General features: G+C 61.3%; 93 protein-coding genes (1 of these 93 running past the window's edge). 38 read left to right on the top strand and 55 right to left on the bottom strand.

Features of this window, described 5'->3' with window-relative positions:
• Nucleotides 1-103: 103 nt before the first annotated feature.
• From M5G18_RS17280 to tssA, 20 genes are all read right to left on the bottom strand, one after another.
• Nucleotides 104-1,105: a serine/threonine-protein kinase gene (locus M5G18_RS17280; protein ID WP_273898207.1), complete on the bottom strand. Its 1,002-nt coding sequence runs from the start codon at nucleotides 1,103-1,105 to the stop codon at nucleotides 104-106.
• Nucleotides 1,102-1,830 carry a PP2C family protein-serine/threonine phosphatase gene (locus tag M5G18_RS17275; RefSeq protein ID WP_007954391.1) on the bottom strand — a complete coding sequence of 243 codons (729 nt, stop codon included), beginning with the start codon at nucleotides 1,828-1,830 and terminating at the stop codon, nucleotides 1,102-1,104. Before M5G18_RS17275 ends, M5G18_RS17280 begins: the two co-directional genes overlap by 4 nt.
• Nucleotides 1,830-5,369 carry a type VI secretion system membrane subunit TssM gene (tssM, locus tag M5G18_RS17270; protein WP_273898206.1) on the bottom strand — a complete coding sequence of 1,180 codons (3,540 nt, stop codon included), beginning with the start codon at nucleotides 5,367-5,369 and terminating at the stop codon, nucleotides 1,830-1,832. The genes M5G18_RS17275 and tssM overlap by 1 nt, the downstream gene beginning before the upstream one ends.
• Nucleotides 5,370-5,382: 13 nt before the next feature.
• Nucleotides 5,383-6,258, bottom strand: a complete 876-nt coding sequence (icmH, locus tag M5G18_RS17265; protein WP_011336585.1) for a type IVB secretion system protein IcmH/DotU — start codon at nucleotides 6,256-6,258, stop codon at nucleotides 5,383-5,385.
• 5 nt (nucleotides 6,259-6,263) lie between these two features.
• Complete coding sequence (gene tssK / locus M5G18_RS17260; RefSeq protein ID WP_011336586.1) at nucleotides 6,264-7,595, bottom strand: type VI secretion system baseplate subunit TssK; 1,332 nt, start codon at nucleotides 7,593-7,595, stop codon at nucleotides 6,264-6,266.
• Between the two features lie 2 nt (nucleotides 7,596-7,597).
• Entirely contained in the window at nucleotides 7,598-8,098 is a 501-nt protein-coding gene (tssJ, locus tag M5G18_RS17255) for a type VI secretion system lipoprotein TssJ (protein ID WP_011336587.1), read from the bottom strand.
• Nucleotides 8,099-8,103: 5 nt separating this feature from the next.
• Nucleotides 8,104-9,297 (bottom strand): type VI secretion system-associated FHA domain protein TagH, encoded by a 1,194-nt coding sequence (gene tagH, locus M5G18_RS17250; protein ID WP_273898205.1) that lies wholly within the window; start codon nucleotides 9,295-9,297, stop codon nucleotides 8,104-8,106.
• An 18-nt stretch (nucleotides 9,298-9,315) separates the two neighbouring features.
• Nucleotides 9,316-9,456 carry a hypothetical protein gene (locus tag M5G18_RS17245; protein ID WP_003229566.1) on the bottom strand — a complete coding sequence of 47 codons (141 nt, stop codon included), beginning with the start codon at nucleotides 9,454-9,456 and terminating at the stop codon, nucleotides 9,316-9,318.
• A 93-nt stretch (nucleotides 9,457-9,549) separates the two neighbouring features.
• A complete protein-coding gene (locus M5G18_RS17240) occupies nucleotides 9,550-11,076 on the bottom strand; it encodes a sigma-54 interaction domain-containing protein (RefSeq protein ID WP_273898204.1) in 1,527 nt (508 codons plus the stop codon).
• 10 nt (nucleotides 11,077-11,086) lie between these two features.
• Entirely contained in the window at nucleotides 11,087-13,744 is a 2,658-nt protein-coding gene (tssH, locus tag M5G18_RS17235) for a type VI secretion system ATPase TssH (protein WP_273898203.1), read from the bottom strand.
• An 11-nt stretch (nucleotides 13,745-13,755) separates the two neighbouring features.
• Nucleotides 13,756-14,763: a type VI secretion system baseplate subunit TssG gene (gene tssG, locus M5G18_RS17230; RefSeq protein ID WP_007954381.1), complete on the bottom strand. Its 1,008-nt coding sequence runs from the start codon at nucleotides 14,761-14,763 to the stop codon at nucleotides 13,756-13,758.
• On the bottom strand, nucleotides 14,727-16,514 hold the full coding sequence (gene tssF / locus M5G18_RS17225; protein WP_007954380.1) for a type VI secretion system baseplate subunit TssF: 1,788 nt from the start codon (nucleotides 16,512-16,514) through the stop codon (nucleotides 14,727-14,729). Before tssF ends, tssG begins: the two co-directional genes overlap by 37 nt.
• Before the next feature lie 128 nt (nucleotides 16,515-16,642).
• Nucleotides 16,643-17,068 carry a hypothetical protein gene (locus tag M5G18_RS17220; protein ID WP_273898202.1) on the bottom strand — a complete coding sequence of 142 codons (426 nt, stop codon included), beginning with the start codon at nucleotides 17,066-17,068 and terminating at the stop codon, nucleotides 16,643-16,645.
• Nucleotides 17,069-17,117: 49 nt separating this feature from the next.
• On the bottom strand, nucleotides 17,118-17,531 hold the full coding sequence (locus tag M5G18_RS17215) for a hypothetical protein (protein ID WP_273898201.1): 414 nt from the start codon (nucleotides 17,529-17,531) through the stop codon (nucleotides 17,118-17,120).
• A complete protein-coding gene (locus tag M5G18_RS17210) occupies nucleotides 17,528-18,496 on the bottom strand; it encodes a DUF6402 family protein (RefSeq protein WP_273898200.1) in 969 nt (322 codons plus the stop codon). The genes M5G18_RS17215 and M5G18_RS17210 overlap by 4 nt, the downstream gene beginning before the upstream one ends.
• Nucleotides 18,497-18,553: 57 nt before the next feature.
• Complete coding sequence (locus tag M5G18_RS17205) at nucleotides 18,554-19,078, bottom strand: PAAR domain-containing protein (RefSeq protein ID WP_085667339.1); 525 nt, start codon at nucleotides 19,076-19,078, stop codon at nucleotides 18,554-18,556.
• Between the two features lie 11 nt (nucleotides 19,079-19,089).
• The gene (gene tssE, locus M5G18_RS17200; protein ID WP_085708830.1) at nucleotides 19,090-19,497 is read right to left on the bottom strand and encodes a type VI secretion system baseplate subunit TssE; all 408 of its coding nucleotides are present in this window, start codon (nucleotides 19,495-19,497) and stop codon (nucleotides 19,090-19,092) included.
• Between the two features lie 9 nt (nucleotides 19,498-19,506).
• Complete coding sequence (gene tssC / locus M5G18_RS17195) at nucleotides 19,507-20,982, bottom strand: type VI secretion system contractile sheath large subunit (RefSeq protein WP_085708829.1); 1,476 nt, start codon at nucleotides 20,980-20,982, stop codon at nucleotides 19,507-19,509.
• A gap of 28 nt (nucleotides 20,983-21,010) precedes the next feature.
• Nucleotides 21,011-21,514, bottom strand: a complete 504-nt coding sequence (gene tssB, locus M5G18_RS17190) for a type VI secretion system contractile sheath small subunit (protein WP_003229587.1) — start codon at nucleotides 21,512-21,514, stop codon at nucleotides 21,011-21,013.
• Between the two features lie 32 nt (nucleotides 21,515-21,546).
• Entirely contained in the window at nucleotides 21,547-23,109 is a 1,563-nt protein-coding gene (gene tssA / locus M5G18_RS17185; protein ID WP_273898199.1) for a type VI secretion system protein TssA, read from the bottom strand.
• A 692-nt stretch (nucleotides 23,110-23,801) separates the two neighbouring features.
• Between tssA and M5G18_RS17180 the strand changes: the two genes are divergently transcribed.
• The 3 genes from M5G18_RS17180 to M5G18_RS17170 are packed head-to-tail and all read left to right on the top strand — an operon-like array spanning nucleotide 23,802 to nucleotide 25,961.
• A complete protein-coding gene (locus M5G18_RS17180; RefSeq protein WP_273898198.1) occupies nucleotides 23,802-24,434 on the top strand; it encodes a CDP-alcohol phosphatidyltransferase family protein in 633 nt (210 codons plus the stop codon).
• Nucleotides 24,421-25,020, top strand: coding sequence for a lysophospholipid acyltransferase family protein (locus M5G18_RS17175; protein ID WP_273898197.1), 600 nt, complete (start codon nucleotides 24,421-24,423; stop codon nucleotides 25,018-25,020). Before M5G18_RS17180 ends, M5G18_RS17175 begins: the two co-directional genes overlap by 14 nt.
• The gene (locus M5G18_RS17170; RefSeq protein WP_273898196.1) at nucleotides 25,017-25,961 is read left to right on the top strand and encodes a phosphatidate cytidylyltransferase; all 945 of its coding nucleotides are present in this window, start codon (nucleotides 25,017-25,019) and stop codon (nucleotides 25,959-25,961) included. Before M5G18_RS17175 ends, M5G18_RS17170 begins: the two co-directional genes overlap by 4 nt.
• Before the next feature lie 99 nt (nucleotides 25,962-26,060).
• On the opposite strand, the gene M5G18_RS17165 is transcribed toward M5G18_RS17170, so the two are convergent.
• From M5G18_RS17165 to M5G18_RS17155, 3 genes are all read right to left on the bottom strand, one after another.
• Complete coding sequence (locus M5G18_RS17165; RefSeq protein WP_003213368.1) at nucleotides 26,061-26,336, bottom strand: HU family DNA-binding protein; 276 nt, start codon at nucleotides 26,334-26,336, stop codon at nucleotides 26,061-26,063.
• 190 nt (nucleotides 26,337-26,526) lie between these two features.
• Complete coding sequence (locus M5G18_RS17160; RefSeq protein WP_273898195.1) at nucleotides 26,527-27,675, bottom strand: NAD(P)/FAD-dependent oxidoreductase; 1,149 nt, start codon at nucleotides 27,673-27,675, stop codon at nucleotides 26,527-26,529.
• Nucleotides 27,676-27,696: 21 nt separating this feature from the next.
• Nucleotides 27,697-27,864 carry a rubredoxin gene (locus tag M5G18_RS17155; protein WP_007954349.1) on the bottom strand — a complete coding sequence of 56 codons (168 nt, stop codon included), beginning with the start codon at nucleotides 27,862-27,864 and terminating at the stop codon, nucleotides 27,697-27,699.
• A gap of 199 nt (nucleotides 27,865-28,063) precedes the next feature.
• Here M5G18_RS17155 and M5G18_RS17150 point away from each other — a divergent pair, with 199 nt between their 5' ends.
• Both M5G18_RS17150 and ubiA read left to right on the top strand, forming a co-directional pair.
• Entirely contained in the window at nucleotides 28,064-28,615 is a 552-nt protein-coding gene (locus M5G18_RS17150; protein WP_273898194.1) for a chorismate--pyruvate lyase family protein, read from the top strand.
• Nucleotides 28,615-29,505, top strand: a complete 891-nt coding sequence (ubiA, locus tag M5G18_RS17145; protein WP_273898193.1) for a 4-hydroxybenzoate octaprenyltransferase — start codon at nucleotides 28,615-28,617, stop codon at nucleotides 29,503-29,505. The genes M5G18_RS17150 and ubiA overlap by 1 nt, the downstream gene beginning before the upstream one ends.
• Nucleotides 29,506-29,568: 63 nt before the next feature.
• Here ubiA and M5G18_RS17140 read toward each other — a convergent pair whose 3' ends face one another.
• Nucleotides 29,569-29,952 (bottom strand): COG4315 family predicted lipoprotein, encoded by a 384-nt coding sequence (locus M5G18_RS17140; RefSeq protein WP_007954346.1) that lies wholly within the window; start codon nucleotides 29,950-29,952, stop codon nucleotides 29,569-29,571.
• Between the two features lie 151 nt (nucleotides 29,953-30,103).
• Between M5G18_RS17140 and phoB the strand changes: the two genes are divergently transcribed.
• From phoB to M5G18_RS17125, 3 genes are all read left to right on the top strand, one after another.
• Nucleotides 30,104-30,793, top strand: a complete 690-nt coding sequence (phoB, locus tag M5G18_RS17135) for a phosphate regulon transcriptional regulator PhoB (protein ID WP_003229608.1) — start codon at nucleotides 30,104-30,106, stop codon at nucleotides 30,791-30,793.
• A gap of 74 nt (nucleotides 30,794-30,867) precedes the next feature.
• The gene (gene phoR, locus M5G18_RS17130) at nucleotides 30,868-32,154 is read left to right on the top strand and encodes a phosphate regulon sensor histidine kinase PhoR (RefSeq protein ID WP_218887987.1); all 1,287 of its coding nucleotides are present in this window, start codon (nucleotides 30,868-30,870) and stop codon (nucleotides 32,152-32,154) included.
• Nucleotides 32,155-32,265: 111 nt separating this feature from the next.
• Nucleotides 32,266-33,606, top strand: coding sequence for a hemolysin family protein (locus M5G18_RS17125; RefSeq protein WP_007954342.1), 1,341 nt, complete (start codon nucleotides 32,266-32,268; stop codon nucleotides 33,604-33,606).
• Between the two features lie 6 nt (nucleotides 33,607-33,612).
• Here the strand turns inward: M5G18_RS17125 and M5G18_RS17120 are convergent, their stop codons facing one another.
• From M5G18_RS17120 to M5G18_RS17085, 8 genes are all read right to left on the bottom strand, one after another.
• On the bottom strand, nucleotides 33,613-34,509 hold the full coding sequence (locus M5G18_RS17120) for a M23 family metallopeptidase (RefSeq protein WP_273898192.1): 897 nt from the start codon (nucleotides 34,507-34,509) through the stop codon (nucleotides 33,613-33,615).
• Nucleotides 34,510-34,734: 225 nt separating this feature from the next.
• On the bottom strand, nucleotides 34,735-35,691 hold the full coding sequence (locus M5G18_RS17115; protein ID WP_273898191.1) for a response regulator: 957 nt from the start codon (nucleotides 35,689-35,691) through the stop codon (nucleotides 34,735-34,737).
• 177 nt (nucleotides 35,692-35,868) lie between these two features.
• Nucleotides 35,869-36,630 carry a phosphate signaling complex protein PhoU gene (phoU, locus tag M5G18_RS17110; protein ID WP_007954334.1) on the bottom strand — a complete coding sequence of 254 codons (762 nt, stop codon included), beginning with the start codon at nucleotides 36,628-36,630 and terminating at the stop codon, nucleotides 35,869-35,871.
• A gap of 71 nt (nucleotides 36,631-36,701) precedes the next feature.
• A complete protein-coding gene (gene pstB / locus M5G18_RS17105) occupies nucleotides 36,702-37,535 on the bottom strand; it encodes a phosphate ABC transporter ATP-binding protein PstB (protein WP_065258233.1) in 834 nt (277 codons plus the stop codon).
• A gap of 82 nt (nucleotides 37,536-37,617) precedes the next feature.
• The gene (pstA, locus tag M5G18_RS17100; RefSeq protein ID WP_007954332.1) at nucleotides 37,618-39,288 is read right to left on the bottom strand and encodes a phosphate ABC transporter permease PstA; all 1,671 of its coding nucleotides are present in this window, start codon (nucleotides 39,286-39,288) and stop codon (nucleotides 37,618-37,620) included.
• A 16-nt stretch (nucleotides 39,289-39,304) separates the two neighbouring features.
• On the bottom strand, nucleotides 39,305-41,338 hold the full coding sequence (locus tag M5G18_RS17095) for an ABC transporter permease subunit (RefSeq protein WP_230737782.1): 2,034 nt from the start codon (nucleotides 41,336-41,338) through the stop codon (nucleotides 39,305-39,307).
• A gap of 424 nt (nucleotides 41,339-41,762) precedes the next feature.
• Nucleotides 41,763-42,764, bottom strand: coding sequence for a phosphate ABC transporter substrate-binding protein PstS (locus tag M5G18_RS17090; protein ID WP_007954316.1), 1,002 nt, complete (start codon nucleotides 42,762-42,764; stop codon nucleotides 41,763-41,765).
• A gap of 154 nt (nucleotides 42,765-42,918) precedes the next feature.
• A complete protein-coding gene (locus M5G18_RS17085) occupies nucleotides 42,919-44,217 on the bottom strand; it encodes an MFS transporter (protein ID WP_273898190.1) in 1,299 nt (432 codons plus the stop codon).
• A gap of 378 nt (nucleotides 44,218-44,595) precedes the next feature.
• Here M5G18_RS17085 and M5G18_RS17080 point away from each other — a divergent pair, with 378 nt between their 5' ends.
• Together M5G18_RS17080 and M5G18_RS17075 are read left to right on the top strand one after the other, a co-directional pair.
• Nucleotides 44,596-45,000, top strand: a complete 405-nt coding sequence (locus M5G18_RS17080; RefSeq protein WP_003229628.1) for an acyl-CoA thioesterase — start codon at nucleotides 44,596-44,598, stop codon at nucleotides 44,998-45,000.
• A gap of 57 nt (nucleotides 45,001-45,057) precedes the next feature.
• Nucleotides 45,058-45,957, top strand: coding sequence for a D-hexose-6-phosphate mutarotase (locus tag M5G18_RS17075; RefSeq protein WP_273898189.1), 900 nt, complete (start codon nucleotides 45,058-45,060; stop codon nucleotides 45,955-45,957).
• A 47-nt stretch (nucleotides 45,958-46,004) separates the two neighbouring features.
• Here M5G18_RS17075 and M5G18_RS17070 read toward each other — a convergent pair whose 3' ends face one another.
• The 5 genes from M5G18_RS17070 to M5G18_RS17050 form a co-directional block, all read right to left on the bottom strand.
• Nucleotides 46,005-46,541 carry a DUF3299 domain-containing protein gene (locus tag M5G18_RS17070; RefSeq protein ID WP_102357864.1) on the bottom strand — a complete coding sequence of 179 codons (537 nt, stop codon included), beginning with the start codon at nucleotides 46,539-46,541 and terminating at the stop codon, nucleotides 46,005-46,007.
• A 103-nt stretch (nucleotides 46,542-46,644) separates the two neighbouring features.
• Nucleotides 46,645-46,890 carry a GlsB/YeaQ/YmgE family stress response membrane protein gene (locus M5G18_RS17065; RefSeq protein ID WP_003229635.1) on the bottom strand — a complete coding sequence of 82 codons (246 nt, stop codon included), beginning with the start codon at nucleotides 46,888-46,890 and terminating at the stop codon, nucleotides 46,645-46,647.
• Between the two features lie 111 nt (nucleotides 46,891-47,001).
• The gene (locus tag M5G18_RS17060) at nucleotides 47,002-48,084 is read right to left on the bottom strand and encodes a 5-(carboxyamino)imidazole ribonucleotide synthase (protein ID WP_273898188.1); all 1,083 of its coding nucleotides are present in this window, start codon (nucleotides 48,082-48,084) and stop codon (nucleotides 47,002-47,004) included.
• A gap of 10 nt (nucleotides 48,085-48,094) precedes the next feature.
• On the bottom strand, nucleotides 48,095-48,586 hold the full coding sequence (purE, locus tag M5G18_RS17055; RefSeq protein ID WP_007954291.1) for a 5-(carboxyamino)imidazole ribonucleotide mutase: 492 nt from the start codon (nucleotides 48,584-48,586) through the stop codon (nucleotides 48,095-48,097).
• A 216-nt stretch (nucleotides 48,587-48,802) separates the two neighbouring features.
• Nucleotides 48,803-49,720: a LysR substrate-binding domain-containing protein gene (locus tag M5G18_RS17050; RefSeq protein ID WP_273898187.1), complete on the bottom strand. Its 918-nt coding sequence runs from the start codon at nucleotides 49,718-49,720 to the stop codon at nucleotides 48,803-48,805.
• Between the two features lie 180 nt (nucleotides 49,721-49,900).
• On the opposite strand from M5G18_RS17050, the gene aspA reads away from it, so the two are divergent.
• The 7 genes from aspA to M5G18_RS17015 all read left to right on the top strand — a co-directional run bounded on the left by aspA (nucleotide 49,901) and on the right by M5G18_RS17015 (nucleotide 62,359).
• Nucleotides 49,901-51,325 (top strand): aspartate ammonia-lyase, encoded by a 1,425-nt coding sequence (aspA, locus tag M5G18_RS17045; RefSeq protein WP_003229645.1) that lies wholly within the window; start codon nucleotides 49,901-49,903, stop codon nucleotides 51,323-51,325.
• 442 nt (nucleotides 51,326-51,767) lie between these two features.
• Nucleotides 51,768-53,213: an alanine/glycine:cation symporter family protein gene (locus tag M5G18_RS17040; protein ID WP_273898186.1), complete on the top strand. Its 1,446-nt coding sequence runs from the start codon at nucleotides 51,768-51,770 to the stop codon at nucleotides 53,211-53,213.
• Nucleotides 53,214-53,312: 99 nt separating this feature from the next.
• Nucleotides 53,313-54,317 (top strand): asparaginase, encoded by a 1,005-nt coding sequence (locus tag M5G18_RS17035; protein ID WP_273898185.1) that lies wholly within the window; start codon nucleotides 53,313-53,315, stop codon nucleotides 54,315-54,317.
• 87 nt (nucleotides 54,318-54,404) lie between these two features.
• On the top strand, nucleotides 54,405-55,403 hold the full coding sequence (locus M5G18_RS17030; protein WP_085606215.1) for an AraC family transcriptional regulator: 999 nt from the start codon (nucleotides 54,405-54,407) through the stop codon (nucleotides 55,401-55,403).
• Between the two features lie 132 nt (nucleotides 55,404-55,535).
• The gene (locus tag M5G18_RS17025) at nucleotides 55,536-56,561 is read left to right on the top strand and encodes a histone deacetylase family protein (RefSeq protein WP_007954279.1); all 1,026 of its coding nucleotides are present in this window, start codon (nucleotides 55,536-55,538) and stop codon (nucleotides 56,559-56,561) included.
• The gene (locus M5G18_RS17020; RefSeq protein ID WP_273898184.1) at nucleotides 56,558-57,658 is read left to right on the top strand and encodes a polyamine ABC transporter substrate-binding protein; all 1,101 of its coding nucleotides are present in this window, start codon (nucleotides 56,558-56,560) and stop codon (nucleotides 57,656-57,658) included. Before M5G18_RS17025 ends, M5G18_RS17020 begins: the two co-directional genes overlap by 4 nt.
• A gap of 117 nt (nucleotides 57,659-57,775) precedes the next feature.
• Complete coding sequence (locus M5G18_RS17015) at nucleotides 57,776-62,359, top strand: dermonecrotic toxin domain-containing protein (protein WP_273898183.1); 4,584 nt, start codon at nucleotides 57,776-57,778, stop codon at nucleotides 62,357-62,359.
• An 11-nt stretch (nucleotides 62,360-62,370) separates the two neighbouring features.
• On the opposite strand, the gene pdxR is transcribed toward M5G18_RS17015, so the two are convergent.
• The gene (pdxR, locus tag M5G18_RS17010) at nucleotides 62,371-63,924 is read right to left on the bottom strand and encodes a MocR-like pyridoxine biosynthesis transcription factor PdxR (RefSeq protein ID WP_273898182.1); all 1,554 of its coding nucleotides are present in this window, start codon (nucleotides 63,922-63,924) and stop codon (nucleotides 62,371-62,373) included.
• 92 nt (nucleotides 63,925-64,016) lie between these two features.
• Between pdxR and M5G18_RS17005 the strand changes: the two genes are divergently transcribed.
• Genes M5G18_RS17005 through M5G18_RS16995 form a run of 3 tightly spaced genes read left to right on the top strand, consistent with a single transcriptional unit; the run spans nucleotide 64,017 to nucleotide 65,781 of the window.
• Complete coding sequence (locus M5G18_RS17005) at nucleotides 64,017-64,640, top strand: FMN-binding negative transcriptional regulator (protein WP_273898181.1); 624 nt, start codon at nucleotides 64,017-64,019, stop codon at nucleotides 64,638-64,640.
• Between the two features lie 10 nt (nucleotides 64,641-64,650).
• Nucleotides 64,651-65,097 (top strand): GNAT family N-acetyltransferase, encoded by a 447-nt coding sequence (locus M5G18_RS17000; RefSeq protein WP_273898180.1) that lies wholly within the window; start codon nucleotides 64,651-64,653, stop codon nucleotides 65,095-65,097.
• A gap of 12 nt (nucleotides 65,098-65,109) precedes the next feature.
• A complete protein-coding gene (locus M5G18_RS16995) occupies nucleotides 65,110-65,781 on the top strand; it encodes a GNAT family N-acetyltransferase (RefSeq protein ID WP_273898179.1) in 672 nt (223 codons plus the stop codon).
• Nucleotides 65,782-65,811: 30 nt separating this feature from the next.
• Here M5G18_RS16995 and M5G18_RS16990 read toward each other — a convergent pair whose 3' ends face one another.
• Together M5G18_RS16990 and M5G18_RS16985 are read right to left on the bottom strand one after the other, a co-directional pair.
• Nucleotides 65,812-66,090 carry a helix-turn-helix domain-containing protein gene (locus M5G18_RS16990; RefSeq protein ID WP_064379753.1) on the bottom strand — a complete coding sequence of 93 codons (279 nt, stop codon included), beginning with the start codon at nucleotides 66,088-66,090 and terminating at the stop codon, nucleotides 65,812-65,814.
• Nucleotides 66,087-67,439, bottom strand: coding sequence for a HipA domain-containing protein (locus tag M5G18_RS16985; RefSeq protein ID WP_273898178.1), 1,353 nt, complete (start codon nucleotides 67,437-67,439; stop codon nucleotides 66,087-66,089). Before M5G18_RS16985 ends, M5G18_RS16990 begins: the two co-directional genes overlap by 4 nt.
• A gap of 240 nt (nucleotides 67,440-67,679) precedes the next feature.
• Between M5G18_RS16985 and M5G18_RS16980 the strand changes: the two genes are divergently transcribed.
• Together M5G18_RS16980 and M5G18_RS16975 are read left to right on the top strand one after the other, a co-directional pair.
• Complete coding sequence (locus M5G18_RS16980; protein WP_273898177.1) at nucleotides 67,680-70,637, top strand: autotransporter outer membrane beta-barrel domain-containing protein; 2,958 nt, start codon at nucleotides 67,680-67,682, stop codon at nucleotides 70,635-70,637.
• Nucleotides 70,638-70,948: 311 nt separating this feature from the next.
• On the top strand, nucleotides 70,949-72,304 hold the full coding sequence (locus M5G18_RS16975) for an autotransporter outer membrane beta-barrel domain-containing protein (RefSeq protein WP_420793311.1): 1,356 nt from the start codon (nucleotides 70,949-70,951) through the stop codon (nucleotides 72,302-72,304).
• A gap of 104 nt (nucleotides 72,305-72,408) precedes the next feature.
• On the opposite strand, the gene oadA is transcribed toward M5G18_RS16975, so the two are convergent.
• Both oadA and M5G18_RS16965 read right to left on the bottom strand, forming a co-directional pair.
• Nucleotides 72,409-74,217 carry a sodium-extruding oxaloacetate decarboxylase subunit alpha gene (gene oadA, locus M5G18_RS16970; protein WP_007954260.1) on the bottom strand — a complete coding sequence of 603 codons (1,809 nt, stop codon included), beginning with the start codon at nucleotides 74,215-74,217 and terminating at the stop codon, nucleotides 72,409-72,411.
• Between the two features lie 11 nt (nucleotides 74,218-74,228).
• Nucleotides 74,229-75,644: an acetyl-CoA carboxylase biotin carboxylase subunit gene (locus tag M5G18_RS16965; protein ID WP_007954255.1), complete on the bottom strand. Its 1,416-nt coding sequence runs from the start codon at nucleotides 75,642-75,644 to the stop codon at nucleotides 74,229-74,231.
• A 190-nt stretch (nucleotides 75,645-75,834) separates the two neighbouring features.
• On the opposite strand from M5G18_RS16965, the gene M5G18_RS16960 reads away from it, so the two are divergent.
• Nucleotides 75,835-76,797: a LysR family transcriptional regulator gene (locus M5G18_RS16960; RefSeq protein ID WP_007954252.1), complete on the top strand. Its 963-nt coding sequence runs from the start codon at nucleotides 75,835-75,837 to the stop codon at nucleotides 76,795-76,797.
• On the opposite strand, the gene M5G18_RS16955 is transcribed toward M5G18_RS16960, so the two are convergent.
• The 3 genes from M5G18_RS16955 to M5G18_RS16945 all read right to left on the bottom strand — a co-directional run bounded on the left by M5G18_RS16955 (nucleotide 76,739) and on the right by M5G18_RS16945 (nucleotide 80,944).
• On the bottom strand, nucleotides 76,739-76,945 hold the full coding sequence (locus tag M5G18_RS16955) for a PA3496 family putative envelope integrity protein (RefSeq protein ID WP_007954251.1): 207 nt from the start codon (nucleotides 76,943-76,945) through the stop codon (nucleotides 76,739-76,741). The two genes, M5G18_RS16960 and M5G18_RS16955, sit on opposite strands and share 59 nt — an antisense overlap.
• Nucleotides 76,946-77,053: 108 nt before the next feature.
• Nucleotides 77,054-77,920: a transcriptional regulator HexR gene (gene hexR / locus M5G18_RS16950; protein ID WP_007954250.1), complete on the bottom strand. Its 867-nt coding sequence runs from the start codon at nucleotides 77,918-77,920 to the stop codon at nucleotides 77,054-77,056.
• Nucleotides 77,921-78,070: 150 nt separating this feature from the next.
• Nucleotides 78,071-80,944 (bottom strand): putative bifunctional diguanylate cyclase/phosphodiesterase, encoded by a 2,874-nt coding sequence (locus M5G18_RS16945; RefSeq protein ID WP_273898176.1) that lies wholly within the window; start codon nucleotides 80,942-80,944, stop codon nucleotides 78,071-78,073.
• 259 nt (nucleotides 80,945-81,203) lie between these two features.
• Here M5G18_RS16945 and uvrD point away from each other — a divergent pair, with 259 nt between their 5' ends.
• The 4 genes from uvrD (at nucleotide 81,204) to M5G18_RS16925 (ending at nucleotide 85,481) form a co-directional block, all read left to right on the top strand.
• Nucleotides 81,204-83,387, top strand: a complete 2,184-nt coding sequence (uvrD, locus tag M5G18_RS16940) for a DNA helicase II (protein WP_007954248.1) — start codon at nucleotides 81,204-81,206, stop codon at nucleotides 83,385-83,387.
• Between the two features lie 53 nt (nucleotides 83,388-83,440).
• Nucleotides 83,441-83,881 (top strand): EamA family transporter, encoded by a 441-nt coding sequence (locus tag M5G18_RS16935; protein ID WP_064379739.1) that lies wholly within the window; start codon nucleotides 83,441-83,443, stop codon nucleotides 83,879-83,881.
• A 175-nt stretch (nucleotides 83,882-84,056) separates the two neighbouring features.
• Entirely contained in the window at nucleotides 84,057-84,935 is an 879-nt protein-coding gene (locus M5G18_RS16930; protein WP_039765060.1) for a Tim44 domain-containing protein, read from the top strand.
• A gap of 138 nt (nucleotides 84,936-85,073) precedes the next feature.
• Nucleotides 85,074-85,481, top strand: a complete 408-nt coding sequence (locus M5G18_RS16925) for an SMI1/KNR4 family protein (RefSeq protein ID WP_273898175.1) — start codon at nucleotides 85,074-85,076, stop codon at nucleotides 85,479-85,481.
• A 23-nt stretch (nucleotides 85,482-85,504) separates the two neighbouring features.
• Here the strand turns inward: M5G18_RS16925 and M5G18_RS16920 are convergent, their stop codons facing one another.
• Nucleotides 85,505-87,268, bottom strand: a complete 1,764-nt coding sequence (locus tag M5G18_RS16920) for a cation:proton antiporter (protein ID WP_273898174.1) — start codon at nucleotides 87,266-87,268, stop codon at nucleotides 85,505-85,507.
• A gap of 282 nt (nucleotides 87,269-87,550) precedes the next feature.
• Between M5G18_RS16920 and M5G18_RS16915 the strand changes: the two genes are divergently transcribed.
• Nucleotides 87,551-88,033: an acyl-CoA thioesterase gene (locus M5G18_RS16915; protein WP_003229693.1), complete on the top strand. Its 483-nt coding sequence runs from the start codon at nucleotides 87,551-87,553 to the stop codon at nucleotides 88,031-88,033.
• Nucleotides 88,034-88,136: 103 nt separating this feature from the next.
• On the opposite strand, the gene pdxY is transcribed toward M5G18_RS16915, so the two are convergent.
• Nucleotides 88,137-89,009, bottom strand: coding sequence for a pyridoxal kinase PdxY (gene pdxY, locus M5G18_RS16910; RefSeq protein ID WP_085686046.1), 873 nt, complete (start codon nucleotides 89,007-89,009; stop codon nucleotides 88,137-88,139).
• Nucleotides 89,010-89,126: 117 nt separating this feature from the next.
• On the opposite strand from pdxY, the gene M5G18_RS16905 reads away from it, so the two are divergent.
• Nucleotides 89,127-89,540 carry a DUF3301 domain-containing protein gene (locus M5G18_RS16905; RefSeq protein WP_007954242.1) on the top strand — a complete coding sequence of 138 codons (414 nt, stop codon included), beginning with the start codon at nucleotides 89,127-89,129 and terminating at the stop codon, nucleotides 89,538-89,540.
• A 1-nt stretch (nucleotide 89,541) separates the two neighbouring features.
• On the opposite strand, the gene M5G18_RS16900 is transcribed toward M5G18_RS16905, so the two are convergent.
• Entirely contained in the window at nucleotides 89,542-90,513 is a 972-nt protein-coding gene (locus tag M5G18_RS16900; RefSeq protein ID WP_273898173.1) for a CobW family GTP-binding protein, read from the bottom strand.
• A gap of 25 nt (nucleotides 90,514-90,538) precedes the next feature.
• Between M5G18_RS16900 and M5G18_RS16895 the strand changes: the two genes are divergently transcribed.
• Entirely contained in the window at nucleotides 90,539-90,895 is a 357-nt protein-coding gene (locus M5G18_RS16895; protein ID WP_179693208.1) for an NADH:ubiquinone oxidoreductase, read from the top strand.
• A gap of 4 nt (nucleotides 90,896-90,899) precedes the next feature.
• Here the strand turns inward: M5G18_RS16895 and M5G18_RS16890 are convergent, their stop codons facing one another.
• Together M5G18_RS16890 and zigA are read right to left on the bottom strand one after the other, a co-directional pair.
• Nucleotides 90,900-91,550, bottom strand: a complete 651-nt coding sequence (locus tag M5G18_RS16890; RefSeq protein ID WP_273898172.1) for a DUF1826 domain-containing protein — start codon at nucleotides 91,548-91,550, stop codon at nucleotides 90,900-90,902.
• Nucleotides 91,550-92,755, bottom strand: coding sequence for a zinc metallochaperone GTPase ZigA (zigA, locus tag M5G18_RS16885; RefSeq protein ID WP_273898170.1), 1,206 nt, complete (start codon nucleotides 92,753-92,755; stop codon nucleotides 91,550-91,552). The genes M5G18_RS16890 and zigA overlap by 1 nt, the downstream gene beginning before the upstream one ends.
• A gap of 223 nt (nucleotides 92,756-92,978) precedes the next feature.
• Here zigA and M5G18_RS16880 point away from each other — a divergent pair, with 223 nt between their 5' ends.
• On the top strand, nucleotides 92,979-93,353 hold the full coding sequence (locus tag M5G18_RS16880) for a glutamine synthetase (protein ID WP_273898168.1): 375 nt from the start codon (nucleotides 92,979-92,981) through the stop codon (nucleotides 93,351-93,353).
• On the opposite strand, the gene M5G18_RS16875 is transcribed toward M5G18_RS16880, so the two are convergent.
• Entirely contained in the window at nucleotides 93,350-94,549 is a 1,200-nt protein-coding gene (locus tag M5G18_RS16875) for an N-acetylmuramoyl-L-alanine amidase (protein ID WP_273898166.1), read from the bottom strand. The two genes, M5G18_RS16880 and M5G18_RS16875, sit on opposite strands and share 4 nt — an antisense overlap.
• 84 nt (nucleotides 94,550-94,633) lie before the next feature.
• On the opposite strand from M5G18_RS16875, the gene folE2 reads away from it, so the two are divergent.
• From folE2 to M5G18_RS16845, 6 genes are read left to right on the top strand one after another with little or no spacing between them, the layout of a single operon-like run.
• Nucleotides 94,634-95,530 (top strand): GTP cyclohydrolase FolE2, encoded by an 897-nt coding sequence (gene folE2 / locus M5G18_RS16870; protein WP_273898165.1) that lies wholly within the window; start codon nucleotides 94,634-94,636, stop codon nucleotides 95,528-95,530.
• Nucleotides 95,527-96,195: a metal ABC transporter ATP-binding protein gene (locus M5G18_RS16865; protein ID WP_273898164.1), complete on the top strand. Its 669-nt coding sequence runs from the start codon at nucleotides 95,527-95,529 to the stop codon at nucleotides 96,193-96,195. The genes folE2 and M5G18_RS16865 overlap by 4 nt, the downstream gene beginning before the upstream one ends.
• Nucleotides 96,195-97,061 carry a metal ABC transporter permease gene (locus M5G18_RS16860; RefSeq protein ID WP_039765042.1) on the top strand — a complete coding sequence of 289 codons (867 nt, stop codon included), beginning with the start codon at nucleotides 96,195-96,197 and terminating at the stop codon, nucleotides 97,059-97,061. The genes M5G18_RS16865 and M5G18_RS16860 overlap by 1 nt, the downstream gene beginning before the upstream one ends.
• Before the next feature lie 11 nt (nucleotides 97,062-97,072).
• A complete protein-coding gene (locus M5G18_RS16855; RefSeq protein WP_273898162.1) occupies nucleotides 97,073-97,948 on the top strand; it encodes a metal ABC transporter substrate-binding protein in 876 nt (291 codons plus the stop codon).
• Complete coding sequence (locus M5G18_RS16850) at nucleotides 97,945-98,505, top strand: gamma carbonic anhydrase family protein (protein WP_011336655.1); 561 nt, start codon at nucleotides 97,945-97,947, stop codon at nucleotides 98,503-98,505. The genes M5G18_RS16855 and M5G18_RS16850 overlap by 4 nt, the downstream gene beginning before the upstream one ends.
• 3 nt (nucleotides 98,506-98,508) lie before the next feature.
• On the top strand, nucleotides 98,509-99,846 hold the full coding sequence (locus M5G18_RS16845) for a dihydroorotase (protein WP_273898160.1): 1,338 nt from the start codon (nucleotides 98,509-98,511) through the stop codon (nucleotides 99,844-99,846).
• A 46-nt stretch (nucleotides 99,847-99,892) separates the two neighbouring features.
• Here M5G18_RS16845 and M5G18_RS16840 read toward each other — a convergent pair whose 3' ends face one another.
• Nucleotides 99,893-100,411: a DUF3617 domain-containing protein gene (locus M5G18_RS16840; protein WP_179693199.1), complete on the bottom strand. Its 519-nt coding sequence runs from the start codon at nucleotides 100,409-100,411 to the stop codon at nucleotides 99,893-99,895.
• Between the two features lie 146 nt (nucleotides 100,412-100,557).
• On the opposite strand from M5G18_RS16840, the gene cls reads away from it, so the two are divergent.
• The gene (cls, locus tag M5G18_RS16835; RefSeq protein ID WP_011336657.1) at nucleotides 100,558-101,997 is read left to right on the top strand and encodes a cardiolipin synthase; all 1,440 of its coding nucleotides are present in this window, start codon (nucleotides 100,558-100,560) and stop codon (nucleotides 101,995-101,997) included.
• A gap of 2 nt (nucleotides 101,998-101,999) precedes the next feature.
• Here the strand turns inward: cls and cfaB are convergent, their stop codons facing one another.
• The 3 genes from cfaB to hflK form a co-directional block, all read right to left on the bottom strand.
• On the bottom strand, nucleotides 102,000-103,184 hold the full coding sequence (gene cfaB, locus M5G18_RS16830) for a C17 cyclopropane fatty acid synthase CfaB (protein ID WP_273898155.1): 1,185 nt from the start codon (nucleotides 103,182-103,184) through the stop codon (nucleotides 102,000-102,002).
• A gap of 177 nt (nucleotides 103,185-103,361) precedes the next feature.
• The gene (locus M5G18_RS16825) at nucleotides 103,362-105,269 is read right to left on the bottom strand and encodes a heavy metal translocating P-type ATPase (protein ID WP_007954214.1); all 1,908 of its coding nucleotides are present in this window, start codon (nucleotides 105,267-105,269) and stop codon (nucleotides 103,362-103,364) included.
• Nucleotides 105,266-105,666 carry the 3' end of a protease modulator HflK gene (gene hflK / locus M5G18_RS16820; protein WP_273898153.1) on the bottom strand. It continues 658 nt past the right edge of the window, so 401 of the gene's 1,059 nt are visible here — the last part of the coding sequence; its start codon lies off the right edge, out of view; the stop codon is at nucleotides 105,266-105,268. Before hflK ends, M5G18_RS16825 begins: the two co-directional genes overlap by 4 nt.

Below are 105,666 nucleotides of genomic sequence, written 5' to 3'. Positions count from 1 at the left end.
CGACAGCACTTGCAGGTCGCCCACGTAGTCTTCAACGGTGAGGCTGAAGTGCGTTTCGTTAGCTGGGTTGAACATAGTGTGCTCCCTGTTCGAATGTCATCCGTTACGCCCGCAGTCGCAAACGCTGCAGCCAGGACGAAGTGGCGCCCAAGGCGTCACGCAATTGGTCGGCAGAAATGTTGCGCTCTGCCGCGTCAAAGGCCAGCGCGGTGCGCAGCGCGGGCCAGCAGTGTGTCGGCAGATGTGCCGGGGCTTGCAGTTCGCGATCCAGGTGGTCGTCACGGGCCTGGGTCGAGGGCAAGCGGCGGAACGGGTGTTTGCCGCCCGCCAGTTCATAGATCACGCAGGCCACGCCGTACACGTCCGCGCTGGCCGACAGCGGTTGGCCCTCAAGCAGTTCGGGGGCGGCGTAGCCCGGGGTCCAGGCGTTGAAGCGCTCGCGGCTCAGGTGCGGCAGGCCGGGCAGGATGCCCTCCTCGGCTTGCCCGAGACCGAAGTCAAACAGGCGCACGCCGTCTTCGCTGAGCATGACGTTGCTCGGTTTCATGTCACCGTGCAGCACGCCGCGACGGTGGGCGTAGGCCAGCGCGTCGAGCAGCGGCAGCGCGATGTCGCGCAGTTCTTTCCACGGCAGGCCCAGCGGCCGCTCGCAGAGCAGTTTGTCCAGGGTCAGGCCACGCATGAGTTCCATGGTGATGAAGGCCCGCTGGCAATCGGTGTCGACTTCGAACGTGTGCGGTCGCAACACGTTGTCGTGGCGCAGGCGTCGGGTCAGGGCGAACTCGCTGTAGAGCAAGGCACTGGCGTCCGGCGACTCGGCAAATTCTTCGCTGAGGATTTTCAGCGCAATGTAGGGATCGGGATCGCCGAACTGTTCGTGCAACAGATCCCGGGCCCGGTAAACCGCACCCATGCCACCGGCCCCGAGCAGGCGCTCGAGGTGATAGCGGCCGGCGAGTACGTCCGGCAGCGCACCGATGCTGGCCTTGGTCGGCGCCAGCAAAGGCTCTGCCTTTTTTTCCTTGGCGAAGGCGAAGTAGGTCAGGTTGTTGGCCTGCTCTTCGCTCATCAGCAAGTCGTCGACTGAGGATTCGATTTCAGTCATTGGCGGATCACCACGGCAGTCAGATTGTCGCGAGCGGCGCCACGCAGGGCGCCGTCGAACAGACGTTCCAGCGCCACATGCGGCGCCGCCAGGCTGAGAGCGTTGCCAAGGGCATCGCTGCTCAAGCCTTGATACAAACCATCGCTGCACAGCAGGAACACATCGCCCGGATACACCTCGAGCTCCAGCACATCCAGCGTCAGTTGTTCCGCCGCGCCGACCGCCCGGGTCAAGGCCTGGGCTGCCGGGTGTGCCGCTGCCTGTTCGACGCTCATCTGTTGCTCGTCGATCAGTTGTTGCTGCAGAGAATGATCCTTCGACAGCTGATACAACCGCTGCCCGCGCCACAGGTAGCAACGGCTGTCACCGGCCCAGATGCAGGCCGCGCGATTGCCGTCCACCAGCAGCGCCACAACGGTACTGCCCATGATGCTGTCGTGACGCCCGGCGGTGACGGTCAACTCCTGCCCCAGGCGCCGGTTCAGCCAGTGCAGACACTGGCGGATGGCTTTGAGGCGTTCGTCGAAGTCTTCGTGCTGCGGCAGTTCAGCCAGGCTGGCGACGATCAACTGGCTGGCGATGTCGCCACCCTGATGACCGCCCATGCCGTCCGCGACCACCCACAGCCCATGCTGCGGGGTGTCGAGGAAGGCATCTTCGTTGCGCGACCGCACCTTGCCCGGGTCGGTTCGCGCCGCGCTGCGCCAGGGACTGGCCACCAGCATCAGAGCTGCACCGGCATACGGAAGGTGCGCATCACGCCCATGTCGAACGGGTTCGGCGTGCGCTGGCTGGTCAGCAGGTAGTTGGCGCGCAGGCCACCCACATCGGCTTTCAGCACCAGCACGTCGCGACCGGTCAGGTACTCCGTCTGCATCAGGTCGAACAGACGGAACAGCGACCACGGGCCGGAGTTCTTCTCGATGCCGATCGGGCGCCCGGCCATCTTGTCCATGACCAGACTGGTGCGACCGTCTTCAGCATCGGTCGGCCACTTGAAGCTCATTGGCAGGATTGGACCGTGGCGATATTCCATGGTCTTGTCGCCGAACTTGAACTCGGAACGGCTGACCGCCGGATCGAGGGTGTACGGCTCCAGCTTGAACTGCACGGTCGGCTCGGCCGGGTTGATCGAGAAGAAGCTCTGGCGAATGTTCAGTGCCGCCGCCATCTGGTCGAGGAAGACCTTGGACACCGGCAGGCTGCGACCGTCGATGCTGCGCATCCGATAGTTGCCCGGATCACCGCTGACGAACGGACGCATGTAGCTGTCGAAGAAGCGGTCGATGGTGCCTTGAGCCCGGAAGAACTCGCGGAAATCGCTGATCGCCACGTCGCTGGTGCTCGACGCGCTGAACGGGTAACGCTTGCTGATGGTCTTGCCATACACGCTGTACAGCTCGTTCTGATAACGGCCGTTCAGGTATTGATAGGCATCGTTGAGCACCAGGCGCCACGAGTCTTCGGCCAGCACGTTGAACCACACGCTCAGCGGGCGCGGCAGACGACCCGACGCATTGCGCAGATTGGTCAGCGCATCACGCTGGCCGCTCATGCGGGTCTTGGCCAGTTCGAACGCAGCCTGCTCCGGCGTGCTGGAACGGGCGAGGCCGGCCAGTTGCAGTTGCAGGTCGTTGAGCGCGGTAAAGGCCGGGGTCAGGTCAGCGGCCGGCCCGTTGTTGTCGTCGAGCAGTTTATGCAGCGGCTCGAAGCGACGTTGCAGGGACTTCTTGGCGGTGTCCGGCAGGTTCTTCGCCACGTTCATGGCCGCAGCCTTGTCCGTCAACGCCGAAGCGAGTTTGCCGACCTTGCCCAGTTTGCCCTTCTGCCCCGCCAGCGCATCGGCAGCGTCACCGGCTTCATCCACCGGCTCAGGAGCCGCGGGGAAACGAGTGTTCTCACGCACTTCGGTCAGCAGCGCCAGCACCGGCGAGTTGGCCGAGGTCAGGCCTGCCAGTTGCTCGGCGCCTTCACCGGCATCGCTGATCGGCGGCAGTGCCACCTGGCCAACGGCCTCGCTCCAGTAGTTGGCGTAATCGCGGAAGTACAGTTGCTCCAGCTCGACCATCAGGCGACGCAGATCCATGTCGCTGATGCCCGCGCCTTCGCCCAGCACCCAGTTGTCACGCAGGATGTCGGTCACCAGCGACGCGCCTTGTACCGAGAAATACTGCTGATAACCGGTCTGGGTGTAGAAGCCCGGGATCACGTATTCGGTGCCGATGAACAGCGAGCCCTGCGGGCCGAGGTGCTGGCTGAAACGATAGTCCGGCAGGTTGCGCGCCTGCTCGCGGAGCATGCGGTAAACCACGTTTGCCAACGATTCACTGCGCAGGACCTGACGCGCCTGAGTCACCAGTTGCTCATTGAGCGGGTAGATAAACGGCAGCTTCAGCAGACGCTCAAGGTGCGCGTTCAAACCGTTCTGCACCGCGGTGTTGCCGGTGTAGCGCTGCGACCAGTCGGTAGCGACCCAATCCTTGAGCCATGCCGCATCGCGACGGTCCTTCATGTTCAGCATCAGGTACGCGCGCAGGCTGTTGATCAGCTTTTCGCGGTCCTTCATGTTGGCGCGGATCTGGCCTTCGAGCATGGTGGCAACGCGCGGCAGCAGTTGCTTTTCAAGCTCGCGCTCGTAGGCCTCCTTGACCACCGGATTGACGTCCTGGCCCTGATACAGACCGACGCGCTCGTGGTACGCAGCGTCGCCCTTCTTCGGGAACACCTGAGTCGCGGCGTAGCTGGTGTCGAGGGTTTTCAGCGTGCCCATGGCGTCATCGCGCGGCGACAGTGCAGTGCGTTGCTGAGTCCAGTTCTGCGCCAGGTTGCGCAGGTTTTCCAGACGCTCCCAGTTGGCCGAGAAACCACCGGCCCAGAGCATGCCGAACAGCGCCAGCGCGCCCAATGCACCGACGTACAATGCACGCTGGCCCCAATGGATGCGGCTGCGCTCGCGCTTGTCCAGACCGGCGAGGTCGGACTCCGGGAAAATCACCCGGCTGAGCAAATGGTGGATGAACCGCGAACGACCGCTGCGCAGTGTCGGCAATACGCCGGCGCTCATGCCCAGACTCGCGCCGATACCGGCGGTGGTCGAATCCATTTCGTGGGTCAGGTGCGGTGCGCTGGTCAGGTAGAAACCACGCAGCAGCGTCGCACGCTGGTAGCGGTTGCCGGTGAACGCCATGTCGACGAACAGGCACAGGCGCTCGCCGATCTGGCCCATCTGGTGCGGGAAGTCGAGGATGCGGCCACGGCGCTGGGTGTCGCGCTCGGAGTGCATGCGCATGATCACCTGGCTGTTGAGGCGACGCAGCAGCTCTTCGAATTCCCCGCGCAGCACAGCCACGTCGGTACCGAGCTGATCCTTGCGGAAACTGGTGCCCAGTACCTGATCACTTTCTTCGCGGGTCAGTTGGTCGAAGAACTCGTCGAAGCCCAGCAGCTTGTCAGCCTTGCTCAGCACCAGATACACCGGCACGTCGACGTGCAGCTTCTGATAGACGTCCTGCAGACGCGCGCGCACCTGGCGAGCCAGCGTGTCGATGTCCTGCTCGCTGCCACTGGTCAGGGTTTCCACCGGGATGGTCACCAGCACACCGTTCAGCGGACGACCGCGACGACGCTTGCGCAGCAGTTCCAGCAGAGTGGTCCAGGCGCTGCCGTCGACTTCCGAATCCGGTTGGGCCAAGTAGCGGCCGGCGGTGTCGATCAGCACACCGTGGTCGGCGAAGTACCAGTCGCAATGACGGGTGCCGTGGGTGTCGCGGGTCAGCTTGCGGTCGATCTTGTTGATCGGGAATTCCAGCCCGGAGAAGTCCAGCAGGCTGGTCTTGCCACTGGCCTGCGGGCCGATCAGCAAGTACCACGGCAAGTCGCTGCGCCAGCGCTCGCTGCGGCCGCGATACAGGCTCGAAGTCTTGAGGGTTTTCAGGGCGTCCTTGAAACGCTCCTTCAACTCTTTCTGCTCTTCTTCGATCAGTTCGTCACGGCGGATACGGTCCTGGCCGTCTTCGGTTTCTTCGACGGCTTTCTTGCGGATACCGGCGCGCCAGCTGACGAAGACCATGGTCAGGCCCCAGATCAGAAACAGCACGCTGATGGTCAACAGGCGGGAAGTCGAACCTTCCCAGAACTTGTAATCATCCACCGCCAACAGCGGGCCGACGAACCACACCAGCAGCGCTAGGAACAGCACCAGCAGCAAAGTCCAGACCCAGGTCTGGCGCAGGAAGGCGCCGACTTTCTTGAAAAACTTTTTCATCACACGTCCCTGTTTACGGCTGCGACTGCGGCTGGGCCGCGGCCGGATCAAGCGGCTGATAAGGTTGCAGAACGGTGTCGCGCTGCTCGCCCAAGACCCAGGCGAAGCCCGAATACATCATCACCAGGCAGACGAAGGTGAACAGCACCACCATCCATGCCGGCACGATGCGCACCAGGTTGCGGCGCTGATCGTTGAGGCCTTCCCACTGCGGCGACAATTCGCGCGGCACGTCGCCACGCAACTGACGGATCTGCCGGTACAGGGCGTCGCGGATGCCTTCGAGTTCCAGCATGCCGCGCGCCTGCACGCGGTACTTGCCCTCGAAACCGAGGGACAGGCACAGGTACATCAGCTCCAGCATCGGCAGGTGCTTGACCGGGTTTTTCGACAGCCGATCGAGCAGCTGGAAGAACTTCTCGCCACCGAAGGTTTCGTTGTGGAAGCTGCTGAGCAGGCTCATCTGCGACCACTCGCTTTCGTTACCCCACGGCGTGGTCACGACGGCTTCGTCGACCACGGTGCAGAGCACGTAACGGGCAGCCATCACCTGGCTGCTTTCGGCGCCGTTGTGCAGGGCGCGCACTTCAAACAGCTTGAGCCCGGCGGTCAGACGCTCGTTGAGCGCGTAGAGATCTTCGCGGGTTTCGCTGTGCTTGAGGCGCACCACTTCCGACAACAGTTCGGACGATGCCGCCACCAGCGAATTGAGGCTGATGTTGAAGGCTTCCGCCGGGCGCAGGCGCGCGGCGTAGATCATCCGTTCTTCCAGTTGTTCGAAGCGCGGCGGCGCGGCGAAGTCGGTCAGCGGACTCGCCGCCGGGCCATGGCCCTGACGGTCGAGCAGGACGGTTTTGTCGTCCTGGTTGTGTTCCATGTCCTTGATCATGTCGGTCAGTTCCTGATGGCCCAGAATTTCAGTTCAAGCTCGGCGAATTCGCCGGACACGTGGAACGCGAAGCCGCCGGAGCGCTCGAGTTGTGCCAGGTCTTCGGAACTGAGTTCGAGGATGAAATAGGTTTTGTTCGAGTGGAACGCGATCTGCCGCGGGGCCACCGGCAACGGTTTGACCTTGATCCCCGGCAGGTGCAGGTTGACCAGTTGGCGGATGCGCTCCACCGGGCCGACCTTGAGGTGCGCAGGCAAGCGGTTGCGCAGTTCTTCGGAGTCGCAGTTGGCACTGGCTGCCAGCACGAACGACGCCGAGCCCAGCAGTTTGTGGTCGTGCAACGGCGACACGATGATCCCGTACTGACGCGCTTGCAGGATCAGTTCGATGGCGTGTTGCTCCAACACCATCGACAGCACCTGACGGATCGACTCCATCAGTTTACGGAAGCTCGCACCCTGGTCAGCGTGGGAGTAACGGCTGTCCAGACGCGGGCGTTTGCTGTCGCTGGAGAACGTCGCCAGATCACCAAGCATGGTCAGCAGCGTGCGGTACAACTCTTCCGGGTGAACCTGCTCCAGACCCAGATAGTGGCGCAGCAGCAGTTCGGTGCGGTTGATCAGTTGCAGCATCATGAAGTCGCCGATTTCCGCGCCGCCGACCTTGCCGTTCGAACGAATACGCTCGGCAATGGTGTCGCCCCGGTGACCGAGCATGCTGATCACTTCTTTCAGGCACGACAGCAGGTAGCTGGAGGCGTGGGCCTGAATGTAGGTCGGCACGAAATCCGGATCGAGGCTGATCACGCCGTCCGGCGTGGTATCGAGCACGTCGCAGATCTTCAGCTTCACGTAAGCCTGGTCACTCTGCTGCTCGCCGAGCAACAGCTTGAAGTCCGGGCGACCGCAACTGACCTGGCTGGCGGAATCATCACCGGCGTTGGAGTCGGCGACTTCGGCGTCATACGCGGTGTAACGCGCAAGTACGTCGGACTGCTCGGGGCGACGGGCCTCGATGTGGTTACCGGTGACCAGCGGCAGCGCCAGGTAGATCGGCATGTTGCCGGTATTCGGCGGCACGTCCAGCGCCAGCGGCTCGGTGTTGCCGCCGAGTTCGAACAGGCTGCCGTCCGGCAGGATCCCCGAGGCTTCACTGATCACCAGTTTGCCCATGTTGAGGAACTGCAAGTCGATCTCAAGGTTCAGGAAACCCCAGGTGTAGCCGCCCAGCAACTGGGTGCGGGTCTTCATCTGGTGATCGTAATAGCGGTCGTTGTGCTGGAAGTGCTGCGGACGCAGCAGCATGCCTTCCTGCCAGATGACTTTATGGGTATTCATGATCAGTCATCCGCCTTGGCGAGCACTTCGTTGGTCTTGCGGATACCGGCTTGATCCAGGGTCAGATCGGCTTCGGTGACTTCCAGCGGCGTGATCGGGAACGTGTGGCGCCACTTGGTTTCCGGCAGGTCGCGGTACGCGGCGAGGATGCCGATGAAGCGGCTGCCCTCCTCCACGCTGAGTTTCAGTTCCACGGTTTCACCCGGGCGCAGTTCGAGTTCTTCGCTGGCCACCAGATCCGGGTTGAGGGATTCCTTGGCGCGTTCGTAGAGACTGAAGAAATCAGCATTCTCGAAGGTCACCGGGTGCTTGAGTTCGAACAGGCGCACCACGATCGGCGACGGACGACCGTTGAGATCCGGGTTCAGCTGATCGCTACCGGTCAGCTTCAGGTTGATCTTGGTCACTTTCGAATACGGCGACAGCGACGAGCAACCGGCGAGCAGCACCAACAGGGTGAGCGCGGTCAGCGTCTTGAAAAAAGCGGTCGAGCGGCGAGACATGCGCATCATCCTTGGTGGTCGGTGTGGAGGGTGGAGATCAGGCGGATCTGTTCTTCGTAGGCCTGGGCGAAGTCGCGGGCCAGCAGGCGCTCGCTCCAGTCGTCGTCCTGACGCAGCGCATGGTGGTAACGGTTGAACGCTCTCCAGCGCCCGCCAGCGGTGGCGAGCAACGGCTTGTTGTCACGCTCGAAACGCAGGGTCAGTTGCTCCGGCGAGAAGTGCTCCAGAGTGCCGCGCACCGCCGCACGGCTGGCGGTCAGCAGCGCCACCTGATGCGCCTGCAAGTCGCGGAACGCGCGGGAGATCGCCTGCTCGGCCGGCAAGTGCCCCGGCTTGTTCGGCTGCAACAGGATGTCCAGCGCTTCGCTCGGGTCGACGGCGAATTTCAGCGGATTCTTGTTGGTGCCTTGCACGGTGGTCTGGGCCAGACGCAGCTCGTTTTTCAACTCGGAACGGGTGCGCAGGCTCTGTTGCAGACCGCCGATGCTCTGGCGCAGCAGACGCGCAGCGTTCAGCGCGAGGGCTTCACGCTCGTCGTGGCTGAGGTTCTTCACGTTCACGCCGAGGGCCGCGCCGAATTTGTCCCAGAAGGTTTCGCTCTGACGCTCGACCGCTTTCGGTGCCGGTGCTGGCTCAGGCGTGGGCTCGACGATCAGCTCCGGCACCATCAGGCTTTCCATGTCGATGCGCGCGTAGTCGGCGCGCTGACGGGAGTCTTCAGGATCGGTAACCGGCGCGAGCATCTCCTCGAATTCCGAGTACACGCGCTCTTGCTGCTCCAGCGACTTCAACGGATCGAGGTCGAGGAACGCGTCGTCCGGGATGATGGTGCCGGCGGCGCGTGGCTGGCCGACTTCACCGTCGAACGTCGCCGGGTCGCGCACCAGGCGCGCACGAATCTCGAAGTCGCCCAGCACGTAGGTGCTGCCGTGCTCGATGCGCACCGGTTCGCCCTTGTGCAGGCGTGCGCCGCTGTCGCCGTCCTGAACACCGTTGCTGCTGGTGTCGGTCAGGAAAAACGTGCCCTCGCGATAGCTGACAATCGCGTGGTGATTGGACAAGTGACGCTTGCGGTCAGGGATGATCCAGTCGCAGTCCTCGCCCCGCCCGATCACACCGCCGGCCTGTTTGAAGGTCCGCTGGCACAGCTCGGTGGGCACGAACTGCTTGGTGTTCAGCATTTCGAAAACCAATTCCATGTTTGATGCTCCTTGCGGTCACTTGCCGCGATTGACCGCCTGCGGATCACCCAACGGGCGGTAATCGTTATCGTTGAATTTGTAATTGCCGCTGCAACCGCCGAGGCCGCATAGAACGACGAGGGTCAGCAGGACAGCGTGCCAGTGACGAACAGACATCAGAGGGTCTCCAGGTGTAGACAAAGCACAAAGCGCCGACCCTCGCGGGCGGCGCTGAAATAGGTGTTCGAGGTGAATCCGACGGACTTTCGCCTACCCATCGAAATCACCCAGATTGATGTTCAAGCGACCGAGCCGGTACAGCAGCGTGCGTCGCGGCAAGCCCAGTTCGCGGGCAGCGAGCGTCTGGTTGCCGTCGTTCTTGCGCAGGCAATCGAGCAGCAGATTGCGTTCGACCGCTTCCAGTCGTTCGCGCAGATTGAGGCCGCAGTGGTCTTCCGGCGCCGGCGCCAATTCAAGGCGCAGCGAAAAATGTTCGGCCAGCAACTCGCCGCCCTCGCACAACAGCACCGCCCGCTCGACCAGGCCTTTGAGTTCACGCACGTTGCCGGGGAAGGTGTAACCGGACAGGTGTTCCAGCGCCGCGTCCGACCAGCGCACCGGATCGCGTTGCAGGAAGCTGCAGGCCTTGTCGGCGAAGTGTTTGGCCAGGTCGAGGATGTCGCCTTCGCGTTGACGCAGGGCCGGCAATTCGATCGGGAATTGCGCGAGGCGGTAGTAAAGGTCCTCACGGAATTTGCCTTCGCTGACCAGCACCGACAGATCGCGGTGCGTCGCGGCGATGATGCGCACGTCGATCTTGTGGGTGTCGTTGGAACCCAGCGGACGAATCTCGCCTTCCTGCAACACGCGCAGCAACTTGGCTTGCAGCGACAGCGGCATGTCGCCGATTTCATCGAGCAACAGAGTGCCGCCGTTGGCCGCGTCGAACAGCCCGGCGCGGTCACGGTCGGCGCCAGTGAACGCTCCTTTGCGGTAGCCGAACAGCTCGCTTTCCAGCAGGTTTTCCGGGAACGCCGCGCAGTTCTGCACGATGAACGCCTGGGACCGGCGCGGGCCGCAATCGTGGATCGCCCGCGCGACCACTTCCTTGCCGGTGCCGGTCTCGCCACGCAACAGCACGGTATACGGGCTGTGCAGGACTTTGCTGATCAGCGAATAGGTCTGGCGCATCGCCGCGCTCTTGCCGATCAGGCCGTAACCACTGGCACTCGGCAGGCTGCGCACGACCGGTGCGGCCGCATCCACTGGCTGGCGCAGGCGTTGCAGCAGATGCAGCTGACCAAGCACGAACGAGCCCAACTGACCGAGGGAATCGGCAAAGCCTTGCAGGTCGATATGACGACGGCTGGCGCACAGCAACAGGCCTTCGACGGCCTTCTGCTGATTGACCAGCGGCACGCACAACAACGACTGCCACGGCGTGGACGACGCCGGCAGAAAACTGGTTTCGTGCAGGCTGCCGCCCAGGTCATCGAAGCTCACCACGCGGTTCTGGCAGAGGGCGAACTGCAACAGTTGCTCGCCGTTGTAGTCCGCCGGCAGGCTCGCCGCGCTGCGCGGTTGCAGTACGCCATCGAGGCATTCGGCGTTCATCCCCAGCGACGTGTGCGTGGCGTCCAGCAAGTACAGCTGTGTCAGTTCGCAACCGCTCAGCCCGGCCAGACCGCGCACGAAGTCACCCAGCAGCGCAGCACCGTCCGCCGCCCGCGACAGGCTGGCGAACTGCGCCAGCAAGGCTTCGGCATAGAGCAGTGGCTGCGGCACTTGGGTGAACATCACACTCACCTCAGGCGAACTCGCAGGTCACGCTGGCTTCACCGTCGAGCGTCGCATGCACGCGCTTGAGGCTTTCACCGGTGGCCATGGCGTCGAGCAAGCGGTCGGCCACCAGCGGCAGCACGTGCTGATCGAGCAAGTGGTCGATCAGGCGCGCACCGCTTTCGCTCTGGGTGCAGCGCTCGGACAGGTGATCGACAAGGTTCTGGCACCAGCTGAAGTCCAGCTGACGACGGTTCAGGCGCTCGCCCAGACGACCGAGTTTGATCTCGATCAGCTCGCGCAGCACCGGGCCGCCGACCGGGTAGTACGGCACCACTTTCATCCGCGCCAGCAGCGCCGGTTTGAAGTGTTTGCTGAGCACCGGGCGAATGGTTTCTTCCAGCACTTCGGCGGTCGGACGCGCGCCGTCTTCGCAGAGGTCGCTGATCTTGTCGCTGCCCAGGTTCGAGGTCATCAGGATCAACGTGTTGCGGAAGTCGATCTCGCGCCCTTCGCCGTCGTTGGCCACGCCTTTGTCAAAGATTTGGTAGAACAGGTTGAGCACGTCCGGGTCGGCCTTCTCGACTTCATCGAGCAGCACCACCGAGTACGGCTTCTGGCGCACCGCTTCGGTGAGCATGCCGCCCTCGCCGTAACCGACGTAGCCTGGCGGTGCACCGATCAGGCGGGAAACGGTGTGTTTCTCCTGGAACTCGGACATGTTGATGGTGGTGATGAAACGGTCGCCGCCGTACAGCAGATCGGCGAGTGCCAGTGCGGTTTCGGTCTTGCCGACGCCGCTCGGGCCCACCAGCAGGAACACGCCGACCGGTGCGTCAGGCTTGTTCAGGCCGGCAGCGGTGGCGCGCATCGAGCGATCCAATGCGTGCACGGCTTGCTCCTGACCACGAATGCGGGTGCGCAGGTCGGTGGCGAAGCTGGCAACCTTGGCGTTGTGTTCGCGGGCCAGTTGCGCCAGCGGCACACCGGTCCAGGCGCTGATCACTTCGGCCACCAGACGCGGGCAGACTTCGAAGCTGACCAGACGCTCTTTGACCTGAGCGGCGGTCAGGGCGCTGTGGGTTTCGTTGAGTTGCGCTTCCAGCGCTTCGACGCTGAGGGCTTCGTCGACGTCGGCGGCGTGGGTTTCGATCACAGTGCCTTCGGCGTCTTCCTCAACGGTGACCACCGGCTCGACCGCAGCGGCTTCGCGGGCCTTGGCCAGTTGCTGACGCAGTTCCAGCAGACGCTCGGCCAGTTGTTTCTGCTCGGTCCACAGGGTTTCCAGTGCGACCATTTCCGCTTCGGCTTCGTCCAGACGCGCTTCCAGTGCCTCCAGCGCTTCGTGGTCGATCAGCAGACCGGCTTCGGCATCGCGGCGCAGGGCCTGACGCTGACGACCACCTTCAGCCAGTTCGCCACGCAGGCGCTCCAGGCTTTCCGGGGCAGCGGCGAGGCTGATGCGAACGCGGGCGCAGGCGGTGTCGAGCACATCGACAGCCTTGTCCGGCAGTTGCCGACCGGCCAGGTAACGGGCGGACAGTTCCGCTGCTGAAACCACCGCGTCATCGCGCAGGTAGATGCCGTGGCTCTTTTCGTAGACCTGCGCCAGGCCACGCAGGATGGTCACCGCTTCGCTCACGGTCGGTTCGTGCAGTTGAACCGGCTGGAAACGACGGGCCAGCGCCGGGTCTTTCTCGAAGTATTTCTTGTACTCGGCCCAGGTGGTCGCGGCGATGGTACGCAGTTCGCCACGAGCCAGCGCCGGCTTCAGCAGGTTGGCCGCGTCGGAACCGCCGGCATTGCCGCCCGCGCCGATCAGGGTGTGGGCTTCGTCGATGAACAGGATGATCGGCTTCGGCGAGGCTTTGACCTCGTCGATCACGCCTTTCAGACGACGTTCGAATTCACCTTTGACGCTGGCGCCGGCCTGCAACAGGCCCATGTCCAGCGACAGAAGCTCGACGCCCTTGAGTACCTGCGGCACTTCACCGGCAGCGATACGCGAGGCCAGGCCTTCGACGATGGCGGTTTTACCGACACCGGCTTCACCGACCACGATCGGGTTGTTCTTGCGGCGACGTGCGAGGATGTCGACCATCTGGCGGATCGCGCCATCGCGGCACAGCACCGGGTCGAGTTTGCCGTCGCGGGCCTGTTGGGTCAGGTTGTGGGTGAAGCGCTCCAGCAGCGATTCGCCCTGGGCGGCCGGTTTGCCGTTGGCCGCTGCCTGAGGCTGTTGCGACAGGGCAAATTCTTTCAGGCGATCGATGTTCAGTTTGGCGAGCAACGGCTGGTAGCGGCTGCCGGCGTAGCGCATCGGGTTGCGCAGCAGCGCGAGGATCAGCGCCGCGTCTTCGACCGAGGTCTGGCCCAGTTCAAGGTTGGCCACCAGCAGCGCGTCTTGCAGCCACTGCACCAGTTCCGGGGCGAACACCGGGTTGCGCGAAGCGCTGTGCTCGACCCGCGATTGCAGGGCGGCGCTCAGTTCGCCAGCGTCAACGTCGGCATCCTGCAGTGCGCGGGAGAGCAGACCGTTCGGGCGCTCCAGCAGGCCGAGCAGCAAGTCTTCGACCAGAATCTTGCTGCCGCCACGGGCCACGCAGCGCTCGGCCGAACGCTCCAGATCGCGACGGGTTTCGGCGTCCAGCGCCTGGATGAGTTGTTGCAGGTCTACGTTGATCATGGCTCACGTCCTTAATGAATTTTGCTGCCCAGGGTCACCACGCCGTCTGCTTTTTCGCAGCCCAGCCAACTGGTCCACCCCAGGCGACAGTCGTTCTTCTCGCCAATGCGCAGTTCGCGGATTTCTTCCGGGCGCAGCACCAGGCGAATGTCGTAATCGAGCGGGTCACGCAAGGTGAACCGCACCAGCGCGCAGAGCGGCTGGTAACCGAAACCGATGGGCAGGAATTCGTGGAATCGCTCCCAGTCGAGTTCGGTGATGTGAATGCGGAATTTGCCGCTGCGGTCGCGCACGTGTTCGCCCAGCACCAGGTCTTCACCCAGCACGCTGTTGGCGAAGCCGAGGCGGTTGCGCTGTTCTTCGAGGATCTCCACGCGGCGCTCGATGCACTGCTCGATGACCAGGTCTTCGTGCTTGAAGTAGTAACGCAGCACCGCTTCGATCAGCGCCGCCGAGTGCGCCCGCAAGCTGAGCAGGCCGAGGTACGGCAGCAGGCGTTTCCAGTTCAGTTCCTTGGCCTTGCGGATCTCGTCGCCGCCGAGGCCGATCAGGGCAAACAGCTGCGACGAGAACGGGTCGACCGCGCCGCTCTGGAAGCTCGCGCGATAGCGATACTTGCGCCAGATCGGCAGCATCAGCCGTTGCAGGCGATGGTGGAACAGGTCGAGAAAGTTGCGCGTCGGGTTGCCGTCTTCGCTGTCGCCCAGGGCTTGTTCGCCGTAGAACGCCGGCAGCGGCGAGCCGGAACCGACCAGGCCGATCAGGTTGAACCGCAGGCGCGCGCGCATCTGCCCGTGCTCTTCGAAAAACTCGACACGATCGACATCGCTGCGCGGAAATCCGAGGCTCGGGTTGGCCTGGAATTCCAGCTGGTCGTACAGGTCGTCTTCGCTCAGGTACGGGTGCGCATCGCGCAGCCGGTCGATCACCAGCAGCACGGCCTGAAACAGCGAGTACTCGCGTATTACCTTCGTCAGCCCGCTTAAAGCAGGGGCTGCAGGCCCATACGTGGTGTCCATTGGTACACCTCTCCCTGTGTGCTTTTTACCCGCAGCTCGTGGAATGAATTGAGACTGGCGTAAAGCGCAAAAAACTCGTTGAGAACCGAGGCAAAGACGAACAGGTCGCCCTCACCGATATACCCTTCCGGGTCGATGGTCAGTTCGGTGCGCAAACCGCGCACCGGCAGACCACGGTGCAACCGGTCCACGTGGTGATGCTTGATCAGTTTCAGACCGCCGAGCAGGCGCTTGCTGACCTTCTCCGCGTGCTGGTCGTAGTAGCGCGGCAGGTCGTAGGTTTCGAGAATCACCTTCAGTGCATTGACGTCGGCCAGCGACAGATAGTTAAGCGACATGTTGCTGATCAGCTTCCACAGGAAGTCACGGTTCAACGGCGGCGCGAAACTGGAAGTGGCCGGGGTGATGTTGCGGAAACTCAGGAACTCCGGGGTCTCTTCGCAGGCCATGCAGATCTGCCCGAGCTTGAGTTTGCGCGGCAGGTTCTGGTTGGTGCAGACCAGCTCGATCGACAGGGTTTCGTGAGCTTCGGTATGACGGATGCCGAAGCTCAGGTAGGTGTCGAGACCGTCGTGCAGCAGCGACGAACGCTGGCGGATGCTGTAATGCGGACGGCTGTTGGGCACGTCGAAACTCGGGTCGTGCTCGAAGGATTCGAACGGCACGTACTCCTGATAACCGAGGCCGCCGGGCTTCCAGCCGGTCACGGTTTCCACCGAGAACACGCCGCAGTTTTCCAGATCGAATTCCGCCGGCAGCAGCAGGTACTCGTCCTGCTTGCCATCGAGGCGAATCGGCAGTGCATCGTGCTTGAACAGGTTGACGATCGGCGTGCAGAACAGCTTCACGTTGTCCGTCGTCGGACGCATGCGCATGATGCCGCTCTTGCGGATATCGAAGCGCAATTCCAGGCCGCGCATCTGCTTGAGGGTGTCTTCCGGCAGCGCCTTGAGGATGTCCAGACCGTGGACATCGACGAACAGGAACTTGTCCTGGAAGGCGAAGTATTCCTGCAGGTAGCGATAGCCCCGGAAGGTGTTCAGCGGATACGGGATCAACGCTTCTTCTTCGGCAAAGCCCACTGGCTTGACCCGGTCGCCCGGAATCTTGAACGCCATCGGCTTGCCGCTCACGCCGTCGATCGGCTTGCCGGCGCCGTCGAGCGGGATCAGTTCGATGCCGTCGAGGTTGCGCAGCAGGCTCAGGTAGAGCATCTGGCTGATGTAACGCTCGCCGGCAAAGTGCAGGCGCAGCTTGCTCAGTTCCAGCTCGCCGAGGTGGCCGTCGGCGCTCATCTCCAGGCGCAGGCTGAGCAGCGAACCGTCGCCCTTCACCGAGTAGTTCAGCGCGGCCAGATCCAGCGCCATGACTTCGGTCGGGTAGCAGGTGCGGAAGCGGCAACGCACGTCTTCGATGGGCACGCTTTCAATCGGCGTATCACGCTCGACCTTCAGCGCCGGCCCCGAACGCTTGAGCGGATCGAACTGCAGAATGCTGAACGCCGGCAGCGGGCGCATGTAGTTCGGCCACAGCAGTTGCATCAGGGAATGGCTGAGCTCCGGCAACTCGTCATCGAGCTTCTGGCGCAGCCGCCCGGTCAGAAACGCAAAGCCTTCCAGCAACCGCTCCACATCCGGATCCCGCCCGGCCTGCCCCAGGAACGGCGCCAACGCCGGACTACGCTCGGCGAAACGGCGGCCCAGTTGGCGCAGTGCGGTGAGTTCGCTTTGGTAGTAGTGGTTAAAGGACACGGGTTACCTGCCTGATAGTGGAACTCATCAAAAAAATATCCTGTAGAGCGCGACCGTCAGGCCTGACACGAGGTAGCCCACAAACAGCCATAGGGCCGAAAGTAGCGCCCGACGGCGACCTGAACTGATCATGCGGCGACCTCTTGAGTAGCACTCACAGGCAATGCCTGCCGCATCAACGCGCGCTTTTCCAGGCGCAGCTCAATGACCTGCGTGGCCAGAATCGCCAGCAACGTCACCCCGCCCTGAGCCACGGTGTAGAACAGCGCCCGCAACGGGTTGTCGGGCACCATCATGAATAGAATCCAAGCGACCATCAGCGCGAGCAGGCCGAGTTTTGCCCATAGGTTCGGGAACACAGCAGCCAGTGCGTTCACCGCGAAAAAAATATAAATGAACATGTAATGTGCGATGCCGATGCCCACACCACGGGTGGTGAAACCGCCGTTGAATGCTTTGTAGGCAACGACCACTGCGTCGTTCAGGAAAGCGTACGCAACACATCCAGCGGCATGGAAAGCCAGGTTCATGGCAACGCGGGCGTAGATGTTCATGCCGGCTTCACATTCCCGTACCAAATACCTGCACCATGAATTGCGACCTTCAATTTTCCAAAACCTTGTAAGGGGTATTGCTAATAAAGAAATCCATCCAGTGCTTTCGTGGATTGGACAATGCCAGCGTGAACTGCTTACTTTTCTTGCTGAGCGCAATGAAGATAACGCCCACCGTTTCTTCATCCTCATCCGCACTCATATCCAACGAAACATCTGAAAACAGAGGAGTACGATAAACACGGCCAGGGTCATTTAAGTCTGTGAAACGCAAATAAACTGAATCTCTCGGAGTTAAAATTGAACCCGCAGGAACAGACTCTATAAGGTACTGTCCGGACGGACTTTTTTTAGAGACATCAGACGCACGACTCAAAACACCATTTACAATGAAAGCAACAGCAATTACCAAACTAGCAAAAAGCGCTACAAAGCTTATAAAAGTCTTACGCCATGAATTCATTTGGAAAGGACCTCAATAGGCGCGACTGATACAGTTTCGTACAAGATGTCCGAATAAACGCGAAAGTCTCCGCCTTTTTTATTTTTATCCCGATAATCACGAAAGTCGCTATTTTGAACAAGCATGTAATGTTTGCCTTCCAGTTCTCTATAACGACGTATGGCTTCTTCTTTTTGCTGAGGGGATTGCTGCCCCGTTACCTGCTTGTACGTTGACTCGGCCACCACAGAATTCATTTCAGCAGCCAGCTTTGCGTTTGTTTTAAAACCGACGGCGGGATCAGTAATCAATTTATCAAAGTTCCAGTAGCCTAGAACCTGACTAAAAAGAGCAATTCCATCATTAAAGTCGTAAGCATCTTCAATATAAAAACCAATTTTTGATGGCGTAAAAACAATGCTCTTGCCTGTAACGACCACTGAGCCTTCGGCGATGACACGCAAATTAAAGTTAGCGAGTGCTGCTCGAAGCTCGTTTACGTCATCAGCACCGGTCTGCTCGAACTCGACAACTTTATTATTGGAGTAACCAAATTTTTCAGCAGCACTGGCCACTCCATTGAAAGCCAGTGGATAACAACCAGGAGCACTATTGGAAAAAGCCTTGCGCAATCTCTGCTTTATCAGATCGGTCCCAAGGGGACTATTCCAATTTGCCTTGAGTTGTTTGAATGCGGTATTTGCACGCTCAAACCCAAGGACCCAGCTCATTTTTACTATGGACTCTTCGATGTACTCTGCCGGTGCAAAAGCTTCATGCCTTTTAACAGCATCATCCATCCCACCACTTTCGTTTGGCCACGGTTTGCCATTGAACCAATGGGCCATCAGATCCGCTGCAACAGGCCAGTTGAGTTTTCTCATCGTGTTCGGAATATCAGTAATCTTGAACTGACGTGCAGTAGCAGTCTGGCCGGACTTGTTACTCGCCGGAGTCATTGTCGTTGCTACTGTCGTTGCAGCCATCTTCACATCCCTCTGATATCACTTCACGCAAAATTCGCCAGTTTTAAAGTTGAACAACTAAGCGAGAACAACCCTACTCTGTGGCTCTATGATCAGCTCAACCGCTTCTGCAGTAGTGGAAAACACTTTTTGAGTTTTCCCGTCGGCACCTGTCACACCGTTTATGATTTTCCCCGAAGCTGTTTTAAGTGTGTATTCCACCCCAGCTAGCGGCTTGCCTGTCTCTTCGCAATTAATCACGAAGTGCTCGTTAAATGGCCATTTGAGTTCAACCGGCAACGGCGGCACAAACGGCGCCGGCGAATGAGAATTGCCGATAATCACCGTCCCGGAACCGGCGGTGACTTTGTTGCCGTGTGAGCCCACGGAATCAACGGTGACAGCAGACTTGCCATTGATTTTCACCGTCGTGGCCAAACCGCCGACCATCGCACCACCACACGCGGAGGCATCGCCTTCGCGGGCGGCCGCGAGGCCGTCGAAGAACACGTCGCCGGAACCGGCGGCAATCGGGTTGGTGCCGTGGCCGGGGAGCGGGCAAGCGGTGGGGTCGGATACACGTGCTGCGGGTTTGCCAGACATCGGGGTTCTCCTTAGGTGACCTTCACTTGACCGCTGCCATCCAGGCGCGCGGCGAAACTGACCTGACGCTTGAAACCCTCGACTTCCAGCAGGCCTTCGATGCTGAAGGCCAGGCGAAGCTGGTCGTGGTCACGCGGCAGGGAAATGACACGCACGTTGCTCAGGCGCGGCTCGTAGGCTTCGATGAAGCTTTCGATGGCCAGGCGGGCCTGACTCAGGGAGTCGTGCAGGCTCAGGCGCATGTCATTGAGATCGGGCAACCCGTAGTCGGACAGCGTTTGCACGCTGCCGGCCCGGGTGCTGAGCATTTTGGCCAGATGGGCAGCCACCGATGCCATGGCAGAGGCCTCGAGGCTCCTGCCCTTGCGTAGTTCCGCGTCGCCGTTGAGGCGTTCGAAAAGGCTGCCGTATCCGTCCATGAGTCGCTCTTACTCTTTGTCCAGCTTGCCAACCAGCGACAGGGTGAAATCGGCACCCATGTACTTGAAGTGCGGACGCACGTTCAGGCTGACGCGGTACCAGCCCGGCTCGCCTTCAACGTCGCTGACGATCACTTGCGCAGCGCGCAGCGGACGACGGCCACGTACTTCGGCGCTCGGGTTTTCCTGGTCGGCCACGTACTGACGGATCCACTTGTTCAGTTCCAGCTCGAGGTCGGTACGCTCTTTCCACGAACCGAGTTGCTCGCGCTGCAGCACTTTCAGGTAGTGAGCCAGGCGGTTGACGATCATCATGTACGGCAGTTGGGTGCCGAGCTTGTAGTTCAGCTCTGCAGCCTTGCCTTCTGCGCTGATGCCGAAGAACTTCGGCTTCTGCACCGAGCTGGCGGAGAAGAACGCCGCGTTGTCGGAGCCTTTACGCATGGTCAGGGAGATGAAGCCTTCCTCGGCCAGTTCGTATTCACGACGGTCGGAAACCAGAACTTCGGTAGGAATCTTGGTTTCGATTTCGCCCATGCTTTCGAAGTGGTGCAGAGGCAGGTCTTCAACGGCGCCGCCGCTCTGTGGACCGATGATGTTCGGGCACCAGCGGAATTTGGCGAAGCTGTCGGTCAGCTTCGTGCCGAACGCGTAAGCGGTGTTGCCCCACAGGTAGTGCTCGTGGCTGTTGGCAACGTTTTCCTTGTACACGAACGATTTGACCGGGTTCTCTTCCGGATCGTACGGGTTACGCAGCAGGAAACGCGGAACGGTCAGGCCAACGTAGCGGGAGTCTTCCGAGGTACGGAAGCTCTGCCATTTGGTGAATTGCGGGCCTTCGAAGTGATCTTTCAGATCCTTCAGGTCCGGCAGACCGGTGAAGCTTTCCAGACCGAAGAATTTCGGGCCGGCAGCGGCGATGAACGGCGCGTGGGACATGCAGGATACGCTGGCCACGTACTGCATCAGCTTCACGTCCGGCGAGCTTGGGGACAGGTAGTAGTTGGCGATGATCGCGCCAACCGGCTGACCACCGAACTGGCCGTATTCAGCGGTGTAGATGTGCTTGTACAGGCCCGACTGCATCACTTCCGGCGAATCTTCGAAGTCGTCCAGCAGGTCGTCCTTGGAGACGTTGAGGATTTCGATCTTGATGTTTTCGCGGAAGTTGGTGCGGTCGACCAGCAGTTGCAGGCCACGCCACGACGATTCCAGCGCCTGGAAGTCCGGGTGGTGCAGGATTTCGTCCATCTGACGGCTGAGCTTGGCATCGATCTCGGCGATCATGCGGTCAACCATGGCTTTCTTGACCGGCTCACCGTTGTTCTGCGGCTTGAGCAGCTCTTCGATGAACGCCGACACACCGCGCTTGGCGATGTCGTAGGCTTCGTCGTCCGGCGTCAGGCGGGTTTCGGCGATGATGCTGTCGAGGATGCTGTACTCGCCGTTTTCTGCGGCGTTCTGTTGTGCTGCGCTAGTGCTCATTGTGTTGGCTTCCTTGGCTGCTGGAGTCTCAAGCGTCCGGGGCTGCGGCGTTCAGGCCCAGCTCACCGAGTACGCGACCGCGGGATTCGTCGTCGGCGAGCACGCCTTCGATGGCTTTACGGAACGCAGGTGCGTTACCCAGCGGGCCTTTGAGGGCCACCAGCGCGTCGCGCAGTTCCATCAGTTTTTTCAGCTCAGGCACTTGCTCGACCAGGCTGGCCGGGTTGAAGTCCTTCATGGAGTTGACGCGCAGTTGCACAGCCAGCTCGTCGGCCTCGCCATCTTCCTGCAGACGGTTCGGCACGCTCAGCGTCAGACCCAGCTCTTGCTTGGCAAGCACTTCGTCGAAGGTCATCTTGTCGATGCTGATCGGCTTGCGATCCTCGATCTTGCGATCGTCCTTGCGGTGGGTGTAGTCACCGATTGCCAGCAGCTTCAGCGGCAGTTCAATCTCTTCCTGAGCACCGCCGGTGGCGGGTTTGAAGGTGACGTTGATGCGTTCCTTGGGGGCTACCGAGCCTTCTTTGGCCATGGCTTTTCTCCTTGCGGTTGTGGCCCTGGGGCCTATTCGAGTACCACTTCGAGATCGAGGTGGCACAGCCTGCGATAAATCTCTTCCTTGCGTTCACGTACGGCATGGTTCTGCGGTAACAACTCGCAGCAACTGTGCAGCAGGTGCAGCACTTCCAATGCAAGATCGGGCTCCCAGGCGTGCAGGCCTGAGTCCTGTAATGTCTGATCGAGGGTTTCGAGCTGGTTCTTGGCGAGTTCGTATTTCTTCGCCAGGAAGCACAGCCGCGCGAGGGCGAACTGCCAGAAGAAGCGCTCGCGCCCGCCGTGCGCCGATTGCAGGCCCTGTTTGAGGATCTGCACGGCAGGCTTGAGGCCTTCCTTGCGCAGGATCGGCTGGACTTCTTCCAGCGCCTTTTCCCAGGCTGGCTGGGTTTCGACGTTCTCGCTTTCCACCTTGCGCGGCGCGCTGGCGCTTTGCAGGTGCGGCATGACGTTGCCGGCGATCCACGCCCGGGTGGACGGATCGGCAAACGGCGCGCCGTCATGGAAACGCAGCTCGATGATGCCGGGCAGGCGCTGAATCAAAAGCGCGAAGTGGATTTCCACTTCGCGCATGGCCAGCTCGGCGTTGAGGTTCTGGAGACATTCCCAGACCATCCTCTGGCCATCGAACCAGAACGGCGCCTTCGCCAGGCTCGCCTCCAGTTCCACCAGCAGGTCGGCGTATTTGCCCTGATCGAAACGGTCCTGATACTGCTTGAGCTTGTCGACCGGCAACCCGCGCAGCACGGTGATCTGCTCGGCGTTGCGCTCAGGCACCGCGTCGATGGTCATCCACAGCAAGGTGCGGTTGAGGCGCAGCGCGCGCAGGTCGGTGGCTTTCTGCTTGAGCCACCAGGCGCACAACGGACGGGCGCTTTCCTGCTGGGCGCGCAGGGCCTTGTGGGCTTCTTTCTCGTTGTCGATGGGTGCGCCCGGCGCCAGCAACTGGCTGGCAGCCTGCTTGACCTGAGCCACCGCCGCGCCCACCACGCCGGGAGCCGGCTGGTTGTCGGCGGCGCGCTGGATCATGGTTTTCAGGCGACGGGAAAGCGGCAGCAACAGCGGCGCATCATCGCCCAGGTGCTCGGTGCAGGCGGCGTCGAGACCGGACAGGTGCTCGGACAGTTGCCGGAACATCGGCAGCTGTTCCTTGATCGCGATGTTCTCGGTGATCACCTGCTCAAGACGCGGCACCAGCCAGCCAATGGCGGCGGCCCGGGTACGGGGTTTGAGCGGGTGAACCTCGGCCCAGTTGTTTTCCGACAAGTGGTGCAGCAAACCGAGGCCGGCGAGCAGGCCGGGGAAGGATTCACGCTGGTACAGCGACCACGTCAGCCAGGCGCCGACACGCAAATCCTTGGATTGGGTACGCAGAAGATTTTCGCTGTTTTCGCGAATTTTCAGCCAGTCAATCTGCCCGCTTTCGTGCATCGACGAGGCTTTGGCCAGCTCGCTTTCCAGGGCCTCGAATTCGCTCGAGAAACGAACGTCTTCGCCCGCAAAATTCTCTTTGGAAACAGAGACTTTAGCGAGTTCGAGGTAATGGGCGGAAAGTTTGCTTGAGTAGGACATCCATGGCCTTTGTTTGGATTACGGTCGTGCGCCTATTGGAATTGCAGCGGCGCCGGGACAGTATCGAAGAGCAGTGAGAAGACTCATCCAATTGAGTGTGTGCTCTTTCAAGTGGGCGCATCGTAATCACTATGATGGCCACTAGCAAGCATCTGATTAAACAACAAGACGAACTGTTCATTGGGCGCTGTAGGAGATCGCCCTATATGTGTCAGGGGTTTCCCTGATATCGGCTTATATCAACCGAGCCTTTCAAACCCCGGCGTAACCTGCGTCCCAGAGCGGCTGCCTGAAACCCGCCGACACCTCCTTGAACGCGCGTTCCAAAACACGGACGAAAGCATGACAACACTACAAAGAAAATAAAGTAGGAATCTTCCGAAAACGGACGTGCATCTTTAAACAAATCCCGGAGGACAACAGCCAACAATAAAAGTGCCATCAATTTGATGGCATTGCACACTTTCGATACTTCAAAAGACTTCTTTGCCGGCACGATTGCAGGACTTCAAGCAAGTCAGCGTCAATTCATCAATCCGTCGCCCTGCTTAAGCACACACTTTCGATGTGGATTGTTCTGACAAATGTCATGAACTGTTCTTACATCAATATATTTCATGCTGCGAACGTGCCTTTATATGGCCAGCCTCAGTCATCAATTGACGGCTTACCACTGATACGGACATTGGCAAATGGATGAAAACAGACGGCCCATCAAGACCCGCTCCGCGGGCTGGGCGAGACGCTTCACGGATGAACTGGTCAAGCGGGACATCTCCCCCAACCAGATCTCCGTCATCAGCATGCTCTTCGCGCTGTTTGGCGCGGTGACCCTCAACATCGACAACGGCGTGGCCGGTTCGATCTGCTGCATCGTCGGCATTCAGTTGCGGTTGCTGTGCAATCTGTTCGACGGGATGGTGGCAATCGAAGGCGGCAAGCAATCGGCCGTTGGCAGTCTGTACAACGAGTTTCCGGATCGGGTTGCCGACAGCCTGCTGATCGTCGGGCTGGGTTTTGCCATCGGCCAGTCCGACCTCGGCTGGTTTGCAGCGCTGGCCGCTGCGCTGACGGCGTATGTCCGGGTGTTCGGCGGCGCTCTAGGGCTCACCCAGAGTTTCATGGGGCCGATGGCCAAGCAGCACCGAATGGCGGTGATGACCGTGGCGCTGCTGTTGAACGTGTTCGAAACCAGTTACTACGCGACCCACTACGCTTTGCTGATCGCGCTGGTGATCATCGCCCTTGGCTCCGTCGCCACCTGCGTGACGCGCACCTTGGCCATCGCCAGACAACTGAAGGGGAATGCTCATGTGGATCAGTAATGCGCTGATTTCGGTGCTGCGCTTCTTGATCGGCGTGACCGCCCGCTGGGAAAGCCCGCCGGACCTCACGCGCCAGCGCATCTACTACGCCAACCACACCAGCCACATGGACACCCTGGCAATCATCGCCGCACTGCCGCCGGAAGCCCGATTGAACGTGAAACCGGTGGCGGCCGCCGACTACTGGGGCAAGAACCGCTTTCTGTCGTACATCTCGCAGAAAGGCCTGAACGCGGTGCTGATCGAGCGCAATCCGGCACCGGGCACCAATGTGCTGGAGCCGATCTTCGATGTGGTGCGGGCCGGCCACTCGATCATCATTTTCCCCGAAGGCACTCGCTCCACGCAGGCGCTGCCGGGGGAATTCAAATCCGGAATCTTTCGCCTGGCCGAGACCTTTCCCGACGTCGATCTGGTGCCGATCTACCTGGAAAACCTGCATCGCTCGATGCCAAAAGGCAAACATGTGCCGCTGCCGATCATCTGCACGATCCGCATCGGCGATCCGCTGCAAAGGATAGAAGGCGAGGAAAAACAGGCGTTTCTGGAACGGGCGCGTGACGCCATCGTGAGGTTGTCGAAATGAGTCTGGAAACCAAGTTCCTGTGGTTCTTCGCGGCCATCGCCGGGCTGCTGGCAGTGGCTTCGCTGATTGGCGGCGTACTGGCCAGACGCGCGAAGAGCGAAAGCTCGATCGCGACCATCGAAAACCTCAACCAGCGCGTGAAAGCGTGGTGGGGGATGGTCATTATTTTCTTCGTGTCCTGGCTGCTCGGCCCCAACGCGACCGTGGTGTTGTTCGGTTTCATTTCGCTGTTTGCGCTGCGCGAGTTCATCACCCTGACGCCCACCGCGCGCGGTGACCACAACGCGCTGTTTTCAGCGTTTTTCATTCTGATCCCGCTGCAATACCTGCTGATCGGCACCCATTGGTACTCGATGTTCACGCTGCTGGTGCCGGTGTATGCGTTCCTGCTGCTGCCGGCGATTGCCGTGCTGAGCCAGGACACCGAGGGCTTTCTGGAGCGCACGGCGAAGATTCAGTGGGGCGTGATGATCTGCATCTACTGCATCAGCCACGCACCGGCGCTGTTGTTGCTCGACCTGCGGGGGTTCCAGGGCCAGAACGCCCTGCTGCTGTTCTACCTGGTGTTCGTGGTGCAGATGAGTGACGTGCTGCAGTACGTGTTCGGCAAGCTCTTCGGCAAACGCAAGGTTGCGCCGCTGGTGAGCCCGTCGAAAACCGTGGAAGGGCTGGTCGGCGGCGGGCTGTCCGCCACGCTGATCGGTGGCTGCATGTTCTGGATGACACCGTTCAGCTTCTGGCAGTCGCTGCTGATGTCGCTGGTCATCGTGGTGATGGGTTTCCTCGGCGGTCTGGTCATGTCCGCGATCAAACGCAGCCTGAGCGCCAAGGACTGGGGCACGATGATCAAGGGCCACGGCGGGATGCTCGACCGGATGGACTCGATCTGTTTCGCCGCGCCGATCTTCTTTCACCTGACCCGGTACTTCTTCTCGGCTTGATCCGGACGAAATCATCGGGCACAAAAAATGGGCATCCGACCGCAATCGGTATGCCCATTTTTTATACAGCGCGCCCGGCTGACCGGGCACTCGCCGCAATTATGGATTAACGCTGTCTTTCAACGATTTGCCTGGCTTGAACGCAACGGTGTTGCTGGCCTTGATCTTCACCGGTTCCCCGGTTTGCGGGTTTTTGCCGGTGCGGGCACCGCGGTGGCGTTGCAGGAAGGTGCCGAAGCCCACCAGCGTGACGCTGTCCTTGCGGTGCAGGGCGCCGGTGATTTCTTCGAGAACGGCGTTGAGAACGCGGTTGGCCTGCTCTTTGGTCAGATCCGCTTTTTCAGCGATTGCAGCGGCGAGTTCTGGTTTACGCATTAGTGAAGCCCCTTTGACGGTTTTTTGTTGTTATGTCCGTGCTGTTCTCGTTGGAACAGCGCCCAAGGCGCCGCAGGCTCTACTCTGCGGCAGACGGGAGTGAGGATGGCACGCGGTTAAGGGCGGCGCCAGTCTCCCCGCGACCTTTGTGGGGGCAAAAGCGGGGTGATTCCGACAGAACGACCGGTATTTACGCCAGCAAGGCTGGAAGCTGTTTGTTCAACGCGAGTTTTTCCATCACCGCCGCGCCGGTCAGGGCGTAACCGAGCAATTGCCCTTCTGCATCGTGACACAGCACCTTGACGTCGGCGCCCTGCCCTTCGACCGTCCAGACACCCTCGCGGCCCCGTGGCGGCGGGGAAACCACCAACGGGCAGACCGGGGTTTTCACGGTGATTGGCATCGGTCCGTAGTTCACCACGGTCGGGTTGTCGGCCAGGGTCTGTGCCAGCGCTCGCGCACAACTCATGAGGGGCATGACGTACAGAAGATTCAGCCCGTCGACCTCGGCGCAGTCGCCCAGGGCGTAAATATTGGCGTGAGAGGTTTGCAGATGGCGGTCGACCACCACACCGCGATTGGTCTGGATGCCGGCCGCCGCTGCCAGATCGATCCGTGGGCGCAGGCCGATGGCCGAGACCACCACATCGCACGGGACAACCTGGCCGTCGGACAGGTGTGCTTCCAGCCCATCCGCGACTTTTTGCAGGCGGGTCAGCACCGGGCCGAGATGGAAGCGCGCGCCGAGGCTTTCCAGCCCGGCCTGCACCGCTGCCGCAGCGGCCGGATGCAGCAGGGTCGGCATCACCTGTTCGCACGGTGCAACCAGTTGTACCTCGTAGCCGCCCAGAATCAGGTCATTGGCGAACTCGCAGCCGATCAGCCCGGCGCCGAGCAGCAACACTCGACGCTTGCCGGCCGCGGCGGCGCGAAAGCGCGCGTAGTCTTCGAGATCATTGATCGGGAACACCAGATCCCCGCCATCGCCTTCGATCGGCACGCGCACGGTTTCGGCACCCCAGGCGAGGATCAGGTCGCGATAGCTCACCGCTTCCTCACCGATCCAAAGACGTTTGTGGCCCGGATCGATGCCGCTGATGCGGGTGTGGGTGCGGATTTCGGCCTTCAACTGCTCAGCCATGGCGCCCGGCTCGGCCATGCTCAGGCCGTCGGCGTCCTTGTTCTTGCCGAAGCCGGTGGACAGCATCGGCTTGGAGTAGGAGCGACCGTCATCGGCGGTAATCAGCAGCAGCGGGGTTTCGCCATCGAGTTTGCGAAACTCGCGGGCCAGGTTGTAACCCGCCAGCCCGGTGCCAACGATTACGACAGGTGCGCTCATGCCCTACTCCTCAGTGTTTTCTCAGTTGATTTCGATCATTTCGAAGTCCATCTTGCCGACGCCGCAGTCCGGGCACAGCCAGTCTTCCGGCACGTCCTGCCACAGGGTGCCCGGCGCAATGCCGTCATCCGGCCAGCCGTCGGCTTCGTTGTAGATCAGGCCGCAGACCACACATTGCCACTTTTTCATTCAGGTACTTCCTCAGGATTCAGGCTTTAGCCGGCGCGGACGGTCGATGGTGCAGCGCTGCCGTCCGGCTCAGGGCGTTTTGTACTGATCGTGCCGGGCAGATGCAAGCCTGTTCGGCGCAGCGGCGACCCGGATCAATCAAACTCGCGGCTCGCCATGGTAAGCTCGCCGCCTCATTTGCTGCCAATAATGACTCATTGTGCAACACACAAACGCTCCGCTGTGGCGCCCGCAAAGCGAACTGACACCCCTCCCCGACACATCCACGCTCGACTGGCTGTTCGACGAAGGCTCCCTGACCCGCCGGCTGACGCGCCTGTCCGATGACGGCTTCAGCGTGACGCCGCTGTTCGAAGGCTGGCAGACCCTGCGCGACGACGAATGCTCAGCGCTGGAGCTGGCCGAAGGCAGCGAAGGCTGGGTACGCGAGGTGTATCTGCGCGGGCATGGCGAGGCCTGGGTATTCGCCCGCAGCGTGGCGTCGCGCAGTGCCTTGCAGGGCGACGGCTTGCACATGGATGAACTGGGTAGCCGCTCGCTGGGCGAGCTTCTGTTCTGCGATCACGCCTTCCAGCGCCGCGCCATCGAAGTCTGCCATTACCCGGAACACTGGCTGCCCGAAGGTTCCCGGGCTGCCGACCTGTGGGGACGGCGTTCGCGTTTCGACCGTGGCGCCTTGAGCGTACTGGTGGCGGAGATTTTCCTGCCCTCGCTGTGGGAGGCCGTCCGCGCCCGTCCGGAGAACTGCTGATGTACCAAAGCCTGCTCAAATCCCTGAATCGCTTGAACCCGCGCGCCTGGGACTTCATCCAGCTGACCCGGATGGACAAGCCGATCGGCATTTACCTGCTGCTGTGGCCGACGCTTTGGGCCCTGTGGATTGCCGGTAAAGGCTCGCCATCCCTGGCCAATATCGTGATTTTCGTGCTCGGCGTGGTGCTGACCCGTGCCGGCGGCTGCGTGATCAACGACTGGGCCGACCGCAAGGTCGACGGCCACGTCAAACGCACCGCGCAGCGACCTATTGCTGCCGGCAAGATCAGCTCGAAAGAGGCGCTGGTGTTCTTCGCGCTGCTGATGGGCGTGAGTTTCCTGCTGGTGCTGTGCACCAACGCGGCGACGATCTGGCTGTCGCTGGGCGGCCTGGCGCTGGCGTTCACCTATCCGTTCATGAAGCGCTACACCTATTACCCGCAAGTGGTACTGGGCATGGCGTTTTCCTGGGGCATGCCGATGGCGTTCACCGCCGAAACCGGCGAGCTGCCGGCCACCGCCTGGCTGCTGTGGATCGCCAATCTGCTGTGGACGGTGGGCTACGACACTTATTACGCAATGACCGACCGCGACGATGACCTGAAGATCGGCGTGAAATCCACAGCGATCCTGTTCGGCGAAGCGGACCGGGTGATCATCCTGACCTTGCAGGTACTGTCGCTGGGCTGTCTGCTGCTGGCGGGGTCGAAATTCGAACTGGGAATCTGGTTCCACCTCGGCCTGCTGGTTGCCGCCGGGTGCTACGCCTGGGAATTCTGGTACACCCGCGACCGGGACCGGATGCGCTGCTTCAAGGCGTTCCTGCACAACCACTGGGCCGGGCTGGCGATTTTCGTCGGGATCGTGCTGGATTACGCGTTGCGCTGATCCCAAGGAATCGCGGCCCGAGGCAATGCCTGCGGGCCGCGATCCGGTTTCACTGCCAATGGCTTACTTGTGCTCGTGAACCACGTGCCACACGTCCTTCATCTTGTCGCCGGTCATATCGCCCGGCTTGGCATCTTTCACGAAGGTGTACAGCGGCTTGCCGTCGTAGGCGTACTGCATCATGCCGTCATCACGTTTGATGACCGTCCATTTACCTTCAGCCTTGGCATCGGCCGGCGCCATCAATGGCGGCCAGTTCTTGGCGCAATCGCCGTTGCACATCGACTTGCCGCCACTGTCCTTGTCGAACGTGTAAAGCGTCATGCCCTTGTGGTCGACCATCATTCCGTCTTTCATCATGGCCGGCTCGGCCGCCATCGCAAGTCCAGGCAGAGTCAGGGCGGCAGCCATCAGCAAAGCCTTAAAGGAAGCAGTCATTTGAGTCATGGAAACCTTCTCTTGTGGTTGTCAGGATTCGGACTTAGAGCTTAGTTCAGGATTTGCACAATCGCCGCTGGACTAAAATACTGTCACACGACTGCAATAATTCCGTTATCTAATGCGGCGCAAGACAGTTAAATGACAAGAGGATTAAGGCATGGTTGGCAGGAGCATTCTGATCGTCGACGACGAAGCGCCCATTCGCGAAATGATCGCCGTTGCGTTGGAAATGGCCGGCTATGACTGCCTCGAGGCAGAGAACTCGCAGCAGGCCCACGCCATCATCGTCGACCGCAAGCCGGACCTGATCCTGCTCGACTGGATGCTGCCCGGCACCTCCGGCATCGAGCTGGCCCGTCGCCTCAAGCGTGACGAGCTGACCGGGGACATCCCGATCATCATGCTCACCGCCAAGGGCGAAGAGGACAACAAGATCCAGGGTCTGGAAGTCGGCGCCGACGACTACATCACCAAACCGTTTTCCCCACGCGAACTGGTGGCACGCCTCAAGGCTGTGCTGCGTCGCGCCGGCCCGACCGATGGCGAAGCGCCGATCGAAGTCGGCGGCCTGCTGCTCGACCCGATCAGCCACCGCGTGACTATCGACGGGCGTCCGGCCGAGATGGGCCCGACCGAATACCGTCTGCTGCAATTCTTCATGACCCACCAGGAACGCGCCTACACCCGTGGCCAGTTGCTGGACCAGGTCTGGGGCGGCAACGTCTATGTTGAAGAGCGCACCGTCGACGTGCACATCCGGCGCCTGCGCAAGGCCCTCGGCGACGCCTACGAAAATCTGGTACAAACCGTGCGCGGCACCGGCTACCGGTTCTCCACCAAAGCCTGAGCCGAGCGCCAGCCCCGTAGACAAGGACCGCATTTTCCGTGAACCAAAACTGGCATGGCACCCTGATTCGCCACATGCTGTTGCTGGTCACCGGCTGCCTGGTGATCGGCCTGATCACCGGCTACTACGGCTGGAGTCTGGCGGCGGGACTGGGCCTTTATCTGGCCTGGACGCTCAAGCAACTGCTGCGCCTGCACGAATGGCTGCGCCTGCACCAACCCGATGAAGCACCGCCCGACGGCTACGGCCTGTGGGGCGAGGTGTTCGACAGCATCTACCACCTGCAACGTCGCGACCAACGGGTACGCGGGCGCCTGCAAGCGGTGATCGACCGCGTTCAGGAGTCTACCGCCGCGCTGAAAGACGCGGTGATCATGCTCGACAGCGATGGCAACCTGGAATGGTGGAACCGTGCCGCCGAAACCCTGCTCGGCCTCAAGACCCCGCAGGACAGCGGCCAACCGGTGACCAACCTCGTCCGGCATCCGCGCTTCAAGGAATACTTCGAGCAGGAAAGCTACGCCGAGCCGCTGGAAATCCCCTCGCCGACCAACGATCGCGTACGCATCCAGCTGTACCTCACGCGCTACGGCAACAACGAACACTTGATGCTGGTGCGCGACGTCACGCGCATCCATCAGCTGGAACAGATGCGCAAAGACTTCATCGCCAACGTCTCCCACGAGCTGCGCACCCCGCTGACGGTGATCTGCGGCTATCTGGAAACCCTGCTCGACAACGTCGAGGAAGTGAACCCGCGCTGGAGCCGCGCACTGCAGCAGATGCAGCAACAGGGCGGGCGCATGCAGACCCTGCTCAACGACTTGTTATTGCTGGCCAAGCTGGAAGCCACCGATTACCCGTCGGACAACCAGCCGGTGCACATCGACACCCTGCTGCAGTCGATCAAGAGCGATGCGCAGCAGTTGTCCGGCTCAAAGAATCAGCGCATCACCCTGGAAGCCGACACCAGCATTCTGCTCAAGGGCAGCGAGGCGGAACTGCGCAGTGCGTTTTCCAACCTGGTGTTCAACGCCGTCAAATACACCCCGGCCGAAGGCAATATCCGCATCCGCTGGTGGGGCGACGATCAGGGTGCACACCTCAGCGTGCAGGATTCCGGGATCGGCATCGACAGCAAACACCTGCCGCGCCTGACCGAACGCTTCTACCGCGTCGACTCCAGCCGCAACTCCAACACCGGCGGCACGGGCCTGGGCCTGGCCATCGTCAAACACGTGCTGCTGCGCCATCGTGCACGGATGGAGATCAGCAGCGTGCCCGGTCATGGCAGCACCTTCACCTGCCATTTCGCCCCGGCGCAGGTCGCTCAGGCACGGGTCATCAGCGCCGCTGAGTAATGCCGGACTAGGCAATCGCCAGGTCAGCCGCTACATTGGCTGACTTGCGCCTGCCTTTCAGGTGCGGATTTTTCTTTCTTTCGAATCACACGGAACCCGCAAAACTCCATCATGGACCCTTCCCCTGGCTTGTCCCTCGCAACAATATTCGCCGATTTCGGCATGATTCTTTTCGCTCTGATCCTGGTTTTGCTCAACGGCTTCTTCGTTGCGGCGGAATTCGCCATGGTCAAACTGCGCTCGACCCGGGTCGAAGCCATCGCTGAGCAGCACGGCTGGCGCGGGCACATCCTGCGCACGGTGCACAGTCAGCTCGATGCGTACCTCTCGGCGTGCCAGCTCGGTATCACCCTCGCCTCCCTGGGCCTGGGCTGGGTCGGCGAGCCGGCGTTCGCGCACATTCTCGAACCGCTGCTGAGCGCGGTCGGCGTGCAGTCGGCAGAAGTCGTCAAAGGCATCTCGTTCTTCACCGCGTTCTTCATCATTTCCTACCTGCACATCGTGGTCGGCGAACTCGCACCCAAATCCTGGGCGATCCGCAAACCCGAGCTGCTGTCGCTGTGGACGGCGGTGCCGCTGTACCTGTTCTACTGGGCCATGTACCCGGCGATCTATCTGCTCAACGCCAGCGCCAACACCATCCTGCGCATCGCGGGTCAAGGTGAACCCGGCCCGCATCACGAACACCATTACAGCCGTGAAGAACTGAAACTGATCCTGCACTCCAGCCGTGGTCAGGACCCGAGCGACCAGGGCATGCGTGTGCTGGCCTCGGCGGTGGAAATGGGCGAGCTGGAAGTGGTCGACTGGGCCAACTCCCGGGAAGACCTGATTACCCTCGAATTCAACGCCCCGCTAAAAGAAATCCTGGCGATGTTCCGTCGCCACAAGTTCAGCCGTTATCCGGTGTACGACAGCGAGCGCAAGGAGTTCGTCGGCCTGCTGCACATCAAGGACCTGCTGCTGGAACTGGCAGCGCTGGATCACATTCCCGAGTCGTTCAACCTCGCCGAACTGACCCGCCCGCTGGAGCGCGTGTCGCGGCACATGCCGCTGTCGCAGTTGCTGGAGCAGTTCCGCAAGGGCGGCTCGCACTTCGCCGTGGTCGAAGAGGCCGATGGCAACATCATCGGCTACCTGACCATGGAAGACGTGCTGGAAGTGTTGGTCGGCGATATCCAGGACGAACACCGCAAAGCCGAGCGCGGCATCCTCGCCTACCAGCCGGGCAAACTGCTGGTGCGGGGCGATACGCCGCTGTTCAAGGTCGAGCGCCTGCTGGGGATCGACCTGGATCACATCGAAGCCGAAACCCTCGCCGGGCTGATCTACGAAACCCTGAAACGGGTGCCGGAAGAGGAAGAGGTGCTGGAAGTCGAAGGCCTGCGGATCATCATCAAGAAGATGAAAGGTCCGAAGATCATTCTGGCCAAGGTGCTGATGCTCGACTGACGGGGTTTACTGCTTGCCCAACGCAAAGTTGGGCAACGCCCCCAGCGGCCGGTTGAACTGATACGGAATCGACACCAGCCCCATCCCGGTGTTGCGCTGCACCACGAAGTGCAAATGCGGGCCGCTGCTGTTGCCGGTGTTGCCGGACAGCGCCAGCGGACTGCCCACCGTCACTCGCTGCCCTTCGCGCACACTCACCGACCCTTGCTTGAGGTGCAGGTACACGCCCATCGTGCCGTCGTCGTGCAGGATCCGCACGAAATTGCCGGACGGATCGGTGCCGCGCCCATTCTGGGCATTCTCGGTCTTCACCACTACCCCGGCCCGCGCCGCAATGATCGGCGTGCCGACCGGCATGGCGATGTCCATCGCGTATTTGTTCTTCGGCCCGAAGTGGCTGTAATCGCCATTGGCGCCCTGGCTGAGGCGGAACGGCCCGCCACGCCACGGAAACGGATAGCGATAGCCCTGAGCCGCGCCAGCCGGATCACCGAGGGAATAATGGAACTGCGGCGTATACACCAGCGGCTTGCCACCGGACACCGCCGTCAGCAACGCCAGCCGCGTATTGCTGCGTGCCGGCAACACCCGGCGGATCGTTTGCGCCGGCGCGCCGCGCACGTTGCTCATCCCGGTAAACGCCAGTGCAACCTCGACCGGCGCGTACAGGTCGTTGCGCACGAACACCACGTCCGCGCCCTTCTGCTTCTTGATGTCGAGATAGACCTGGCGCTCGAGGCGCTCGACCATCCGGTCCTGAAACACGAACACCTGAGAGCCTTTGCTCGGACGGTCGCTGTACGAAACCACTCCGTTGGCATCGGTGGATTTGTAGATCGTCATGGCCACAGTCGAGGTGGAGGCCATGAACAGACCACAGAAAAACAGCAGGCGCAGGGGCATGGGCAAAAATTCTGTCGAGTAAGGCCTGGGAATGAGCCTAGCAGGTGAAGCAGACCAGGCTAGTCGACAGATGTTTCAAAATGGCAGGTGCAGGAGATGATCGTCCCCACGCTCTGCGTGGGGACGCAGCCCGGGACGCTCTGCGTCCCATGCGTGAGGACGCAGAGCGTCCCTTGAGGCATTCCCACGCGGAGCCTGGGAACGATCAATGTCAGGCGACGAAGATTATGCGCCCGGAACGAAGTGCTTCTGCGCCGTGCCGCGAGCGATCAGGCGGGAGATGTAGTCGAGCTTCTGCGCGTCCTGGTCGACGAAGCGGAAGGTCAGTTGCAGCCAGTCGCTGTCGGCTTTCTGCTCGTGCGCAACGATGGCGTGCAGGTAGCCGTTGAGACGGGCGATTTCGGCGTTGTCGCCCTGCTCCAGATCGAGCACGGCGCTGTCGAGGATCTGCGGCAGGGTGTCGGTGCGTTTCACCACCAGCAGCGCTTCCTTGATGCTCAAGGCCTTGATCACGCATTGCTGGGTGCCACTTGGCAGGCGCAGTTGGCCCTGGCCACGACCGCCGGCCGGAGCGCTGGACGCTGCCGGGGCTTTCACAGGCGGGCTGTTGAGCAAACCACGCTGTGGCGCGGCGGCGGGAGCCGGGGCCGCAGCGGCAGGCTTGGCAAACGGGTTGACCGCCGGCGCAGCCGGTGCGGAACCAATCACCGCAGCCTTGCCACCGGTCAACGCGCTCAGGGAGTCGTTGCCGAACGCCGAGTTCATCTTGGTCGGGGCGCTGTTCATCAGGGTGTCGAGCTTGCCGACCTTGTTCAGGGCCTGCTTGACCTTGGTCAGCAGTTGCTCGTTGGTGAACGGCTTGCTGACGTAACCGGAAACGCCGGCCTGAATCGCCTGCACCACGTTTTCCTTGTCGCCACGGCTGGTGACCATGACGAACGGCATGCTCTTGAGATTGTCTTGCTCGCGGCACCAGGTCAGCAGTTCAAGACCGGACATTTCCGGCATTTCCCAGTCGCACAGCACCAGGTCGAAAGCTTCCTTGGCCAGCATGGCCTGGGCTTTTTTACCGTTGACGGCGTCCTCGGTGCGGATCCCCGGGAAGTAATTACGCAGGCACTTTTTCACCAGGTCACGAATGAACGATGCATCGTCCACGACCAACACACTGATCTTGCTCATCCAACACCCCTATTAAAATCCCGGCAAGCATAACGCTGGCTGATGGCACATTGCCAAAACTCTTCAGTCACGCCGGGACTTTTCGTTCGCGGGTGCTGCTTTTTAATTCGCTTTCACATCACAGAAGTACAAACAAAAACGCCCGGCCAAAGGGCCGGGCGCTTTTCTCAGGCAATCTTACTTATCGTCAGCATCGCCCGGAACATTAGCGGTTTCGCCACTTGTCCCTTCAACTTCTTCCTTCATGCGCTTGAGGCCCATGTGGCGCACATCGGTGCCGCGCACCAGGTAAATCACCAGCTCCGAGATGTTGCGTGCGTGGTCGCCGATCCGTTCCAGCGAACGCAGTACCCAGATGATGCTCAAGACCCGCGAGATAGAGCGTGGGTCTTCCATCATGTAGGTCGCCAGCTCACGCAGGGCGGTCTTGTATTCGCGGTCGATGATCTTGTCGTACTGCGCCACCGACAACGCCAGATCGGCGTCGAAGCGGGCAAATGCGTCCAGCGCATCACGCACCATGTTGCGTACCTGGTCGCCGATGTGACGAACCTCGACGTAACCGCGCGGCGCTTCGCCTTCTTCGCACAACTGGATCGCACGACGGGCGATCTTGGTCGCTTCGTCGCCGATGCGCTCCAGGTCGATCACGGACTTGGAGATGCTGATGATCAAACGCAGGTCGGACGCCGCCGGCTGACGACGGGCCAGAATGCGCAGGCATTCTTCGTCGATGTTGCGTTCCATCTGGTTGATCTGGTCATCGATCTCGCGCACTTGCTGGGCCAGGCCCGAGTCGGCCTCGATCAGCGCGGTAACCGCGTCGTTGACCTGCTTCTCGACCAGCCCGCCCATGGCCAGCAGGTGGCTGCGCACTTCTTCCAGTTCGGCGTTGAACTGCGCGGAAATGTGATGGGTAAGGCCTTCTTTACTAATCATGTTGGCGTCCTTGGAGCGTCCGGTAAGGTGCGGCGGGCCGCAGCGTCAATTCTGTGAATAACCCGCAACTGTCAGCCGTAACGACCGGTGATGTAGTCTTCGGTCTGCTTCTTGGCCGGATTGGTGAACAGCGTATCGGTGTCGCCGAATTCCACCAGTTTGCCCATGTACATGAACGCCGTGTAGTCGGACACCCGCGCCGCCTGCTGCATGTTGTGGGTCACGATGACGATGGTGAACTTGGATTTGAGCTCGTAGATCAGCTCTTCGACTTTCAGGGTCGAGATCGGGTCGAGGGCCGAGCACGGTTCGTCGAGCAGCAGCACTTCCGGCTCCACCGCGATGGTACGGGCGATCACCAGACGCTGTTGCTGACCGCCGGACAGGCCGAGTGCCGAGTCATGCAGACGGTCTTTGACTTCGTCCCACAGGGCCGCGCCTTTCAGTGCCCACTCGACGGCTTCGTCGAGGATGCGCTTCTTGTTGATGCCCTGGATGCGCAGGCCGTAGACCACGTTCTCGTAGATGGTTTTCGGGAACGGGTTAGGCTTCTGGAACACCATGCCGACCCGGCGACGCAGCTCGGCCACGTCTTCGCCCTTGCGGTAGATGTTGTTGCCGTACAGGTTGATCGCGCCTTCGACGCGGCAGCCGTCCACCAGATCGTTCATGCGGTTGAAGGTACGCAGCAGCGTGGACTTGCCGCAGCCGGACGGGCCGATGAAGGCAGTCACGCGCTGTTTCGGGATGTTCATGCTGACGTCGTACAGCGCTTGTTTCTCGCCGTAGAACAGGCTCAGGCCCGGCACTTCGATGGCCACGGTTTCCTGCTCGAGATTCAGGCTCTGCTTGTCGCGGCCCAGGGCAGACATGTTGATGCCGTGGGTATGTGTTTCGTGCTGCATGGGAGATCCCCTGTGCTAACAAATTCGGTTCGGTTGGCTGCCGGGAATCAGGCCGGCAGCCCTTCAATTCTTGTAACGGCGATCAGCTGTCCAGCGCCTTGTACTTCTCGCGCAGGTGGTTACGGATGTACACCGCCGACAGGTTCAGGGTGGCGATCACCAGCACCAGCAGCAGCGCCGTGGCGTACACCAGCGGCCGCGCGGCCTCGACGTTCGGGCTCTGGAAGCCGACGTCGTAGATGTGGAAGCCCAGGTGCATGATCTTCTGATCCAGGTGCAGATACGGGTAGTTGCCGTCCACCGGCAGCGACGGCGCCAGTTTCACCACACCCACCAGCATCAGCGGCGCCACTTCACCGGCGGCGCGAGCCACGGCGAGGATCATGCCGGTCATCATGGCCGGACTGGCCATCGGCAGAACGATCTTCCACAGGGTTTCAGCCTTGGTAGCGCCCAGAGCCAGCGAGCCCTCACGCACGGTGCGCGGGATACGCGCCAGACCTTCTTCAGTGGCCACGATCACCACCGGCACCGCCAGCAGCGCCAGGGTCAACGAAGCCCAGAGCAGACCCGGCGTACCGAAGGTTGGTGCCGGCAGCGCTTCAGGGAAGAACAGACGGTCGAGCGAGCCACCGAGCACGTAGACGAAGAAGCCCAGACCGAACACGCCGTAAACAATCGCCGGAACACCCGCCAGGTTGTTCACCGCGATCCGGATCACCCGGGTCAGGGTGTTCTGCTTGGCGTATTCACGCAGGTACACCGCCGCCAGCACGCCGAACGGGGTCACGATCATCGCCATGATCAGGGTCATCATCACGGTGCCGAAGATCGCCGGGAAAATCCCGCCTTCGGTGTTCGCTTCACGCGGGTCGTCGGACAGGAATTCCCAGACCTTGCTGAAGTAGAAACCGATCTTGGTGAACGTCCCCATCGCGTTCGGCTGGTAGGCGTGCACCACTTTGCCCAGGCCGATTTCAATCTCTTTGCCGTTGGCGTCGCGGGCCGTCAGCGCGTCACGGTTGAACTGCGCGTGCAGGTCAGCCAGACGAGCCTCGATGTCCTGATAGCGGGCGTTCAGCTCGGCGCGCTCGGACTCCATGTCCGCTTGTGCGGTGGCGTCGAGCTTGCCTTCCAGCTCCAGCTTGCGACCGTGCAGACGGATGCGCTCGAGGCCGGCGTTGATCGCGCCGATGTCGGTCTTTTCCAGCGACTTGAGCTGCGCCGCGAGGCCGCTCACACGGTTGATCCGCGCTTGCAGTTCAGGCCAGGCCGCTTCGCCCTCGGCGATCACCTTGCCGTCCTGTTTGACGTTGACCAGGTAGCCGTAGAAGTTGCCCCACTCACGACGCTCCAGCGCCATCAGTTCCACCGGCGTGGTCTGATTGGTCAGCCACTCGCCGACGATCCAGGTGAAATCGTTGCCGTTCAGGTCACGGTTGCCGACCTTGATCAGCTCGCGGGTCATGAATTCCGGACCTTCGTCCGGTACCGGCAGGCCGGCGCTCTTCAGACGGGCGCGCGGCACTTCTTCTTTCTGCACCACTTCGCCCACGACCAGATGCTGGCCCTGGCCCGGTACGTCATAGCTGGCGTGGATCAGATCCGCCGGCCAGAAGTGACCCAGACCACGCACGGCGATCACCGCCAGCAGGCCAATGGTCATGATGACCGCGATGGACACCGCGCCGCCGCTGATCCAGACGCCGGGGGCGCCGCTCTTGAACCATCCTTTCAGGGAGTTCTGTTTCACAGACTTCTACCTTTGCTTAAAGCGACGAGTATTTCTTGCGCAGACGCTGACGAATCAGTTCCGCGAGGGTGTTCATGACGAAGGTGAACAACAGCAACACCAGCGCCGAGAGGAACAGCACGCGGTAGTGGCTGCCGCCGACTTCCGACTCCGGCATTTCCACCGCAACGTTGGCGGCCAGGGTGCGCAGGCCTTCGAACAGGTTCATTTCCATGACCGGGGTGTTGCCGGTGGCCATCAGCACGATCATGGTTTCGCCGACCGCACGGCCCATGCCGATCATCAGCGCCGAGAAGATGCCCGGGCTGGCGGTCAGGATGACCACGCGAGTCATGGTCTGCCACGGCGTGGCACCGAGGGCCAGCGAGCCCAGGGTCAGGCCGCGCGGCACGCTGAACACGGCGTCTTCGGCGATCGAGTAGATGTTCGGGATCACCGCAAAGCCCATGGCCAGACCGACCACCAGAGCGTTGCGCTGGTCGTAGGTGATGCCCAGGTCGTGGGAGATCCACATGCGCATGTCACCGCCGAAGAACCAGTTCTCCATGAACGGACTCATGTACAGCGACAGCCAGCCAACGAACAGGATCACCGGAATCAGCAGCGCACTTTCCCAGCCATCCGGGACTTTCAGGCGGATCGATTCAGGCAGGCGGCTGAAGGTGAAACCGGCGATCAGGATGCCGATCGGCAGCAGCATCAGCAGGCTGAAGATGCCCGGCAGATGCCCTTCCACGTATGGCGCCAGGAACAGGCCGGCGAAGAAGCCGAGGATCACCGTCGGCATCGCTTCCATCAGCTCGATCACCGGTTTGACCTTGCGGCGCATGCCCGGGGCCATGAAGTACGCGGTGTAGATCGCAGCGGCGACAGCCAGCGGTGCAGCCAGCAGCATCGCGTAGAACGCGGCTTTCAGGGTGCCGAAGGTCAGTGGCGACAGGCTCAGTTTCGGTTCGAAATCGGTGTTGGCGGCGGTCGATTGCCAGACGTATTTAGGCTCGTCGTAGTTCTCGTACCAGACCTTGCTCCACAGTGCGCTCCACGAGACTTCCGGGTGCGGGTTGTCGAGCAGCAGCGGTTGCAGCTTGCCGCCGGCTTCGACGATCACGCGGTTGGCGCGCGGCGACAGACCGAACAGGCCCTGGCCTTCGACGACTTGATCCACCAGCAAGGTGCGGTGCGCGGTGCTGTGGAACACGCCGAGCTTGCCGCTGGCATCCAGGGCCAGGAAGCCCTTGCGACGTTCTTCGGCGGAAATTTCAACGATCGGCGTGGTGCCCATCTGGAAGGTGCGGATCTGCTTCAGGCGCAGCTCGCCATCGGTGTCGCGGGCCATAAACCACTGGGCCAGGCCACCTTTGGAGTCACCGACGATCAGCGAGATGCCGCCCACCAGTTGCGTGGCGGCGGTGACTTCGGCTTCGCCGTTTTCCAGCAGCTTGTAGCGACCGTTGAGGCTCTTGTCGCGCAGGCTGAACACGTCGGCCTGGGCACGTCCGTTGACCACGTACAGCCACTGCTGGCGCGGGTCGACGAAGATGTTTTTCACCGGCTCGGTCATCTGCGGCAAGTCGATACGCTTCTGCTCGTTGGTGACTTCGCCGGTCATCATGTTTTCTTCGCTGGTCAGCGACAGCACGTTGAGTTGCGAACCGGTGGAACCGACCAGCATCAGGGTCGAATCGGTGGCGTTGAGGCTGACGTGCTCCAGCGCACCGCCGCTTTCGTTCAGCGCGATCGGTGCATCGCCATACGGATACTCGATGGCCGGGGTGATGGTTTTCTTGCCATCCGGGTAGCTGACTTTATAAGTGTGACGGAACACCAGCGCCTGACCGTTGGACAGGCCCACGGCCACCAGCGGATGGCCCGGCTGGTCTTCGCCGATGGAGGTCACACTGGCGCCTGCCGGCAAAGGCAGATCGACGCGCTTCAACTCAGCGCCACTGTCGATGTCGAAGAACAGCGCCTGGCCCTTGTCGGAAACGCGCATCGCCACCTGATTCTGCTCTTCGAGCGAAATCATCAGCGGCTTGCCGGCGTCCTGCATCCAGGCCGGGGTGATTGCATCTTTCGCGCTCAGGTCAGCACCTTTGAACAGCGGCGCGACCACGTAGGCGAGGAAGAAGAAGATCAGGGTGATGGCTGCCAGCACCGCCAGACCGCCGACGAGGACGTACCAGCGGGTGAAGCGATCCTTGAGCGCGCGAATGCGGCGCTTGCGTTGCAACTCAGGCGTATTGAAGTCAATGCGCTTGGGAGGGTTCGTAGTCATTTTGGAATTGGCCAGATCATTCATGCGCACACCCTAGCGATCCTGTATGACAGAAAGATGACAATGCAGTGACGCACCAAATCCGCCGCCAGCAGGGCACTGGCAGTGGATAGAAGAATTCGGGGAGTGTGGGGGCCGGGCCGCTTGCGGGCCGGGCCCCACACGTGAGTCAGGCGGGGTTCACCCCTGACTCAGTTTGTTACTTTTTTGCGACTTCAGCGCCGCCTTCCTGCAGACCCAGGTCAGCCAGTGCTTTTGCAGCAACCTTGGCTGGCAGAGGGATGTAGCCGTCTTTCACTACCACTTCCTGGCCCTGTTTCGACAGAACCAGTTTCACGAACTCGGCTTCCAGCGGGGCCAGAGGCTTGTTCGGGGCTTTGTTGACGTACACGTACAGGAAACGCGACAGCGGGTACTTGCCGTTCAGGGCGTTTTCTTCGGTGTCTTCGATGAAGTCAGTGCTGCCTTTCTTCGACAGAGCAACGGTTTTCACGCTGGCGGTCTTGTAGCCGATGCCCGAGTAACCGATGCCGTTCAGCGAGGAGCTGATCGACTGCACGACCGAAGCCGAGCCTGGTTGTTCGTTGACGTTAGGCTTGTAGTCGCCTTTGCACAGGGCTTCTTCCTTGAAGTAGCCGTAGGTGCCGGATACCGAGTTGCGACCGAACAGTTGAACCGGCTTGTTGGCCAGGTCGCCGGTCACGCCCAGGTCGCCCCAGGTTTTCACGTCGGTCTTGGCGCCGCACAGACGGGTAGACGAGAAGATCGCGTCAACCTGTTCCATGGTCAGGTGCTGGATCGGGTTGTCCTTGTGTACGAAAACAGCCAGGGCGTCCACGGCAACCGGGATAGCGGTTGGCTTGTAGCCGTATTTCTGTTCGAAGGCTGCCAGTTCGGTGTCCTTCATCTTGCGGCTCATCGGGCCCAGGTTGGAGGTGCCTTCCGTCAGCGCAGGTGGCGCAGTGGCGGAGCCAGCGGCCTGAATCTGGATGTTTACGTTCGGGTATTCTTTTTTGTAGTTCTCAGCCCAGAGGGTCATGAGGTTGGCCAGGGTATCGGAGCCGACGCTGGACAGGTTGCCCGACACACCAGTGGTCTTGGTGTAGCTCGGGATAGCAGGGTCAACAGCGGCAACCGCGTTGGCAGTCGCAACGCCAGCAGCGACAAAAGTCATTGCCGCCATCAAACGCTTCAGTTTCATGCCTTACTCCTAGCAGATAGGGTGTGTTAAGTCGGGGCCAAGTATCAGCAGGCCGTGTGAACACTCTATGGCTGAAATATGACAATTGGATGAAAGGCCAGCATCCCTGTCGGAAGGCTGGCCTTTCAGTTGTAACGGCAAGTGTGAAGATGACTCAGCGACCTTTGCTCCACAGCCACGCGCCGACCAGGATCCCCATCCCGCACAGCACCGCCACATAGTAGGCAGGGCCCATCGCGCTTTCTTTCAGCAGCAGGCTGACCACCATCGGCGTCAGGCCACCGAAGATCGCGTAAGCGACGTTATAAGAGAAGGACAGACCGCTGAAGCGCACCACCGGCGGGAACGCTTTCACCATTACGTAAGGCACCGCGCCGATGGTGCCGACCAGGAAACCGGTCAGCGCATACAGCGGGAACAGCCAGTTCGGGTGATCGGCGAGGCTGTGATAGAAGGTCCAGGAACTGGCCAGCAAGCCCAGGCAGCCGAACACGAACACCCGACCGGCACCGAAGCGATCGGCCAGCGCGCCGGAAATGATGCAACCCAGGCTCAGGAACACGATCGCCAGGCTGTTGGATTGCAGCGCGGTGGTCGGCGAGAAGTGATAGACCGTTTGCAGCACTGTCGGGGTCATCAGGATTACCACGACGATACCGGCGGACAGCAACCAGGTCAGCAGCATCGACACTGCGATCGCCCCGCGATGGTCACGCAGCACTGCGCGCAGCGGCACTTCTTCGGCCAGCGCCTTGCGCTGTTGCAGTTCGGCGAACACCGGGGTTTCGTGCAGCCAGCGACGCAGGTAGACCGAGAACAGACCGAACACACCACCCAACAGGAACGGAATCCGCCAGGCGTAATCCGAAACTTCCACTGGCGTATAAATGCTATTGATCGCGGTGGCGACCAGCGAACCGAGCAGGATGCCCGCCGTCAGGCCGCTGGTCAGGGTGCCGCAGGCGTAGCCGATGTGCTTGCCGGGTACGTGTTCGGAAACGAAGACCCACGCCCCCGGAACCTCACCGCCAATCGCCGCGCCCTGAATGACGCGCATCAACAGAAGCAGGATCGGCGCCCACATGCCGATCTGCGCGTAGGTCGGCAACAGGCCCATGATCAGGGTCGGCACGGCCATCATGAAAATGCTCAGGGTGAACATCTTCTTGCGCCCCAGCAGGTCGCCGAAGTGCGCCATCACGATCCCGCCCAGCGGCCGTGCGAGGTAGCCGGCGGCGAAGATGCCGAAGGTCTGCATCAGACGCAGCCACTCGGGCATGTCGGCCGGGAAGAACAATTTGCCGACCACGGTGGCGAAGAACACGAAGATGATGAAATCGTAGAACTCCAGCGCGCCCCCCAGGGCCGAAAGCGACAGAGTCTTGTAGTCATTGCGGGTCAACGGTCGTGCGGGTTGGTCGGGCTGCGCGAGGCTCGAGGGCGCTGTGGTCATGGCAAGGTCTTCTCTTATAGTCGGATCTGCCGCCACAACAACGCTGGCTGTGGCTCGGGCAGGTTCGGCACCATAGCAAATTGTTCGAAAAAGCACATAGAGGCGCGTATTTGCCGGTCGAAATCAGAACCGGACGGTCGTCGCGGAGTCTACCGACCGATATACTCGCAACCTTGCTCCGGTTTGTAAGGGGTTGCTGTGCGAAAACGTCGTTGGCCCGACCCTTGCTCGGGATTAGCCGGTTTCGCAGAGTTTCTCCTTAGGCGCCTGATGGAAAACGTGACGAACGTAGTATGTTCGGTGCTGAATCGTTTTTCCCGAAGACGGCTACCACCAGCAATACCCAACGAAGAGTCACGGGTCAGAGGCACCCCCGGCATGATAGAGCTCGAACAAGAAGATCCGATCCCGCAAGGCGACCTGGCCCTGCAAATCACCGCGCTTCCCCGCGAAACCAACGGCTTCGGCGATATTTTCGGCGGCTGGCTGGTGGCGCAGATGGACCTGGCCGGCACTGCCATGGCCAGCCGTGTTGCCGGTGGCCGTGTTGCGACCGTGGCCATCGATCGCATGGCGTTTCTGGTGCCGGTAGCTGTCGGCGCGCAATTGTCCTTTTATACCCAGACCCTGGAAATCGGCCGCAGCTCGATCCAGATGATGGTCGAGGTGTGGAGCGACGATCCGCTGTCCAGCGAGTGGCGTAAAGTGACCGAAGCGGTGTTCGTGTTCGTTGCCATCGATGGCAGCGGTCGCACCCGTTCGGTTCCGCCACGCGCACGTTAAACCTCGCGGCCGTTTCACGGTCGATAGTCGTCCAAGTTGCTGATCGAGAGTTGTCCCATGAACACGCCCAACGTTGAAGCCGTGAAACTGGATGAACTGAACTGCTGGCGCATCCGCCACGGTCAGGCCGAAGTGCTGGTGGCCCAGCAAGGCGCGCACATCCTCAGTTATCAGGTGGACGGCCAGCCGCCGCTGATCTGGCTGAACGACAAGGCCGTGTTCAAGACCGGCAAGAGCATCCGCGCCGGGGTGCCGGTGTGCTGGCCGTGGTTCGGCGTCTTCGCCCGCAACCCGCAGAGCGTGCAGGCGATGCGCGTCAGCGAAGAACCGGCCGCCGCCCACGGGTTTGTCCGGGCGATGGATTGGGAACTGGGCGGTATCGAAACCGAAGGTGAAAGCCTCAAGGTGGAATTCAAGCTGCCCTACCCCGAAGGCGGTTTTCCGGGCTGGCCGCATCAGGTCGACCTGACCTTGACCCTGCGCCTCGACGATCAGTTGCACATCAGCCTGACCAGCCACAACCGTGGTGCCGACACCGTCAGCATCAGTCAGGCGCTGCACAGCTATTTCGCGGTCAGCGATGTGCGCAACGTGCGCGTCGAAGGCGTCGATGGCCTGAATTACATCGAGACCCTGGACGACTGGAAAACCCACACCCAGCAAGGCGACCTGCGTTTTGCCGGGGAAACCGACCGCATCTACCTCGACGCCCCGCCACAACTGAGCATCGTCGACCCGGCCTGGGAACGGCGCATCGTGCTGACCGCCAGCGGTTCACGCACGGCGGTGATCTGGAACCCGTGGATTGATCGCGCCGCCGCGTTCAGCGACATGGACAACGACGGCTGGCAGCGCATGCTGTGCATCGAAACCGCGAATGTGATGGACGACGTGGTGAACCTGGCACCGGATGCCAGCCACACCATGGGTGTCAGCGTCGGCAGCAAGCCGCTCTGAAAACAAAAAACGCAGCCCTGAGGCTGCGTTTTTTTTGCAGGTCTGAATTACAGATCCGATTCCTGCACCACCCGCACCTTGTCTGCTTCCAGCGCATACGCAGCGTCGGCGAGATCATTGCTGACCTTCTCGATCTTCAGCGTGCCGGTCACCCAGAGCGGCGTGTAGATGTCATCCAGCTTCAAGCCTTTCGGATAACGCACCAGCACCAGTTGATTCGGTGGCGGTGGCGGCACGTGGATGCACGCGCCCGGGTACGGCACGAGGAAGAACAGCGTGCTGCGACCCTTGGCGTCGGATTCCAGCGGCACCGGATAACCACCGATGCGAATGTGCTTGTCGTTCATCGACGCCACGGTCTTGGTCGAATACATCACCGCCGGCAGACCCTTGGCCTGCTTCATGCCGCCTTTCTCGGTAAAGGTGCCGGTGGCTTCCGGGGAGTTGTGGTCGATTTCAGGCATGGCCTCGAGGGCTTTCTGGTCCGACTTGGGCATCAGTTCCAGCCAGTCGGTTTCCGGCAGATCGCCGGCGTGGGCCAGACCGCTGCCCAGTAAAAGGAGAGTCAACAGAAGACGGCGCATGAAGGTGCTCGGTAAAGGATGCTCGAATAAGGAGGGAACGCTGAATCGCCGAGCATTCTAGCCCTCCCCGCCGGATTGGCAGAGAGGGCTTTGTCGCTTTGGATCAGTTCTTTTTGATCAGGCCGTAGATCACCAGCAGCACGATCGCGCCGACCAGCGCGCCGATGAAGCCGGCGCCCTGACCCGCCTGATAGATGCCCAGGGCCTGGCCGCCGTAAGTGGCTGCCAGCGAACCGCCGATACCGAGCAGGATGGTCATGATCCAGCCCATGCTGTCATCGCCCGGTTTCAGGAACCGCGCCAGCAGGCCGACGATGAGGCCGATAAAGATGGTTCCGATAATTCCCATGGCATTTCCCTCTGAATAATAGATAAGCCAAAGCCTAGTCAGACTTTGGCATCCTGCCATGAGAGAACGGCGGCCCCTTAATGGTTCCGCCGCTGCCAGATGAAACTGTCGTTACTCGGCGATCAGCGCTTCGACCTTGAGGATCTGCTGCTCGAGGGTCGACTTGTCCTTGCAACGCAGGTTGGCGTGACCGACCTTGCGCCCGGCCTTGAAGGCCTTGCCGTAGTGATGCAGATGGCAATCGTCAATGGCGATGACCTTCTCGACCGGCGGAACCACACCGATGAAGTTGAGCATCGCGCTCTCGCCGACCTTGGCGGTCGAACCCAACGGCAGACCGGCAACGGCCCGCAGGTGGTTTTCGAACTGGCTGCACTCGGCGCCTTCGGTGGTCCAGTGCCCGGAGTTGTGCACGCGCGGGGCGATTTCGTTGGCCTTGAGGCCACCGTCGACTTCGAAGAACTCGAACGCCATCACGCCGACGTAGTTCAGCTGCTTGAGCACACGGCTGGAATAGTCTTCGGCCAGAGCCTGCAGCGGGTGATCGGTGCTGGCAACGGACAGCTTGAGGATGCCGCTGTCGTGGGTGTTGTGCACCAATGGATAGAACTTCGTCTCGCCATCACGGGCACGCACGGCGATCAGCGACACTTCACCGGTGAACGGCACGAAGCCCTCCAGCAGGCAGGCCACGCTGCCCAGCTCGGCGAACGTACCGACCACGTCTTCCGGCTTGCGCAGGACTTTCTGGCCCTTGCCGTCGTAACCCAGGGTGCGGGTTTTCAGCACGGCCGGCAGACCGATCGACGCAACGGCGGCGTCCAGGTCGGCTTGCGACTGGATGTCGGCGAACGCCGGGGTCGGAATCCCCAGATCCTTGAACATGCTCTTCTCGAACCAACGGTCGCGAGCGATGCGCAGGGCTTCGGCACTCGGGTAGACCGGAACGAATTGCGAAAGGAACGCCACGGTTTCAGCCGGGACGCTTTCGAACTCGAAGGTCACCAGATCGACTTCATCGGCCAGCTGACGCAGATGATCCTGATCGCCGTAATCGGCCCGCAGGTGTTCGCCCAGCGCAGCGGCGCACGCGTCCGGCGCAGGGTCGAGGAAAGCGAAGTTCATGCCCAGCGGGGTGCCCGCCAGGGCCAACATGCGACCCAACTGGCCGCCACCGATTACACCGATCTTCATCTCAACAACCTCAGGCAATACGTGGGTCTGGATTGTCCAGGACGCTGTCTGTCTGCTCGGCACGGAAGGTTTTCAGTACCGCGTGGAATTGTGGATGCTTGGCGCCCAGGATGCTCGCCGACAGCAGCGCTGCGTTGATCGCACCCGCCTTGCCGATGGCCAGGGTGGCAACCGGAATACCGGCCGGCATCTGCACGATCGACAGCAGCGAATCGACGCCCGAGAGCATCGCCGACTGCACCGGCACGCCCAGCACCGGCAGGTGGGTCTTGGCCGCACACATGCCTGGCAGGTGGGCTGCGCCACCGGCACCGGCGATGATCACCTCGATGCCGCGGCCTTCAGCCTCTTCGGCGTACTGGAACAGCAGATCCGGGGTGCGGTGGGCGGAAACCACCTTGACCTCGTAAGGGATGCCGAGCTTTTCCAGCATATCGGCGGTGTGGCTAAGGGTGGACCAATCGGACTTGGAGCCCATGATCACGCCAACCAGTGCACTCATCGTCGCGCCTCTTCTCTCTGGGCGCCCGCAGGCGCGTCAAAAACAACAAGCCACGCAGGATGCGTGGCTTGTTGTAGGAAAAATGGCCGGACGAACCGGCCGAAGGCTGCGCAGTATACCGCAAAGAAAGCAATAAACAGCCCCCGTAGCGACCATCTGTCATCTGCCGCAAAAGCCCGGTTTTATTGACTCGAAGGTCAGTGGTCGGGACATATTTCACGCATCGGACGTACCTTGTGCCGCTCCGCCTTCCAGCTTGCGCCACAACAACCGCACATTGGCCTTGCGCACCAGCGCGCAGCGGTACAGGCGAATCTCCAGCGGCACATGCCATTGCGGGCCGCCACAAACTACCAGTTCGCCCCGGGCCAGTTCGGCACGCACACTCAATTGCGGCACCCAGGCAATGCCGAGGCCTTCCAGAGCCATGCTTTTAAGACTGTCGGCCATGGCGGTTTCATAAATCGTGGTGAAGCGCAGCTGACGCTGGCGCAGCAAGCCGTTCACCGAACGCCCGAGAAACGCCCCGGCGCTGTACGCCAGCAACGGCACACTGCCCTCGCCTTCCAGATCGAACAGCGGCTTGCCATCGGCATCTGCCGCACACACCGGGAGCATTTCGGTCTGGCCAAGGTGCAGCGACGGGAAGATTTCCGGGTCCATCTGCATCGCCGCGTCCGGATCGTAGAACGCCAGCATCAGATCGCAGCCACCTTCACGCAGCGCGTGAACCGCATCGCCGACGTTGGTCGCCACTAGCCGCGTGGCGATGTTCAGACCCTCGTTGCGCAATTGCGCGATCCAGCGTGGGAAGAAACCGAGGGCCAGCGAGTGCGCCGCCGCGACCTGGATCACTTCACCCTGCCCGCCTTCCAGATGATGAAGATGGCGCAGCACTTCACCGAGCTGTTCGACCACCGTGCGTGCGGTCACCAGGAACAGTTGCCCCGCCGCCGTCAGCTCGATCGGCGTACGCGAGCGGTTGACCAGCGTCAGGCCCAGCGCCGCTTCCAGGCTGCGGATCCGCCGACTGAATGCCGGCTGGGTCACGAAGCGCCGTTCGGCCGCCTGCGAGAAGCTGCGGGTGGCGGCCAGAGCACTGAAGTCCTCGAGCCATTTGCTTTCCAGATTCATCACGTCCTCCCGGACACGCACCAAAACAGGTCACACGTCTGCCGCGCACGCGGCGTCACACGGGCATTATGCCGAATGTGCATAGGGCAGTGTTTAACAGCATTGGCCCAAAAATTCCCACAAGCCTAGCATTCGCAGCGTTCCGGCACAGACCGGGTCCATATCGAGATGATTTCTATCATGTCCTCCGCTGCATCATTCCGCACAGAAAACGACCTGCTTGGCGCCCTCGAAGTCCCTGCTCAAGCGTATTACGGCATCCAGACCCTGCGAGCGGTGAACAACTTCCGCCTCTCGGGCGTTCCGATTTCGCACTACCCGAAACTGGTTGTCGGTCTGGCAATGGTCAAACAGGCCGCTGCTGACGCCAACCGCGAGCTGGGTCACCTGAGCGAAGCCAAGCACGCTGCCATCAGCGAAGCCTGCGCACGTCTGATCCGCGGCGATTTCCACGAAGAGTTCGTGGTCGACATGATTCAAGGTGGCGCCGGTACCTCCACCAACATGAACGCCAACGAAGTGATCGCCAACATTGCTCTTGAAGCGATGGGTCACCAGAAAGGCGAGTACCAGTACCTGCACCCGAACGACGACGTGAACATGGCGCAGTCGACCAACGACGCCTACCCGACCGCGATCCGTCTGGGTCTGCTGCTGGGTCACGACGCGCTGCTGGCCAGCCTCGACAGCCTGATTCAGGCATTCGCGGCCAAGGGTGAAGAATTCAACCACGTCCTGAAGATGGGTCGTACCCAGCTACAAGACGCCGTGCCGATGACCCTGGGTCAAGAGTTCCGTGCTTTCGCCACCACCATGGGCGAAGACCTGGCCCGTCTGAAGACGCTGGCCCCGGAACTGCTGACCGAAGTGAACCTGGGCGGCACCGCGATCGGTACCGGCATCAACGCCGACCCGCGCTACCAGGCCCTGGCCGTACAGCGTCTGGCGCTGATCAGCGGTCAACCGCTGGTTCCAGCCGCCGACCTGATCGAAGCCACTTCCGACATGGGCGCCTTCGTGCTGTTCTCCGGCATGCTCAAGCGCACCGCGGTCAAGCTGTCGAAGATCTGCAACGACCTGCGCCTGCTGTCCAGCGGCCCGCGCACCGGCATCAACGAAATCAACCTGCCGGCACGTCAGCCAGGCAGCTCGATCATGCCAGGCAAGGTCAACCCGGTGATTCCGGAAGCCGTGAACCAGGTGGCATTCCAGGTCATCGGTAACGATCTGGCGCTGACCATGGCAGCCGAAGGCGGCCAACTGCAACTGAACGTGATGGAGCCGCTGATCGCTTTCAAGATCCTCGATTCGATCCGTCTGCTGCAACGCGCCATGGACATGCTGCGCGAGCACTGCATCGTCGGCATCACCGCCAACGAAGCGCGCTGCCGCGAACTGGTCGAACACTCGATCGGTCTGGTCACCGCACTGAACCCGTACATCGGCTACAAAAACGCCACCCGCATCGCCCGTATCGCCCTTGAAAGCGGCCGCGGCGTGCTGGAACTGGTGCGCGAAGAAGGTCTGCTCGACGAAGCCATGCTCGCCGACATCCTGCGCCCGGAAAACATGATTGCTCCGCGTCTGGTGCCTCTGAAGGCCTGATCCGACGCGTTACTTGTAGCACCGCTCACCAGGTCGAGGGACTAGACACCTCTCACCTTTTGAGGGCTTGGAGATCATTCTCCAAGCCCTTTTTTTTAACTGTTTGAACCTGAGAACCGTATGTATGGAAGCTGACCGCAAATCAGCTTTCACACAAACCCGACGCCGGTAACGTCGGGTGTTTCAAAGCTTCGTTTCGTCGCTTGCACCACAACCGTGCAGACGGGCGCCGCACTGATCGGTATAGTGCCGCCCCTCTTCGCGTGAGCGGTCGTCGGTAACGAGGCCATAACCCATGCGAAACCCGAACTAATAACAAACCCGCGATATGGATCCGGGACGAAACCCTCGCCTCGCCTGTTGTGCCGCGCGCACACCGGTGTAACTCGATGTTTCCGACCATCCAGCATTTGCTTACACAATAAACAGCGAGGAAAAATCCATGCTCGAAGTCATCAACGACTTCCTCTCAGGGAAAGTACTGATCGTGCTCATTGTCGGGCTCGGTAGCTACTTCACGATTCGCTCGCGTTTCGTTCAATTGCGCCACTTCTTCCACATGTTCGCGGTGTTCCGCGACAGCCTCAAAGGCAGCGCCGGGCAACTCAGCTCGTTCCAGGCCCTGATGCTCAGCCTCGCCGGCCGCGTCGGTGCAGGCAACATCGCCGGTGTCGGCATCGCCGTGACCCTCGGTGGTCCGGGCGCAGTGTTCTGGATGTGGGTGACCGCTCTGGTCGGCATGTCCAGCAGCTTCTTCGAATGTACGCTGGCCCAGGTCTACAAGCGCGCCGATGGCGACGGCCTGTACCGTGGCGGTCCGGCCTACTACATCCAGCACGGCCTGAAGCTCAAAGGCATGGCGGTGGTGTTCTCGATCCTGCTGCTGGTCACTTACGGCTTCGCCTTCATCGGCCTGCAGTCCTACACCGTGACCCACTCGCTGCAAAACGCCTTTGCCTTTGATCCGCAACACACCGGTATCGTCCTGGCAGTGCTGCTGGCCATTACCTTCATCGGCGGCATCAAGCGCATCGCTTCGGTGTCCGACCTGCTGGTTCCGATCAAGACTCTGGCCTACATCGGCGTGACCCTGTACGTGATCGGCACCCAGATCGAACACGTGCCAGCCATGCTGGAAACCATCTTCAAGAGTGCCTTCGGTCTCGACCCGGCCTTCGGCGGCCTGCTCGGCAGCGCGATCGTGATGGGCGTGAAGCGTGGCGTGTTCGCCAACGAAGCGGGCCTGGGCAGTGCGCCAAACGTCGCCGCCGTGGCTGCCGTGAAGCACCCGGGCGCTCAAGGCGTGGTTCAGGCGTTCAGCGTGTTCCTCGACACCTTCGTGATCTGCACCTGCACCGCGCTGCTGATCCTGCTGTCGGGCTTCTACACCCCGGGCTTCGAAGGTGACGGCATCGTCCTGACCCAGAACTCGCTGGCCGCCGTGGTCGGTGACTGGGGCCGCATGTTCGTCAGCGTCGCGCTGTCGCTGTTCGTCTTCACTTGCATCCTCTACAACTACTACCTGGGCGAAAACAGCCTGCAGTTCCTCACCCGCAACCGTGCTGCGCTGATGACGTTCCGCGGTCTGGTGCTGGCGCTGGTGGTCTGGGGTTCGATGCAGGACCTGTCGACCGTGTTCGCCTTCGCCGACATCACCATGACCTGCCTGGCCTTCGTCAACCTGGTGGCCCTGGCCATGCTGTTCAAGGTCGGCATGCGCGTGATGCGCGACTACGACGCGCAACGCCGCGCCGGTATCAGCCAGCCGGTGTTCGACTCCAGCAAGTTCAGCGACCTGGATCTGGACCTGAAGGCCTGGCCTGCCAATCCGTCGGCCGACACCCAGGCCGACGCTCAGCCGCAAGGCATCCCTGCAGCGCAACGCTGATCGGGTAAAAACCGGGCGCAGATCCTGCGCCCGGCGTGACACAAGCAGCGGTCGGCGTCATGCTCGACCGCATGCTGTCCTCGTTCAGGAGAACTCCCCATGAATTCCTCGACCTACCCTGCCGCCCAGCACGTCATGGTGCTGTACACCGGTGGCACCATCGGCATGCAGGCCAGCGCCAATGGCCTGGCTCCGGCGTCCGGTTTCGAAGCGCGGATGCGCGACTACCTGCACAGCCAGCCTGAGCTGGCGGTGCCGCAGTGGCGCTTTCGCGAGATGTCGCCGCTGATCGACAGCGCCAACATGACCCCGGCCTACTGGCAACAACTGCGTGAAGCGGTGGTCGACGCCGTCGATGTGCAAGGCTGCGACAGCGTGCTGATCCTGCACGGCACCGACACCCTGGCCTACAGCGCCGCCGCCATGAGCTTCCAGCTGCTCGGCCTGCACGCCCGCGTGTGCTTCACCGGTTCGATGCTGCCGGCCGGCGTCACCGACAGCGACGCGTGGGAAAACCTCAGCGGCGCACTGGTCGCCCTCGGCCACGGCCTCGCGCCGGGAGTGCATCTGTATTTCCACGGCGAACTGCTGGCCCCGACCCGTTGCGCAAAAGTGCGCAGCTTCGGCCGTCATCCGTTCAAACGCCTGGAGCGTCAGGGCGGCGGGGTGAAGGCCACTTCCCTGCCGACCGCGTTGAACTACAACCAGCCCAAGCAACTGGCCAAGGTGGCGGTGTTGCCGCTGTTCCCGGGCATTGGCGCCGAGATCATCGACGGCCTGCTCGACAGCGGCATTCAGGGTCTGGTGCTGGAGTGCTACGGCAGCGGCACCGGGCCGAGCGACAACCCGCAATTCCTCGCCAGCCTCGGCCGGGCGCGGGACAACGGCGTAGTCGTGGTTGCGGTTACGCAGTGCCATGAAGGCGGCGTGGAACTGGATGTCTACGAAGCGGGCAGCCGCTTGCGCGGTGTTGGCGTGCTGTCCGGTGGCGGCATGACTCGCGAGGCAGCGTTCGGCAAGTTGAACGGATTGCTCGGTGCAGGGCTTGAGACAGCTGAAGTGCGGCGGCTGGTCGAACTCGACCTGTGCGGTGAGCTCGTCTGATCAAAACCGACTGTGGGAGCAGCTCTGCTCCCACAGCCCGGCATGCAACTTGCTGCCGTTTCCAGCACCCCAAGGCTGGAAGATCCTATGCTCCACTCCCACCTCACCACCCTCAACGCCGTCTCCCTGGTGCTCAACACCTTCAGGGATCAAGGCCTGTCCAGCGAAGCGCTGCTGGCCGGCAGCGGCATCAGCGCGGCGGATCTGAGCCGGGCCGACACCCGCATTACCACTAATCAGGAGATGCAGGTCTGCGCCAACGCGGTCGCGCTCAAGCATGACATCGGACTGGAACTGGGCCGGCGCATGCACGTTTCCTGCTACGGCATCCTCGGTTACGCGCTGCTGACCTGTGCCACCTTCGGTGACGCTTTGCGGCTGGCGATCCGTTATCCAGCGCTGCTGGGAACACTTTTCGAACTGAGCCTGGAAGACGACGGCGAGCGTGTCTGGTTCGTCGCCGCCGATTATCGCGAGAGCCCGGCGATGGCGGTGTTCAATGCCGAGTTTTGTCTGGTGTCACTGAAAGTCATCTGCGATGACCTGCTCGGCCATCCGCTGCCTCTGCTCGCCACCCGCTTCGAACACACCGCGCCAGACTATCGCGACAGCTACGCCGAACACTTCAAGGCGCCGCTGCACTTCGGCGCCAAGGACAACGCCTTCGCCTTCGACCGGCGTTGGCTCGACCAGCCGCTGCCGCTGGCCGACATCATCACCCATCAGGCCATGGCCGAACGCTGCCGCAAGCAGAACACCGAGTTCACCGGCCGCCAGGCGTGGCTGGGGCGGATCCGCCAGTTGCTCAGCGCACAACTCAATGCCGCACCGGGGCTGGAAGGTCTGGCGCAACAGATGAACTGCTCACCCCGCACGCTGCGCCGGCATCTGAAGGACATGGGTTGCAGCTATCAGGAACTGCTCGACGAGCTGCGTTTCGAGCGGGCCAAGCAGATGCTTTGCGAAGATCAGTTGCCGATCTACCGCATCGCCGAAACCCTGGGCTTCAGCGAGACCGCGAGCTTCCGCCATGCCTTCGTGCGCTGGAGCGGCGTAGCACCGAGTCAGTTCCGACCACACGGTTAAACCGTCGAGGGGCGATATCAGGTCAGCATTTTTGGCCACATCGATCCCCTTTTGGCCTCTCTGGCCGTTCTCCGATTCGCCCCGCGCCGCAACACTGGAGCCAACCGAATCAGCCCCTGCGGAGAACAACAAATGCTGACGATCTACTCTGACGATCACCACCTGCACCATGGCCGCTGTGAATTGATCGACGGGCAACTCAAGCCTTGCTTCGAGATGCCGTCGCGCGCCGACCATGTGCTGCAACGGGTGAAAAACCAAAACCTCGGCCCGGTCGAAGCGCCGAAGGATTTCGGCCTCGGGCCGATCGAGCGCATTCACAGCCGCGACTATCTCGACTTCTTCAAAGGCGCCTGGGCGCGCTGGACCGAATTCAACACCGACGGCGACTTGCTGCCCTACACATGGCCGGCGCGCACCTTGCGTCAGGTCAAACCGACCAGCCTGCACGGCCAGCTCGGCTATTACAGCTTCGACGGCGGCGCACCAATAACCGCCGGCACCTGGCAAGCGGCGTACAGCGCGGCGCAAGTGGCGCTGACCGCACAAGCGGAAATCCAGCGTGGCGCCCGTGGCGCTTTTGCTCTGTGCCGTCCACCGGGACACCACGCCGCCGGTGATTTGATGGGCGGTTATTGCTACCTCAACAACGCCGCCATCGCTGCGCAGGCGTTTCTAGATCAGGGCCACAAGAAGGTCGCGATCCTCGACGTCGACTACCACCACGGCAACGGCACCCAATCGATTTTCTACGAGCGCAGCGACGTGCTGTTCACCTCGATCCACGGCCACCCGGAAGCGGAATTCCCGTTCTTCCTCGGCTACGAAGACGAACGCGGCGAAGGCGCCGGTGAAGGCTTCAACTTCAACTATCCGCTGCCGGCCGGTTCCGGCTGGGACGTCTGGAGCGCGGCACTGGATCAGGCCTGCCAGGAGATCGACAACTACGGTGCCGACATCATCGTCGTGTCGCTGGGCGTCGACACCTTCAAGGACGATCCGATCTCGCAGTTCAAGCTCGACAGTCCGGATTACCTGGCAATGGGCAAACGCATAGCGGCCCTCGGCAAACCGACTCTGTTCGTCATGGAGGGTGGCTACGCAGTGGAAGAAATCGGCATCAACGCGGTGAACGTGCTCGAAGGTTTCGAACAATGAGCAGACTCAAGCACTTCATCGCGCCGGCGTTGTGCGCGGCGCTGCTGAGCAGCGCCGCACACGCGGAAGAACGCACCCTGCGCGTCTACAACTGGTTCGACTACATCACCCCCAAGGCACTGGAAGATTTCAAGGCGCAGAACAGCCAGACCAGACTGGTCTACGACATCTTCGACACCAACGAAGCGCTGGAGGCCAAGCTGCTGACCGGCAACTCCGGCTATGACGTGGTGGTGCCGTCCAACGTGTTCCTCGCCAAGCAGATCGAGGCCGGGGTGTTCCAGCCGCTGGATCGCAGCCAGTTGCCGAACTGGAACCACCTCGACCCGAAACTGATGAAGCTGATCGAGGCCAACGATCCGGGCAACAAATTCGCCGTGCCGTACATGTACGGCACCATCCTGATCGGCTTCAACCCGGCCAAGGTCAAGGCTGCACTGGGCGACAACGCGCCGGTGGACAGCTGGGACCTGATCTTCAAGGAAGAGAACATCAGCAAGCTCAAGCAATGCGGCGTGGCCCTGCTCGATTCGCCGTCGGAGATCCTGCCGCTGGCCCTGCAACACCTCGGCCTGGATCCCAACAGCAAGAACCCGGCGGACTACGCCAAGGCTGAAGCGCTGCTGATGAAGATTCGCCCGTACGTGACCTACTTCCATTCGTCCAAGTACATGGCCGATATCGCCAACGGTGACATCTGCGTTGCGGTCGGCTATTCGGGCAGCTTCTCGCAAGCGGCCAACCGCGCCAAGGAAGCGAAGAACGGCGTGGTAGTGGACATGCGCCTGCCGAAAGAAGGCGCGCCGATCTGGTTCGACATGCTCGCCATCCCGAAAGGCGCGAAGAACCCGCAGGACGCCTACACCTTCGTCAACTACCTGCTGCAACCGCAGGTGATTGCGCCGGTCAGCGATTTTGTCGGCTATCCGAACCCGAACAAGGACGCCACCGCGCAGGTCGACCCGGCGATTCGCAACAACCCGAATCTGTACCCGACCGATGCGGCGATGAACACGCTCTACACCCTGCAACCGTTGCCGCGCGATGCAGAACGGGCGCGGACCCGGGCGTGGACCAAGATCAAGTCCGGTACGTGAAACCTGACAACCTGAACAGACCCGCCTTCGCGGGTCTTTTTTTACCTGCAAGACCTATGTACCGCATTTCACCGCGGCGAGGATTTTAGTGTCCGTTTTTTTCACGTGGACACGACCATGACTGAACCTGCCTCAGGCACCACCCCAAGCGTTTCTCCACCCTTGCTCAAACAGAGCCGGCTGGTGGATCTGACCGGCCAGGGCTACTCGCTGCATCAAGTCGCCTCGATGCTGTTGCGCGAAGCGCTGAACAAAAGCCATCCCGAGCAACACGTCGATCCGGATCGCACCATGCTCGCGACGCCCCTGGGCGAAACCGGCGCCACACAAAACGACGCGAGGGTCTTCACCTTCGAATCCCTGACCCATGCCTTCATCCGGCACTGCCTGCATCAGACCACGGCCGACTACATCGAAGGCGAGCACTTTCTGACGCGTACACCCGAAGCCATCCCGCCGATTCTCCTGTCGGTGAGCATGGACGACATCACCGCACTGGTGAACGACCTCGCACCTTTTCTGTTTCTCGAATATCAGCAACGCCAGCTCGATTACTGGAATGAATGGGCAGGTACCCGTCCGCGCTGGCAAGAGCTGGCCGAGCTGCTGTGTTCGGCCGCCAATGTGCAAACTGCCAGCGGCTGGGACGCGGACGAATGTGCGCTGGCACGATTCGTCGCGCAGTACCCGGACCGGGCTGAACGCTCGAACGTGAAAAACGATTTCGTCGATCTGAAGGCCTGCGTGATGGACATCGATCTGGTTGACGGAGAGGGCAGCACGCACCTGCTTGTCGCCGGTGCACTGGTGCTGACCGCCACCGTCAAACAGCGGCCACGAATTCTGCTGTACACCGTTGCCAATGGCTATGAGTCATTCAACTCGCTGGCCGAGCTGGGAGCGACCTTGTCACCGCGACTCAATCCCGAGCTGTCCGACCGTTCTTTGGAATGGCGCCTGATCGAGCCGCAAGGAAATATCTTCGATGTCGTGGCGCAAGCGCTGATCAGTAATCAGCTCGGCGCGATCGAGGCACTTGATCCCGCCAGCCAGTCGATCAGTGCCCGCGCCGGCTCCGGACGACAGAACCGCAGCCGGTTCAACCCGCTTGAGCGAGCACGCCTCGACCAGCTGGAGGAGGCCATCCCTGACTGGTTACAAAACGGCTCGGTCAACGACCTGCAAGACTACAGTCGCTACATTTACGAGCTGGGCAGCTTGCGCAACGGCGCCGGGAACGGCGTTTTCGAGGTAGTAGACGACATCCCTCTGATCAAACCCTACGCCGAACGCCGGATGCGCGAAGCAATCATCGCCGACGAAAGCGCTGTCGATGCTGCCGACCTGCCGTTGGATCACCTGCGAATCACGGTGACCAACAGTATCGAAACCGGCGGCTTCACCCTGCCCAATCCATTTGACCGGGTTCAGGAAACACTCGGTGAGTTCGCCCTGCAGAACGCTGCGCCTTATCAGGCCACGATCACCTTCGACAATGGCCGGGCCGTACCCGCCTGGCTGACCGCGGATTTTCTGACCGCCATCGCGGCAAAGATCGATATCGGCGGTCACTACCCGCAGTTGATCAAGCGCACATTGATCGATGACCCGATCCGTTCGACCGCGCACAAGACCCGCTATCAGCGCCAACTGCCGACGCTCCTGCCGCTGCTTGCTCTGGAGTGCAAACTCAGGCAATCGGGTGGCGTCGATGAGCGCGGTTATGCCTACGTCTGCCAATTGATGGATGCCATTACCCGCAAGCTGCCGACAGCCGAACATCCCGTGACCATCCGCCCGCTGGCGTTCGTGCCTCGCCGCCGCTTGAGCCGGCGTTCGGACGCGGTCGCCAACATGTTCATCATTTGCCCGCGCGATCACACCCAGGGTCCGTGCCTGTTGTACCGGCCGTTGCTGGACACTCCGCTGATGCAGTTCGCGTCTTTGCAGAACCTGATGTACGCGTTGTATCAGGATGGGGAGCTGCGCAATTCGATACTGGCCTGGCTCGGCAACGCCGCGTTGAGTTTCGAGTACTCGCAATACGCCTTCCCGGTCGGCCTGCCCTCGCCGTGGATCGTCACCCAACTGGCCACCGAACCGTTCATGCATCTGGATCTGACCGGCCCGATCGAACTGGAAAACGCCCCGCTCAGCGGCGACATCCTCGCCACGTTGTACGCCGCCAACAGCCAGGCGCTGGTCGATCTTGCAAACCGTCAGTCGCAGTCCAACAGTGAGCGACGCTGGGCGCTTCTGGCAGACAGCGGCTGGGCGATGTTCAGCGTCGCCGCAAACTTCATGAGCGGCGCTGCGGGCACGGCCGTGTGGGTCTGGCAGACCATCACACAGATCCAGCAGGCAATCGATGCCCACCATCGCGAAGACTCCCTCGTGACCTGGCAATCAACCGCCGATGTTCTGCTGACGCTCGGCATCATCCTGACTCAGCATGTCGTGGCCCGACGCAACCACTTGTGGTTGCCGCGCCGCAAGGAGCCTGGCGAAGCTGCCCGGCCATCAGCGGAAAACGAAGAACCCACATCCGGGTTCACACCGTCAGTCACGCTCGATCCGGTCACTGTCACCGGCGAGTTACCTGACGGGCATCGCACTCAACTGGAACCGGGGACATTGTGGCGGCCGGGCACTGGCGCACGCTTCATCGCGATGCTCGACCGCTTCAAGATTGCCACACCTGACTTGCGCGGCAGACGAGCCTCACCGGTCACTCACCTGTACACCCTCGACGGCAAGACATGCGTCCAGGTCGGAGCGCGCTGGTTCCAAGTGATCGCCCGGGCAGACGAACCGGTGCACATCGTTGACCCGGCTGATACACAGCGTATCGGCATGGCACTGAAGTACGACGAGACTGCGGGACAATGGCACTGGGACCCGAAACTGCGTTTGCGCGGCGGTATGCCGAGAAGCCGGATCGAGGAATTCCGCCGTTCCAAAAAGCAGGCAATGGACGATGCCTGGACCGAGCTTGAGCTATTTGAAGCACGCGAAACCGAGGCAAAAAAACAGCTCATGCGAGCGTTGGTAGCCCTTCCACAGGATCCCGGCGACGGCGAATTCGAGCCGCGCGCGTCTACCTATCTGGAAAAATCCATGATGCTGGGCAACGACTACACCCACGCCCTGGTCCAGCTCGAAACCTGGCGCCAGGCAGGCGGCGGAGGCTCGGTGCACCAGGCCAAACTGATGAGTCTGACCCTGGGCCAGCACCGCTGTTTCAGCACGTGGTTGCGAGTAAAAATGCGGTTATACGTCAAGACGACTCAGATATTCGTCGACAGCGCAGCCGACCACACAGCGATACCGCGCATGCAACAGATCGAAGTCGCCACCGTCGCCACAGCGATGAGCGACGAATTGATCGCCATCCTGCAGACCCTGGAACGTTCGCTGCAGGTATTGAACAGCCATTCGGCCAAAGCCCGGGAAGTGGCCAGGAAGCTGGACTGGCTGATGCCGGACTTCGGCCCGCTCGATCTCAAGGCCAATGAAGTCGGCATGTCCTATGAGCGCTGCGTCGAGGGGCAGCCGGGGGCTGCCATGGACGCTGCCCGCGTCGGGATCGGGCTCATCACCGTCGCGGCCGCCGATGCCGCCCATGAGCTGTCCCTGCTGAACAGAACCGCTGTCGTGCCCAATGGACAACCGGCGCGTATCGAACGCCTGTCGCAATGGAACGACCTGTTTGCCAGCCTCGGTGAGCGTGTTGAGCAGTTGCCTGCCGAGCATCCCGGTCAATTCGTCCAGACCCGCCTGGACAGGGTTCGCGAGCTGATCAGCGAGTTCCACGCACTGACTCGCGAACGCCTGGTCGCGGAGTTGCCCGAACCGGAGGCACAGCCGGTGCCCGTCAGGTCCCGGGCGCAGCCCTCAACGTCCCAGCCCAAAGTAAAAGTCAGCAAGAGCCGTCCCCGTCCTGACACGGATGATCAACTTTCCACCGCGCCGGACAGCGACACCGATACAGCGCTGCCGTTCGTCAAGCTTTCCCCTCAACGCCCCGAACCGAAGACGCTTGCGGATGACGAAGACCTGGTTTCATCGGCCATGCAGCTTCAAGAAAACATCGACAGCTTCAACAGGAAGACCCGCGAGGACGCCAAACGACCGGGACGTATCCCGGCAGACATTCGCGATATGTTCGAGCAGCAAGCCGAACGGCTCAAGCGAACGGCCAACGACGTCGACAGCGCGATCCTGCGAAGAAAAAACGCCGGGAAGGATCCGTGGCCCATCGCGTCACTCGTTCAGAGCCTGCTTGAAGGTGCGACCCGTACCCGTTCCGAAGGCATCGAGACGTACGCCGTCATGCTCAAACAACGCAAACCCCGAGAGACCTACTTCCAGTGGCTGCACGACAATGGCCAGGTCACGGTGATCAAGGATCCGCGCGGGCGCATCCGCACCCGGCATCGCGGGGACTACTTTCAGGAGTACCGGATTCTCGACAAGTCCAACGCCGACAAGCCGCTGTGGGTGGCGCACTTCCACTACGCCCAGCTCAAGGATGCGGATGGGCTGTACACCATCGCCCACCTGAAACCGGCCGATGCCTATTTGCAAACACTCGATGACAAGACCCGCCAGGCACTGAATACCTTCGATGCCGTCGACAATGCACTACGGCGTATCGTCGATCCGCAGGTGCGCGATCTGTTTCTGAAACCGCAGGCGTAGCCGAAAGAACATTAATCGCACCAGACTTTGCGCAGCCGGGCCAGAGCTGACTTGATCGCTGGCTCCGGCACCGCCGCAAAACCCAGCACCAGACCGGCGCGCTGATCGATCGGCGTCGTCGAGTCTGGCAGCCAGTATTTGCTCAACCCCTGGACTTCCACTTCCACGCTGGCGGCCAGCTCGGTCAATTGTTGCTCGCGGGCCACGCTGTCGACCGCCACGGCGAGATGCAGTCCGGCCGACACCGCCGGCAGTTCACCCACACCCGCCAATCCGTGTGGCCAACCGTCGATCAGGGCGTTACGCCGACTCAGGGCTGCCCGACGCATCCGCCGGATATGCCGCTGGAAGTGCCCGGCCGCCATGAACTCGGCCATCACCGCCTGAGTGCTCACTTCGGAATGCCGCACATCCACCGCGCGCCGCTGAGAAAAGGCCTCCACCAGTCCCGGTGGCAACACCAGATAACCCAGCCGTAGCGCCGGGAACGCGACTTTGCCGAAAGTGCCGACGTACAACACGCGACCCTGGCGGTCGAGCGCAGCCAGCGGGGCCAAGGGTGCGCCGGTGTAGCGATACTCGCCGTCGTAGTCGTCCTCGACGATCCAGCCGCCGGTGCGCTCGGCCCAGGCCAGCAGTTCCAGGCGTCGCGCCAGGCTCATCACCACCCCGGTCGGGTATTGATGAGACGGCGTGACATAAGCCACCCGACAATCTTCGGCGGCCGCCAGTGCCGCGCAGTCGATGCCCTCTTCGTCCACGGCAATGCCGTGCAGCCGACCGCCGGCCAAAGCGAACGCATGACCCGCTGCGCGATAGCCGGGATTCTCGATGCCCACGCCGGCACCCGGCTCCACCAGCAACTGTGCACAAAGGCTGATTCCCTGTTGCGCGCCACTGGTGATCACAATTTGCTCAGCGGAGCACTGCATGCCGCGCGAACTGCGCAAATAAGCGGCGATCAGACCGCGCAGGCGCGCATCGCCTGCCGGGTCGCCGTAACACAGTTGCTGCAAGTCGGGTTTGCGCCAAAACGCCGCGTTCAGCTTGGCCCAGACGTCGAACGGGAACAGATCGAATGCCGGAACACCGACCCGGAACGCCCGTGGCGGTCCACTCGGTGGCGTCGGTAAATGGTTCTGCTCAAGCCGCTGCAATGCACCACTGTGGATAACTTTGCTGGATGAATCACCAGTGGAATTGACCGAAATTGTGGATAAGGCTGTGGGTAAGCCTGTTGAAAACCCTGTGGATACTTTTGTGGATAATTTTTTCGCGGGCGTCACCGATTGCGGCAACTGCGCCACATAAGTGCCGTCCCCGACCCGGCCTTCAATGAAACCTTCGGCATACAGCTGATCGTAGGCGCGCACCACGCTATTGCGGGAAATCCCCAACGCCGCCGCCAGATCGCGACTGGCAGGCAGTCGCGTGCCGCTGGCCAGGCGCCCGTCGAGCACCCGCAGGCGCAAGGCCTGATAGAGCTGACGACTGAGGCCTTTGCGGCGGTCGAGCTCGATACCGGCAGGGTTGAACGGCAGCGACAGCGTGGTCGAATCGGGCATGACAATGGACCTATGAAATTGGTCATCAATGGCTCTTACAACAGACCAATAGCCTGCCTACGATGCAGCCATTCGCCAAGGAAATTTTCTCCATGTACACGCCCCGCGCCTTTGCCATCGACGACCTGTCCCAACTGCACGAACTGATCCTCGCCACCCGCCTCGCCATCCTGGTGACACACGGCGAACAAGGCTTGCAGGCCAGTCATGTGCCGGTGTTGCTGCATCGCGAACAAGGTCCGAACGGCACGCTGTACGGGCATCTGGCCAAGGCCAATCCGCAGTGGAAAGACCTGCGTGACGGCGCCGAAGCGATGCTGATTTTTTCCGGTGCCGATGCCTACGTCAGCCCGGGCTTTTACCCGAGCAAGGCCGAGCACGGCAAAGTCGTGCCGACCTGGAACTACGTTGCCGTGCACGCCTACGGTCACGCCGAAACGTTCAGCGATGGCGGCCGTCTGCTGGACATCGTCAGCACCCTCACCAACCGCCATGAAGCGGGCCGCGCCCAGCCCTGGTCGGTCGACGATGCCCCGGCCGATTACATTGACGGCATGCTCAAGGCCATCGTCGGGTTCGCCATTCCGATCGACCGCCTCGAAGGCAAACGCAAGCTCAGCCAGAACCGCAGCGCCGAAGATATCGCCGGCGTGCGCGAGGGCCTGGCCGCCAGCCCCGACATCAACGATCAAACCCTCGCTCACCTGATGCGTTAAGGAAATCACCATGAGTCAGATCGACATCCGCCCGGTCAGTGCCGCCGATCACGCCGCCTGGCTGCCGCTGTGGCAGGCCTACCTGCGTTTCTACAACACCGAATTGCCGGAGGCCGTCAGCCAAAGCACCTGGCAGCGTTTTCTCGACCCGAACGAACCGACTCACGCCGCCCTTGCCTGGGCCGACGGCAAAGCGGTGGGCATGGTGCACTTCATCTACCATCGTTCGAACTGGAGCATCGAAAACTCCTGCTATCTGCAAGACCTGCTGGTGGAGCCGCAAACCCGTGGCACTGGCGTCGGGCGCCTGCTGATCGAACACGTTTACGCCACGGCCAAGGCCGACGGTTGCTGCAAGGTGCACTGGCTGACCCACGAAACCAATACCACGGCGATCCAGCTCTACGAGCGCATCGCCGAACGCCCGGGTTTCATCCAGTTTCGCAAAGCCATTTAAGGAGTCACGCGCATGACGATTTCTCTCGCGGACTGGAAAGGCGTGCCGCCGCCCTCCACCACCCTGATCGAAGGCCGCTTCATCCGCCTGGCAAAACTCGACCCGGCGCGCCACGGCGACGATCTGTTCAATGCCCTGCAAGGCCCGGGCGCCGACCCGAAACTCTGGGATTACTTGCCCTACGGCCCGTTCCCGGAACGCAGCGCCTTCAATGACTGGCTGAACAACCACGCCGCCCACAGCGACCCGTATTTCTTCAGCGTCATCGACCGCGCCAGCGGCCAGGTGCAAGGCATCCTCAGCCTGATGTCGATCGTCCCGGCCCAGGGCCGCATCGAAATCGGCCACGTCACCTTCGGCGCCCCGATGCAGCGCTCGCCGAAAAGCACCGAGGCGGTCTACCTGCTGGCCAAAGAATCCTTCGCCCTCGGCTATCGCCGCCTCGAATGGAAATGCAACAACGGCAACGCCCGCTCCAAATACGCGGCCGAGCGGTTGGGCTTCAGCTTCGAAGGTGTGTTTCGCCAGCACATGGTTGTGAAAGGCCAGAACCGCGACACCGCGTGGTACTCGATTCTGGACTCGGAATGGCCGGCGATTGCGGCGGGGTTCGAACGCTGGTTGAGCGATGAGAATCAGACCGCGGATGGGCAGGTGAAGGGGTTGGTCGAGTGCCGCGGTTGAAACTCGATCGACACTAAGCAGGTTGCGGGTTCAGCTGTTGTTTCGCCGAACCCGTACCACGCCCATTTTCAGCCCGAACGGGCGGAACACGGCATTCAGGGATTTCAGTGTCTGATTACCCTCACCGTGTTCGATGTGCACCAGCGTGCGTACCGAAATCTTGCACATCTTCGCGAACTGGGTCTGATGCAGCCCGGTCACCTCCACGCGTAAACGGCGAACGGCTTCACCGATTTCTACGGTTCCTTCAGCCAGCGCTTCTTGAATGCTTTCGATGAGCACGGTGCGCTCGGCGACGGTCATGCTCATTTCAGATCCCACTCTTTCAATCGTTGCTCCAGGTTTTTCAGGTGGACGCCCGGATGATTCATTGTCCGGTCAGGCAAACCGCTGGCGCTCAAAATGTCCGGCAACTCGGCCAGGCACTGCGCATCTTCACGCAGGCGCTCGAAAGACTCCGGCGCGTCGGACAACCCTGCCAATGGATCATCCGGATCGGAAATATCCGCCAATGCGCGACAAACCCCTCGCCAATCGACATCTCCCGCCCTCTCCAGCTCTTTTGGCCATTTGGTCGTGCGGGTCACACCTTCGTCATCCATGACCATGGGCGCCAGATCATAAATGGGGGCCAGACGATACGAACCCTCGTCACGAATGATTGCGGTATTGCGACCGTGGTTGTCCGAATTGCCAAGAATTTTGTTGATCAGGTCCCGACGTAAATAGTCCGCCACCAGTGCCGGAATCTGATCCGCTTGCCCCGCATTGCGCCAGAGTTCGGCGAGCATGCGAATGACATCCATATGGCTCATCGCGCTTCCCGGCGTCGTCACCTCGGCCAGCGAATAAATCGACTCCACGGCAAAACGCTCTACCCCACGGCTCGTCACCTGGCGATCAAAACGCTGCATCCACAAGCTGGGTTTGTTCGCTTCCTCTAATGCCAAACCTTCTGCCGCGACGGTTTCAATGCCCAGTGCCTGAAGCGCCTGGTAGTAATGGAATTCGCTGCGCAGGATGTCTTGATCGGTTTGACTTCCCTTATTCCGGGCGAATTTCACAAACCAGTGCTGATGGACGTTTTCATCATCCAGCACAGCATCGGGGTACAGAAGTCCGGCACGATCCTCCGCCAGGAGAATCTTGGGAGCCTCACCTCCGGCCCCTGTCGCCCCACCAATCGCAGCTCCCATTTCATAGGCATATTCAAGGAAGCGGTGGTCACGGCTGACGACCTCCTGACGCTGAAAACCGATGGGCTTGCGCTCATCGACAGACTCGGCCGATTCTTTTATCCGCATGTTGCCGATCGGAGCTGGAGTGCAGCGACCAAGCAGATAAAGATCGGCACTGATGCCTGCAGGTTTCTCCTGTCCCAGACGTGCAAGAAGAAACCTTTTAGCGGCGCCTGCCGGCGCGATGTCATGCACGAATGCAGGCGTGATGGATCGCCGGCCTTCCCAATCAAGGGGGAAAAGCGCACTCACGGCCTTGGAAAAAGGGGAGCCGATGGCCTCAATGTTTTCGACCAGATACGCCGACTCGTAGCCAAAGCTGCAGCGGCTTTCGAAGCCTTTTTCGGGCGAGTCGAAACTCAACACCATCGCGTCGTGCCATTTGCCGGCGTCGAATATCTGCAATGTCAGGTTGTGCATGCGGCTCTCATCTGCAATTAAATGCATTACTGCGGTCGTTTGGTGAACTACAAGTGCAATATAGTGCATTTCAGAAGAGCGAGAGACTCGTCAACATGCATTAAAGTGCAGATTAAGGGTTTAAACCTCGAAATAAACGCAAAATAATGCAGATGCCGCTGAGTCCGCCATGGACATCATTCTGTAAAAACCCTCCGCTATACAGGACGCCCCGCTTATAACAAAAAGGACGTTCTCCCCATGCCCTTCCCGCCGCAGCGCCTGTCGTTTGCCATTGCCCTGCTGATCGCCACCAGTGCCGCCCACGGCAAGACCGTGCAGATCGACACCGCCACCACCGCGTCGCAGACACTGGGCGGCAGCGACACGCTGACAATTTCGGCACCGGGCAGCATCACCAACAGCGGCAAGGCGGTAAGCCTCAAGGACGGCACCAGCGGTGCCGGCGTAATCATCGACAACGCCGGCAAGATCATCTCCACGGGCGGCCGGGCCATCGACAGCAGTGGCGACCTGACCCAGACACGCAACTACGCCATCTACAACCGCAGCGGTGGGCAGATTCTCGGTTCCAACGACGCGATTCGCATCGACAGCAACTTCGTCAGCGGCAGCCTGTTGATCGACAACAGCGGCACCATTCGCTCGACCACAGGCCAAGGTCTGGATCTGGATGCGTTGCGCAGCAACGGGGTCAAAACCACCATCATCAACCGCGCGGGCGGGCTGATTCGTGGCGACGCCAGCGACGGCATGAAAACCGGCACGAACGCGACCATCAGCAACTACGGCGAGATTTCCACTGGCGACTCGCACAACGCCGACCAGAAATTCGACGGCATCGATATCGACACCGCGACCGGCGTCAGCGTGACCAACTACGGCGTGATTTCCGGTGGTCGTCATGGCATCACCACCGATCTGGGGGCGGCGCTGGTCAACTACGGGCAGATCACCGGGCGCAACGGCTCCGGTTTCGGTTCCGATGGCGACGGCACGGTGATCAACCACGGCACCATCACTGGCGCCTATTCCGGGTTGCAACCCAACGGTGACGGCGACGGGGTGGACATCGACAAGATTGCCCACATCGAAAACTACGGCACCATTCAGGGCGTCGGCGCCGGTGGTGTGGACAAGGGTGGCTTCGCCAATGGCAGTGAAGGCATTGCGCTGGGCGGCGGTTACATTCTCAACGCCAAGGGCGCCCTTATCAGCGGTGCCAACAGTGCCATTCTGGTGGACGACGGCAGCGGCGGTTCTGGGCTGGCGGCCACCACGCTGGAGAACTACGGCACCATCCAGGGCCTCGACGGTTTCGGCGTGAAATTCGTCGGTGAGTTCGCCGACAACGTGATCAACGGCGGCACTATCAGCGGCAGCAACGGCCTGGCGCTGGACCTGGGTGGCGGCAATGACAGCCTGACCCTGCGCAACGGCAGCCGCTTTGTCGGCGTGGTCGATGGCGGCAGCGGTTATGACCGCGTGGTGATGGACGACGCGGCGGGCGGCAGCTTCGGTGCGAGCCGCAACTTTGAATGGCTGGAAGTCAAACAAGGCGCCTGGACACTCACCGGCAGCGACGACTTCAGCGACGGCGGTGCCGTGCGCAGCGGCGCCACGCTGGTAAACCAGGGCGGTATCGCCGGCAACCTGACCGTGGACGCCGGAGGTGTGTATGCCGGCGGTGGTTCGGTAGGCAACCTCAATGTGAATGGCACGTTGCGCACCGACACCCGCCTCGGCACCGCGACCATCGTGCACGACTTGAACATGGGCAGCGCATCCACCCTCGCCTACGGCGTCAACGCCGATGGCAGCAGCGCGCCGGTCCAGGTCGGCGGCACGGCCAACCTCAACGGCGCGACACTGGCGGTCAACCCCGGCAGCGGCACGTATCCGTGGCAGAGCCATTACACGGTGCTGCAGGCAACGCGGGTCAACGGCACGTTCGGCGCGGTCACCAGCGACTACGCGTTCCTGACCCCGACCCTCGCTTATACGCCAACGCAGGTCGACCTGACTTACACCCGCAATGACGTGGCGTTCAATGAATTCGCCGCCACCGGCAACGGCAGCAACGCCGCCAACAGCCTGGCCTCGATGGGCAAGAACAATGCGCTGTACAACGCCCTGCTCAACACCACTCAAAGCAGTGCAGGCGCGGCCATCGAGCAACTGGCCGGCGCCAGCAACGCCAACCTGACCAGCGCCACCCTCGGCGCCAGCAGCCAGGTCGGCAGCAGCATGCTCTCGGCGATGCAGCAAATGGGTGGCAGCCCAGGCTTGATGGTCGGCCTCGATCAGCGTGATACGCCGATCCTCGCCGCCAACGGCGTACCGTCCGAAGCGCGAAACCTGAATGATCCGAACGCCCGGGGCCGGCTCTGGCTGCAGGCCATCGGTGGCTACGGCAAGCTGGATGGCGAACACGGCAGCAGCGGTCTGGAACAGCGCACCAAGGGCAGCGTGCTCGGTGCCGACTGGGCACTGAATCCGCAATGGCGTCTGGGCGTACTCGGCGGCTATTCGAAGACCGACCTGGACGCCACCGGCGTCGACGGCAATGTCGAGAGCTGGCATGCCGGCGTTTATGCGCTGCATCAAAACGGCCCGATCGCCTTGCGCCTGGGCGCGGCGTACAGCGGCCATCAGGGCGAAAGCAAGCGCACCATCGCGTTCAATGGTTTCAGCGATCGTCCCAAGGGCGATTACGACGCCGACAGCCAGCAAGCGTTCGCCGAACTCGGCTACGCCATGGGCACTGGCCGGCTCAGCGCCGAACCGTTCGCCAGCCTCGGCTACCAGCGCTATCACCGCGACCGCTATCAGGAAAAGGGCGGCGCCGCGGCCTTGCAGGTCGACAGCCAGACCCAGGACAACCTCAGCAGCACCTTCGGCGTACGTCTGGCGCACCTCAGCTCGCTGGACAATGGCATGAGCCTGACACCGCGCATGGCCGCCGGCTGGAAGCACACCTATGGCGATGTCAGCAGCTCGACCCGTCAGGCCTTCGTCGTTGGCGGCACGGCGTTCAGCGTCGATGGCAGCTCGCTGGATCGCGACAGCCTCGTACTCGAAGCAGGGCTGGATCTTGGCATTTCCGCGCGGCATACGCTGGGGCTGGGATACAGCGGCGAGATTGGCAGCAACAGCCGTAATCACGGGTTGATCGGGCAGTGGCAGATGAGTTTTTGAGATTTCGCCAATCCGGATTTCAGCGGGTGTTGTAGGTAAAGGCGTCTGGTCGATCGGGTAATTATGGCGGGTTCATTACCTGCCAGCGCCCGGGCTACAAAAGCAGACGTCATCACCTGCACACGGTTCGGAATTGCCCGGCATCGGCGCACCGGCATCGACTTTTACAGTTTGGCCTCATTTCACCTGAGGCAAACGGAATGCCCATTCAATGCAAATACAAGCTCCAACATCTTGTCCTCGCGGTTGCGCTGGCAGTCGGTTGCGTGGATTTTTCTCTGGCGGAGCAGTCGGAGCCCGACGCGCCTGTCATGGACGAAGTGAAACCCAAGCCTGCGCGCAAGAAGAAAGAAAAACCTGCTCCGCCCAGTCTCGCTCCAGAGCCACTGCTTGCTGAAAGTATCGCTCCGACGCCAGAAACATTTCCGGTCAGCACTGAGATTCCAGCTTCCCCCCTTCCTGCACCCGAGGGCATTCCCGCCGAGAAAGTCGCCACGACGCAAAGCGGCAGCGCGCTCGAAGAAAGCCTGGAAAAACCAGTGCCCTTACCGGAACCGGTTCTGGCCGAAACACCCGCAGCTCAACAAACCCAAGTGGTTGACCAGCCACAGTCAACGGACTCCCCTCCGCCGCCAGGCAACGCAGCCGTTGCGACCCTGCTCGCTGCCGACGAAACCACGGCCGCCCTTGCCCTCGATCAACTGGCCGGTGGCAGCAACGCCAACCTCGCCAAAGCAACCTTGAGCAGCGTCACACCGGTCAGCGCCAGCTTGCTGTCGGCCATGCACCAACTCGATAACCTGCATGACAATCAACCAGACGCACCCCGCCACGCAGCCGGAAACGCCGAGAGCGGCAGGGTCTGGCTGCAGGCCCTCGGCCACAGCGGGAAACTGGATCGCGATGTGGAGCCCATGCAGCATTCCACCAAAGGACTGCTGCTAGGCGCGGACTGGCGCCTCGACGAAGAATGGCGACTGGGCTTGATGGGCGGCACCTCCGACACGCGCATGGACAGCAAGGAACTGGACGGCGACCTCGACAGTTGGCACCTCGGCGCCTACGCCTTGCGCCAGACCGGTCTGTTGTCAATTCGGTTAGGCGCGGCCTGGAGCAACCATGAAGGCAGTACCCGCCGCGAAGTCGCGTTCGGCCGCTTCCATGACCGACTGAAAGGCAACTACCAGGCCACTACCCAACAAGCGCTCATCGAGTCGGGATACAACCTGGGGCGGGCCAACGTCAGCATCGAGCCGTTTGCCAGCCTCGGCTACCAACGCTACCAGCGCGACGGCTATACCGAAAAAGGCGGAGCGGCGGCGCTCAAGGTTCACGCTCAATCCCAGGGCAACTTCAACACCACCATCGGCCTGCGCATGGCGAAAGTCAGCACCCTGGATAACGGCATGCGCCTCACGCCACGATTCAGCGCGGGGTGGAAACACGTTTATGGCGAGACCTACACCAGCACCCGACAACGTCTGGTCACCGGCGGCCATGACTACACCGTTTACGGGGCAGAGCTGGATCGCAACAGTCTGACGCTCGACACCGGGCTTGATCTGGCCGTCTCGTCCAGCCACACACTCGGTGTGGGCTTGTCGGGTGAGATCGGTACCGACAGCCGAAACCATGGTGTATCGGGCCAGTGGCGAATGGCGTTCTGAGCCCAGACTGGCTGCTGCCGCAGGTTGCGGCAGCACTTTGAAAGCAAAAAAAAGGGGAGCACATGCTCCCCCGAGGTTTAAAGCGTTGTATCGAGGCCGTTATCTCAGCCTTCGATCTCGATCAGGATTTCGCCCGGGTTCACCCGGTCGCCCTTGGCAACGTGGATAGCGGTTACCTTGCCGGCAATCGCCGCCTGGACTTCGGTCTCCATCTTCATCGCTTCGGTGATCAGCACAGCCTGGCCCGCCTTGACGGTGTCGCCTTCCTTGACCAGCACATCGACGATGTTGCCCGGCATGGTGGTGCTGACATGGCCCGGTGCCGAAGCCTGCTTGCGCTTGCTGCTGCCGCCGCCGACGAATTCGTTGAGCGGTTCGAACACCACTTCTTCCGGCATGCCGTCGATGGACAGGTAGAAGTGACGCTTGCCTTCGGCCTTCACGCCGACACCGGTGATGTCCACGCGGTAGGTTTCGCCGTGGACGTCGATGACGAACTCGGTCGGTACACCTTCGCCGCCGGCCGAAGCCACCTTGCCCGCTTCCGGGATCGGCAGCAGCACTTCCGGGGTGAGGGTGCCGGCGGCACGCTCTTCGAGGAACTTGCGGCCGATGTCCGGGAACATGGCGAAGGTCAGCACGTCTTCTTCGGACTTAGCCAGTGCGCCGATATCGGCACGCAGCTTGGTCATTTCCGGTTTGAGCAGATCGGCCGGGCGTACGTCGATCACCTCTTCGCTGCCGATGGCCTGACGACGCAATTTCTCGTTCACGGTGCCCGGCGCCTTGCCGTAGCCGCCTTGCAGGTAGAGCTTCACCTCGTTGGTAATGGTCTTGTAGCGCTCGCCGGCCAGCACGTTGAAGAACGCCTGGGTGCCGACGATCTGCGAAGTCGGGGTCACCAGCGGCGGGAAGCCGAGGTCTTCACGTACGCGCGGGATCTCCGCCAGCACTTCGCCCATGCGGTTCAGAGCGCCCTGCTCTTTCAACTGGTTGGCCAGGTTGGAAATCATCCCGCCCGGCACCTGGTTGACTTGAACACGGGTGTCGACGGCGGTGAATTCGCTTTCGAACTGGTGGTATTTCTTGCGCACGGCGTAGAAGTACAGGCCGATTTCCTGCAACAGCTCCAGGTTCAGACCGGTATCGAACTCGGTGCCTTTGAGTGCAGCGACCATGGATTCGGTGCCAGGGTGACTGGTGCCCGAAGCGAAGCTGGAGATCGCGGTGTCGATGTGGTCGGCACCGTTTTCGATCGCCTTGAGCTGGCACATGGTTGCCAGGCCGGCGGTGTCGTGGGAGTGGATGAACACTGGCAGCGACTGCTCGGCTTTCAGTGCACGCACCAGCTCACCGGTAGCGTACGGGGTCAGCAGACCGGCCATGTCCTTGATCGCCACCGAGTCGCAACCCATGGCTTCCATTTGCTTGGCCTGGGCGACGAACGCGTCGATGGTGTGCACCGGGCTGGTGGTGTATGCGATGGTGCCCTGGGCGTGTTTGCCGGCAGCCTTCACCGCTTCGATTGCCACGCGCAGGTTACGCACGTCGTTCATCGCGTCGAAGATACGGAACACGTCGATGCCGTTGACCGCGGCCTTGGCGACGAACGCTTTGACCACGTCATCGCTGTAGTGGCGGTAGCCCAGCAGGTTCTGGCCGCGCAGGAGCATTTGCAGACGGGTGTTGGGCAGCGCGGCGCGCAGTTGGCGCAGACGCTCCCACGGGTCTTCTTTCAGGAAACGCACGCAGGCGTCGAAGGTCGCGCCGCCCCAGCATTCCAGCGACCAGTAGCCGACTTTGTCGAGCTTGTCGCAGATCGGCAGCATGTCTTCGGTGCGCATGCGGGTGGCGAGCAGCGATTGGTGAGCGTCGCGCAGGATGGTGTCGGTTACGAAAATCTTTTTAGTCATTGTTCTATTCCTCACAGGCCTGCGTGGGCGGCGATGGCGGCGGCGATGGCCAGGGCCAGCTCTTCGGGTTTGCGCTTGATCGAGTAGTTGGTCAGTTCAGGGTGGCTTTCAACGAAGCTGGTATTGAACTGGCCGCTACGGAATTCCGGGTTGCGCAGGATTTCCTGGTAGTACGCGGCGGTGGTCTTCACGCCTTGCAGACGCATGTCGTCGAGGGCGCGCAGACCACGGTCCATGGCCTCTTCCCAGGTCAGCGCCCAGACCACCAGTTTCAGGCACATCGAGTCGTAGAACGGCGGGATGGTGTAGCCGGTGTAAATCGCCGTGTCGGTACGCACGCCCGGGCCGCCGGGGGCGTAGTAGCGTGTGATCTTGCCGAAGCTCGGCAGGAAGTTGTTTTTCGGGTCTTCGGCGTTGATCCGGAATTGCAGGGCAAAACCGCGATGCTGAATGTCTTCCTGCTTCACCGACAGCGGCAGGCCGGAGGCGATGCGGATCTGTTCGCGGACGATGTCGATCCCGGTGATTTCTTCGGTGATGGTGTGCTCCACCTGCACCCGGGTGTTCATCTCCATGAAGTACACCTCGCCCTCGGCGAGCAGGAACTCCACGGTGCCGGCGTTCTCGTAACCCACAGCCTTGGCTGCGCGCACCGACAGGTCGCCGATGTAGGCGCGCTGTTCCGGGGTCAGTTGCGGGCTCGGGGCGATTTCGATCAGCTTCTGGTTGCGGCGCTGGATCGAGCAGTCACGTTCGAACAGATGCACGACGTTGCCGAAGCTGTCGCCGAGGATCTGCGCTTCGATGTGCTTGGGATTGACGATGCATTTTTCCAGGAACACTTCCGCCGAACCGAAGGCCTTGGTGGCTTCGGAAATGACCCGGGGGAAATTCTGTTCAAGTTCTTCGCGGCTGTTGCAGCGACGGATACCGCGACCGCCACCACCGGAAGTGGCCTTGAGCATCACCGGGTAACCGATGCGGTCGCCCTCGCTCAACGCTTCCTCGATGCCGGAGACGTTGCCTTCGGTGCCCGGCGTGACCGGCACACCGGCCTTGATCATGCTGCGGCGCGCTTCGGTCTTGTCGCCCATGCGGCGGATGACTTCCGCCGACGGGCCGATGAATTTGATGCCGCGTTCGGCGCAGATGTCTGCCAGCTCGGCGTTTTCCGAGAGGAAACCGTAGCCGGGGTGCAGTGCATCGCAGCCGGTTTCCACGGCCAGGTTCACCAGCTTGCGCGGGTTCAGGTAACCGGCCAGCGGCTCGGCACCAATGCTGTGGGCCTCGTCCGCACGCTTCACATGCAAGGCATGCCGGTCGGCGTCGGAATAGATCGCGACCGAGCGGATGCCCATCTCGGCGCAGGCACGCACGATTCGTACGGCAATCTCACCACGGTTGGCGATCAGGATCTTTGTTATCACTTGGAGGTTCCCTTGAGCCGGTGGCACCACGACCTGCTAGACCCAGGTCGGCACGTGACCAAATGTTTCAATCTGGTCTCGGCTCCACACTAGCGCTGACAAGGGATTAACAAAAATGAATAAAAATTGGGTCAGGCATAAGTAAAGACTTATAGTCAACGCATCAGCCCGCGGCCAGAGTCGGTAGAAAATGCGTAAGTCCTTGATGCGTATGACATTGCGTCAATTGCAGATCTTCAACGAAGTGTGCGATTTGCGCTCCTACAGCCGCGCCGCCGAGGAAATGTCGCTCACACAACCGGCCGTCAGCCTACAGATTCGTCAGCTCGAAGAGCTGATCGGCCAGCCATTATTCGATTACGTGGGCAAAAAACTCTACATGACCGAGGCCGCCGAAGCACTTCAGCGCGCCAGCCGGGACATCTTTGGTCGCCTGGAAAACCTCGACATGCAGCTGTCGGACATGCAGGGCTCGCTGCAGGGCCAGTTGAAGCTGGCGGTGGAATCCAGCGCCAAATACTTCGTGCCGCACCTGTTCGCGGCGTTCAAGCGCCAGCACCCGGAAGTTAACCTGCAACTGACGGTGGTCAACCGTGGCCAGGTCATCCGCCGGCTCTCCGACAACCGCGACGATCTGGTGATCATGTCGATGGTGCCGCAGGACATGGGCCTGGAATTCCTGCCGTTCCTCAACAACCCGATCGTGGCCGTGGCGCGGCCGGATCATCCACTGGCGCACATGGGCCCGCTGCGCTTGCAGGACCTGGAACCTTACACCCTGCTGATCCGCGAACCCGGTTCGGGCACGCGACTGGCCTGCGAGGAGTATTTCAAGGAGAAGCGCGTGCACTTCACCCAGACCCAGGAAGTGGCGTCGGCCGAAGCCCAGCGTGAATGCGTGGTGGCGGGTCTGGGCCTGGCGCTGTTGACGCGCCACGCCCTGAACCTGGAGCTGGCGACCGGCGGCCTGGTGGAACTGCCGGTCGAAGAACTGCCGCTGTTTCGCAGCTGGTGCCTGGTGCAAGCCAAAGCCAAGCGGCTGTCACCGGTGGCCCACGCCTTCCTGGCGTTTATCCGCAGCGAACGGGTGCAGATCAGCGCGCTGGTTGAGCGCTTCGACGGGAAGCTGCCGGTGCTGCCTGCCAGTGATTGATGTCCTCGGGAAAATCGCCGATTTCGGCCTGAAGCTGTCGGAGTTCGAAGCGATCTTCGATAGCGCGGCGAAACTCCATGCGGCGCTGGTCTTCCTGCTGACGACGGGTTTTCGCGGCGCTGTTGCGTTCTTCGTAAGGCTGAGCCATTTCGAGTCTCCCAAGGCGATTACGGGAGTTTCACGATAGGCGCGAGGGATGACGGTTTGGCTGCGTCGGGGTTACAGGCAGATGAAGATTGCCTTCACCCCATCACGATCAGTCATCCAGCGCTTTCACCGATTTTGGCGACAGCCGCAAGCTGCGCAGACTGCGCTTGACACTCTTGAGGTGGTTGACCAGGCTCGGTCCGCGCGCCATGGCCACGCCCATCGCCAGCACGTCGATCACCACCAGGTGAGCGATACGCGACGTCAGCGGGGTGTAGATTTCGGTGTCCTCGTGAACATCGATCGCCAGGTTGACGGTCGACAGCTCGGCCAGCGGCGTCTGGCTCGGGCACAAGGTGATCAGCGACGCGCCGCTCTCGCGAACGAGGTTGGCGGTAATCAGCAGATCTTTGGAACGGCCGGACTGGGAAATGCAGATCGCCACATCGGTCGGCTTCAGCGTCACCGCCGACATTGCCTGCATGTGCGGGTCGGAATACGCCGCCGCCGTCAGCAGCAGACGGAAGAACTTGTGCTGCGCATCCGCCGCCACCGCGCCCGACGCACCAAAACCGTAGAACTCGACGCGCTGGGCCTGAGACATCAGCGTCACCGCCCGTTGCAGCTCCAGAGGGTCGAGCTTTTCGCGCACCTCCATCAGCGTGTGCAACGTGGTGTCGAAAATCTTCAGGCTGTAGTCGGCGACGGAGTCGTCTTCATGGATCGCGAACTGACCGAAGCTGGCGCCGGCCGCGAGGCTTTGCGCGAGCTTGAGTTTCAGATCCTGGAAACCGGAACAACCGATGGCCCGGCAGAAGCGCACGATGGTCGGCTCACTGATGCCGACGCTGTGGGCCAGGTCGGCCATGGAACTGTGCATCACTGCCGCAGGGTCAAGCAGCACGTGGTCGGCGACCTTGAGCTCCGACTTGCGTAACAGGTGACGTGACTGGGCGATGTGTTGCAGCAGATTCAAGGGGCTGGACTCTTGTTATGGAAAGATGTGCTTTGGCCAGATGCCGGGGATGTAGCAAGCTTGTAGTTATACTACATGAATCGGCTTTTTGCCTGCTCAATGCGTAACTCGATCCCCCCGGATCAGGCGACATGCGCTGCATGTAGCCCTTTACAGCGGTTTTTCCTGTTCACGCAGCAACGCGGCAAGGCCGACCGCCTCCACCGGACGACTGATCAGATAGCCCTGCACTTCATCGCAACCTTCAGCTTTCAGAAACGCCAGCTGCTCGGATCGCTCGACACCTTCGGCGACAACTTTCAGTGACAGCCCATGAGCCATCGCAATGATCGCCCGGGTGATCGCCGCGTCCTCGCTGCCCTCGCCCAACCCGCGAATAAAGGCCTGATCGATCTTCACGTAGTCCACCGGAATCCGTTTCAGATAGCTCAGCGATGAATAGCCAGTGCCGAAATCGTCGATCGCCAGTTTCACGCCCAGATCCCGCAACTGCTGGAACGTGGCGATGATGTGTTCGACGCTGTCGAGCAGTTGGCTTTCGGTCAGTTCCAGTTCGAGGTAGTGCGGCGCCAGGCCGGTTTCCTCCAGCACCTGACGCACCAGACTGACCAGTTTGCCCTGACGCAGTTGATGCACCGACAGGTTCACCGAAACCCGGATCGGCGCCAGCCCCTGACGCTGCCATTCGCACGCCTGCCAGCAGGCCTGGCGCAGCACGAACTCGCCGATCGGCCCGATCAGCCCGGTCTCTTCGGCCAGGCCGATGAAATCTCCCGGAGGCACTCGGCCCATGGTCGGATGATCCCAGCGCACCAGCGCTTCCGCCGCGTTGAGACGGCCGGTCGCCAGGCACAGTTTCGGTTGATAGAAGACGTTGAGCTGCTTTTCCTCGATGGCTTTGCGCAGCTGGTTTTCCAGTTGCAGGCGCTCCAGCGTGCTGGCCTGCAGACTGTCGGTGTAGAACTGGAAGTTGTTGCCGCCCAGGTGCTTGGCATGTTGCATGGCCATGTTCGACTGGCTGACCAGCGCGGAAATCTCCCGCGCGTTATCCGGCAGCATGCTGATGCCCATCGAGGCACTGACCACCAGTTCATGCCCTTCCACGGTCAACGGCAGTCGCAGCTTGGTCGACAATCGCGTGGCGACCCGCGCCAGGCTCGACAGGTTGCCGTAGGCGTCGAACAGCACTGCGAACTCGTCGCCGGACAGCCGGGCAATGGTGTCGGCCTCCGGCAGCGCGTTGACCAGACGACGGGACATTTTTTGCAGCAACTGGTCGGCGATCTCGTGGCCGAGGCTGTCGTTGAGCAGCTTGAAGCGATCCAGATTGATATGCAGCAGCGCCAGACTCCGGCGCCCGCCCTGCCGCACGCGCTGATGGGCTTCGTGCAGGCGTTCGCGGAACAGCGAGCGGTTGGCCAGACCCGTGAGTTCGTCGTAGTGAGTCAGATAGCGCATGCGCTCTTCGGATTCGCGGCGCGCCGACAGATCGGCGAAGAAGCCGACGATATGGCTGACATTTCCCCGACTGTCGCGCACGGCATTCAATTGCAGCCATTGCGGATACAGCTCGCCGTTCTTGCGGGTTTCCACCAGCTCGCCCTGCCAGCTGCCGTGCTGTTCCAGCGCGTGGCGGATCGCGACGTAGTGCCGGCGGGCGTCGCGGCTGCACGGCAGTTCGACGACGTTGCGCCCGAGCATGTCGTCGATGTCATACCCGGTGACTCGGCTGAAAGCCTGATTGATGGCGATCAGCGAATAATTCGGGTCGAGGATCACGATGCCTTCGCTGGCGGCCTCGAACACCGTCGCCGCCAGTTGTTGCTGGGCTTCCAGGCTTTTGCTGACACTAATGTCGCGGCGGGTGCCGACCATGCGGATGACCCGCCCGTTCTCGTCGCGCTCCACCGCCCGCCCACGGTCTTCAATCCAGACCCAGTGGCCGTCGCCATGGCGCACGCGGTATTCGATCTGATAATCCTCGGTGCGCCCCTTCAAGTGCTCGATCAACGCCCGTTTGAGCGGCGGCACGTCTTCCGGGTGCAGGCGTGGCCGCAGATGCCTGAGCAGCCCGGTGACGTATTCCGGGTCAAGGCCGAACAGCTCCTGAATCTGGGTGTGGTGAACTTCGTCGGTCTGCAGGTTCCAGTCCCACAGCCCCAGTTCACTGGCCTTCAACGCCAGGGCCAGGCGCGCCTCGCTTTTGCTCAGGGCCTGGTTGGCGACGTCCAGTTCCCGGCTGCGCTGAGCGACCCGATTTTCCAGTTCGACCTGCGCTTCACGCAACTTGCCCTCGGCGCAGCGGCGATGCTCGATTTCCTTCGCCAACTCCTGATTGAGCTGTTCGCTGCGGGTTTGCGCCTGTTGCAGGTATTCGATCAGGTGCTGGTTCTGAAAGCGGCGCAGCAGACCGCGATCGATCAGCCGATTGACCTGCCACGCCACCACACTCAGCGAGCCGAGCAGGATCAGCCCGAGCCAGCCCCAGCCGCGCGCCAGTTCGTCACCGCCCCAGAACAGGTAGCCGATGGCCGGCAGCAGGCACGGCAAGGTAAAGGAAAGGAAGGCCGGAATGCTCACGGCGTAGGCCACGCTGGCCGACAGGGTCGCGGCGCCGATCAGGCCGAACACCCAGGCTTGCTGCATGAAATTGTCGGCCGGGACCAGAGCGATGCCGGCGCCAGCGAGGGTCAAGCCGGTCATGGTGGAGCCGAGCAGGAACATCCGCCCCCAGATCGGCTGGGCCTGGCGATCGGGAATCGCCGAATCGAACGCGGCAACCTGAATCACCCGCAACGCCACCAGCGACAACAGCCACACCAGCCAGACGCTGACCACGAAATAACGCTGCGGGCTCCAGAGCAGACCGGCGCAGACCAGACCATTGATCAACATGAACAGGGTGGGCAACAGCGAACCCTGATAAAGAAGGCGCGTGCGCTCGACCGCCATCTGGGTGGCGTAATGCTTGCGGATCACCCGAGGCTCCACGGAGGGGCCCGACAGGTCGAAGCTGAGGGTCATAGGCAACGTTCTTGTTCTTATAAGTGTGAGCATGCGCCCGGAAACGTGGACGGAGCATACACAAGCCGAACCACTTGCCAAACTGCTCCAGATCATAATTTCACCGAAACTTTTCCACCGCTCGTCACCCTCCAAAGCCCCGACGCCAGGCGGGCCAACGCCTGTAGCCGGTGACCGACCGGTCGTCACGGGCGGCACTTTCATCGGCTAATGCAAAGCTCGGTTTGCCCGGGCCTGCGGCGCACCCTAGAATGCCCCGATGCGCGATGATCTCTCCCTTCTGCTGAACTCCCTCAACGATGCCCAACGCCAGGCCGTAGCGGCTCCCGTTGGTCGTCAATTGGTCCTGGCCGGTGCCGGCTCCGGCAAAACCCGAGTGCTGGTGCACCGTATCGCCTGGTTGATCCAGGTCGAGAACGCCTCGCCCCACTCGATTCTGTCGGTGACCTTCACTAACAAGGCTGCCGCCGAGATGCGTCACCGCATCGAGCAGTTGCTGGGCATCAACCCGGCCGGCATGTGGGTCGGCACCTTCCACGGCCTGGCGCACCGCCTGTTGCGGGCGCACTGGCAGGAAGCCGGGCTGAGCCAGACTTTCCAGATTCTCGACAGCGACGACCAGCAACGACTGGTCAAGCGGGTGATCCGCGAGCTGGGGCTGGACGAGCAACGCTGGCCGGCCCGTCAGGCCCAGTGGTTCATCAACGGGCAGAAAGACGAAGGTCTGCGTCCGCAACACATTCAGGCCAGCGGCGATCTGTTCCTGGCCACCATGCGCGGCATTTATGAAGCGTACGAGGCGGCGTGCCAGCGTGCCGGCGTCATCGATTTCTCCGAACTGCTGCTGCGCGCCCTCGACCTGTGGCGCGACCACCCGGGCCTGCTGGCGCACTACCAGAAGCGTTTCCGACACATTCTGGTGGACGAATTCCAGGACACCAACGCCGTGCAGTACGCCTGGTTGCGCCTGCTGGGCAAGGGCGGCGACAGCCTGATGGTGGTCGGCGACGACGACCAGTCGATCTACGGCTGGCGCGGCGCGAAAATCGAGAACATCCACCAGTATTCTTCCGACTTCCCGGATTCGGTGACCATCCGTCTGGAGCAGAACTACCGCTCCACGGCCGGCATCCTGAAAGCCGCCAACGCCCTGATCGCCAACAACACCGGACGTCTCGGCAAAGAGCTGTGGACCGATGGTGGCGACGGCGAAGCGATCAACCTTTACGCAGCCTTCAACGAACACGATGAAGCACGCTACGTTGTCGAAACCATCGAAAGCGCGCTGAAAACCGGCCTCGCTCGCAGCGATATCGCGATTCTCTACCGCTCCAACGCCCAATCGCGCGTTCTGGAAGAAGCGTTGCTGCGCGAACGCATTCCCTACCGCATCTATGGCGGCCAGCGCTTCTTCGAGCGGGCGGAAATCAAGAACGCCATGGCTTACCTGCGATTGCTGGAAGGTCGTGGCAACGATGCGGCGCTGGAACGGGTAATCAATGTCCCGGCTCGTGGCATCGGCGAAAAAACCGTCGAAGCGATCCGCGACCATGCGCGCCACAGCGATGTGTCGATGTGGGAAGCCATGCGCCAGCTGGTGGCCAACAAAGGTCTGACCGGTCGCGCCGCCGGTGCACTGGGTGCGTTTATCGAGCTGATCGAGAACCTCGCCGCCAAGTGCGCCGAGATGCCGTTGCACCTGATGACCCAGACCGTCATCGAGCAGTCCGGGCTGATCGCCTACCACGAGGCGGAAAAAGGCGAGAAAGGCCAGGCCCGGGTGGAAAACCTTGAGGAACTGGTCAGCGCCGCGCGCAACTTCGAGAACACCGAAGAGGACGAAGAGCTGACGCCACTGGCGGCGTTCCTCGGCCACGCTTCGCTGGAGGCCGGCGACACCCAGGCCGACGAACACGAAGACAGCATTCAGTTGATGACCCTGCACAGCGCCAAGGGCCTGGAATTCCCTTACGTGTTCCTGGTGGGCATGGAAGAAGGCCTGTTCCCGCACAAGATGAGCCTGGAAGAACCGGGGCGCCTTGAGGAAGAGCGGCGTCTGGCCTATGTCGGCATTACCCGGGCGATGCAGAATCTGGTGATGACCTATGCTGAAACCCGACGCCTGTACGGCAGCGAAACCTACAACAAGGTGTCGCGTTTCGTACGGGAAGTACCGAAAGGTTTGATTCAGGAAGTGCGCCTGTCCAACAGCGTCAGCCGACCGTTCGGCGGCAACCAGTCGATGGGCGGCAGCAACCTGTTCAGCGGCAGCGAGATTCCGGAAACCGGCCTGAGCCTTGGCCAGGCTGTCCGTCACTCGATCTTCGGCGACGGCGTGATCCTCAACTTCGAAGGCGCCGGCGCCCAGGCTCGGGTGCAGGTGAACTTCGCCGAAGGCAGCAAGTGGCTGATGCTCGGGTACGCGAAGCTGGAAGCCATATAAGTCAACGTTCGCTCCCGCGCCCGGCGCGGGAACGAACACTGGAGGCAACATCCATGGGCTCGGGCTTCTTTTCTTCCTGGACGTTCTGGGCCCTGCTCTCGGCCACTTTCGCCGCGCTGACGGCCATCTTCGCCAAGATCGGCATCGAAAACGTCAACTCCGACTTCGCCACCCTGCTGCGCACAATCGTCGTATTGGTCAGCCTGGCCTTGATTTTGTACGCCACGGGCCAATATCAGTCCTTGGGATCGATCTCCGCCAAGAGCTACCTGTTCCTGCTGTTGTCCGGGCTGGGTACTGGCGCTTCGTGGCTGTGCTACTTCCGGGCGTTGAAAGTCGGACCGGCATCGCTGGTCGCCCCGGTGGACAAGCTCAGCGTGGTCTTCGTGGCGGTGCTCGGTGTGATCCTGCTGGGCGAGAAACTCGACCTGCGCCAGTGGGGCGGCATCGGCCTGATCACCGCTGGCGTAGTGATGCTGGCCTTGCGGCGCTGATCCATTTCCTGCTGAACCTATCTCCTTTTCCTACAGACAAAAGTACATAGCCTTATTGCCCCGACCGAGCTGAACGTAACCTGTCAGGCAAAAGCCCGAAACACTCTCTCGCTAGCCAGTAACACTTCAGCTGTGCAACATGGCGCGCGTGTCTCCACAAACGGGAATTCCCTTTATGAAACGTTTTCTTAGCATCGCCATGGCGTTGTGCATCGGCCTGACGATGAGCCTCGACGCCAACGCCAAGCGCTTTGGTGGTGGCAAAAGCGCCGGCGCTGCGCCGACGCACCAGACCAGCCAGATGGCTCCTTCTTCCCCAGGCATGGGCGGCGCTGCGGCGACCGCTGGTGCTGCCGGTGCCGCAGGCGCTGCGGCCAAGGCCGGCGGTGCTTCGAAATGGCTCGGCCCGCTGGCCGGCATCGCGGCCGGTGGCCTGCTCGCTTCCATGTTCATGGGCGGCGGCTTCGAAGGCATGCAGTTCTTCGACATCCTGATCATGGCCGTGATCGCGTTCGTGATCTTCCGCTTCATCGCCGCCCGTCGTCGCAAGCAGCAGGAGCAGTTCGCTCCGGCCGGCGCGCCGATGCAGCGTGAAGTGTTCGAACAGAAGCCAGCAGCCATGGGTTCGATCTTCGGTGGCTCGGCCGCACCTGCTGCCGCCCGTCCGGTGATCAACGCGCCGGCCTGGTTCAATGAACAGCGCTTCCTTGAAGCTGCCCGCAGCCACTTCCAGGCGCTGCAGCAGCACTGGGACGCCAACGAAATGGACAAGATCGCCGAGTTCGTGACCCCGCAAATGTTCGAGTTCCTCAAGCGCGAGCGCGCGGAACTGGGCGATGCCTTCCAGTCCACCTTCATCGACAACCTCCAGGTACAACTGGATGGCGTGGATGACCGTGCGGACAAGACCATCGCTACCCTGACCTTCAACGGCGTGTCGAAGACCTCGCGTTTCGACCAGCAGGGTGAAGTGTTCAGCGAAAGCTGGAACATGGAACGTCCACAGGGCGACAACCAGCCTTGGCTGGTCGCCGGTATCCGCCAGAACGGCTGATCACCTCCGACGTTTTACCCGCAGTAATGAAAACCCCGGCCTCGGCCGGGGTTTTCTATTTCGCGGTTGCATCTATAGCGAGCTACTGTATAAACCGCCCCATATAAACCGCGCCATTCAAGCAAGAGGATCCCGGACGTGGAAGAAATCATCGAACAACTGCGCGAAGCCAACGAACCCGTACCGGTTCCCCTGGAGTTGCCCGACGAAGACCAGTTGGTGGAAATCGAAGAAGAACTCTTCATCAACATCCCGTTCGTCTTCAAGGAGTTTCTGCTGACCGTCAGCGACGTGGTTTACGGCAGCCTGGAGCCGGTGACCGTCACCGACCCGCAATCCCACACCTACCTGCCGGAGGTCTCCGCCAACGCCTGGGATGCCGGCGTGCCGCGCGACCTGATCCCGATCTGCCAGGACGGTGACGACTACTACTGCGTCGAAGAAGACGGCACCGTGGTGCTGTGGTCGGGCGAAGAAGAGCTGATCACCGAAGAGTCCTGGGAATCGGTCTGGCACTGGGCGCGGGACGTCTGGCTGGAAAGCTGAAACGCCCCCTCCCCATTGGGTGGTCAGTGCCCCGACGGCTCCTTGTGGTTGTCGAGGGTTTCCAGCAAGGCCACCTGCATCCGCGTGTGCACCCGGATGAACCAGCGCCAGAGCAGCGCCGCCACGGCGGCCGTGACTACGGCGATCAGCACCAGCAACTTGTTGGTCGGCAAGATACTGGCCGACAAGGCTGCCAGCAGCAGGAAAATCACCAGCAGCGAGATGATCGGGATCACTTCGGCGATCACCCGGCGTACTCGCTGTGTGTGACGCCCGGCCATTTCCGGCTTCACGCCCATCTCCGCCAGCAGCATCGACAGCGCTTTAAGCTTGCGATAGGCCGCGATCAGAAACGGCAACGACACCAGCAACGCCCCGCCCCAGATCAACGCCTTCTGCCAGCTTGGATCGCTGATCCAGTCCTGCATCCAGATCGAGAGACGCCCGGCAAAGAAAGCGCCGGCAAAGAAGATCGCGATCACCAGCGCCAGATTGACCCCGACCTGCAGCAGAATTCGCCGGATCATCGAGGCCAGCATCGCGCCCTCACCCTGCGGCTGAATGCTGCGCAGCCATTCGCCGTACATTCCGAACACTCGACCGACTCGCTGCGGCATGGCGGCAGACAGTTTGATCGACAGCGGATCGGCAGCCCGGATCAGGTACGGCGTCAGCAACGTGGTAATCACCGAAACCGCCACAGCCACCGGATACAGGAAATTGCTGGTGACCTGGAGGGTCATCCCCAGCGCCGCGATGATGAAAGAAAATTCGCCAATCTGCGAAAGCCCCATCCCGACCCGCAGTGAGGTGCGTCCGTCATTACCGGCGATAAACGCCCCGAGGCCGCAGGACAACATCTTGCCCAGCACCACGGCGACAGTGATCACCGCGATCGGCCACGCGTATTGCAGAAGAATCATCGGATCGAGCATCAGGCCGATGGCGACGAAAAAGATCGCGCTGAACAGGTCGCGAACCGGCTCGATCAGTCGCTCGATTTTCAGCAGTTGCCGCGACTCGGCCATGATCGCGCCGATCAGAAACGCCCCCAGCACCATGCTGTACTCGAGCTTGACCACCAGCAGGCAGAAGCCGAAACACAGGCCCAGCACGGTGATCAGCAGCATCTCGTTGCTTTCGAATTTCGCCACGTAGGCCAACAGTCGCGGCACCAGCAGAATGCCGATGACCAGCGCGACGATCATGAACAGTGAGAGCTTGCCGACCGTGGAAAACACTTCGCCGGAGCTCACCGTGCCGCTGACCGCGATGCTCGACAGCAAGGCAATGATGCCGATGCCGAGAATGTCCTCGACGATCAGCACGCCGAAGATCAGCTGCGCGAAGCGCTCGTTTTTCATCTTCAGGTCGTTGAGCGCTTTGACGATGATGGTGGTCGAGGAAATCGCCAGGATCGCGCCGAGAAACAGCGAATCCATGGTGTTCCATTCGAACCAGCGGCCGATTTCATAGCCGATCCAGATCATCAGCACAATTTCGAGGAACGCCGCGATGAAGGCCGTGGCGCCGACCTTGAACAGCTTGCGCAGGCTGAACTCCAGGCCCAGGCAGAACATCAGGAAAATCACCCCCAGCTCGGCGAGGGTCTTGATGGTTTCTTCGTCGTGGATCAGGCCGAACGGCGGTGTGTGCGGGCCGATGATGAAGCCGGCGACGATGTAGCCGAGCACTACCGGCTGCTTGAAGCGGTGAAACAGCACGGTCACCACACCTGCGACCAACATGATCACCGCCAGATCCTGAATAAAGCTGATGGCATGCATGGTGTGGGCTCCTTGAATGACGAGGCTCACGCAGGCATTGGAAATGTCTGGGCGAGCTGAGTAAAAATCCGCTTTGGGTGTAGGAATCGCCCTTGGGGAGGCGCTTTTGCAGGGTAACACCGCGACTTCCGGCTGAAAGGCGGTGCAATATATGGAAACAGATCGATTCGGGCGTGACGGCGGCCAGTTGCCTGGCGTCCCGATAACGGTGCTTTTGAAAAGCGACCAGGCACCCGCAGAGGTGTTTCTTCCAGCAACCCTGCCTTGACCCGTGAGAACGTTATGGAACCCGGAAACGCCCAGCTGTCGATGACGGTACTGATGACCCCCGACATGGCCAACTTCTCTGGCAATGTCCACGGCGGCACCCTGCTCAAATACCTCGACGAAGTGGCCTACGCCTGCGCCAGCCGTTATGCCGGCCGCTACGTGGTGACCCTGTCGGTGGATCAGGTGATTTTCCGCGAGCCGATCCATGTCGGCGAACTGGTGACCTTCCTGGCGTCGGTCAACTACACCGGCAACACCTCAATGGAAGTCGGTATCAAAGTGGTGACCGAGAACATCCGCGAGCGCTCGGTGCGCCACACCAACAGCTGCTTCTTCACCATGGTCGCGGTGGACGATCAGCGCAAACCCGCCGCCGTACCGCCGCTGCAACCGCAGAACAGCGAAGACAAGCGCCGCTACATGCAGGCGCAGCAACGCCGGCAGATCCGTCAGGAGCTGGAAAAGCGCTATCAGGAAATCAAGGGCGACGCCTGAGATTTGTAGCGATCTGACGACCGCTATCGCGAGCAGGCTCGCTCCCACAGGTGATGTTTTATCCGTGGGAGCGAGCCTGCTCGCGATTGAAGCCGACGCGGTATTAAAGGCTGATCGGCGTGGCCTCGAATTTCACCCGCGGATGCGCAATCCGGTCCTGCGCTCGCACCAGCTGCAGCTCGTAACTGGCGCAGGCCTGGGTTTCCAGCAGCACTTCATGTACCGCTGCTGCGGTGAATTCAAACGCCGCCACCAGGCTGTCACCGAGCAGCACGCGCGCCAGGAACAGGCCGGACGTCAGATCGCCAACACCGACCGGCTGACGCGGAAACGCCAGCAGCGGACGCCGCAGGTGCCAGCTGCCCTCGGCCGTCACCAGCAACATTTCAAAGCCATCCGCCGGTTTGCCCGGATAATCCAGATGTTTGACCAGCACCGCTTTCGGCCCACGTGCCAGCAGCGCCCGCGCCATCGCCAGGCAATCGAACAGCGACTGCGGCTTGCGCCCGGAGAAGCTGTCCAGCTCCAACTGGTTCGGGCACATGAAATCCGCAACGGCAGCGGCCTCTTCCAGCAGGAAATCACTGACCTCGGCGGGAACGCTGCAACCCTTTTCCGGATGCCCCATCACCGGGTCGCACAGATAAAGGGCTTTCGGGTTGACTGCCTTGATCCGCTCGATGCCACTGAGAATCGCCCGGCCCTGCGCCGCGCTGCCGAGATAGCCGGACAGCACCGCATCGCAATTGCCCAGCTCACCGATGGCGGCGATGCCTTCGACCAGTTCGGGGATCCGGTGCGGCGCCAGCACTTCGCCGGCCCACTGGCCGTACTGGGTGTGGTTGGAGAACTGCACCGTATTGAGCGGCCAGACATTCACCCCGACCCGCTGCATCGGAAAAACCGCAGCGCTGTTGCCGGCGTGGCCGAACACCACATGGGACTGGATGGCGAGCAGATGAGGCGTACGTTTCATTCGGGTTTTTCCGTAAAACGATTGAAATTCAAGCCGCGCAGTATGCGACGAAACGCAGCCTGTACGACAGACCGGCGACGCAGTTAAGCTGACGCCATCATTTGGAGTTTCGTGTTGATGCTCACCCTGGAAAACATTTTCGTGCTGATGCTGTTCGCCGTCGCCGGTGCGTGGCTCTGGCACAACCACGGCTTGCGTGAGCGGGCGCTGGAGCGGGTCAAACAGCATTGCGTGAATGTCGGCGTCGAGTTGCTCGACGGCAACGTGGCGCTGAAGAAGATCGGCTTGATCAAGGACGCCAGCGGCCGGCGACGTCTGGCCCGGGTCTACAATTTCGAATTTACCGTGACCGGCGAAACCCGGCACAACGGCACCATCACCCAGTTCGGTGCGCACAGCGCACAGATCGAACTGGCGCCCTACCCGGCGCCATTTGATGACACGCCGCCCGTGGTGGAAGTGACCAAGCCGCGTGGTGAAGTGATCGAGCTGAGCCAGTGGCGTCAGGAACACACCAAGTGGAAGCCTTGAATCAGCTCGTCTGAAGCCGACACCGGGCCAGTCCGGCCTGTAATTCACTGACTGCCTGCGGTTCGTCGAAAATCAGCTCGATCCTGGAATCCTTGCGCCATTCACTGGGCAGCCAGCTGAGCTCGGCATTGTCCAGCGCATTGGCTGACTGCCAGCCGTCCGGGTTGTGAATCACCAGTTTGGCCCGCCGCCAGCCCAGACTTTTCAGCCATTGAGTTATTCCCGACACATCGAACACCTGGCTCGGATGCCAGCGCCAACCGATGCTCCAACCACCCTCCTGGGCCTGACTCAGGCAGATCGGCAACGCCGGATCGCTCCAGATAGCCGGCATCTGCGCCAGCCCTTGGGGGACGATCAACTTATCCACACCGGCCTGCGCCCGTACCGCCAGACCCGGCAACTCGCTGAGCGGTAACATCGCCTGTTGCGTCCAGATCAGCCGGACAGACGGCAACTGTCGGGTGATTCGCTCACGCGTGGGCTCGTCGAGGTTTTCTGCCTTGTTCAACAGCAGCAAACCTGCGCTGGCCAAGGTTTCCTGCTGCGCGTCCGGCAGCAGTTTGCCCGCGGCGAGGGCCTGGGCGTCCAGCACCAGCACGCACGGTTGTACGGCGAGAACGTCTTGCCACGGCGCCTCGTTCAGCTGCTTCAGCAACTGCGCCGGATGCCCGAGCCCTGAGGGCTCGATGAACAGGCGATCCGGCCGCGCCTTGCGCAACAAGCGCCCCAGACCAATCTGGAACGGCGCACCGTTCACGCAACATAAACAGCCCCCGGCCACTTCGCCCAGTGCGATACCATCGGCGTCGCGGGTCAACAGCGCAGCGTCGAGCCCGATCTGGCCAAACTCGTTGATCAGCACCGCCCAACGCTCGCCCGCCGGGCGCTGGGCCATGAGCTGGCGGATCAGGCTGGTCTTGCCCGCGCCCAAGGGGCCGGCGATGACGTGGGTGGGAATGTTCTGCAACATGATCAAGGTTTTCTGGAGGTCGAAGATGCGGTGGATGGGATGGTCGTTGCTGCTGGCGCTGGTATCGGGCGAGGCGTTGGCACAGGCCTGCGTGGTGCACAGTCAGGCAGAGCGCCTAGACGTGAAAGTCTGCCAGCAGAACCGCAACATCCCGGAAAAACTGTTCAACGACGGCTTCTGCCAGCCGACCCTGGCCGGGCAGAAAGTCGAGGTTCAATACGTCGACCAGTGCCCCGCCGGCGCGTTCGGCGTGTGCAGCAACGCGCAAGTCGCCAATATGCCTTATCGCCAGGATATCCACTATTACGGTGTGGCCACCGATGCGGCGTATTTGCAGCCTTATTGCGAGGCCCAAAGTCAGGGGAAATGGCTCAAGCCCTGACGCGCTAGCCTAGCCAGTCGAGGGTCAGCATCAACCGCCGCTCACCCGGCGCCGGTTGCGGCGAGCGATGGATCAGCCCGAAACCTTCGTTGCCGTGCCATTTTTCGCCCTTGAGCAATGCCACTTCGCCTCGATTCAATTGCTGAATTCGTGACGCTTCCTGCGGCTCGGCTTGCGGCTGGCCCAGTTGCCGACGATCCATCTGCCCTTCCCTTAGCCATTCACTGCCGACACCGGCATAAGTGGTGATCAACCGCACCGGCACATGATCGACGTGAAAACGCGGACACATTGCCTTGTCCAGCACCCGCAGGCGCAACCCGATCCGTCGCGCACCCAGCAGGCAGGCGAAGGCACTGACCAGCCATTTGAGGTCGGCGATAAACCCTTCATAGCCTTCCAGATCGCGAAAGCCGCTGGCCAGTCCCGTGAGATCCGGTTCTGCGTCTTCGTCCGGCAACTCCAGGCACAGCGCCTCGGCGTAAGGTTCGTTCAGAGACAACAACAAGTCAGCAAATTCGGCAATGTGCAGCGGAAGCTGGCGTTGCCAGACCGCGAGGTTGATTTCATCGTCGAGTATGTTCGCCAGCGCCTGCGGGGTCTGGCCGAAAGACTGATGACGCGTGCTGCCTGGCAGCGGTTTCAGGGCGAGCATCAGGCGACCTCATCGTGCCAGGAGCCAAACGGATCGCGCAGTTGTAGCCAGCCTTGAGTACCGAGCGCCATTTCGTCATCGGTCAGCAGGCAATCATCGAGTTCCGACGACAGCTGTGCGAAATCGATGTTCTGCCCGATAAACACCAGCTCCTGGCGACAATCGCCTACGCTGGCGATCCAGTTTTCCATAATGGCGGCGGTACTTTCCTGATCCTGCGGCCACTGTTCCTTTGGCACGAAGCGCCACCAGCGTCCGGCGAAACCGTGGCGCATCAGACCACCTGCCTGGGACCAGCTACCGGCATCCGTGGGTTTGCTGGCCAGCCAGAAGAAGCCTTTGGAACGCAGCAGTTTGCCGTTTACCCAAGGGCGATCGATGAAATCGAAAAAACGCTGTGGATGAAAGGGCCGGCGTGCCCGATAAGCCGTGGAGGCGATGCCGTACTCCTCGGTTTCTGGCACATGTTCGCCACGCAGTTCCTGCAGCCAGCCTGGGGCCTGGGCCGCTTTTTCGAAGTCGAAACGACCGGTGTTGAGAATTTTCTCCAGCGGTACTTCCCCCATGACCATCGGGATGATCTCGGCCTGAGCGTTGAGGCGTTTGAGAATGGCCATCAACTCTTCCCGCTCGCGGCTGCTGATCAGGTCGATCTTGCTGATCAACAGGACGTCGGCGAATTCGATCTGCTCGATCAGCAGATCGGTGATCGAGCGCTCATCTTCTTCACCGAGGAATTCACCACGGGACGCGAGGTTTTCAGCGGCCTGGTAGTCCGGGAGGAAGTTCATACCGTCGACTACAGTGACCATGGTGTCGAGGCGAGCGATGTCGGCGAGGCTTTGCCCCTGCTCATCACGGAAAGTGAACGTCTCGGCCACTGGCAATGGCTCGGAGATTCCCGTGGATTCGATCAGCAGGTAATCGAAGCGGCCTTCACGAGCCAACTGGCTGACCTCTTCAAGCAGGTCTTCTCGTAACGTACAGCAAATACAGCCATTGCTCATCTCCACGAGCTTCTCTTCGGCACGGTTCAAGCTGACATCACGCTGGACTTCGCTGCCATCGATGTTGATTTCGCTCATATCGTTGACAATAACGGCGACGCGCAAATCATCTCTGTTACGTAGTACGTAATTCAAAAGTGTACTTTTTCCGGCACCGAGAAAGCCGGACAAAACGGTCACGGGAAGTCGGGAAGACATTGGATAAACCTCATCAGACGGTCGCTAAACAGCGCTGGAGGCTCTCGGGGCGAGCGTTCTTGGGCTTCGAAGGGATCACCAGGGAAGCGGACGCTTGAAAAGGAAGCCACGGAAAGCCTTGTCCGATTAATGTTATAGTATAACAACAAAATCAATCCACTCTCTTCTTGCCCGAAGTGACAAAGGGCCGGAAGCTGCAATCAGTTCGTCGCCGAGTGACATCATGAAAACCGCGCTGAAATACTCGCTTATCTGCCTGGCATTGCTGACACTAAATGCCGAAGCACAAGTGCCGGGGCTCGCCAATTGCACGCGCAGCGCGAACCTTTTAGCGTGCATCGATGGCAACGGCAACGCCTATAGCGTCAACACCGTTGGCAGTACGATTTACCTGCGTGGATTTGAAAAAGCGGGAAACCGCTACTGGGCACAAACCAACAGCCGTTATGGACAGCTGACCTTTTTCACCGGTATCGCTTCCGATGGGGAAGCCTGGGTTGGCTACAACCGCCGCGTGGGCTGGACGACGATCAATCGGTTCTCCAGCTCAGGCGGCAGCAGTGCGAAGTTCACCTGCAGCCGGATCACCGGCTGCTAAACACGCGATCCTTTCTGCTCTTGTTGCCACGCCATGTAGCTGTCGACGGGTGGATTTTTTTGGAAGTAACGCTGCAAGCCCTCAAACAAACCGTCTGCCACGGCCTGCTGATGACGCGCGGTCACCAGGCGCTGACTGTCCCGCGCGTTGGAAATGAACCCGGTTTCCACCAGGATTGACGGGACATCCGGCGACTTCAGAACGGCAAATCCAGCCTGTTCCACGCGCTTTTGATGCAGCGTGGTGATGCTGGCCAGGCTGCCCAGCACTGTGCTTCCGAGTTGCAAACTGGCGGCGATGGTTGCGTTCATCGACATGTCGAGGATCACGCCAGCGAGCATCGGATCCTTGTCCTTGAGATTGAGCAGGCTGGTGGCGCCAAGCAGATCCACACCGTTCTCACGCTGCGCCATGAACCGCGCGGTCGCGGATGTTGCGCCGCCTTCGGACAAGCAATACACCGACGCGCCAGACGCGGTCAGACGCGGTGCAGCATCGGCGTGCACCGAGATGAACATGTCAGCCTTGTGCTGACGCGCGATCTCCACACGCTTGCGTAACGGGACGAAGAAATCATCGTTACGGACCAGCTTTACATCAAAGCCTTTCTCTCGCTTAAGTCGACGAGCGAGCAATTGCGCAATGGACAAAACCACATCCTTTTCCCGCTCACCTTTTGCGCCAATTGCCCCCGGATCTTTCCCGCCATGCCCTGGGTCGACTACCACCATGATGTCGCGCTTGGGGTGAGATTTTTCCTGGGGTGTTTCACGTGGAACGCTCGCCGGGCGCCCTGCTGAAGCACTCATCAGATCCAGAACCAGGCGATGCCCTTGCCCATCCTGAGGCGCCAACAAGAATGAATTGAGCTGAACCGGACTGCTTAAGTCCAGCACGATCCGGGTGTTCCCTTGGCCAAAATGGCCGGAGCGAACCGAATGAATAGGAGTGCCGGATAACGCCAACTGGCTGAAATCCCCACTTAGGCTGGCGCCGCTCAAGTCGATGATCAACCGTTCCGGTGCACTCAAGGTAAACGTCTTATAGCTCACGGGACCACTCAGATCGAACACCAGCCGAAGCTTGTCATCCGAACGCCAAAGCCGCGCATTGCGTATCTGCGTGGCGGACACTGAGAAAGGCAAAACAAAGGCCGCGCTGGCCAGCATCAGGTTGAGCAAGTGGCGTCTGTGCATATGAAAGCCTGTTCATGAAAAAGGCATCGTGGTTTGAATTGTTATAATGTAACATCAAATTCAATCACCATGATGGAACTGCTCATGAACGCGCTGACTTTGCCGGATGTCGCGGCTCAAGCCGCCCGCCAGGCCCTGCCTCTCGAATGGGTGGGGATGTGCGGAATCGCATTACCTGTGTTTATCGAAGGCCAACGCCTGGCTGCCAAAGCGGATGCAGGGGTCAGCCTGGATGATGGAGATGCACGCGGCATTCACATGTCGCGGCTCTATCTGGGGCTGGAAGCGTTGGAGCAGGAGAACCTTTCTCCCGCCCTTCTGCGAAAAGTTCTGCAGCGTTTTCTCGACAGCCACGAAGATCTGTCCGAAGCCGCCTATCTCAATATCCACACCGATTTACTGCTGAGAAGGCCGGCACTGGTCAGTCCTTTGGCAGGATGGAAAACCTATCCCGTCACCATTTCAGCGCAGCTAAAAAACAAAGTGTTCCACGTGGAACTGAAAATCGACGTCGCGTATTCATCAACTTGCCCCTGTTCCGCAGCATTGGCGAGGCAGTTGATCCAGCAACAATTCGTCGACGACTTCGCCAACAAACCGCTGCAACACGCCGATGTGTTGGCGTGGTTGGGCTCGACTCAAGGGATCGTGGCCACACCTCACAGCCAACGCAGTACCGCACAGCTGCATCTCCACCTGGAAGAATTCGTCGACGAACTACCCCTGACGTCCATCATTAACGACGCCGAAGCAGCCCTCGGCACCGCCGTGCAAACTGCTGTAAAACGCGCCGACGAACAAGCCTTCGCCCTCGCCAATGGCCAGAACCTGATGTTCTGCGAAGACGCTGCCCGCCGCCTGAACCTGGCACTGCGCCGCTCACCTGGTGTCAGCGAATTCCACATACGAGTCATCCACGCCGAAAGCCTTCATGCTCACGACGCCGTCGCCGAGAGTCATTGGCGCCGGGAGCAGCCATGATTCGCTGCCACAACCTGAGCTGGGGAATACCCGGCCAACCGCTCACGGCACCTCTCGATCTTCGATTGGAAAGCGGCAGTCTGACGGCAATCATCGGCGTCAATGGCAGCGGCAAAAGCAGCCTGCTTAAAGTCATCGCCGGTTTACAGCGACCGCTGGCCGGCAAGGTCGAGTTGGGTGTTCCACGCCAAAGCGGTTTGTCCTTCCTGCCTCAGCAACAGCACCTGGATCGACAGTTCCCGATCAGTCTTCAAGAGTTGGTGGCAGCCGGTTTCTGGGGACGCAGACTGTCGTCGCAACTCAGGGCCCAACGTCTCGAATCCGCACTGGAAGACTGGCACCTGAGCGGACTGGAACATCGTCCCCTGATGGCCCTCTCCGGCGGGGAACTGCAACGCGCCCTGCTCGCACGACTGAGTCTGGCCGACACACCGTTGCTGCTGCTCGACGAACCCCATGCCGCACTCGACGAACTGGGACAGACACTGTTGTGGCAACACCTGCACGCCTGGCATGAACAAGGACGAACCCTGGTCGTGGTTTGCCATGACCTCGCCGCCGTGCGCCAACACATGCCACAGACCTTGCTGATCAAACAGAGCGGCTGCGCATACGGCAACAGCGTCGACCTCATCCAGCAAACACCTCACACGCAGGTGGCCTGATGCTCACGCTGAGCCATTTATGGCAGCCGTTCCACGAGTTCGTCTTTATGCGCCGGGCCCTGCTCGGCGGTCTGGTATTGGCGTGCAGCACGGCACCACTGGGCGTGTTTCTGATCCTGCGCCGAATGAGTCTGATCGGCGACGCCGTTGCCCACGGCATTCTCCCCGGCGCGGCGTTGGGGTTCTGGTTCGCCGGGTTGAGTTTGCCAGCGCTGACCCTCGGTGGACTCGGTGCCGGTCTGAGCATGGCCGGACTCGCCGCGTGGATTACCCGACGCACCGGCCTGCGCGAAGACGCCAGCCTCGCCGCGATCTATCCCATCTCGCTGGCCAGCGGCGTGCTGATTCTGGGAATCGCCGGCAAGCGACTGGATTTGCTGCACCTACTGTTCGGTTCCGCATTGGCGGTCGACGGGCCGACCCTCAACGGCATGTTGTGGGTATCGGCGCTCAGCCTGATGGCCATGGCGCTGATCTACAAACCGTTGCTGCTCGATACCCTTGATCCGTTTTTCCTGCGCACGGTCAGCCGACTCGGCCCCGTCGCCCATGGCGTGTTCCTGACGCTGGTGGTGCTCAATCTGGTGATCGGTTTCCAGGCTATCGGTGCCTTGATGGTGGTCGGCCTGATGATGCTGCCCGCCGCCGCCTCTCGCTTCTGGAGCCGGCGCCTGCCGATCCTGATCGCCATCGCCGCGCTCATCGGTTGCGCATCGGTATGGCTCGGACTGCTGCTGTCGTTCTACTACTCGCTGCCCAGCGGCCCGGCCATCGTGCTGGTCGCCGGTGGCGGTTACCTGTTGTCCGTGGTGTTCGGACCGGTTCACGGTCTGTTGCGCCGCCCGCCTTTGCTCACATCCCAATGAGGTGTTTCCCGATGCGCGCTCTACTCGTGCTGTTCAGCCTGATACTGTCGATGTCGTTATCGGCGGCGGAAAAACTGCCGGTGGTCACCAGTTTCAGCATCCTTGCCGACATGGTGCATCAGGTCGGCGGCGAGCATATCCAGATCAGTAACATGGTCGGCCCTGACGCCGATGCCCATACTTACGAACCGACGCCGGATGACGCCAAGGCCTTGCTCAAGGCGAAACTGATCGTCAAGAACGGACTGGGTTTCGAGCCCTGGCTGGATCGGCTGGTCGCCAGCACCGATACCAGGGCCACCGTGATCAGCGCCAGTCGCGGCGTGATACCGCGCTCGCTGGATGAAGACGGCGAAACCGTTCCCGATCCTCACGCCTGGCACAACCTGGCGAACGCCGAGCTGTACGTCGCCAACATCACCAAGGCGCTGATCGCCGCCGACCCGGCAAACAAGGCCGACTACGAGCGCAACAGCCAAGCCTACCTGAAACAGATCTACGCCCTACTCGCCCAAGCGAAAGCCAAGCTCGGTTCATTGCCGCCGGGTAACCGCAAGATCGTCACCAGCCACGATGCCTTCGGTTATCTCGGTCAGGCCTACGGCATCGACTTCATGGCACCACAAGGTTTGTCCACCGAACGCGAACCCTCCGCTGCCGAAGTCGCCGCGCTGATCACTCAGATTCGCCAGGCCAAGGTCAAAGCGGTGTTTATGGAAAACATCAAGGACGCGCGCCTGTTGAAACAGATCGCCGACGAAAGCGGCGCACACATCGGCGGCACGCTGTACTCCGATGCCCTCGCCGCCAGCGGCCCGGCCAGCACCTTCACCGGGCTGTTCGAATACAACCTCAACACTCTTTACCAAGCCCTGAGTCAACCATGATCCGTAAAAATCCTTCCGGTGATTTGCCGCAGATTGCCGAGTCTGCCTACGTCGATAAAACCGCGATCATCTGCGGCAAAGTGGTGATCGGCGAAAACGTGTTCGTCGGCCCGTACGCGGTGATCCGCGCCGATGAAGTGGACGCCACAGGCGAGATGGAGCCGATCACCATCGGCGCCAATTCGAACATCCAGGACGGCGTGGTGATCCACTCCAAATCCGGCGCGGCGGTGACCATCGGCGAATTCAGCTCCATCGCCCACCGCTCGATCGTGCATGGCCCGTGCACGGTCGGAGACCGGGTGTTCATCGGCTTCAACAGCGTGCTGTTCAACTGCGTTGTAGGGAACGGTTGCGTGGTGCGGCACAACTCGGTGGTTGACGGTCGGGATCTGCCGGACGCGTTCTACGTGCCCTCCACCACCCGCATCGGCCCGGGCACCGACCTCTCGCAATTCCCGCCGGTGAGCGTCAGTGCTTCGGAGTTTTCCGAAGACGTGGCGCGCACCAACGTCGATCTGGTGCGCGGCTACAAAGCCCTGCAGAACGAGTTCTGAATCATGAGCAGTGTGCTGATTCGCAATGCACGGCTGGTGAACGAGGGGCGTGAGTTCGACGCCGATCTGTTGGTCAGCAACGGGCGCATCGTCAAGATCGCCGGCAGCATCGAAGGTGAAAACGCGACCCGTGAAATCGACGCCAACGGCCAATGGCTGCTGCCGGGAATGATTGACGACCAAGTGCATTTCCGTGAGCCGGGTGCGCCGGCCAAGGGCAGCATCCACACCGAATCCCGTGCAGCCGTGGCCGGGGGCATCACCAGTTTCATGGACATGCCCAACACCAAACCTGCCACTCTGACCCTTGAAGCGCTGGCCGACAAAAAGCGCCGGGCAGCGATCAACTCGGTGGCCAACTACGGGTTTCATTTTGGTGTCAGTCACGACAATCTGGACACGGTCGCGGCGCTCAATCCGAGCGAGGTGGCCGGGGTCAAAGTGTTCATGGGTGCGTCCACCGGCAACATGCTGGTGGACGACCCGCACACCCTCGAGCGCCTGTTCGCTGAAGTGCCGACGATTCTGCTGGCCCACTGTGAACACACGCCAAGCATCGATGCGAATGCCGCGAAGCTGCGCGAGAGGTTCGGCAACCAGCTGCCACCCGATGCTCATGCGCTGATCCGCAATGCCGAAAGCTGCTTTCGCTCATCGTCTCTGGCGGTGGATCTGGCCCGACGTCACGGCACTCGCCTGCACGTCCTGCACCTGACCACGGCCCGCGAGCTGGCCCTGTTCGAAGACAAACCGCTGTCGCAAAAACGCATCACCGCGGAAGTCTGCCTGCATCACTTGCTGTTCGATGACCGTGACTATCCGAACCTCGGCAACCTGATCAAATGCAATCCGGCAATCAAATCCCAGGCCGATCGTGACGCCCTGCGCCAGGCACTGCTGAGCAATCGACTGGACGTGATCGGCAGCGATCACGCGCCGCACACCTGGGCGGAAAAACAGCAAGCGTATGAACAGGCACCGTCGGGACTGCCACTGGTGCAGCACGCACTGCCGGCGTTATTGGAACTGGTGGCAGATGGCATGTTGCCGATCACCACGCTGGTGGCGAAGACCAGCCACCGGGTGGCGGATCTGTTTGCCATTCCGGATCGCGGTTATTTGCGTGAGGGGTATTGGGCGGATCTGGTGTTGATTCAATCGGAGCCCAAGGGTGTCGCGGTGTCACGCCAGCCGGTTCTGTCGCAATGCGGCTGGACGCCGTTCGCTCAGCGTAGCTTTCGGCATCGGGTCAGCACGACGATGGTGTCTGGGCAGATTGCGTGGCATGACCAACGGATCCATGACAACTGTCAGGGATTGCCGCTGCGGTTCATGCGCTGAAAAAAAACCGCCTCCACTCGATGTGGAGGCGGTTTCGACAGTGACGTTACGCTCTCGGTTTGACCGTGCCGCAATCCTGACCCAGCCAGACTGCCCGGGTTTCCAGACTGCCCTTTTGATTGATCCCGATGGCGTTGAAGGTGCCGTTGGCGACGGTGGTGAACTCGCGGTCACTAAGGAACGTCGCAACACCGGTGCCTTGGGCTTTCGGGCAACTGAAGCGGAATTTCCACTGGTTGCCGACACGCTCGGTGATCTGCTGCTTGCAGCCCGACTGCGGGTCCGCCAGCGGAATATCGTTGGTCGCCACCTGCTGCGGCGTCAGGCAGGCGCGGATACCCTTGCCGCCGATGTTGATCCCCTGCTTCTCCAGCTCCGCTCGTTGCTGCGGAGTCATCTGCCCCTGCAATTGGCCGAGGATCGATTGCACATCCATCACCTGATCATCAACCTTCACATTGCTCGACGTCATTTCCCACAACCCCGGCTGCAGCATTTGCGCCTGAGCAACCACCGGCAAGGCCAAACCCAGGCCCAGCGCCAAACCCAGCAGACGAACGTTCATTGAAAAACTCCTGATCAGTAGTGGCCGTTAGACGCCGGCCGCCTGTTTCGGTTCATGGCGGGCGCTGGCGGCTTGAAAACAAATAGCGACAATCGCCATGGAACATGGTCTGTTAAGCATTGAATCTTCAGGAGCAAGGTTGCCCCATGGATTATTTCGGACCGCACATTTTCGGTTATCTGATCGCCCTGATACACACCCTCGGCTCGATCGCCGCGATCCATGCCGTATTGACCGTACGCACCGCCCAAGGCTCGATCGCCTGGGCGCTGTCGCTGATCTTCATTCCCTACCTCACCCTCATCCCTTATCTGGTGTTCGGCCGCAGCACCTTCGATGGCTACATCAAGGCCCGCCGCCAGGCCAACGAACAGATGCGCCAGGCGATTTCCGAACTCAACTGGCGGCCGTGGGTGGAAGAAGCCCTGACCGCCCGCGCCTCGAATGCTTATGACTCGTTGCGCGCGATGCCGAAACTGGGACGCATGCCGTGCCTGGCCAACAATGAAGTGCGATTGCTGATCAACGGTGCCGCTACCTTCGAGGCGATTTTCCACGCAATCGACCAGGCACGGGAAGCGGTGCTGATCCAGTTTTTCATCATTCACGACGATCGTCTCGGACAGCGCCTGCGTGACCTGCTGCTGAAGAAAGCGGCCGAAGGCGTGGTGATTCATTTGCTCTACGACCGCATCGGCAGCCACGCCCTTCCCCACAGCTACGTGCAGGCGCTGCGCGACGGCGGCGTAGAGGTCAAGGCGTTCGCCACCCGCAGCGGCTGGCTCAACCGTTTCCAGGTGAATTTCCGCAACCACCGCAAGATCGTGGTGGTCGACGGATTGATCGGGTTTGTTGGCGGGCACAACGTCGGCGACGAGTACATGGGTGAAAAACCACCGCTGGCACCGTGGCGCGACACTCACGTCCAGGTGCGCGGCCCGGTGGTGGCGTGCATGCAGGAGTCATTTGCCGAAGACTGGTTCTGGGCCGCGCGGTCATTGCCGCCGCTGATCCTGCCGGACGCGTACCCGGAGGATGGCGTGCTTTGCCAATTGCTCGCCAGCGGCCCGGCGGATGCCTACGAAACCTGCTCGCTGTTCTTCGTCGAAGCCATCCACGCCGCCACCGAGCGCGTGTGGATCACCAGCCCCTATTTCATTCCCGACGAAGCCGTGTTCGCGGCGTTGCGTTTGGCAGTTCTGCGCGGAGTCGACGTGCGCCTGCTGCTGCCTTCGCGCCCAGACCACCGCATCGTCTACGCCGCCTCCAGCCTGTACGCGTTTGAAGCGGTACGCGCCGGCGTGCGGGTATTCCGCTACGAACCAGGGTTCCTGCATCAGAAGGTGGTGTTGATCGACAGCGAAATCAGCGCCATCGGCAGCGCCAATCTGGACAACCGTTCGTTCCGGCTGAATTTCGAAGTGATGCTGCTGACCGTCGACAGCGAATTCGCCGCCAGCGTGGAACAGATGCTCAACGATGACTTCGCCCAAGCCTACGAGGTCGCCAAAGAAGAAAGCCGGGAGATCCACCGCCTGCAACAGGTCGGCATGCGGATCGCCCGGCTTATTTCACCGATTCTCTAGGTTCAAGGGTTGTAGATGTCGTCCCTCGTCCACGGCAGTTCATGGCTGCCGTCGGCATGGGCCTTCACGGCGAGGATCTGGTGCAGATTGATCCAGCCGCGCGCGAACGCATACGCGCAGCCCGCCAGGTACAGACGCCAGATGCGCAGCGCCTGATCCGGAACCAGTTTCGCGGCGGCTTCGAGGTTGTCTTCCAGCCGTTCGCTCCAGTGGTCCAGCGTGCGTGCGTAATGCAGGCGCAGACTTTCTACGTCGACGATCTCCAGACCCGCTTCGCTGATCTCGGCCGAGATCATCGCCAGGTGCGGCAGCTCGCCGTTGGGGAACACGTACTTCTCGATGAAATCCCCGGCACCGCGTCCCACCGGACGGCCATCGGTGTGCTTGGCGGTGATGCCGTGGTTCATCACCAGACCGCCCTCTTTCACCGCGCCGAACAGGGTTTTGCAGTATTCGGCGAGGTTGGCATGACCGACGTGTTCGAACATGCCGACGCTGACCACTTTGTCGAAACGTCCGTCCTGGGGAAGATCGCGGTAGTCCAGCAGTTGCAGTTCGATCTGATCTTCCAGGCCTTCGGCTTTGACTCGCTCGCGGGCCAGGGCCAGTTGCTCTTTGCTCAGGGTGATACCGAAAACCTTGGCGCCAAACTCACGGGCGGCATAACGCGCCAGCCCGCCCCAACCGCAACCGACGTCCAGCAGATAGTCGCCGGGCTGCAGACGCAGCTTGCGGCACAGGTGCCGAAACTTGGCTTGCTGAGCTTGCTCCAGGGATTCGCTGCCGGTTTCGAAATACGCGCAGGAATACGCCATGTCGCTGTCCAGCCACAATTGGTAGAACGCGTTGGACAGGTCGTAATGGTAGGAGATGGCTTTGGCGTCGGTTTCCTTGTCGTGCACGGTACGTACCGGCTGACTGTCCGCGTCCCCAAGCAAGGCTGTGCTCAACTCATCGCACACCCGGATGACCTCGCTGATCGAGCCCTCCAGTTCGAGCTTGCCCTCGACGAAGGCCGCACCCAATGCATCGAGACTTGGATGGGTGAACTGGGTGACCATCTGCGGGTCCTTGACCACGATGGTGACGCTGGGCGTCGGGCCCAGATTGAATTCATGGCCGTCCCAGAGTCGCAGGCGAAGCGGAAGCTGCAGATTCTGTAAGGCCGGTGGAAGTTGCGCGAGCATGGAATATCCCCCTGGTTTCAGACGTCTGATCTGAGGGTAGACCATCCTTGAAAATTAGCAGGCTATCGATTTGATAGCCGCCGACTATCAGCCGCAGAGGCTGTAATGACGCTGTCATCCTTGCTTCAGTGCGCCTTCTCAAAGGACTGCGAGAGCGGCGCACAGTTCGAAAAATGATCAGTCCGACGCTTTCAGCTTCAGCAGCGGTTCCTGAAAACGCAGTAGGCGACCAGCATTACCCAGCACCAACAGCGTGCTCAGGTTGTGCAGCAACGCAGCGATCATCGCCCCCGCTGCACCGAGCCAGCCGAAGGCCGCGAACACCACAATCGCCAGCGTCCAGCCCAGACCGATGATCACGTTCACTTGCAAGGTCCGTCGGCACTGACGGCTGAGGCGCACACAGGTGCCGAGCCGACGCAGGTCACTGCCGATCAGCACGATATCGGCGGAGGCCAGCGCAATGTCCGCGCCCCCCGCGCCCATCGCCACACCGACCACGCCCGCCTTGAGCGCCAGCGAGTCATTGATCCCGTCGCCGACCACCATCGGCCGGAAGCCGTTGTCGATTTCCTTGAGCACTCGGTTGAGTTTGTCTTCGGGCAACGCCTGGGCTTCGACTTCGTGCAGGCCGACATCCTTGGCCAGGGTTTGTGCGACGCTTTGCCGGTCACCGGTCAACAGCAGCTGCCGTCCCAATCCGAGGTCACGCAGTTCACTCAGCGCAAATCGCGCTTCCGGTTTGACGGTGTCGGCCAGTAACAGCCAGGCGAGAAATTCGCCGTTCAACGCCAACCCGGCAATCGGGCCATCGTGTTCGGGGATCGCCGTGGTCGGGATGCCCAACTGCGCAAACAGCTCCGGACGCCCGAGCGCGGCCTCGCCTTGCGCGGTTTTGGCCACTACGCCCAACCCCTGCCGTTCATGAATATCGGTCAGTACCAACACCTGTTCCGCGCTGACCAGTCCGGCCAGCGCGCGGCTGACCGGATGGCTGCTCGCCGCGCCCAGACTTGCAGCCAGCGCCATCACTGCCCCGTGATCCGCTCGCGGGCTGTTGATCGACTGCAAGCGCAGCGTGCCGTAAGTGAGGGTGCCAGTCTTGTCGACGACCAGCGAAGTGAGATCGGCCAGTTCCTCAAGGAATGCCGAACTGCGGATCAGGATCCCGTGCCGCGCCGCCACCGCCACCCCGGCAATCGCCGTGGCCGGCGCCGACAGCACCAGCGCACATGGGCATGCCGCCACCAGCACCGCGAGCATCGCCTGTGCATCGTTGGTGATGAACCAGGTCACCGCCGCGAGCAACAACACTAGCACCATGTAACTGCCGGCATAGCGTTCGAGCAAACGAGTGATCGGTGGTTTGGAGCGTTCGGCGTTCTGCATCAGCGCGATGACTTTGCCGAGGGTCGATTCATCCCCGGTACGGGTCACTTCGATTCGCAGCAACCCGTCGAGGTTGATCGCGCCGCCGAACACCGCCATGCCGACGCCCGCTTCAACCGGCACCGACTCACCGGTGATCGATGCCGTATCGAGGCTGGCCTGGCCGGATAAAACCCGACCGTCCGCCGGCACCCGATCCCCGGCGCGCACTTCGACTTTGTCGCCGGCCTTGAGCGTGCCGTTGTCGACTTCGATGATCGAGCCGTCCGCCTGCACCTTGCGCGCATGACTGCGGGTCAGTTGGCCGAGGGCATGAATCGCTTCCTGGGAGCCGATCACACTGCGCTCTTCCAGCACGTGGCCGAAGATCATGATGATCGGCAGCAGAGCAGCGGTGAGCAGATCGCCCGTGGCCCAGGCCCCGATCATCGCCAGGGCGATCAACTGATCGGTGATGCCGTGCAAGCTCGGATAACGCAGGCTGAACCACGCCGAACGCATCACCGGCACCGCCACTAATAAAGAAGCGAATCCGAGCAGCAACTGACTGACGCCCGTCTGTTCCGGCATCAGCCAGCGCCAGATCAGCCCCAGACCGAGCAAGCCGAGGGCGAGCATCGCCAGGGTCAACTGGCGGGCGGCGCGGCGTTGTTCGGCCGAGGACAACAGGCTCGGAGATGAGGTGGTGGCAGTCATTTGCTGGCTCCCTGAATGATCAGGCGTGAATCGTCTTTCGGATCGACCGTGGTGACCGACGCGGCCTGACCGAGAATCTTCGGCATCCGCTCGCGGTACAGACGCAACAGCATTTGCGGGTCGGTGCCCTGCTGTTGCGCCTTGGCCAGGCTCAACACCGTTGCCGTGTCGGCGGAGGCTTTGGCCAGCCGCTCACCGGCCTGGGCGTGGGCGACTTGCAGCGTGCGATCGGCCTGCTCGTTGGCGGACTGGGTGAGTTTCTCGGCCTCGGTGCGGGCATTGGCGACCGCTTTGTCGGCTTGCTGGCTGGCGGTGAGGACAGCGTTGAACGCGCTCACTGCCGGCTCCGGCAGACTCGATTGCACATCGACCCGCGCCACTTCGATGCCGATGCCCT

It is taken from the genome of Pseudomonas aphyarum, from assembly GCF_028657055.1.
Lineage (GTDB): Bacteria > Pseudomonadota > Gammaproteobacteria > Pseudomonadales > Pseudomonadaceae > Aquipseudomonas > Aquipseudomonas aphyarum.
This window is presented reverse-complemented; position numbering and strand designations above follow the sequence as displayed.

Excerpts from the sequence above, each read along its gene's own strand:
- M5G18_RS17280 (WP_273898207.1), bottom strand. The coding sequence starts at position 1,105 with ATGACTGAAATCGAATCCTCAGTCGACGACTTGCTGATGAGCGAAGAG.
- M5G18_RS17275 (WP_007954391.1), bottom strand. The coding sequence starts at position 1,830 with ATGCTGGTGGCCAGTCCCTGGCGCAGCGCGGCGCGAACCGACCCGGGC.
- tssM (WP_273898206.1), bottom strand. The coding sequence starts at position 5,369 with ATGAAAAAGTTTTTCAAGAAAGTCGGCGCCTTCCTGCGCCAGACCTGG.
- icmH (WP_011336585.1), bottom strand. The coding sequence starts at position 6,258 with ATGATCAAGGACATGGAACACAACCAGGACGACAAAACCGTCCTGCTC.
- tssK (WP_011336586.1), bottom strand. The coding sequence starts at position 7,595 with ATGAATACCCATAAAGTCATCTGGCAGGAAGGCATGCTGCTGCGTCCG.
- tssJ (WP_011336587.1), bottom strand. The coding sequence starts at position 8,098 with ATGTCTCGCCGCTCGACCGCTTTTTTCAAGACGCTGACCGCGCTCACC.
- tagH (WP_273898205.1), bottom strand. The coding sequence starts at position 9,297 with ATGGAATTGGTTTTCGAAATGCTGAACACCAAGCAGTTCGTGCCCACC.
- M5G18_RS17245 (WP_003229566.1), bottom strand. The coding sequence starts at position 9,456 with ATGTCTGTTCGTCACTGGCACGCTGTCCTGCTGACCCTCGTCGTTCTA.
- M5G18_RS17240 (WP_273898204.1), bottom strand. The coding sequence starts at position 11,076 with ATGTTCACCCAAGTGCCGCAGCCACTGCTCTATGCCGAAGCCTTGCTG.
- tssH (WP_273898203.1), bottom strand. The coding sequence starts at position 13,744 with ATGATCAACGTAGACCTGCAACAACTCATCCAGGCGCTGGACGCCGAA.
- tssG (WP_007954381.1), bottom strand. The coding sequence starts at position 14,763 with ATGGACACCACGTATGGGCCTGCAGCCCCTGCTTTAAGCGGGCTGACG.
- M5G18_RS17220 (WP_273898202.1), bottom strand. The coding sequence starts at position 17,068 with ATGAACATCTACGCCCGCGTTGCCATGAACCTGGCTTTCCATGCCGCT.
- M5G18_RS17215 (WP_273898201.1), bottom strand. The coding sequence starts at position 17,531 with ATGAATTCATGGCGTAAGACTTTTATAAGCTTTGTAGCGCTTTTTGCT.
- M5G18_RS17210 (WP_273898200.1), bottom strand. The coding sequence starts at position 18,496 with ATGGCTGCAACGACAGTAGCAACGACAATGACTCCGGCGAGTAACAAG.
- M5G18_RS17205 (WP_085667339.1), bottom strand. The coding sequence starts at position 19,078 with ATGTCTGGCAAACCCGCAGCACGTGTATCCGACCCCACCGCTTGCCCG.
- tssE (WP_085708830.1), bottom strand. The coding sequence starts at position 19,497 with ATGGACGGATACGGCAGCCTTTTCGAACGCCTCAACGGCGACGCGGAA.
- tssC (WP_085708829.1), bottom strand. The coding sequence starts at position 20,982 with ATGAGCACTAGCGCAGCACAACAGAACGCCGCAGAAAACGGCGAGTAC.
- tssB (WP_003229587.1), bottom strand. The coding sequence starts at position 21,514 with ATGGCCAAAGAAGGCTCGGTAGCCCCCAAGGAACGCATCAACGTCACC.
- tssA (WP_273898199.1), bottom strand. The coding sequence starts at position 23,109 with ATGTCCTACTCAAGCAAACTTTCCGCCCATTACCTCGAACTCGCTAAA.
- M5G18_RS17180 (WP_273898198.1), top strand. The coding sequence starts at position 23,802 with ATGGATGAAAACAGACGGCCCATCAAGACCCGCTCCGCGGGCTGGGCG.
- M5G18_RS17175 (WP_273898197.1), top strand. The coding sequence starts at position 24,421 with ATGTGGATCAGTAATGCGCTGATTTCGGTGCTGCGCTTCTTGATCGGC.
- M5G18_RS17170 (WP_273898196.1), top strand. The coding sequence starts at position 25,017 with ATGAGTCTGGAAACCAAGTTCCTGTGGTTCTTCGCGGCCATCGCCGGG.
- M5G18_RS17165 (WP_003213368.1), bottom strand. The coding sequence starts at position 26,336 with ATGCGTAAACCAGAACTCGCCGCTGCAATCGCTGAAAAAGCGGATCTG.
- M5G18_RS17160 (WP_273898195.1), bottom strand. The coding sequence starts at position 27,675 with ATGAGCGCACCTGTCGTAATCGTTGGCACCGGGCTGGCGGGTTACAAC.
- M5G18_RS17155 (WP_007954349.1), bottom strand. The coding sequence starts at position 27,864 with ATGAAAAAGTGGCAATGTGTGGTCTGCGGCCTGATCTACAACGAAGCC.
- ubiA (WP_273898193.1), top strand. The coding sequence starts at position 28,615 with ATGTACCAAAGCCTGCTCAAATCCCTGAATCGCTTGAACCCGCGCGCC.
- M5G18_RS17140 (WP_007954346.1), bottom strand. The coding sequence starts at position 29,952 with ATGACTCAAATGACTGCTTCCTTTAAGGCTTTGCTGATGGCTGCCGCC.
- phoB (WP_003229608.1), top strand. The coding sequence starts at position 30,104 with ATGGTTGGCAGGAGCATTCTGATCGTCGACGACGAAGCGCCCATTCGC.
- phoR (WP_218887987.1), top strand. The coding sequence starts at position 30,868 with ATGCTGTTGCTGGTCACCGGCTGCCTGGTGATCGGCCTGATCACCGGC.
- M5G18_RS17125 (WP_007954342.1), top strand. The coding sequence starts at position 32,266 with ATGGACCCTTCCCCTGGCTTGTCCCTCGCAACAATATTCGCCGATTTC.
- M5G18_RS17120 (WP_273898192.1), bottom strand. The coding sequence starts at position 34,509 with ATGCCCCTGCGCCTGCTGTTTTTCTGTGGTCTGTTCATGGCCTCCACC.
- M5G18_RS17115 (WP_273898191.1), bottom strand. The coding sequence starts at position 35,691 with ATGAGCAAGATCAGTGTGTTGGTCGTGGACGATGCATCGTTCATTCGT.
- phoU (WP_007954334.1), bottom strand. The coding sequence starts at position 36,630 with ATGATTAGTAAAGAAGGCCTTACCCATCACATTTCCGCGCAGTTCAAC.
- pstB (WP_065258233.1), bottom strand. The coding sequence starts at position 37,535 with ATGCAGCACGAAACACATACCCACGGCATCAACATGTCTGCCCTGGGC.
- M5G18_RS17095 (WP_230737782.1), bottom strand. The coding sequence starts at position 41,338 with ATGCAGGACGCCGGCAAGCCGCTGATGATTTCGCTCGAAGAGCAGAAT.
- M5G18_RS17090 (WP_007954316.1), bottom strand. The coding sequence starts at position 42,764 with ATGAAACTGAAGCGTTTGATGGCGGCAATGACTTTTGTCGCTGCTGGC.
- M5G18_RS17085 (WP_273898190.1), bottom strand. The coding sequence starts at position 44,217 with ATGACCACAGCGCCCTCGAGCCTCGCGCAGCCCGACCAACCCGCACGA.
- M5G18_RS17080 (WP_003229628.1), top strand. The coding sequence starts at position 44,596 with ATGATAGAGCTCGAACAAGAAGATCCGATCCCGCAAGGCGACCTGGCC.
- M5G18_RS17075 (WP_273898189.1), top strand. The coding sequence starts at position 45,058 with ATGAACACGCCCAACGTTGAAGCCGTGAAACTGGATGAACTGAACTGC.
- M5G18_RS17070 (WP_102357864.1), bottom strand. The coding sequence starts at position 46,541 with ATGCGCCGTCTTCTGTTGACTCTCCTTTTACTGGGCAGCGGTCTGGCC.
- M5G18_RS17065 (WP_003229635.1), bottom strand. The coding sequence starts at position 46,890 with ATGGGAATTATCGGAACCATCTTTATCGGCCTCATCGTCGGCCTGCTG.
- M5G18_RS17060 (WP_273898188.1), bottom strand. The coding sequence starts at position 48,084 with ATGAAGATCGGTGTAATCGGTGGCGGCCAGTTGGGTCGCATGTTGGCC.
- purE (WP_007954291.1), bottom strand. The coding sequence starts at position 48,586 with ATGAGTGCACTGGTTGGCGTGATCATGGGCTCCAAGTCCGATTGGTCC.
- M5G18_RS17050 (WP_273898187.1), bottom strand. The coding sequence starts at position 49,720 with ATGAATCTGGAAAGCAAATGGCTCGAGGACTTCAGTGCTCTGGCCGCC.
- aspA (WP_003229645.1), top strand. The coding sequence starts at position 49,901 with ATGTCCTCCGCTGCATCATTCCGCACAGAAAACGACCTGCTTGGCGCC.
- M5G18_RS17040 (WP_273898186.1), top strand. The coding sequence starts at position 51,768 with ATGCTCGAAGTCATCAACGACTTCCTCTCAGGGAAAGTACTGATCGTG.
- M5G18_RS17035 (WP_273898185.1), top strand. The coding sequence starts at position 53,313 with ATGAATTCCTCGACCTACCCTGCCGCCCAGCACGTCATGGTGCTGTAC.
- M5G18_RS17030 (WP_085606215.1), top strand. The coding sequence starts at position 54,405 with ATGCTCCACTCCCACCTCACCACCCTCAACGCCGTCTCCCTGGTGCTC.
- M5G18_RS17025 (WP_007954279.1), top strand. The coding sequence starts at position 55,536 with ATGCTGACGATCTACTCTGACGATCACCACCTGCACCATGGCCGCTGT.
- M5G18_RS17020 (WP_273898184.1), top strand. The coding sequence starts at position 56,558 with ATGAGCAGACTCAAGCACTTCATCGCGCCGGCGTTGTGCGCGGCGCTG.
- M5G18_RS17015 (WP_273898183.1), top strand. The coding sequence starts at position 57,776 with ATGACTGAACCTGCCTCAGGCACCACCCCAAGCGTTTCTCCACCCTTG.
- pdxR (WP_273898182.1), bottom strand. The coding sequence starts at position 63,924 with ATGCCCGATTCGACCACGCTGTCGCTGCCGTTCAACCCTGCCGGTATC.
- M5G18_RS17005 (WP_273898181.1), top strand. The coding sequence starts at position 64,017 with ATGTACACGCCCCGCGCCTTTGCCATCGACGACCTGTCCCAACTGCAC.
- M5G18_RS17000 (WP_273898180.1), top strand. The coding sequence starts at position 64,651 with ATGAGTCAGATCGACATCCGCCCGGTCAGTGCCGCCGATCACGCCGCC.
- M5G18_RS16995 (WP_273898179.1), top strand. The coding sequence starts at position 65,110 with ATGACGATTTCTCTCGCGGACTGGAAAGGCGTGCCGCCGCCCTCCACC.
- M5G18_RS16990 (WP_064379753.1), bottom strand. The coding sequence starts at position 66,090 with ATGAGCATGACCGTCGCCGAGCGCACCGTGCTCATCGAAAGCATTCAA.
- M5G18_RS16985 (WP_273898178.1), bottom strand. The coding sequence starts at position 67,439 with ATGCACAACCTGACATTGCAGATATTCGACGCCGGCAAATGGCACGAC.
- M5G18_RS16980 (WP_273898177.1), top strand. The coding sequence starts at position 67,680 with ATGCCCTTCCCGCCGCAGCGCCTGTCGTTTGCCATTGCCCTGCTGATC.
- M5G18_RS16975 (WP_420793311.1), top strand. The coding sequence starts at position 70,949 with ATGGACGAAGTGAAACCCAAGCCTGCGCGCAAGAAGAAAGAAAAACCT.
- oadA (WP_007954260.1), bottom strand. The coding sequence starts at position 74,217 with ATGACTAAAAAGATTTTCGTAACCGACACCATCCTGCGCGACGCTCAC.
- M5G18_RS16960 (WP_007954252.1), top strand. The coding sequence starts at position 75,835 with ATGCGTAAGTCCTTGATGCGTATGACATTGCGTCAATTGCAGATCTTC.
- M5G18_RS16955 (WP_007954251.1), bottom strand. The coding sequence starts at position 76,945 with ATGGCTCAGCCTTACGAAGAACGCAACAGCGCCGCGAAAACCCGTCGT.
- M5G18_RS16945 (WP_273898176.1), bottom strand. The coding sequence starts at position 80,944 with ATGACCCTCAGCTTCGACCTGTCGGGCCCCTCCGTGGAGCCTCGGGTG.
- uvrD (WP_007954248.1), top strand. The coding sequence starts at position 81,204 with ATGCGCGATGATCTCTCCCTTCTGCTGAACTCCCTCAACGATGCCCAA.
- M5G18_RS16935 (WP_064379739.1), top strand. The coding sequence starts at position 83,441 with ATGGGCTCGGGCTTCTTTTCTTCCTGGACGTTCTGGGCCCTGCTCTCG.
- M5G18_RS16930 (WP_039765060.1), top strand. The coding sequence starts at position 84,057 with ATGAAACGTTTTCTTAGCATCGCCATGGCGTTGTGCATCGGCCTGACG.
- M5G18_RS16920 (WP_273898174.1), bottom strand. The coding sequence starts at position 87,268 with ATGCATGCCATCAGCTTTATTCAGGATCTGGCGGTGATCATGTTGGTC.
- M5G18_RS16915 (WP_003229693.1), top strand. The coding sequence starts at position 87,551 with ATGGAACCCGGAAACGCCCAGCTGTCGATGACGGTACTGATGACCCCC.
- pdxY (WP_085686046.1), bottom strand. The coding sequence starts at position 89,009 with ATGAAACGTACGCCTCATCTGCTCGCCATCCAGTCCCATGTGGTGTTC.
- M5G18_RS16905 (WP_007954242.1), top strand. The coding sequence starts at position 89,127 with ATGCTCACCCTGGAAAACATTTTCGTGCTGATGCTGTTCGCCGTCGCC.
- M5G18_RS16900 (WP_273898173.1), bottom strand. The coding sequence starts at position 90,513 with ATGTTGCAGAACATTCCCACCCACGTCATCGCCGGCCCCTTGGGCGCG.
- M5G18_RS16895 (WP_179693208.1), top strand. The coding sequence starts at position 90,539 with ATGCGGTGGATGGGATGGTCGTTGCTGCTGGCGCTGGTATCGGGCGAG.
- M5G18_RS16890 (WP_273898172.1), bottom strand. The coding sequence starts at position 91,550 with ATGCTCGCCCTGAAACCGCTGCCAGGCAGCACGCGTCATCAGTCTTTC.
- zigA (WP_273898170.1), bottom strand. The coding sequence starts at position 92,755 with ATGTCTTCCCGACTTCCCGTGACCGTTTTGTCCGGCTTTCTCGGTGCC.
- M5G18_RS16880 (WP_273898168.1), top strand. The coding sequence starts at position 92,979 with ATGAAAACCGCGCTGAAATACTCGCTTATCTGCCTGGCATTGCTGACA.
- M5G18_RS16875 (WP_273898166.1), bottom strand. The coding sequence starts at position 94,549 with ATGCACAGACGCCACTTGCTCAACCTGATGCTGGCCAGCGCGGCCTTT.
- folE2 (WP_273898165.1), top strand. The coding sequence starts at position 94,634 with ATGAACGCGCTGACTTTGCCGGATGTCGCGGCTCAAGCCGCCCGCCAG.
- M5G18_RS16865 (WP_273898164.1), top strand. The coding sequence starts at position 95,527 with ATGATTCGCTGCCACAACCTGAGCTGGGGAATACCCGGCCAACCGCTC.
- M5G18_RS16860 (WP_039765042.1), top strand. The coding sequence starts at position 96,195 with ATGCTCACGCTGAGCCATTTATGGCAGCCGTTCCACGAGTTCGTCTTT.
- M5G18_RS16855 (WP_273898162.1), top strand. The coding sequence starts at position 97,073 with ATGCGCGCTCTACTCGTGCTGTTCAGCCTGATACTGTCGATGTCGTTA.
- M5G18_RS16850 (WP_011336655.1), top strand. The coding sequence starts at position 97,945 with ATGATCCGTAAAAATCCTTCCGGTGATTTGCCGCAGATTGCCGAGTCT.
- M5G18_RS16845 (WP_273898160.1), top strand. The coding sequence starts at position 98,509 with ATGAGCAGTGTGCTGATTCGCAATGCACGGCTGGTGAACGAGGGGCGT.
- M5G18_RS16840 (WP_179693199.1), bottom strand. The coding sequence starts at position 100,411 with ATGAACGTTCGTCTGCTGGGTTTGGCGCTGGGCCTGGGTTTGGCCTTG.
- cls (WP_011336657.1), top strand. The coding sequence starts at position 100,558 with ATGGATTATTTCGGACCGCACATTTTCGGTTATCTGATCGCCCTGATA.
- cfaB (WP_273898155.1), bottom strand. The coding sequence starts at position 103,184 with ATGCTCGCGCAACTTCCACCGGCCTTACAGAATCTGCAGCTTCCGCTT.
- M5G18_RS16825 (WP_007954214.1), bottom strand. The coding sequence starts at position 105,269 with ATGACTGCCACCACCTCATCTCCGAGCCTGTTGTCCTCGGCCGAACAA.